Here is a 114,153-nt window from a genome sequence, read left to right as displayed (position 1 = left end):
GGACGCCTCCTTCACTTTTTGCGGGCTGCCCTGGGCCGCGGCCTTGTGCACGCTCGGGTGGATCAGCACGCGGAAGGAGTTCTTCTGCGCCAGGCTGTAGAAGTCGTGGGCGAAGTCGTCCAGGTCCGCGGCCGTGAGCTTCAGGCGCCGCAGGAAGTAGTTGTAGACCAGCACCGCCGGCACTGCGACGGCGATCCCCACCCCCGTCGCCACCAGGGCTGCGCCAATGGGACCGGCCACGGTTTCCAGGCTCGCCGAACCAGCAGCGCTGATGCCTTTCAAGGCTTCCATGATCCCCCACACGGTGCCGAACAGGCCGATGAAGGGCGAGGTGCTGCCGATACTGGCAACCACCGCCAGGCCGGTTTCCAGGGAACGACGCTCACGCACGATCTGCTGGCGCAGGGCACGTTCGAGACGGTCCTGGTGGTTGATTGCCTGGCTCAGGTCCGCCGCGTGGGGCGCTTCGCCAACCTGGATCGCCGCATAGCCGGCCTGGGCCACCCGGGCCGCCGCGCCGGGCTGGGTTTCACTCAACGAGGCAGCGGAGTCGAGGCTGGACGCTGCCCAGAACTGATTGTGGAACTTGCGATCCTGGGACTTGAGGCGGGCGAACTGCACGCCCTTGACCAGGGCCAGGCCCCAAGTGGCGACGGAGAAGACCACCAACAGCCAGATCACCGCGCTTTCGATGGATTCCAGTGGAGATGCCAGTAACGTCATGATGTGTTCCCTCTGTGTAAGCGTTTAGCGCGTGTTGGTTGATCGGCCTTGCGGCTCAATGAATCTTGAAATCTATGGGTACGCTGACCCAGCCGTCCTGGGCCACGTCGCCCTGCTTGGCAGGGACGAAACTCCAGCGCTTGACCGCGGCCAGGGCCGCATCATCGAGTTGCTGGCGACCACTGCTCTTCTGGATCTGGATCTCGCCCGGCTTGCCGCTGGCCAGTACATGCACCCGCAGCAGCACCGTGCCTTCCCAACCGCGACGCTGGGCCAGCGACGGATATTCCGGCGCCGGGTTCTTCAAGTACGCGGCATTCGCCGAAGCCGGGGTCACGGGCGCCGGGGCCGCGGGCGCGGGCGGAGCCGGAGCGGCTACCGGGGCCGCGGGCTGTGGCGGCGCCGGAGTCTGCTGCACCGGTTTGGGCGCAGGTTTCGGCTCGGGCTTGGGCACCGGCTTGGGTTTGGGTTTGGGCACCGGCTTGGGCGGTGGCGGCTTCACGGCCAGCTCGTCCTCCACCGGAGGTGGCGGCTCCACCACCGGCTGTACCGGTTGTGGCGGTGGGGGCTCGACCACCGGCGGCGCCGGGCGCGAGAACTCGATGGTCATGGGCGGGATTTCCGGCGGCACGATCGGCAGCACCGGGGTCGGCTTCTGGCTCAGCCAGTAGATCACTGCCGCGTGCAGTACCAGGGCCGCGGCGCCGAGGATGATGGCCTCACGGCGACGCAATATCCCCTTGGGCGTGCGTTGCAGACGCAATTGGCCCAGCGGCAAGCGGTGAGGCCGGCCGAGGTCGACCAACTCGCCGCTCGGTGCCTGGCGCCACAGCACCTCGTGTGCACTGGCGGCGGTCTGGACATTGCCCATGGATTCACTCCCTACGATCTTTTGAAAAACCCGGCACCGGCGTTTGAACTGCCCCCACGCAACGGTGCCGCGGGGTCAATGATCAGTGCCCCGTGCTTATCTCTTAAAGTAATCTTTCAAGTTATAGATAGATCGAAATCGAATACATGATTTCGCGAAAAAGCCCCAGGCCCCGTGGTTCAAGGGCTGCAGCCAAGAGGGAAAAACACCATGCCTTGCGGGCATCGAAAATATTCCTGCAAAGCATCGAAACAAGACGCTTGGCGGGGGATGGAACAGCTCTCCAAGCAGCAGCGCCCCCTCAAGATCAGCCCTTGCGCTGCTGAACAATCTTGTGAAGGGGCATTCCAGGGCCGCTGGGGCACTGTGCTACCGGCATGAGGCGATGAGATCCCGGCGGCCGCCTGTTATCGAACGCGCGACGGCTAGACGAAGCTGTTCCGCAACTCGCCCCCCGGATGATCGGCCTGTACAGCCCTGGTGCAGACGAACCTGGCCAACCAGCAGACAGTTATCGCCTAGCCACTTGCGGCTTGACGCTTGCCACTGCCCGCAACTGTTCCTGTAGCTCCTTGCCGGCCCGGCTCAAGCCACTGCCGGCGTACAACGCCAGGCGCACGCCCTGGATGTCCGGCAAACCGCTGTCGGCGTCGAGCACGCGATGCCCCTTGCCCAGCACCCGTACCGGCAACAGGCTGATGCCCAGGCCCGCCGCCACCGCCGAACAGACGCTGGCCAGGCTGGCGCTGGAATAGGCGATGCGCCACGGCCAGCCTCCGACCTCCAGGTGATGGAGCATTTCCTGGCGGTACAGGCCGCCCACCGGGAACGCCACCAAAGGCAGCGGATCGCGGCCAAAGGCGGGCTGGCGAACGCTATCGACCCAGCACAGCGGCTCGGGCCAGGAGTCCACGCAGTCATCGCTGTGGCCCATCTGCTTGACCAGCAGCAGGTCGAACTCACCCCGCCGGTACTGGCGCAACAGCTCAGGGCCCAGGCCGCTGCTGACCTCCAGGCGCACTGCCGGGTAATCCAGGCCAAAGCGCGAGAGCATGGGCATCAGGCGCTCGGCGGCGAAATCTTCCGGCACCCCGAGGCGCAGGACCTCTTCGCCGCGCTGGTTGACCAGCATATCGCTGGCCTCTTCATGCAGCGCCAGGATGCGCCGGGCGTAGGCCAGCAGCCGCTCGCCCTCCACCGTGGCCACCACCCGGCGCTGGTCACGGTCCAGCAACTGGCAGCCCAGGCTCTCTTCCAGGCGCCGCACCTGCTGGCTCACAGTGGACTGGGTGAGGTGCAGGCGCTCGGCGGCGCGGGTGAAGTTCTGGCTGTCGGCGACCGCGACAAAACTGCGTAACAACACCGGATCCAACATGTTGACCTACCATCCTGACTACCACTGGTTGGCATGATTATATTTAATTTCAGAATACCCAGCGCCGTCACCATACTTCCCTTTCATCAGCCGGAACGGGAGGTTCTCATGCAACTCAAGCGTTTTCTCAAACGCGGCCTGATCGCCGCCGGCCTGTTCACTGCGGGGGTGGTCATGGCCAGCGATGGCGCGTTGCTGGAAGCGGTACGCAAGGGGCAACTGCAACAGGTGCAACAGTTGCTTGAGCAAGGCGCGGCGCTCGATGGCCGTGGCCTGGACGGCAGCAGCCCGCTGCTGGTGGCCACCCGGGACAACCGCATCGACATCGCCCGGGCGCTGATCGAGGCCGGGGCCGACGTCAACCGCAAGAACCTGATCCAGGACAGCCCCTACCTGCTGGCCGGCGCCAGCGGTCACAACGAAATCCTCAAGCTGACCCTGGCCCACGGCGCCGACCTCAAGAGCACCAACCGCTACGGCGGCACCGCGCTGATCCCGGCCTGCGAACGCGGCCACGTGGAAACCGTGCGCCTGCTGATCGAGGCCGGCGTCGAGCTGGACCACGTCAACCACCTGGGCTGGACCTGCCTGATGGAAGCCATAGTGCTGTCCGACGGCGGCCCGGCGCACCAACAGATCGTCGCCCAACTGATTGCCGCCGGCGCCGACCTGAACCTGCCGGACCGCGCCGGCCTCAGCCCGTTGCAACAGGCCGAGCGCCGTGGCCAGGGCGCCATCGCCAAGCTGCTGCGCGATGCCGGCGCTGCCTGAGCCCGCCCCTCTTTTGAAGGAACCTTGCATGCACGACGATCAACACTACCTGCAACAGGCCGTGGCACTGGCCCGGCGCAATGTCGAACAGGGCGGCCGCCCGTTCGGCGCATTGCTGGTGCGCAACGGCCGGGTACTGGCCGAGGCGGTGAATGAAATCCACCTCAGCCAGGACCCCACCGCCCACGCCGAGATGCTGGCCATCCGCGCCGCCAGCAGGCAATTGGGCCCGCGCCTGGATGATTGCGTGATCTACGCCAGCGGCCAGCCCTGCCCCATGTGCCTGGCCGCCATGTACCTGTGCGGCGTGTCCCGCGCGGTATTCGCTGCCAGCAATGAGCAAGCTGAGCCGTTCGGCCTGTCCACCGCGGCCATCTACCAGCAACTGAGCAAGCCCCTGGAAGCCCAGCGCCTGCCGGTGCTGCACCTGCCCCAGGCAGCGATGAGCGCCCTCTACCAGGATTGGCAGGAGCGTCATGCAGCGAACTGAATCCACCTTCCAGCGCTGGGCCGGCTGGGCCCTGCTGGTGTGCCTGGGGCTGAACCTGCGGCCGATCCTCAGCTCGGTCAGCCCGCTGCTCAACGAGATCCGCGGCGCCACCGGCATGAGCTTCCAGAGCAGCGCCTGGCTCACAAGCCTGCCGGTGATCTGCATGGGCCTGGTGGCCTTGCTCGGTGTACGCATCGAAGCCCGCCTGGGCGAGCGTCGGGGCGTTTCCCTGGGCTTGCTGCTGGTGCTGCTGGCCTGCCTGGTGCGGCTGTTCTTCGGCCAGGCCGCGGCCTTGCTCGCCACCGCCCTGCTCGGCGGCGCCGGGGTGTCCTTGATCCAGGCCCTGGTACCGGCGTTGATCAAGCGCCAGTTCCAGCACCGGGTGGCCCTGGCCATGGGCGTCTACTCGGCCTCGCTGATGGGCGGTGGCGGCATTGCCGCCCTGCTCAGCCCGCAGGTGGCCAGCCACTTCGCCAACTGGCAGGCGGGGCTTGGCGTCTGGCTGCTACCGGCGATGGCGGCGCTGCTGCTCTGGGCCTGCCTGCCCCTGGGGGCCGGCCGCCGCAACGGTAGCCCGGCTCCCCTGGCCGGGCTCTGGAACAACCGCCGCGCCTGGCTGCTGGCGTTGTATTTCGGCCTGGTGAACTGCGGCTACATGAGCATGGTCGCCTGGCTGCCGGCCTACTACCTGCAGATGGGCTGGAGCGCCAGCCAGAGCGGTTCGCTGCTGGCCTTCATGACCCTGTTCCAAGTCAGCGCCGCCCTGCTGATGCCGGCCCTGGCCCAGCGCAGCAGCGACCGCCGCCCGCTGCTGGGCATCAGCCTCGCGGCCCAGGCCGCGGGTTTTCTCGGGCTGGTGCTGTGGCCCTTGCAGAGCCCGCACCTGTGGGTGGCGCTGATCGGCTTCGGCCTCGGAGCGTGCTTTGCCCTGAGCCTGATCCTCACCCTGGATCACCGGCGCGACCCTCGGGAAGCCGGGCAACTGGCGGCTTTTGTCCAGGGCGTGGGCTTTCTGATCAACGCCGTCTCGCCATGGCTCAGCGGCTGGCTGCGGCAAGTCACCGGCAGCTTTGTCAGCGCCTGGTGGGTGCTGATCGTGGGTGTCCTGGCGATGCTGTTCCTGACCCGGATCTTCAGCCCCGCCAGCTATCAGGCCCGGGCCCAGCTCGATACCGCGCCCCAACCGGCCTGACACCGGCCCTCCAACCCACCGCCTGCCAGCACGGCAGGCGGCGTTCTTCATGTCGCCACAGCACCACTATCCTTCTCGACCGGCTAAGATCGGCCGCCAACGCCACTCGCGACAACGGGCACACACTCAACTCAGGACACAGGAATAGCGATGGACGCTGCAACGATCGGCCGCTGGGTAAGCAGCCTGGGGCTCAGCCATGAAGAACTGATCGCCCGGGGAGAACGCATCGAGACCCCGACGGACAAGATCTACGACGAATTCGAATGGCTGACCGTGATCGTCGAGCCCGGCCTGATGCTGGACTTCTGGGAAGACAGCCTGGCCCTGGAAAAGGTATTGATCGAACTCATGCCCCTTGAACAGGGGCGCTCCTTCTACAGGGGCGAGCTGCCCGCCCCGTTCTCGCGCAGCATGACCCACGCCGACATCCGCAATCTGCTGGGTACGCCCCTGCGATCGGGGGAGCGCAGGCCATCAGCAGATGGGCAATACACGCTCAACGCCTGGGAGAGCTACCGCCTGCCGGAGCACCTGCATCCCGGTGCGCGGGTTGGGTTCGTCTATAGCGCCGACCGGCAGATCAAGGTCCTGTCGTTCGACTTGCTGGAGCCGCAGCGCGACTGATTCGGCCACACAGAGTGGCTCGTGGAAACTCGCGGCGATCCGCCAGGCATCAGAGGACCGGCGCGAGATCGCCAAGCAAGGCCCTGCGGTCCTTTTCGCAGCCTCGCAGGCTCGGCAGCGGCTACAGGAAACGTGAAGGACGACAGAGATAGGCCGGCAGGCAGGCCGCCGGCAGATTTTGATCTTGCTCTGGCTTTTGATCTTCCTGCCCCCTTAGACACGATGGCCAAACGCAGGCGAGGCACCGAGTGGAGGGGCAGGTGCCTTTGGTTACTTTGGGCTGGCCGGCATTCCGGGCTTCAAAGTGACTCGCTGCAAGAGCGAAACCATAAGTGGCCGTGACCGCAGCAATGGATAGGTACACCAATAAGACCCCAACCTCAGGTTTTACGGCCACTACGCGCCCGAGCGGGAACAAGCTCCCTCGCCACAGCATGATTCCTGGCCTGGAGTCGTGACGATTATTGAAAATAAATTATTGTAATTCGATAATTTTTTATCAATAATTTGCCACCCCCAAAGTTTTGCAAGGAATAACGCATGAACTCCCAAATCAACGGCTCGGCCCAGTACCGCTTACGACGGGTCGGCCTGCTGGCCGCGATCCTGGCCTGGGTCATGGGCGTGGTGGAGCTGGGCGGCAATGCCGGGCTCTGGATCTACAGCAAGGACCAGGTCCTGGGCGCCCTGCTCAGCGTATTTGCCGAACACTCGCCGCGCCTGCTGGAAGCCGACTTCAAGCTCTCGTCGCTGAGCTTCGCCCTGCTGGTGATCCTCGACTTCCTGCCACTGCTGCTGTCGAGCTTCGCCCTGTACCTGACCGGCGTGTTCTTCCTGCGCCTGTCCCGTGGCGAAACCTGGAGCGATCGCAACATCCGCATCCTCTGGCGCGTGGGCATGCTGTGGATAGTCGCCCCGGCCACGTTCCCGATGATGGAAACCCTGCAAGGCCTGGCCCTGTCCATCGACCTGCCGCCCGGCCAGCGCATCCTGCAGATTTCCGCGGGCTTCTCGTCCTACGCGGCCTACGAGGTGGTCAAAGGAATCTTGCTCTGCTCGTTTTCCATTATCATGCGCGACGCCAAAGTCCTCAGTGATGAGCACAGTCACTACATATAGAACAATGAGATGACCATTATCGTTCGGCTTGACGTTGTCATGGCTAAAAACAAGATTCGCTCGAAAGAGTTGGCCGCCATCCTGGGCATTACCGAGGCCAATCTGTCGTTGCTGAAAAATGGCAAGGTCAAGGGGATGAAAATCGAGACCCTGGACAAACTCTGCGCCGCACTCGACTGCCAGCCCGGCGACCTGCTGGAATATCAGGCCACCGAGCCCGCGTGACACCCCCGCGTTTGTTTGATCCGAGTCCCGATCGTTAAAGCCTTACCACTCCTCACGTTGCACATTGGCTTATTCATGACTCGCTACCTGCTCTGCCCGCTGCTTTTGCTCGCCTGTCTTTTGACCGGCTGCGCCAACAAACTCGAAGTGGCGATTGCCGCCACTCCGGCCCCGGACTACTACTTCGACCCTCAGGCCCCGGTGCTGGTAAGCATCAACGGAGCCAACGATGCCCACGGCCTCAACGCCAGCTACTACCTGCGCGACATGGTCGCCGCCCTGCATGGCATGGGTTTCAAGCAGGTCTACACCGATACGTCGCTGCCCAAGAACCATCCGCCGTTCCGAATGAACTTCACCCTCGACGTGGGCAGCGAAAAGGTCAGCTACCGCTACACCGCCACCGACTACGGCCAGGTGCCCAGCAGCACCAAGACGGTGTGCAAGCAGAGCACCCATAAAGACAAGAACCTGGTGTGCAACAGCACCCCGACCACCACCTGGGGCCCGGTGGGTTCCTCGGAGCGCACCGGCTACACCACCCTCAGTACCTTCAACATCAAGGCCAAGGACGAGCAGAGCCGGCGCACGGTATTCCTGCTGCGGGCCTCGTCCTATAACGAGGACTGCCAGGACGCCAAGGTCGAGGATTTCCTGGTGCAGGAAAGCCTGGACAACCTGGACTTCCGCAACCGGGTGCAGCGCAAATACACCGTCACCCTGCCCGAAGGCCATAGCTGCAAATAAGCGCCTACCCCGCACCGGGCGACACGCCTACAATCGCCCCTCGACGCCCGCCCGATCCTCCATTGGGCGGGCGCGGTCCCTCAACGACAAGGCGCATGTCGAGCATGACCCTGGATTGGAATGCCTGGGAAATAGAACCCGGATCTATCGTGGACGAACAGCTGATCGCCCAGGTGCAGCATCGCCTCGGCGTCGAGTTTCCGTCGCTGTACCTGGAGCTGGTGCAGTACGCCGAGGCCGCCACGCCGGGGATCGGCGGCTTCGCCTATGACGGCGGCTACACCTGCATCAGCGAGTTCTTCGAATTCGGCCTGAGCAGCCAGCCCTGGACCCTGCTCTGGTACGCCAGCCCTGGCCGTGTGCCGGGGCTCGCCGCAGGCTGCCTGCCGATTGCCCGGGATGCCGGCGGCCTGCTGATCTGCCTGGACTTCAACAGCCCGGCCGTGGCGGTGGAAATCTTCGACCCCGAGAGCGCCAGCCGTTACCCGGTGGCCGCCGATTTCAAGGCCTTTGTCGAGCTGTGGCAGCCATGAACACACCGCGCAAATGGATAGTCGTGCCCACCAACAAAGACGCCCAGCAACGCCTGGACCTGGACCAGTGCCTGCCAGGAGACCTGGAGGAACTGGCGCTGTCCCCGGAGCAGTGGGCAGCCCTGTCCCGCAGCGACCTACTGCCCAGTTTGAACCGTGCCCTGGGCACCCTGATCGATGACTACGAGGACGCGTCGATCCAGGGCCAGGCCGCCCTGGCCACGGCCCTGTCGATCCTGACCCGGGCCGCTACGGCCGAGGATGAACTTATCCACAAGCTCATCGCCCTGAATCAACTGGCCCTGGAACGGGACACCGGTCTGTTCTTCTATTTCTGAGGCCGTCACCCAGGGCTGCCCTCGCCGCAGGTCGGCCTCAACAGCACGGCCGCAAGCTCAAATCCCCGCGCTGGCACTGGCCTGTTTGAGCCCCGAGTCCGGCACGCTCACTGCCGTTTCCGAACGCGGCGTGCCCTGGGGCACCCAGTCGTAACTCACCGGCAGAGCCCGGTACACCCAGTTGCTGATGGCCTCGCTGCCCGGCGCCTTGCCCAGATAGGGGCTGACGTATTCCCAGACGATTTCACCGCCGGCCGTCACCTGGAAGAAGCGCCCGTTCATGCCTTCATCGATCAGGGTGTTGCCGTTGGGCAGGCGCCGCGCACTGCTGATGAACGAGCTGTAGAAAGCCCAGCCCGGCTGCCGGGAACTGGCGGCGCTGTACTGCCAGACGATCTGGTTCTTGATCGGGTCGATCTCCAGCACCCGGGAGCCGGCGATCAGCCCCAGGGGCACCGAGGGGTAACCGGCAGTGCCCTGGTTGTCGAACACCAGCAGATGCCCGGCCCCTGGCAAGCCGGCGGGAATGATGTGGGCGTCATGCTGGCCGACGAACTGGTCCACCGGGCGCGGCACCTTGGCGGCGGTCTTCGGGTTGATCGGCGACAGGTTCGGCCCCAGGCGCCAGACCACCTTGCCGCTGTGCTTGTCGAGGATGGCGATGAAGTTGGCGTTGCGCGAGTCGATCAGCAGGTTGTCCGGGGCGAAGCGTTTATCACCGGCGTCGAACCACTGGTTGGGGCCCACCACGCTGAGGTTGTTGATGTGCAGGTAGTCCGGGTTGTCGGTGCCGTACACCAGCTTCAGTTGCGCCGGGGTAAAGCCGAATTCCTTGAGGTGTTCGGAGGCCAGCCACTGCCATTTGACCTGGCCCTCGGGGCTGACTTCATAGATCGCGTCGTCGATTACCTGGGGCACCTTGAACCCCGCCACCTTGTGCACCTTGTTGGCCAGCACCAGGGTGTTGCCGTTGCTCAGCCGGCGCTGGTCATGATGCTGCTGGGCCGCGCCGCCCGGGGCCTGGTCGCCCCACTGCCAGACCAGCTTGCCGTTCCAGTCCAGCTCGCCGACGCTCTGGTTGCCCAGGCCGTTGCCCGCCGAACCCAGGGGCCCGGGCTCCTTGTCCTTGAGCTGCAACAGCACCCGGCCACGCTCGCCGCCCACCAGTTGCGGGTCGATGATGGCCGAGGGGAAACCGGCCTGGGGCCAGTTCTTCACTTCGTTGCCGTTCATGTCGATCAGGTGGGTCTGCTTATCGGCACCACTGAAGATCACGTACTGGTTATAGGCCCTGGCCGGGTCGTAGCGAGTGACGCCGGTGGGGTAGACGCTGGGCGCGGCCTGCACCGCCGAGGCCAGCAGGGCGGTGGACAGCAGCAGGGGCAAAGCGGTGGTGAGGCGCAACATGACAAGCACTCCTATTCAAGTCGAAAGGCGCCGGAGAACCCGGCGCAAGGTGCGAAAAGCCGGGTATCAGAAATCGTAGCGACCGGTCACGCCCAAGGTCCGCGGGGTGCCCAGCAGGCCTTCGTAACCGCCGTTGCCGCCGGTCCAGAGGGTGGTGTAGTAGGTCTTGTCGAAGGCGTTCTTCAGCCACAGCGAAACGTCCCACTGGCCCTGCTCGTAGTTGCCGCGCAAGCCGGTGGAAAGGTTGACCACGGCGTAGCTGGGGATCTGCCCGTACTCGGAATCCTCCACGGTGCCCACCGCCTTGGAACGGAACGCATAGCTGGCGGTGACGTACTCTTCCAGGCCGTTGTCCAGGTTCCACTTGTATTCGCCGTTGGCGTTGCCGATCCATTTCGAGGCGCCCACTACCTGGTGGCCGCTGAGATCGCACGAGGCCGGGGCACCGGGGCGCAGGCTGACTTCCGGCGGGCACGGCGCATCCTTGTAGGAGAGGTAGCGCACGTCGTTGTAGGAACCGTTGAGGTTCAGGGTCAGGCCACGGATCGGCACCAGGGTGCTTTCCACTTCCACCCCGCGCGAGCGCACCGAACCGGCGTTGGTCAGGTACTGCACGCGGTTGGCGTCGTCGTAGGCGTTGGTCTGGTAGCCGTTGACCTGGGTCCAGAACAGGTTGGCGTTGAGTTGCAGGCGGCGGTCCCACAGGGTGCTCTTGAAACCCAGCTCGGCGTTGTTGGCGCGCTCGGTGCCGATCAGCAGCGAATCGGCCCCGGCGGTAGGCGCCGACCCCACCGTCAGGTTGACCCCACCGGACTTCTCGCCGTGGGACAGGGTGGCGTAGCCCAGCAGGTCGTCGGTGATGCGGTAGCTGAGGTTGAGCAGGCCCGAGGGGCTGGTGCTGTACTGGTTGAGGTCGCCGGAGTCATAGGCTCCGGTGCGCCCGCGCCGCGCGTTGGCGGCGGCGCCGGCCACCGCCACGCCGCCCACCGGGGCGTTACGGGTCACCCAGGCGCTTTTCTCCTCGTAGGTGCCGCGCAGGCCGGCGGTGAAATCCAGGCGCTCGGTGAGGTGCCAGGTGCCCTGGGCAAACAGGGCGAAACTGTTGGTCTGGATATGCCCGTTGCCGATGCTGGTGACGTTGCTCAGGGCGCCGGCCGGGGTGCCGTTCCAGATGTCCGCCTTGGGCCCGTAATAGGCGAAGGATTTGTTGTCCAGGTCGGAGCCGAAGTAGTAGGCGCCCAGCACGTAGTCGAAGAAGCCGCCGGTGGGCGAGGCCAGGCGAAATTCCTGGGACCACTGCTTGTCTTGCACCGAAACCCCGGCGTTGTAGCTGGCCGGAACGTTGAGGCCATCGTCGTTGCGCGGGGTGAAATTCCACCAGCGGTAGGAGCTGACCGAGGTCAGGGTGAAGTCGCTGGGCAGGGTCCAGTTGGCCTCAAGCGAAGTGCCGCCCTGGAACACCGTCACGTGCTGGTCGTTGTCCAGGTTGACCTTGCGGTGCGAACCATTGACCAGGGTCGCGCCGGCCGCCGCCGCGCGCGACTCGTAGACATTGGTGCCGTTGATGGTCGGGCCGGTGCTGTACAGCACTCGGGTGCCGGCGCTGGAATCCTCTTCGTTGTAGTCGCCGATCCAGCGCAGGTTGAAGCTCTCATTGGGCTTGTACAGCAACTGCCCGCGAAAGCCCTGGCGTGAGCCGCCATTGAGGTCGTGGCCGTCGAATTCGTTCTTGATGTCGCCGTCGCTGCGGGTGCGGTAGGCGGAAAAACGCCCCGCCAGCTCATCGGTCAGCGGCCCGGAAATCGTGCCCTTGGTCTGGAAGTATCCATCCTCGCCGAGGGAGGTTTCGATGCTGCGCTCCGGGGTGAAGCTCGGCGCCCGGGTGCTGATGTTGATCACCCCGGCGGTGGTGTTCTTGCCGAACAGGGTGCCCTGGGGGCCGCGCAGCACTTCCAGCTGCTCGATATCCATCAGGTCGAACACCGCCATCCCCGGCCTTCCGAGGTAGACGTTGTCGATGTACAGCCCGACGCTGCCTTCCAGGCCGTCGCTGGCCGGGTTGTTGCCCAGGCCACGGATCGACACGCTGGACTGGCGCGCATGCATGTAGGCGACGTTGACGCTGGGCACCAGTTGCTGCAGATCCTGGATGCGGTACACCCGCTGGCTCTCCAGGGCTTGGCCGCTGACCACGCTCATGGGGGTGGGCACGCTCTGGGAGCTTTCCTCGCGTCGACGGGCAGTGACGGTCACCGTCTGCAACTGGCCATCATCGGCCTTGGCCTTGTTGGCACTGCTCTTGGCCGGGGTGGCTTGCGGCGCCGGGGCCTCTTCGGCCCAGGTCGGTGTCCAACTGGCACTGCCGGCCAGCAACAGCGCCAGGGGCAGGCGCTTGAGCCGCCGGGGCGAGAGGGGTGAAGCGAGGGACAACGGGCTCATGGGCGGCTCCTGGTCAGAAAATATACAGCCTTGTATATTCCTTAAAGTTATTTATTTATGTTTTTACAAAGATTTACTGCATAAGAGATTGCCTTTATAAGGAGTCGACCTAATGCATAGCCAATGCATTTCCCCGATATTTTTTATGTGAAAAATGCATATCGACCTGCGCCAGCTCCGCCACTTCATCGCCCTCGCCGAACAGCGCAGCTTTGTCGCGGCCGCAGCGGCGGTGAACCTCTCGCAATCGGCCTTCAGCCGCAGCATCCAGGCCCTGGAACACAGCGTCGGCTGCCAGCTGGTGGATCGCGGGCGCAAGGACCTGGCGCCGACCAAGCAGGGCCAGTTGCTGCTGGAGCACGCGCGCCGGCTGGTCAGCGGCGCCCAGCAGATGGCCAACGAGATCAGCCAGTTCAATGGGCTGGAAGCGGGAGAGTTGCGCTTCGGCTGTGGCCCGGCGCCAGCCGCAGGGCTGATCCCCCGGGCCATCGGCAGCTTTATCGGGCGTTATCCCAAGGCCCGGGTGCAGTTCCAGGTGGATGACTGGCAAAGCCTGAGCAAGCGCCTGCTCAGCGAAGAGTTCGAATTCTTCGTTGCCGACACCCGGCACTTCGAGGCCGATCCGGACTACCTGACCCAGCGCCTGCGCCCGCGCAAATGGCATTTCTGCTGCCGCGCCGGGCACCCCCTGGCCCAGCGCGAAAGTGTCAGCGCCAGCGAACTGATGAGCTACCCACTGGCGGTGACCATCCGCCCGCCCAACCTGCGCAAGGTCATTGTCGACCTGAGCGGCAAGCCGGACTTCACGCCCAATGTGGAATGCGAAAACAGCTACAGCCTGCTGGGGGTGGTCATGCGCTCGGATGCCATCGGCATCGTCGGCTCCTACAGCGACGCGTTGCACAACGCCAAGGGCGAGCTGGTGTGCCTGAAGATCGACGGCCTGGCCGACGACCTGGAAGAGCTCTACACCCGCTACGGCATCGTCAGCCGCGCCGGCTATCGCCTGTCGCCTTTGGCCGCGGCGATGATCGACGAGATCAAGCGCATCGACGAACAGGACGAGGACGTGTGCAGCCTGGACAACCTGGCGGTCTGAGCCACCTGCATGCTCTCACCGTAGGAGCCGGCTTGCCGGCGAAGAGGCCCTTGAGCCTTGCAGCGCTCTCAGGGACGCCTTCGCTGGCAAGCCAGCTCCTACAAGACCCTGCCGTCCGCACACGACGTGGGGGGCCGGTCGGCATTGCATGAAACGCATCGAAACTATTCGGCAAATGCGCTTGCCGGAAGCCCCCGCCGGAGGCGAAAAACCTCGCCTGTCTTCCCCTTGGTGAACCCCATGTCCAATACCCATCCGCCCGTGCGCAACGTGCTCTACATCATGTGCGACCAGATGCGCCGGGATTACCTCTCGTGCTACGGCCACCCGCACCTGCATACCCCGAACATCGACCGCCTGGCCAACGCCGGGGTGCGCTTCAGCCGCGCCTACACCCAGGGCACCATCTGCGGCCCGTCGCGCATGTCGGCCTACACCGGGCGCTACGTCAGCAGCCACCAGGTGGCCTGGAACGCCGTGCCCCTGCCCCTTGAAGAACTGACCCTGGGGGACTACCTGCGACCCCACGGCATCCGCACCGCGCTGGTGGGCAAGACCCACGCCACACCCAACCTCGACGCCCTGCAACGCCTGGCCATCGACCCCGGGAGTGCCCAGGCCGAGGTGCTCAACGAAGTCGGCTTCGAGCCCTATTTCCGCCATGACGGCATCTACCCCGACGACCCGGTATTCGACGACAAGCGCGAGTCGGCGCCCTACACACACTACCTGCGCGACCTCGGCTACCAAGGGCGCAACCCCTGGCACGACTGGGCCAACGCCGGGGCCGGCGAGCAGGGAGAAATCCGCAGCGGCTGGAAAATGCGCAACGCCCACCTGCCGGCCCGGGTCGCGCAAGAGCACTCGGAAACCGTCTACACCACCGACCGCGCCATCGACTTCATCAGCGAACAAGGCGAGCAGCCCTGGTGCCTGCACCTGTCCTACATCAAGCCCCACTGGCCCTATATCGCACCCGCGCCCTACCACTCGCTGTATGGCCCGGAGCAGGTGATCCCGGCGGTGCGCGCCGCGCCAGGGCAGCTCAGCGATCACCCGGTCTACGCCGCCTTCCGCCAGCATGAAGAAAGCCTGAATTTTTCCCGGGATGAGGTGCGCCTGAACGTGGTGCCCACCTACATGGGCCTGATCAAGCAGGTGGATGACCAGCTCGGCCGGCTGTTTGACTTCCTGCAGAGCAACGGCCGCTGGGACGACACCCTGATCGTCTTCACCAGCGACCACGGCGACTTCCTTGGCGACCACTACCTGGGGGAAAAGGAATTTCTGCTGGAACCGGCGGTGGGCGTGCCGCTGATCGTCCGCGACCCGCGCACGGCGGCAGACAGCAGCCGCGGCACCGTGGACGAACGCCTGGTGGAAACCATCGACGCCCTGCCGACCTTTCTCGAGGCCCTGGGCCTGCCGGGGGCCGAGCATCGCCTGGAAGGCCGCTCGCTGATTCCCCTGCTGCACGGCGCCGAACCGGCCTGGCGCCGCTACGCCATCAGCGAATACGACTACGCCTTCCAGGCCCCTGCGCGAGAGCGCCTGGGACAGCCCATCGACCGCTGCCGCATGACCATGGTGCGCAGCGAGCGCTGGAAGTACCTGGCCTACGATGGCTTGCGCCCGCAGTTGTTCGACCTGCACAACGACCCCCAGGAGTTGCACGACCTGGGGGCCGATCCGGCCTATGCCGCGGTGCGCGAAGAACACCTGGGATATGTGCTGGAATGGCTGCGCGGCCTGAAACGCCGTACCACCATCAGCCATCAAGAAATCGACCTGCGCGGCCAGCGTTTTCGCTACGGCGAGCCGGAAAGCGAAAAGCTGGTACAGATCGGCGTGTGGTAACCCCCACCCGTACCTGCACCTTCCCCCGTAGGAGCCGGCTTGCCGGCGAAGAGGCCCTCAAGTCTTGCAGTGCTCTCGAGGGCGCCTTCGCTGGCAAGCCAGCTCCTACAGTGGGCAGGTTCATCGGGTAAATGCCCGTAGGGGCTTGAGGGGGCGGGTCAGAGGCCTTTGGTGGTCTGGCTGCGCTGGCCGTGGACGCCCACCGGGACGTCGCCCTTGAGGGTCACGCGGCGCACGATGCGGTCCTGGGTGCCGTAGTCGTCCACGGCATAGTGCTGGGTCGAGCGGTTGTCCCAGATCGCTACGTCCCCTGCGCTCCAGCGCCAGCGCACGGTGTTTTCCAGACGGGTGACGTGGCTTTGCAGCAAGCCGAACAGATGCGCCGAGTCCGCCTGGGAATAGCCCTTGATGCGCTTCACGAAGTGCCCCAGTACCAGGCTCTTTTCACCGCTCTCGGGGTGCACGCGAACGATCGGGTGCTCGGTCTCGAACACCGTGGAGGTGAACACCTTGCGGTAACGCTCCAGCTTCTCCGCCGAAACGTCCGGCTTGGCCCCGGCGTAGTCGTATTCATTGCTGTGCACCGCCCAGAGCTTGTCCGCCAGCTCCCGCAGTTCCGCCGACAGTTCGTTGTAGGCCGTGGCGGTGTTGGCCCAGACGGTGTCGCCACCGGAGGCCGGGGCCACCACCGAGCGCAGGATCGAGGCCTTGGGGTAGGCGTCGACGAAGGTCACGTCGGTGTGCCAGGAGTTGGCCCGCTGGCCCTGGGCGCCATCCAGCTCCATCAGGTAGCGGGTGCCGTCGCGTACCGGCACGGTGGGGTGGGCCACCGGTTCGCCCAGCAGGTGCGAGAAGGCTTCCTGGCTCTGGTCGTCGAGGTGGGTCTGGCCACGGAAGAAAATCACCTTGTACTGCACCAGCGCTTGCCGGATCGCTTCCACGGTGGCGGCGTCGAGATCGCCGGACAGTTGCACGCCACGGATCTCGGCGCCGATACGGCCGGCCACCGGGTGAATATCAAGGGCATGAACAGCAGGTTGAACGGCTAAGGCGGCATTGCTCATCAGGTACACCCTCATCGGACTGCTTACGGTGGAACCGCCGCGAAACAACGCTCTATCTATATTCAATTTAGATCTAATAGATAACTACATGCTTCGTTGACGGAATAAGAGCTTGCATTTAAAACCTCATTCCTCACTCGTCGCAAATGCCTTCGAGCTATTTTTCGGATGCCGGGAAAGCATATGGATCTTCGCCAATTGCGTTACTTCATCGCCCTCAATGAACACCGCAGTTTTGTCCGCGCCGCCGACGCCATGGGCATCACCCAGCCGGCCTTCAGCCGCAGTATCCAGGGCCTGGAACAGGAGTTCGGCTGCGTGCTGGTGGACCGCGGCAACAAGGATCTTCGCCCCACCCCGGAAGGCCAGGTGGTGCTGCAGCACGCCTTGAGCCTGGTGCAGGGGGCGGCCTTGCTCAGCAGCGAAGTGACCCAGATGACCAAGCTCGACGCCGGCGAAGTGCGCTTCGGCTGCGGCCCGGCCCCGGCGGTGAAGTTGGTGCCCGATGCGGTGGCGCAATTCACCAGTGCCCACCCGAAGGTGCGCACCTGCTTTGCCGTGGACAACTGGGAAAAACTCAGCCGCAGCCTGAACCGCGAAGAGATCGAATTCTTTATTGCCGATATCCGCCATTTCGAGGCCGACCCGAACTACCAGACCCAGCCCCTGACGCCCAAGCGCGGGGTGTTCTTCTGCCGCCCCGGGCACCCGCTGCTGGCCAAGGAGAGCCTGTCCACCAACGACATGTTCGATTACCCCCTGGCCACCACCCTGATCCCCCCGGGGATCCGCAAGCTGCTGGCCAACCTCAGCGGACGCATCGATTTTTCCCCGACCATCGAGACCGAGCACTTTCCGGCGCTGGTGAAGATCGTCCGCCAGTCCAATGCCATCGGCGTGGGCACCGCCGAGGCCTTTGCCGAAGACATCGCCCAGGGTTCGCTGGCGCTGCTGCACTGGCGCAACCTGCCGCAGAACATCGACAGCCTGAATGCCCGTTGCGGCATCGTCAGCCGCAGCGGTTTTCGCCTGTCGCCGGCGGCGCGCAAGATGATCGAAGTGCTGGTGGCGGTCGACCAGCAAACCCACAGCATCGCCGTCTGACCCTGTAGCCGCTGCCGAAGGCTGCGAACGACGACACAGTCGGCGCAAGACGGCACCCGGCTCCTCCAGGTAGACCGCGTTGCCGGCACTGGCGGCCCCTACGGTGCCGAACGCAGCCTGCGGCAGCGGCTACAGGGGTTCAGGAAGGGGTTTACAGGCCGGCAGCGGCCAACTGCGGGGCGACCCAGGCATCCACCTTGAACGGCTTGCGAATCAAGCGTTCCTTGGCCGCCAGGTCTACCGAATCCTGCAGTTTGCCGAGGAACACCGGGTCCAGGGTCGAGGGGAAGATCTCGCTCAGGCGCTGGTCCTTGAGGTCATCCTGCAAGATCACCGGCGGGTAGCTGGCCAGCCCCGAAACCAACTGGATGTAGGCTTCCTTGTTGCTGTCCTGGGTCAGCCACTCTACGGCCTGCTGCTGGGCCTTGAGCAGTTTTGCCACGGCCTCGGGATGCTCGTCGACAAACTTGCCGGCGCCCACCAGCACGCTCTGCACGCTGCCGGCACCGCCCAGGTCCTTGGTGCTCAGGGGCAGTTCGGCCAGGCCCTTGCTGCGCAGGGCGGAAAGCCCGGTGCTGCCCCAGGACGCATCGATCTGCTTGGCCGCCAGGGCCGCCACCGCCGCGTTGAAGTCAAGGTTGACCACCTTCAGGTCCTTCTCGCTCAGGCCCCGGCTGGCCAGGGCCGCGTCGAACGACAGCTGGGTGGCAGTGCCACGGAACACCGCTACGCGCTTGCCCTTGAGGTCTTCTAGGGTCTTGATCCCCGAACCCGGCACCACCCCCAGATAGTGCTTGACCCCACGGGCCGAGGCGCTGAGCAGGCGGGTATCCAGGCCGTTGGACTTGCCGATGATGGCCGCCAGGTCCCCCAGGTACGCCAGGTCCACCTGGCCGTTGGCGAAGGCCTCGTTGATCACCGGGCCTGCGCCCTTGAAGAAATTCCACTGGATCTTGATGCCCTGGTCGGCGAAGGCCTTTTCAAAGATCTGTTGCTGGCGCAGCACATCCACCACCCCACCGCCGCTGTGCTGGGTGCCGGCACTGAGGTCGGGCACGGCAATGCGGATTTCCTTGAGTTCGTCGGCCTGGGCCAGCAGCGGCAGGCAGCCCAGGAGCCCCGCCAGGGCCGGGGCGGCGAACAGGCTGATGACGCGTTTGAAGGGAAGGTTCATGGGTGCGGCTCCTGGTGGCAAAGGCTGAGAGGAGCAAAAGGTAGGCACGGAATCGTTCAACATTTAAATACTATAAATTCACATTTTAATAACCATATCGAATAAATCAGCTGCCACGGGCGTCCCCGGGGATATGCATGAAATGCATGAAAAATATTCTTCAAATGCATTGGATGCGTGTCGGCGAGAAGCCTTAAATGGCCTTTCTTATCTCTTAATAGAATCGATAAGAATTTTAATAGATCACAAATGCATAACACGTAGAAACCGCCTTGCCAGCGAAGAGGCCCTCAAACGCTGATTCGCCGACAAGCCAGCCCCTACGGCATCGACCCACGCCATGCAGTACCCGACGACGGAGGTCATCCATGGCCCGTGTTTCCCTGCTCAGCCTGCCCCTGGCGGCGCCGTCCGACGGACGCCCGGGCTGGCCCCTGATCAGCCAGCGGCTGCTGCCCTGGCTGTTGCCCATCAGCCTGTTCGCCCTGTGGTGGCTGGCCAGCCGCAATCAATGGATGAGCGAACAGATCCTGCCGGCCCCGGCCCTGGTCTGGAGCAGTGCCCTGGAGCTGGCCCATGGCGAGCTGTGGAGCCATCTGGCGATCAGCCTGCAACGGCTGTTCTGGGGCCTGCTGGCGGGTATCGCCGCCGGCGCCCTGCTGGGGGGTGCCCTGGGCTTCAGCCGACGCCTGGAGCGCCTGGTGTTTCCCACCTTCGGCGCCCTGTCGCAGATCCCCACCCTGGCCTGGATCCCGTTGTTCATGGTGTTTTTCGGCATCGGCGAAGTGCTCAAGCTGGTGGTGCTGATCAAGGCGGTGGTGGTGCCCGTGACCCTGCACACCCTGGTGGGCGTGCGCGATGCCCAGCCCCGGCTGCGGGAAGCCGCCGCGGTGCTGCGCCTGCCGCCGGCGCTGCTGGTGCGCCGCCTGGTGCTGCCCGCTGCGCTGCCGGCCTTCATGGCCGGGGTGCGCCTGGCGCTGGCCACCGGCTGGACCTCGCTGCTGGCAGTGGAACTGCTGGCCTCCAGCGAAGGCATCGGCTACCTGATGGTCTGGGCACGCCAGCTGTTCATGCTGGACATCGTCTTCGTGTGCATCCTGGTGATCGGCCTGCTGGGGGTGTGCATGGACCGCGGCATCGGCTGGCTCGACCGCCGGCTGGTGCACTGGCCGCACCCGGCCACCGCCGAATTCCGTCGCGGCCCGCGCTACCAGGGCTGGCAGCGCCTGCAACCCTGGCTGCTGCCCCTGGCGCTGCTGGCCCTGTGGCAAGTGGCGAGCGACCAGCAGTGGGTCGACCCGAACATCCTGCCCAGCCCCCTGGCGGTACTCGCCACCACCGGCAACGGCCTGCTCGATGGCAGCCTGCTGGGGGGCATGGGCCTGAGCCTGGGCCGCACCCTCGGCGGCCTGCTGCTGGGCGGCGGCCTGGGCTTTGCCTTTGGCCTGCTGCTGGGCCTGTCGCGGTTCAGTGAACGCCTGCTGGGCCCGACCCTGGCCGCCATCCGCCAGATCGCCATCTTTGCCTGGGTGCCGCTGCTCACCGCCTGGTTCGGCCTGGGGGAACTGGCCAAGTGGGTGTTCGTCGCCCTGGCCGCATTCTTCCCGCTGTTCATCGCCACCCAGCGCAGCGTCGCCCAGCTCTCGCCGCAACTGGCGGAAGCCGCCCAGGTACTGCGCCTGAACCTCTGGCAACGGCTGCGCCGGCTGGTGCTGCCCGGCGCCGCGCCGGGGATTTTCGCCGGCCTGCGCATCAGCCTGATCTACGCCTGGCTGGGCACCATCGGCGCGGAATACTTCATGCCGTCCAACGGCGGCATCGGCAGCCAGATGATCAGCGCCCAGCAACTGCTACGCATGGACCTGATCATGGCCGGCATGCTCCTGGTGGGCCTTACCGGGGCCCTGCTCAACCTGATCGGGCAACAACTCGAACTTCGCGCCACCCGCTGGAGACACGCATGAACGCACCCCTGGTCAGTTTCACTCACGTGGGCAAGACCTTCGCCGTCGCCGGTGGCGAGGTGGAGGCGATCCGCGAATTCAACCTGGACATCGCCGAAGGCGAGTTCGTCGCCATCGTCGGTTCCAGCGGTTGCGGCAAGTCCACCCTGCTGCGCCTGCTGATCGGCCTGGACACCGAGTTTCGTGGCCAGATCCGGGTCGACGGCAAGGCCGTCAGCGGCATCGGCGGCGAGCGCGGCATCGTGTTCCAGGAACACCGCCTGTTCCCCTGGCTGACGGTGGCCGAGAACATCGGCCTGGGCCTGGTCAACGAGCCCCTGAGCGCCGCCGAGCGCCAGCAACGGGTCGGCGAATTCATCGAACTGGTGGGCCTCAAGGATTTCACCCGGGCCTATCCCCACCAACTGTCCGGCGGTATGGCGCAACGAGTGGCCATTGCCCGGGGGCTGGTAGCCAGCCCGCGGATCCTGCTGCTGGACGAACCCTTCGGCGCCCTCGACGCCCTGACCCGCCAACAGATGCAGGACGAACTGCTGGCGATCCGCGAGCGGGCCAAGATCACCACGGTGCTGGTGACCCACGATGTCGAGGAAGCGATTTTCCTCGCCGACCGGGTGGTGGTGATGGAACCGCGCCCGGGGCGGATCAAGCGCGTGGTCGAGGTGGCCCTGCCCCACCCGCGCCAGCGCAGCAGTTTCGACTTCCACCAACTGCGTGAGGAGCTGCTTCACGAACTGACCCGCGACGAGCTCTACCAGGCGCCTTCGCCGGTACAGATCCGCGACCTGCCCCTGACCTTCATTGCTTGCTGAACAGGAGTGACTCGATGCCGCAACGTCCCAACTTCCTGGTGATCCTGGCCGACGACCTGGGCTTCTCCGACCTCGGCGCCTTCGGCGGCGAGATCGCCACGCCGAACCTCGATGCCCTGGCCTTCAACGGCCTGCGCCTGACCGACTTCCACACCGCCCCCACCTGCTCGCCAACCCGCTCCATGCTGCTCACCGGCACCGACCATCACATCGCCGGGATCGGCACCATGGCCGAAGCCCTGACCCCCGAGCTGATCGGCAAGCCGGGCTATGAGGGTTACCTCAACGACCGCGTGGTGGCCCTGCCGGAACTGCTGCGCGAGGCCGGCTACCAGACCCTGATGAGCGGCAAATGGCACCTGGGGCTGACTGCCGAACGCGCGCCCCATGCCCGGGGCTTCGAGCGCTCGTTCTCGCTGTTGCCGGGGGCGGCCAACCACTACGGCTTCGAGCCGACCTACGACGAGCACACCCCCGGGCTGCTCAAATCCACGCCGGCGCTGTACATCGAGGACGACCGCTTCATCGATGAACTGCCAGCGGATTTCTATTCCTCCGATGCCTTCGGCGACAAGCTCTTGCAGTACCTGAAAGAGCGCGACCAGAGCCGGCCGTTCTTCGCCTACCTGCCGTTCTCGGCGCCCCATTGGCCGCTGCAGGCTCCGGAGGAAATCGTCGCCAAGTACCGGGGCCGCTATGACGCCGGCCCCGAAGTGCTGCGCCGCGAGCGCCTGGAAAAACTCCAGGCCCTGGGCCTGGTGGACCCGCAGGTCGAGCCCCATCCGCTGATCAACCTGAACGCCGAATGGAACGCCCTCAGCGAAGAACAGCGCCAGGTGTCGGCACGGGCCATGGAGGTGTATGCGGCGATGGTCGAGCGCATGGACTGGAACATCGGCCGGGTGGTGGACTACCTGCGCCAGCAAGGCCAGCTGGACAACACCCTGATCCTATTCATGTCCGACAACGGTGCCGAGGGCGCGCTGCTGGAAGCCTTCCCCAAGTTCGGCCCGGAGCTTTTGACCTACCTCAACCAGCACTATGACAACCGCCTGGAGAACATCGGCCGGGCCAACTCCTACGTCTGGTACGGCCCGGCCTGGGCCCAGGCGGCCACTGCGCCATCGCGGCTGTTCAAGGCCTTCACCACCCAGGGCGGAATTCGCGTGCCGGCGCTGCTGCACTACCCGCAACTGCCGCTCAAGGGGCAGATCAGCCACGGCTTCGGCACGGTGATGGACATTACTCCGACCCTGCTCGACCTGGCCGGCGTGCGCCACCCGGGCAAGCGCTGGCGCGGGCGCGATGTGGCGCCGCTGCGGGGCAAGTCCTGGCTGGGCTTTCTCTCCGGCGAAACCGCCCGGGTGCATGACGAACAAACGGTAACCGGCTGGGAGCTGTTCGGCCGCCGGGCAATTCGCCAGGGCCAGTGGAAGGCGGTGTACATCCCCGGCCCCGTGGGCCCGGCGACGTGGCAGCTGTACGACCTGGGCCAGGACCCGGGGGAGATTCACGACCTGGCCCACAGCCAGCCGGAAAAACTGCGCACCCTGCTGGAAGAATGGCAGCGCTACGTGGATGAAACCGGAGTGATCCTCAGCGAATCACCGTTCCAGCCCGATTGACCCGGTGGGAGCTGGCAATCGGACCATGTAAGAGCTGGCTTGCCAGCGAAAAGCGTCCCCCGGGCTGCGCCAGGCGCTGGCCTCAGCCTCGGGTGATGCGGCAAGCCGGGGTATTCGGCAGTTCCTTGACCACGACGTAATGCCCAGCCCGGTTTTTCTCGACCCGCAACGGCGAAGCGGCCAAGTAGCTGCCGCGCAGGCTCTGGTCGACAAAACAGATGGCGATGCCCTGCTTCCCCTGCTCCATCACTCTGACGCTGTAGACCCAGCTTTGCTCTTCGTCCACCGCGCTGTAGGTGCCCTCGGCGCCTGCGGCCTTCTCGTAGATCCGATAGGGCGTCTGGCCCAGCGTGGTGCCGTCCGGGTAATGCCGCGGCCGCAAGGAATTGCGAAAACCGTTCACTTCCAGATGCTTCAAGATACTCAGCGCCAGTGCCTCGTCACTGCCCTGCGCCACCGAGTCGGCCAGCGACGCGCTGCCCACACTCATCAAGGCAACGGCGATCAATCGCCTTACCGCACTGCTCATACTGTCTCCCTGTTGTTGCCTCTTCGCAGATTCCGTGCGTTTCCCGGCACCGCGTGACCTTGGCTTAACGTTATCGGTCCTTGGATATTTAACCAGAAAGACAGTCCGCCCCCTCAAGCCCGGGCGTTATGCGCCGGTTGCATCGCTTCGCGCTCCTGCCGGGTAAAGCGGTTGGCCCGGGCAAAAGTGCCGAAATCGTTGAAGCGCACGCCCATCTCGGCCATCACTTTATGCGCCACCGATGCCGTCATCTGGCGGATGTAGAACGGCTCCCTGACCACGAAATGGTGGATGCCGTGGGTGCTGCCGAAGTTGCAGCAGAAGGCCTGCAACGGCCACATCCACCAGGGGTTGAGTACCTGGGTCTGCTGGATCACGTTGCCCGGCTCGATGTCGCCGTAGTAGTGCATGTTGGAACTGACAAAGTGCAGGCAGAAGGTGCGCAGCACGTTGGGGCCGATGATCACCACCACGGCGATATCGACGTAGTGCATCAGCGACGCGGTGTCTTGCGACCACTGGATCGGGCTGCCCAGCAGGGCGGCCACGCCGTTGGCCCCATGAAAGCCCAGGAACACATACCAGGCGCCCCAATGCAGCAATGCCAGCGGCGCGTACACCGCCAGGGTACGAACGAGGATGCCCAGCTTGCGCCTGGCCCCCGGCGCCCGCAGCAGGCGGATGAAGGCCGCCATCATGTTGTCCCCCACCATCAGCAGGCGGGCGATGCCCCAGGGCTCGCCGTTGGTGATGGCGCGCTCCTCGATGTCGCTCTCGCTGCCGGACACCTTGTGATGATTCAGGTGCAGGTGGCGGCGCACCCAGGGGTTGATGGTGCTCGGCCGCGCCAGCCACACCAGCCCCAGCATCAGGTTGTGGGGCAGGCGCTGCTTGCGAAAGTACATGCTGTGGATCAGGTCGTGTTCCAGCTCGTGGGTCAGGGAGGCGAAAAAGGCATTGAGCAGCAGGCACGCCCACCAGGCCAGGTGACCCGTGACATAGAGCAGCGCTGACCCCAGCATCCCCGACAGAGCGAACGCAAGGATCCCCGCGCCCAGCGCGTCCTGGTGCCGCAGCAAAGGAAAACGCCGGCGCAGTTCATCACCCCGGGCCAGGACCACCTGGCGTATATGCGCCGCCCGCTGCTGTGCGTTCATCCGCTCGGGGCTTGCAGAAATACCCTGCATGATTCCATCCTCTGGTCAGTGATGTGTGCATCCTGCCCCGAGCCCCGGCTCCGGGCGCTAGCCGTAAACGCCAACCTGTTGACCGGACGCGCCAATCGCATGACCGAAGCCACCTCCCTTGCCAGCTGGACCCGCGCCTTGCGCAAGCAACTGGACGCTCTGGACCTCGACAGCGCCGCACTGTGCCGCGAAGCCGGGCTCGACCCGCAATTGATGGACGACCCCAACGCCCGCTACCCGCTGTCGGCCACCACCCGCCTGTGGCATCTCGCCGTGCAGGCCAGCGGCGACCCGGCCATCGGCCTGCGGGTGTCGCGCTTTGTCAGCCCCACCACCTTCCACGCCCTGGGCTACGCCCTGGTGGCCAGCGGCAGCCTGCGGGAAGTGTTCGAGCGCATCGTGCGTTATCACCAGGTGGTCAGCGACGCCCTGGAACTGGCCCTGACCCGGGAAGCGGACCGCTACCGGTTCTTCCTCAAGGTGCCGGAGGGCGCGCCGCAACCGGCCTTCGAAGCCATCGACGCCTTTGCCGCGATCTACGTGCGCACCTGCCGCAACCGCCTGGGCCGTGACTACGCGCCGTTGGCCGTGCAATTGCGGCGCCCGGCCCCGGCGGACCCGAGCCAGTGGCACAAGGTTTTCCGCTGCCCGGTGCAGTTCGCCGCCGTGGACGACTGCCTGGAGTTCGGCCTGCACGATTTCGACAGCCATCTGGACGACGCCAACCCGGAGCTGGCCGAGCACAACGAAGCGGTGCTCAAGCGCACCCTCCTGCAACTGCGGCCCCTGACCTGGGAGCGCAAGGTACGCGGGGTGATCGAAGCCCAATTGCCCGAAGGCGAACCTTCGGCGGAGCGAGTGGCCCAGGCCCTGCACCTGAGCCTGCGCAGCCTGCAACGGCACCTGGCGGATGAAGGCACGCGCTTTGACACCCTGCTCAACGAATGCCGGGAAAACCTCGCCCTGCTGCACCTGCGGGACCTGGAATGCTCCCTGAGCGAGATCAGCTACCTGCTGGGCTTTGCCGATGCCAGCAGTTTCAGCCGGGCATTCAAGCGCTGGACCGGGATGACCCCGGGGCAGTTTCGCGACGGCCTGCGCTAAGCCCCAGCAGCCTTGTAGCCGCTGCTGAGCCTGCGAAGCTGCGAACGACCGCAACGCGGGCGCAAATACTGCAGGCCGCTGAAGGCCTGGCGGCCTTGTCGCAGCCTCGCAGGCTCGGTAGTGGCTACAGGAGGGGGAAGCCCAGTTCGAATACCGTGGCCTGGTCATCGCTCGTGACCCGCACCTGGCCGCCATGCAGCAGCATGATCGAGTGCACGATGGCCAGCCCCAGGCCCCCGGAGTCCCCCGGCTCGGCTCGGGACGGGTCGACCCGGTAGAAACGGTCGAACAGCCGGGGCAGGTGCTCGGGGGCGATCGCTGGGCCCTGGTTGTGCACCTGCAACCAGCACCAGCCCGCTTCGTCGTGGCGCCGCAGGCGGATCAGCGACCCTGCATCGGCATGGCGCACGGCATTGGCCAGAAGGTTGCCCAGGGCCCGTTGCAGCAATTGCTGGTCAGCCCGCAGCTCGCCGGAAAAACCGTTCTCCAGGCGCAACTGGCGGTCGTCGGCCAGGGCTTCGAAGTAGTCGCACAGTTGCGCCCCGACACCGGCCAGTGACAGTACCTGCAGGTCCAGCACCGCATCGGCCTGCTCGGCCCGGGCCAGGAACAGCAGGTTCTCGGCCATGCGTCCCAGGCGCTCGAACTCTTCCATGTTGGAGGCCAGCACTTCCTGGTACTCCGCCGCACTGCGCGGCTGGTTCAAGGCCAGGCCATTGCTGCCCAGGAGGTTGTGCAACGGCGTGCGGATCTCGTGGGCCAGGTCGGCGGAAAATTGCGAGAGGCGCTCAAAACTCTCTTCCAGGCGCGCCAGCATGGCGTTCAGGGCCTGCACCGGCTCGTGGAATTCCGCCGGGATGCCGTTGGTGTGCAAGCGCCGGTCGAGGCTGCGCAGGTCGATCTGGCGGGCCGCTTCGCTGAGCTGGCGCAAGGGCTGCAAGCCCCGGCGCAACAGCAGCAGGCCCAGGGCGAAGGCCAGCAAGGCCCCCAGCCCCACCGCCAGGTACAGGCGCAGGCGGTAACTGGCGAGCATCTGCTCGCGCTCGCTGAGAACCTTGCCGGCGACCACGGTCAGGGCTTCGCCCTTGGGCCCCCGGGCCTGGCCCGCCAGCAGCGCCACCGGCACATCGTCCGGCCCCGGCCAGAGGCGGACATCGGTGCGTTGCGGCGCCTGTTGCAGCGCAATGGGGTCGAGCGCGGGCAGGGGCTGCCGGCGCGGGTTGATGTCGATCACCGTCGAGCCATCGGCCCGCAGCACCAGCAGCAGGCTTTCCTGGTTGCCCAGCATGTTCTGGTACAGCCGGGGCCGGGCTTGCAGGGCATCCAGGCTGTCGCTGTCCTGCAGCAGGGCCCGCACCTGTTCCAGGCGGCCGAGCAGGGCCAGGTCGTCGCGGTAGGCGATTTCCCCGGCCAGGGAACGGTAGAGGAACACCCCGATCACGCTGAGCACCAGGGCGCAGACCGCGGCAAAGGCCAGGGCCAGCCGCCAGGCGATGGAACTAGAGCGCTTCATCCGGGGCTTCCAGCTGGTAGCCGACGCCACGCACGGTGTGGATCAGCTTGGGCATGTAGGGGTCGTCGACCTTGGCCCGCAACCTTCGTACCGCCACTTCCACCATGTTGGTGTCGCTGTCGAAGTTCAGGTTCCACACCTGGGAGGCGATGAGGGTCCGCGACAGCACTTCGCCCTGGCGGCTGGCCAGCAGGTGCAGCAGGGCGAACTCCTTGTTGGTCAGGGCGATGCGCTGGCCGCCACGGCTGACGCGACGGCGCAGCACGTCGATCTCCAGGTCGGCGATGCTGAAGGACTCGGCCTCGCGCAGCGGTCCGCGGCGCAGCAGGGTGCGCACCCGGGCCAGTAGCTCGGCAAAGGCGAAGGGCTTGAGCAGGTAGTCGTCGGCGCCCAGTTCCAGTCCGCGGACCCGGTCCTCGATAGCGTCGCGGGCGGTGAGGAACAGCACCGGGGTGGCACCGCGCTGGCGCACCAGTTGCAGCAACTGCCAGCCGTTGAGGCCGGGGAGCATGACGTCGAGGATGATCAGGTCGTACTCCTGCTGCTCGATGAAATAGCGCCCGTCCAGGCCGTTCAGGGCCACGTCCACGGCAAAGCCGGACTCTCCCAGGCCCTTGGCAAGGAAATGGGCGGTCTTGGCTTCGTCTTCAACTACCAGCAAACGCATGGCGCACCTCGGAAATGATCGGCACAGGCTAGGCGCCCGGCGCGCGCTTGCCCATTACAAACTTGTAATCAAGACGACGGAGTTCTGACGGAGTGCGCTGGCTAAGGTGGCCACCGGTCTTTATGGAGCTCGTTCGATGATCTGCAAACCTCTTGTCCTGGGCCTCGGCCTGAGCCTCGCCGGCACGGCCCTGGCGGCGCTCGAACTGCCGCGCCATGCCGAACTGGACCTGGCCGCCGCCCGCCAGCTGGCCGATGCCAGCATGGCCCAGTGCACCGCGGCGGTATCGGTGCTGGACCGTGGCGGCAACCTGCTGGTGGCGATGCGCGGCGATGGGGTGGGCCCGCACAACGGCCCGGCCAGCCAGCGCAAGGCCTACACCGCGCTGTCGACCAAGACTTCGAGCCGGCTGTTCGCCGAACGGGCGCGCAACAGCCCCGAGGCGGCCAATCTCAATACCTTGCCGGAGCTGTTGTTGCTCGGTGGCGGCCTTGCGTTGTTTGCCGGCAAGCAGTTGGTGGGGGCCATCGGGATTGCCGGGGCCGGTGGCGCGGCGCAGGACGAGGCGTGTGCGCTCCAGGCCGCGCAGCGGGTGGGGTTGGCTACCGAGGCCGGGCGTGAGTGATCGTGAAAACCTGCGCCCGCGTTGCGGTCGTTCGCAGCCTCGCGGGCTCGGCAGCGGCTACAGGTTGTGTTGTTTGTTCAATCGAGGAAGGAGTGGGGCATGAATGTTTTGCGTAATAGTCTGGCGGCCATCGGCCTGTGTGGTTTGTCGAGCCTGGCCCTGGCGGCAGGCAATCCGTTGAGCGTGCACGTGCTGAACCTGGAGAACGGCCTGCCATCGCCGGGGGTCAAGGTGACCCTGGAGCAGCAGGTGGGCCAGGACTGGAAGCCCTTGTCCGAAGGGGTGACCAATGAGCAGGGGCGGATTGCCGAGCTGTTTCCGGCGGGCCGGGCGCTGACGGCCGGCGAGTATCGGGTGGTGTTCAAGACCGGCGAGTACTTCAGGCAAGCCAAGCGCGAGACCTTCTTTCCGGAGATCCCGGTGATCTTCGAGGTCAGGCAGACCGAGCAGCATTACCACGTTCCGTTGTTGCTCAGCCCTTATGGGTTCTCGACCTATCGTGGCTCGTAGGAACCGGCTGCCGGCGAAGGCGATCTCGCGGGCCTCTTCGCTGGCAAGCCAGCTCCTACGGGAGGCAGGAACAACGCGGGGGTTTCTGTAGGAGCCGGCTTGCCGGCGAAGGCGATCTTGCGGGCCTCTTCGCTGGCAAGCCAGCTCCTACGGGAGGCAGGGACAACGTGGGGGTTTCTGTAGGAGCCGGCTTGCCGGCGAAGGCAATCTCGCGGGCCCCTTCGCTGGCAAGCCAGCTCCTACGGGAGGCAGGGACATCGCGGGGGCTTCTATGGCGAGGTCAGGGCGCGCAGGCGCTCGGTGTCGAGGATTTCGATCTCGCCATAGCTCAGGCGCAGGATGCCCTGGTGCTGCAGCTCCTTGAGGATCTGGTTGGTGGTCTGGCGCGACAGCGAGAGCATCAGCGCCAGTTGTTCCTGGGGCAATTGCAGCACGCGGCGGGCCTGGGCCACTTCACCGTAGCCGGCGGCCATCGCCAGCAGGCGGCTGGCCACCCGCGCCGGGGCCGGCATCAGGCTCAACTGCTCCAGGTTGATAAAGGCCAGGCGCAGTTTATGGCTCATCAGCAGGGCGAACTGGCGCCAGTATTGCGGCTGCTGCTCCAGTAGTTGCAGCAGATTCGCCTGCGGCACCTGGAGCAGAGTGCAGGCGCCCTCGGCGTAGGCATCGTGGGTACGGGGCTGGCCGTCGAACAGGCAGATCTCGCCGAACCAGTGGGGCGCTTCCATCAGGCTCAGCAAGGCCTCCTTGCCCTGCTCGCTGACCGCGCCCACCCGCACCGTGCCCTCGAGCACCGCGTACAGCCCGCAGGGCGGATCGCCGCGCCGGAACAGGCACTGCCCCGCCGTCAGCCGGCGCAGGCGCGCACTGTCGAGCAAACTATTCTGTAAGGAAGCCGGCAGGTGGCTGAACCACTGGCCGGTCATCAGGCATTCACGCCACTGGTGCAGGTCCATGAACAGGTCTTTCCCTCAGGGCATCGCAATGATTGTCGCCTAGCTGACAGAGCCGAGCACCGCCGCCGGGCATGATCGAGCCACCCTAACGGAGGAACAACAATGAAAAGCCTCGTTGATCATCTCAGTCAATACGCCGCCTACCACCGCGACCCGCGCAATATCGCCAGCCACTTTATCGGCATTCCGATGATCGTGGTGGCGGTGGCCGTGCTGTTGTCGCGTCCCGCCTGGAGCATGGCCGGGCTGTCGTGGTCGCCGGCGTTGCTGCTGGCCCTGGCCGCGTCAGTGTTCTACCTGCGCCTGGAAGTGCGCCTGGGGGTGCTGATGACGGTGCTGATGGCGCTATCGGTGTGGGCCGGCCAGGTGCTGGCGGCGCAAAGTACCGGGCTCTGGCTGAGCAGCGGCCTGGGCCTGTTCGTGATCGGTTGGGTGATCCAGTTCATCGGCCATTACTACGAGGGCCGCAAGCCGGCCTTTGTCGATGATCTGTCGGGTTTGATCGTCGGTCCGCTGTTCGTGGTGGCCGAACTGGCCTTCCTGCTGGGCCTGCGCCATGACCTGAAGCAGGCCATCGAGCAGCGTTCCGGGCCGGTGGCCCTGCGGCACAAGAAAGCCATGGTCTGAAGCCCGGGAACGCTTCGGGAATATTGGGCCGGCCCCCGCAGGAGCCGGCTTGCCGGCGAAGAGGCCTTCGAGCCAGGTGCAAACCTGAAGGACGCTTTCGCTGGCAAGCCAGCTCCTACAGCGGGCGTGATGTCGGCGGGGTCAGAGGCTGGCGTGTTTCTGCCAGACCTTGGGCTTGAAGAACAGGGTTTCGCCACGGGCCAGGCCGATCAGGCTGTCGTGGTCCTTCACCACTTCGGCTTCGATCAGTTCGCTCTGCCCTTCCACCTTCAGGGTCACCCGGGTGGTGGCCCCCAGCGGACGGATATCCCGCACTTCGGCGGCGTGGTGGTCTTCCAGTTCGGAACGCGACAGCGACACTTCGTGAGGCCGGAACAGCACGTGGTTGTCCTCCCCCAGGTGCAGGCGGTTGGAGTCGCCGAGGAAGTGGTAGACGAAGTCGCTGGCCGGGTTCTCGTAGACCTCGCCCGGGGAACCGATCTGCTCGATCACGCCCTTGTTCATCACCACGATGCGGTCGGCCACTTCCATGGCTTCTTCCTGGTCGTGGGTAACGAATACCGAAGTCAGGTTGATGTCTTCGTGCAGCCGCGCCAGCCAGCGCCGCAGCTCCTTGCGCACCTTGGCGTCGAGGGCGCCGAAGGGTTCGTCCAGCAGCAGCACCTTGGGCTCCACCGCCAGGGCGCGGGCCAGGGCGATACGCTGGCGCTGGCCGCCGGAGAGCTGTTCCGGGTAACGGTCGGAGAGCCAGTCCAGCTGCACCATGTTCAGCAGCTCGTGGACCTTCTCGGCGATCTTGCTCTCGCTGGGGCGCTGGTTCTTCGGCTTCATGCGCAGGCCGAAGGCAACGTTGTCGAACACGCTCATGTGGCGGAACAGGGCGTAGTGCTGGAACACGAAACCGACGTTGCGATCACGCACGTCGTGGCCCGAGACATCCTCGCCGTGGAACACGATGCTGCCTTGGTCCGGGGTTTCCAGCCCGGCGATGATCCGCAGCAGAGTGGTCTTGCCGCAGCCGGACGGGCCCAGCAGGGCCACCAGCTCGCCGCTCTGGATGTCCAGGTTGATGCTGTTCAGGGCCTTGAAGGCGTTGAAGTTCTTGCTGACGTTACGGACTTCGATCGACATGACTTATTCCTCCGCGGCGCTGGCGCGCAGGCGGTTGATTCGGGATTCGCTCCACTGCTTGAGCAGCAGGATGAACAACGCAAGGATCAGCAACAGGCTGGCGACGGCAAAGGCGGCGACGTGGTTGTACTCGTTGTAGAGGATTTCCACGTGCAGCGGCAGGGTGTTGGTGACCCCGCGAATGTGCCCGGAAACCACCGACACCGCGCCGAACTCACCCATGGCCCGGGCGGTACACAGCACCACGCCGTAGATCAGGCCCCATTTGATGTTGGGCACGGTGACGTGCCAGAACATCTGCCAGCCATTGGCCCCCAGCAACCTGGCGGCCTCCTCTTCCTGGGTGCCCTGCTCCTGCATCAGCGGGATCAGTTCCCGGGCAACGAAGGGCACGGTGACGAAGATGGTGGCCAGGACAATGCCCGGCAAGGCGAAGACGATCTGGATGTCGTGGTCCGAAAGCCACGGGCCGAACAGGCCCTGGGCGCCGAACATCAGCACATAGACCAGGCCGGCGATCACCGGCGACACCGAGAACGGCAGGTCGATCAGGGTCACCAGGATGCTCTTGCCGCGGAACGAGTACTTGCTCACGCACCAGGCCGCGCTGACCCCGAACACCAGGTTCAGGGGCACCGAGATCAGCACCGCGATCACCGTGAGTTTCAGCGCCGACAGGGCGTCGGGCTCGAAGATCGCATCGAAGAACGCCCCCAGGCCGAGCTTCAGGCCCTGGGACACCACGATGAACAGCGGCAGCAGCAGGAACAGGGCGAAGATCAGCCAGCCGAGGCCGATCAGCAGGCGCCGCGAGGTGGCGCTGCCACGGCGGGCGGCGTTGGCGGAGGACGCGGCGGAAATGGACGATTGGGACATGGTCGCGCCTCCTTAAGGTCGTTCGATGCGCCGCTGCAGCAGGTTGATCAGCAGCAGCAGAATGAAGGAAACCACCAGCATCAGCACGCCGATGGAAGTGGCGCCGGTGTAATCGTACTGGTCGAGCTTGACCATGATCAGCAGGGGCAGGATCTCGGTCTTCATCGGCATGTTGCCGGCGATGAAGATCACCGAGCCGTACTCGCCCACGCCGCGGGCAAAGGCCAGGGCAAAACCGGTGAGCCAGGCCGGCAGCAGGGCCGGTACCAGGATATGGCGGAACACCTGCCACGGCTTGGCACCCAGGCAGGCGGCGGCTTCTTCCACTTCACGGGGGATGTCCGCCAGCACCGGCTGCACCGTGCGCACCACGAATGGCAGGGTGACGAAGGTCAGTGCCAGGGTGATGCCCAGGGGGGTGTAGGCGATCTTGAAACCCAGGTCGGTGGCGAACTGCCCCACCAGGCCGGTGGGCGCGTAGAGCGCAGTCAGGGCAATGCCCGCCACGGCGGTGGGCAGGGCGAATGGCAGGTCGATCATGGCATCGATGATCTTGCGCCCGGGGAAGCTGTAGCGCACCAGGACCCAGGCCAGCAGGGTGCCGATGACGCCGTTGATGATGGCCGCATACAACGCGGTACCGAAGCTCAGCTTGAGCGCGGCGAGCACCCGTGGCGCCGAAATGATCGCCCAGAACTGTTCCCAGGTAAGTTGCGCGGCATGCACGAACATCGCCGCCAGGGGGATGAGCACAATCAGGCTGAGGTACACCAAGGTGTAGCCCAGCGTCAGCCCGAAGCCGGGTATGACGGGGGAGATACGACGCGACATAAGAGTCCTTGGTTAACGAAACGGATACGCAAAACCCGCAACTCAATGCGGGCTCTGCCTGGTAGGAGCCGGCTTGCCGGCCAAAGGGCCCGCAAGTCGTGCTTTGCCCTCAGGGGCGCCTTCGCTGGCAAGCCAGCCCCTACAACAGGGTTATTGCGCCGTGTAGATCTGGTCGAACACGCCACCGTCATTGAAGAATTTCGGTTGGGCAGTTTTCCAGCCGCCGAAGTCCTTGTCGATAGTCACCAGGTCCAGTTTCGGGAACTGCTGGGCATATTTGGCGGCGATGTCCTTGTCCCGTGGGCGGTAGAAGTTCTTCGCGGCAATTTCCTGGCCGGCCGGGCTGTACAGGTGTTTGAGGTAGGCCTCGGCGATCTGGGTGTTGCCTTTCTTCTCGGCGTTCTTGTCCACCACCGCCACCGGCGGCTCGGCGAGGATCGACAGCGAAGGCACGACGATATCGAACTTGTCGGCGCCGCCATCTTCCTTGAGGGCCAGGAAAGCTTCGTTTTCCCAGGCCAGCAGCACGTCGCCCTGGCCGTTGTTGACGAAGGTGATGGTCGAGCCGCGGGCCCCGGTGTCCAGTACCGGTACGTGCTTGAACAGTTCTTTCACGTATTCCTGAGCTTTGGCCTCACTGCCACCGGCCTTCAGGCCGTAGGCCCAGGCGGCGAGGAAGTTCCAGCGTGCACCACCGGAGGTTTTCGGGTTCGGGGTGATCACCGAGACGTCTTTCTTGATCAGGTCGCCCCAATCCTTGATGCCCTTGGGGTTGCCCTTGCGCACCAGGAACACGATGGTCGAAGTGTAGGGCGTGCTGGCGTCGGGCAGGCGCTTCTGCCAGTCCGCCGGCAGGGTCTTGCCGAGCTTGGCGATTTCGTCGATGTCACCGGCCAGGGCCAGGGTCACCACGTCGGCCCGCAGGCCGTCGATCACCGCCCGGCCCTGCTTGCCGGAGCCACCGTGGGATTGCTGGATCTTCACGTTGTCGCCCGGGTGGTCCTTCTTCCAGAAGTTCACGAACTCGGCGTTGTAATCCTGGTACAGCTCACGGGTCGGGTCATAGGACACATTGAGCAGCTCATAGTCCTTGGCAACAGCGGAACCGGCGAAAACGGCGCTGGCGAGGGCGGCCAGGGCATAACGGCGAATCGACGACATGGTGAAGCTCCTGAAATTTTTTAAGGTGCTGGCATTTTTCTTATGGCGATTTCAGCCCGCATTCGAAAAGGAACGCTGGGATTCGTGCAGGGGGTCATGGATGACGCCCTCCGGTTGACCAGTCGGGCCTCTCGTTCGCGAGAGGGTGACGCGGTGTTCAGCGAGGTACTTTCAACTCGGTTTGTGGCCGGGCTGCTGCAGACGGAATTTTTCCTTGCGTTCGATCTGCACGACCTGGGCGTTGTGCACGGTGATTTCCACCGCACCGAAGCGCAGGTCGCGCAGTGCGCTTTGAATTTCCCGCAAGATGGTTGCTTCGTCCTGGCCGTCAACGCTACGTAGAGATGCGCTCATGGTGTTGCTCCTGAGTGGGATGTGCCTGGCAGTGGCGGCACTGCTTGCGGCGTGGGAGCAATACTAGATAGGGCCGGATATTCTTAAAAATACTATTTAAGAATGTTTATATAACCAGAAGAAATTATTCGAGCTGACAGCAGCTTAGCCCCAACCCTGTAGCCGCTGCCGAGCTTCAGCGAGGCTGCGCAAAGGCCCCCAGGGCCTTGCCTGGCGCCCTTGCGCCAAACCTCAACACCGCACCTGCCACGTCGGTATGCCGCCCAAACCGTTCGCAGCCTGCGCCAGCGGCTACAGGGATCAACGGATCTGCGGGGCGTTGCTCCAGACCAGTTGCGCCGCCGGCATCGGCCGGCCGAACCAGTAGCCCTGGCCCAGGTCGCAGGCGTGTTCCAGAAGGAAACGCGCCTGTTCCACCTGCTCGATACCCTCGGCATGCACCTGCATGCCCATGCTCTGGGCCAGGGCAATGATTACCCGGGATATCGCTGCATCGTCCTCGTCGAACGGCAGGCCGGCGACAAAACCCTGGTCGATCTTGAGCTTCTGCACCGGCAGGCGCTTGAGCCGCAGCAGGGAGGAGTAGCCCGTGCCGAAGTCGTCGATGGCCAGGCGAATACCCAGCTCGCGCAAACGGTGCATCTGCTCCAGGGCCACTTCGGGATCGTCCATCACCGCGCTTTCGGTGACTTCCAGCTCCAGGTAGGCCGGATCCAGCCCGGTCTCGTGCAGCACCTGGGCCACCTGCTGGTACAGCTCGCTGCGGGCGAACAGGCGGGTCGAGACATTCACCGCGATAAACGACAGCACCACGCCATCGGCCTGCCACTGGCACATCTGCCGGCAAGCCTGCTGCATGACCCAGGCATCGATCTCGGCAATCATCCCGGTGCGCTCGGCAATCGGTATGAACTCCGCCGGCGACACCAGCCCGCGCTCGGGATGCTCCCAGCGCACCAGGGCCTCGACGCCTACCAGGCGGCTGGTCTTGAGGTCGTGCACCGGCTGGTAGTAGACCCGCAGTTCCTGCTGGTCCAGGGCGCGGCGCAGCTCGAAGGCGATTTCCACCCGCTGCTGGGCATGGGCGGTGAGCTCCTCGGTGTACAGGGCGTAACCGTTGCGCCCGGCGCTTTTGGCCTTGAACAGCGCCGCATCGGCGTTGCGCAGCAGTTGGCTGGCACTCAACGCGTCGCTGGGAAACAGGCTGATACCGATACTGGCGTTGATCACCACCTGCTGCTCGCCGAGCTGGAAGGGCTCCTTGAGGCCGTCGATGATGCGCTGGGCCAGGGCCGCCGCCTGCACCAGCTGCGGGCAGCTTTCGGCCAGCACCGCGAACTCGTCGCCGCCCAGGCGCGCCAGGGTGATGCCCGGGCCGAACATCCCTCCCAGGCGCTCGGCAACCGCCTTGAGCAGTTGGTCGCCGACGTTGTGCCCCAGGCTGTCGTTGATCATCTTGAAGTGGTCCAGATCGATCATCAGCATGGCGCAGCCGCGCTTGTGGATCTGCGCCGAAGCCAGGGCCTGTTCGGCACGGTCGGTGAACAGCAGGCGGTTGGGCAGGTCGGTCAGCGGATCGTGATGGGCCAGGTGAGCCAGCTCGTGCTCGGAATCCTTGATCGCGCTGATGTCGGAAAATACCGCAACGTAATGAGTCAGCTCGCCCTGCTCATCGCGGATCGCGCGGATGGTCTGCCATTGCGGGTAGATCTCGCCGCTCTTGCGCCGATTCCAGATTTCACCGCTCCACTCATCGGTCTTCTGCAACGAGTCGAACATCGATTGATAGAACTGCGCCGAATGATGCCCGGACTTGAACAGGCTCGGCTGGCGGCCCAGCACCTCTTCGCGCTGGTAGCCGGTGATTTCGATGAAGGCGCGGTTGACGTGGACGATCTGCCCCTGGGTATCGCTCACCAGCACCCCTTCGCGGGTGCAGTCGAACACCGCCGCCGCCTGGCGCAGGCGCTCGCGGTCCTTCTGCTGGTGGCGCAGCCAGCGATCGGCCCCCAACACCCGCAGCAGACGGGCCCGGGCGAAGAAGATCAGCACCGCGCTGACCACCGCCCAGGCATAGCCGCCAACCAGTTGCCAATGGGCCCGATCGGAAAACTCATCGAAGAAACTGCTCAATAAGTAACCACTGAACTGCAACCAGACCAGCGACAACAGCAGATAGAGCAGCGCGGCACGCAAACCATTGCGATAAGAAACCGACATAAGTCCGTCTATTTCCACACGAAAAGTTTGGGATTATAGAGGAAGAAACATTCCGCCACTCTTATCTGAAAGGGCGACTGGTTTTCTCAGTGGGCTTAGTGATAATGCCTGGGCTGTTTTTTTCTTTATCGAGGGCCTTATCGCCTATGTGGTACGAAGGTTTACTTGGCTTGTCCGCCTGGCAACTGGTGGCAGTCACCCTGTTGATGACCCACGTGACCATTGTCGCGGTCACGGTCTATCTGCATCGCTATTCCGCGCACCGTTCCCTGGAACTCAACGCCGGCCTGAAACATTTCTTCCGCTTCTGGCTGTGGCTGACCACGGCGCAGAACACCCGCGAGTGGACCGCCATCCACCGCAAGCACCACGCCAAGTGCGAAACCGCCGACGACCCCCACAGCCCGGTGGTCAAGGGCCTGTCCACCGTGCTGCGCAAGGGCGCAGAGCTGTATCGCGAAGAGGCGAAGAACCCGGAGACCCTGCGCATCTACGGCAAGAACTGCCCGGAAGACTGGATCGAACGCAACCTCTACAGCCGCTACAAGCTGGGCGGCGTGGCGCTGATGGCAGCCATCGACCTGCTGCTGTTCGGCACCATCGGCATCACCATCTGGGCCATCCAGATGATGTGGATTCCGTTCTGGGCCGCCGGGGTCATCAATGGCCTGGGGCATGCGGTGGGCTACCGCAACTTCGAATGCCGCGACGCCGCCACCAACCTGGTGCCCTGGGGCATCATCGTCGGCGGCGAAGAGCTGCACAACAACCACCACACCTACCCCAACTCGGCCAAGCTCTCGGTGAAGAAGTGGGAGTTCGACCTGGGCTGGGCCTGGATCAAGGTCTTCAGCTTCCTGCGTCTGGCCAGGGTCCAGCGCGTGGCGCCCATCGCCCACCGGGTCGAAGGCAAGGGCCACCTGGACATGGACACCGCCATGGCCATCCTCAACAACCGGTTCCAGATCATGGCCCAGTACCGCAAGCTGGTGATCGGCCCGCTGGTGAAACAGGAACTGGCCAAGGTCGATCATTCGGTGCGCCACCAGTTCCACCGCGCCAAGCGCCTGCTGTCCCGGGAAACCAGCCTGCTGGAAGACCGCCACCACCTGCGCATCCAGAGCATGCTGGAGCACAGCCAGGCCTTGAAGGTGATCTACGAGAAGCGTCTGGCCCTGCAGCAGATCTGGGTCAAGACCAGCTCCAACGGCCACGACATGCTCGCGGCCATCAAGGATTGGGTACACGAGGCCGAGGCCAGCGGCATTCAGTCCCTGCGTGATTTCGCCCATCAGCTCAAGACCTATTCCCTGCGTCCCACCACCGCCTGACCCCAGCCCCTCGCCACTCCCGTGGCGAGGGGCTGCCCTTCTGAAATCAAGCCTTGCAGGCCCCTCTCGACCGTCTGGCGGGCGCTCGCGCTATCGCTGTAGCGGCCGGGAACTTAGCGCCCGATCCCCTATCTCAAACAACACTTCGCCACCCAGGCGGGCTTGGTTGTAGCCGCTGCCTAACGACGCGCGGCACGCCCTTTGAGAACTGTGCCGATGGTCAACAAGAACCCACACACTCCCTCTGCGCTTCCCCAGTGGCCCGAAGCCGCGCAAACCCTGATGGCCCTGATGCATGCACAGGGCGAAGTGGCCCGCCTGACCGAACGCGAGCAGCTGTTCAGCTCGCTGCTGGTCAGCGTCAACGCGGTGCTCTGGGCCTATGACTGGGACAGCCGCCAGGTGCTGTACGTCAGCCCGGCCTATGAACGGATCTTCGGTCGCCCCGCAGGCCTGCTCCTGGCGGACTGCAATCAATGGCGCGACAGCATCTACCCCGATGACCTGGAGTACGCCGAGCGCAGCCTGGCCCAGGTCCTGGAAAAGGGCGCGGTGGAAGATCGCGAATACCGCATCATCGATGCCCAGGGCCAGGTGCGCTGGCTCAGCGACAAATGCTTCATCAACCGCAATGCCGAGCCCGGGCAACGCCTGATCGTGGTCGGCATCGCCGAAGACATCACCGAAAAGAAGCAGCTGGAAACCGAGTTGCAACGCCTGGCCACCACCGACGTGCTGACCCAGAGCAGCAACCGTCGGCACTTCTTCGAATGCGCCAACCGCGAGTTCGAGCAGGCGCGCCTGCAAGGCTCGTCCCTGGCCTTCCTGCTGCTGGATATCGATGACTTCAAAGTGATCAACGACACCTACGGCCACCCCGAAGGCGACATCGTCCTGCAGCGTATCGCCGAAAGCGGGCGCGCGGCCCTGCGTCGCGGCGACCTGTTCGGGCGGATCGGTGGCGAGGAGTTCGCCGCGGTTTTTCCCGGCTGCACCGCGGACATGGCCCGCCAGGTGGCCGAGCGCCTGCAACGGGAGATCCAGCGCCAGAATTTCAGCCACCAGGGCCAGACGTTCACCATCACCGTGAGCCAGGGCCTGACCGGCCTGCTGGCGGAAGACGAAAGCCTGGACAATCTGTTCGCCCGCGCCGACAGCGCCATGTACGAAGCCAAGCGCCAGGGCAAGAACCGCATCATCATCGGATAAACCCGCGATCACTCGCCCGTAGGAGCTGGCTGGCCCGCAAAGGCGCCCGCAAGGCTTGCACAAGACTCGAGCCAGCCGGCTCCTACAGTGGTTCAGCCCTTGCGCAGGCGGGTCAGTTCCGGCAGCCCGACCTTCAGCAGCCGCGCGGTCTTGCAGCGCGCGATCTCTTCCACCCCTTCGTGCTCGGTCAGCCGCGCCAGCTGCGCCGCCAGGTTCATCACCAGCGCCTCGCGGGAATACACCCCACCGCCCAACTGGTAGATCGAGGCAATCAGTTCCCGCAGTTCAAGGGGCATGCGCCAGCGGGTCCGCAGCGCCGAGCCGTAGGCCGCGCCAAAGCGCTCCAGGGCATCGCCGATTTCTTCCTGGTCGTCCAGCTCGCCGCCGGCCTGTTTCCACTCCTGCAAGCAACGCAGTAGCGCCAGGTCGCCCAGGCGATGCAGTAGCCCGGCGCAGTAGCAGCGCTCCTGGTCCAGGTCCAGCAGGCGCGCCAGGGTCCGGCCGTATTCCGCGGTATGCAGGGACAGCTCCCAATAGCGCTCGGCATAGTCGGCCAGGGCCGGATCGCTCAGGCGCGCGCTGCGCTTGAGGGTCAGGCCGAGGATCAGGTTCATGCTCTGCCCGGTGCCCAGCCGATGCAGGGCCTGGGACAGGGTCTGTACGCCGTCGCCATGGTGCTGCGCGGCGCTGTTGGCTGCAGCGATCAGCACCGCGGTGACCTGGGGATCGGTGCGGATCTCTTCCTCCAGCACCTTGAGATCCAGGCCTTCGGGGTTGAGGCTGCGCTTGACCGCCAGTTGCACATCGGTGAGCAGCGGCGCGCCGTCGGCCACATCGCGCCGGCGTTCGAGAAAGGACCACAGGGTCATGCCCGGCGCCAGGGCCGGCACCTCGCAGGAGACTTCCTGGCCGGCGTCCAGCAGCAGGCCCTGCAGGCGCTGGGTCAGCCCCTCCATGTTCAGGGGCTTGGTCAGGTAGGCAGTGGGCGCCAGGGGCAAGGCCTCGCGCACGCTGGCGCTGTCGCTACGCACGCTCAGCAGGATGAACGGCTGCACCGGGTTGCGCTTGCGCTGGCGCACCGCGCGCAGCAGCGACAGGCCATCGATGCCCGGCAGCTCCCAATCGGCAATGATCAGGTCATAGGGTTTGGCGCTCAGCAGGTCCATGGCCTCCTGACCGTCGGCACACAAGTCCAGACGCGCATCACAGCGCACGTTCAACAGCACTTGCTTGAGCAAATCACGAGACCAGGGATCAGCCTCGGCAATCAGCACGCGAGGTACAGCGGGTAAATCAACAGCGGTCATGCAGCACGCTCCCTAGGCAATCCCTTGCACCTTAGTCAATGCGCGGGCTTCCATACAACGCAAATCCCCCTGGAGCCGCCTGAGGGCGAAAAAAAACCCGCCGAAGCGGGTTTTTCTGTCGATCAGGTCACAGCGTCATCAGAGTTCAGCGAAGCACTCTTCGATGATGGCCAGGCCTTTGTCCAGCTGGGCATCCGGCGAGGTCAGCGGTACCAGAACCCGCAGAACGTTGCCGTAGGTGCCGCAGGACAGCAGGATCAGCCCCTTGTCGCGAGCCTTGGCCACGACCTGGGCCACGGCAGCGGCGTTCGGCTTGTGGCTGTCGCCATTCTCGAACAGTTCCACCGCGATCATCGCGCCCAGGGCACGCACTTCACCGATCACCGGGTACTTGGCCTGGATGGCCTTGAGGCCGGTCACCAGGCGCTCGCCAACAGCCTTGCAGCGATCCAGCAGGTGCTCTTCCTCGAACACTTCCATCACCGCCAGGGCCGCCGCACAAGCGATCGGGCTACCGGCGTAGGTGCCGCCCAGGCCGCCTGGAGCGATGGCGTCCATGTACTCGGCCTTGCCGCAGACACCGGCCAGCGGGAAGCCGCCGGCGATGGACTTGGCGAAGGTGGTCAGGTCGGCGGTAACGCCCATCTGTTCCATGGCGAAGAAGGTGCCGGTACGGCCAGCGCCGGTCTGCACTTCGTCAGCGATCAGCAGGATGCCGTGCTGGTCGCACAGGGCGCGCAGGCGCTTCATGAACTCTTTGGGCGCGACGTAGAAGCCGCCTTCGCCCTGTACCGGCTCGATGATGATCGCAGCGATATCACGGGGCTCGGCGTCGTTCTTGAAGATGCGCTCGATGCTGGCGATGGAGTCGTCGATGCTCACGCCGTGCAGTTCATTCGGGTACAGCGCGCGGAAGATGCCGCCTGGCATCAGGCCCATGCCAGCCGAGTACGGCACGACCTTGCCGGTCAGGCCCAGGGTCATCATGGTGCGGCCGTGGTAGGCGCCGGTGAAGGCGATCACGCCGGCGCGGCCAGTGGCGGCACGGGCAATCTTCACGGCGTTCTCGACGGCTTCGGAACCGGTGGTCACCAGCAGGGTTTTCTTGGCGAAATCACCTGGCACCTTGGCGTTGATTTTCTCGCACAGCTCCACGTAAGGCTCGTAGGCCAGGACCTGGAAGCAGGTGTGGGTCAGCTTGTTCAGTTGCTCGGTCACTGCGGCGATGATCTTCGGGTGCACGTGACCGGTGTTCAGTACCGCGATACCGCCGGCGAAGTCGATGAACTCGCGGCCTTCAACGTCGGTGACGGTGGCGTTCTTCGCGCTGTCGGCGAAGATCGGGTGAATCTGGCCAACACCGCGCGGTACAGCGGCTTCACGGCGTTTCATCAAAGATGCGTTGGTCTTGCTCATAGTGTCCTCATTCACCGCTGCGGCAGCGGTGTGATTCAAGGGTTGCGGGGCGGGGAAGCGGCTGCGACAGCATGCGATGATCGACTGTCGGAGCGGTCCCGGGCCACCTTGAAAAGTGCGTTTTTTAAAGCTGCGCAGGGGGACAGCGCTCTCGTGCCCCCGGCGCTTGAAACCGGATCAGATACCCAGGCAGAGGTATTTGATTTCCAGGTAATCCTCGATCCCGTACTTGGAACCTTCACGGCCCAGGCCCGAGGCCTTGATGCCGCCGAACGGCGCCACTTCGTTGGAGATCAGGCCGGTGTTGACCCCGACCATGCCGTATTCCAGGGCCTCGGCCACACGGAACACACGGCCCAGGTCGCGGGCATAGAAGTACGAGGCCAGGCCGAATTCGGTGTCGTTGGACATGGCGATGACTTCGGCTTCGTCTTTGAAGCGGAACAGCGGCGCCAGTGGGCCAAAGGTTTCTTCCTTGGCCACGGCTGCATCCTTGGGCACGTTGACCAGGATGGTCGGCTCGAAGAAGTTGCCTTCCATGGACTTGCCGCCGGCCAGCAGGGTCGCGCCTTTTTTCAGGGCGTCGGCGATGTGTTCCTGGACCTTGGCCACGGCTTTTTCGTCGATCAGCGGGCCAGTGGTGGTGCCTTCTTCCAGGCCGTTGCCGATCTTCAGCTTGGCCACTGCTGCCTTCAATTTCTCGGCGAAGGCGTCGTAGACCGAATCCTGGATGTACAGGCGGTTGGCGCAGACGCAGGTCTGGCCGTTGTTGCGGTACTTGGAGATGATCGCGCCTTCGACGGCCTTATCCAGGTCCGCGTCGTCGAACACGATGAACGGCGCGTTGCCGCCCAGCTCCAGGGAGACTTTCTTGATGTCCTTGGCGCATTCGGCCATCAGCTGGCGACCGATCTCGGTAGAGCCGGTGAACGACAGCTTGCGCACGATCGGGTTGCTGGTGAGCTCGCCGCCGATGTCGCCGGCGCTGCCGGTGACCACGCTCAGCACGCCTTTCGGGATGCCGGCACGGTGCGCCAGTTCCACCAGGGCCAGGGCCGAGAACGGGGTTTGCGAAGCGGGCTTGATGACCATGGTGCAACCGGCGGCCAGGGCCGGGCCGGCTTTACGGGTGATCATCGCCGCCGGGAAGTTCCACGGGGTGATGGCCGCGGTCACGCCGATCGGCTGCTTGATCACGATCAGGCGCTTGTCGGGCTGGTGGCCGGGAATCACGTCGCCGTAGATGCGCTTGGCTTCTTCGGCGAACCATTCGATGAAGGAGGCGGCGTAGGCGATTTCGCCCTTGGCTTCGGCCAGCGGCTTGCCCTGCTCCAGGGTCATCAGGCGACCCAGGTCGTCCTGGTTCTCGATCAGCAATTCATACCAGCGGCGCAGCTTGGTGGCGCGCTCCTTGGCGGTCAGGGCACGCCAGGCCGGCAGGGCCTTGTCGGCGGCCTCGATGGCGCGGCGGGTTTCGGCAGCGCCCATCTTTGGCACGGTACCGAGGATTTCACCGGTAGCGGGGTTGTTGACCTTGATCGTCTGGCCGTTGTCCGCGTCGACCCAAGCTCCATCGATGAAGGCTTGTTGGCGGAACAACTGGGCGTCTTTGAGCTGCATGTCGGCTTCCTTAACAGCACCGCGCATACGCGGGGCGAATTGTGATTGTAGAAAGGCGCCAGGTCAGGAGGAGAGCGCCGGGGCGCTGTCACCAGCCCGTGGCCAGGCTGCCGTCAGGAAAATCGTTCACTGGGTAAAAGCACGAAAAAGTCGCACACAAGAATAGACGTGCGTTTGGGCACCCAGGCAAGAGCGTTTGAAATCTCAAACGAATCCTAGGGTCAACGGGGGTAAAGGACAATAGGCTGTTCGAAAAAAAGAACGTAAAGGCGCCTAGCGGTAAAAAATCCGCTTCAACCTCCCATGCCGCCGGGCAAAAGACAACGCCCCCGCAGCCTATGGCAGGCGGCGGGGGCGCTGGCATGGCGCCTGTGGAACGGTCAGCTACTGAACGACTTGAGCACCGTCAACAGGCTGGTGAGGTTGTCGGCCACACCGCCCTGGGCGACTTTCTCGGTGGCCGACGCACCGGCGGTGGTGTCGACGCTGTAGATCTGCATCACGCCCTGGTTGGTGGCCGCCTGGGCCAGGGTGTTTTGCTGCTGCTGCGCCGAAACCGAGTTCTGGAACAGGATGGCCACGGACTGGCCCATGGACTGGTAGATGGTGCCCATCGACATGGCTGGCGCTTCGGCGACGACCTTGACGTTGGTCTGGGTGACGGCATCGGTGATTTGCGGACTGACTGTGCTCATAAAAACTCCATTTTTTCAGCAGGTAGGTTCAACGGAAAATCAGGCTTTCAGCCATCAGCTCTGAAAGGACTTGAGAACCGTCAACAGGCTGGTGAGGTTGTCGGAGACCCCGCCCTGGGCGACTTTTTCGGTGGCCGCCGCCCCGGCGGTAGTGTCGACGCTGTAGATCTGCATCACGCCCTGGTTGGTGGCCGCCTGGGCCAGGGTGTTTTGCTGCTGCTGCGCCGAGACCGAGTTCTGGAACAGTATCGCGGTGGCCTGGGCCATGGATTGGTAGATGGTGCCCATCGCCATGGCCGGCGCTTCGGCGACGACCTTGACGTTGGTCTGGGTGACGGCATCGGTGATTTGTTCGTTTACAAGTGGCATGGCTCAACTTCCTTTGTTAGGCACACGGAGCATTCCGTGTCATTGAGTGAACGTGGCAGCCCTGATGCTGTGAAGCGGGGCTTGAACGGCCTTGCGGTTATTTCAGGGGGCCCTTATTGCCCACTGCCGGCGGTCAGTTGCTTGAGGGTGTCTTCGACTTTCTGCGACAGCCCGGCCATCCGCGCCTCGACCGCGGCTTTCACCTCCTGCTGGACCAGGGCGTTGATCATTGCCTTGAGCTGCGGATCGTCCACCGGGAAGCTGGCCGGGGACAGTGCCGGCGCCAGCGCCGCCGCGGCGGCTGCAGCGGCGGCGGTCGTCACCAGGCCGGCCCCGGGGGGCGATACCGACAGCGGCTCCTCGGACTCGGCGGCCGCCAGCAGTTGGCGCAGCACCAGCTCCCGCGCCTGGGGATCGGCCTTGCCCGCGGCGGCGGAACCGGCCAGTTGATCGATGATCTGCCGGGTGCGCAGCCCATCGGACTGCATCAGCTCCGTGGCCCGCTGCCGCGCCTGATCGACGCTCTGTTGCGCGGCCCTGGACATGTCCAGCGGCTTGTCCTGGGCAAATGCCTCCAGTACCTGGCGCTCGACCTGGGTCAACGGGCGTTTCAGATACTTCTCGGCAAAGCCGAATATCGTCGCCATCGGGGTCTGCTCTTCATTCGCCATTGCATGCTCCTTACTCAATGAATGACGTTGAAGGGCTGGGCACCGGGTCCGTCGAACTTCAACGCCAGGGGAAAAGCCTGTGTCGCGGTCATGCTCCTGGCCGTGCAGGCCCCGGGCACCTGGCGCGCCCGGGGCGCTTGCTCAGGAGGACGGTGTGCGATTGGCCAGGGTGCTGCTGTACTTGGCGATGCTCTGGTCGATCTTGTCGATGGCCACGCCGGCCGCGTCGGCCTCCATGGCTCCGGCAGCCGCCGCCACCGCAGCCGCCGCGCCCACCAGCAGATCGGTGACCAACGCGCCCAGGGCATCCTCGGCAGCCCCCTTGACGTTCTCTTTGACGATGTTCTCGGTCATCTGCTTGAGCAGCACCGCCTGGGCCGCCAGGGCCAGCTTGCTGACCCCGTCGAAATACCCCGCCGCCGACTGCGCCACCAGGCCGGCGGCCTGGCTGATCATCATGTCCGGCGCTGCTGCGATCTGCGCCGGGGCATAGCTGAAGGTCTGGGCATTGCTGAACTGCACCGCCTGGACGATCTGGCTGTTCAGGGCATCGGTGCTGTCGCTGCTGGGCGTGCCGGCCTGCTTGAGCAGGTGCGCATTCATCGTCTGCATCATCGAGGGCTGCGCCGGGCCTGCAGGCGATGGCGCAGGATCGGGCGCCGGCGCGCTGGCTGTCGAGGCGGCGTCACCGGCCATCGCCGAGGGTGCCTCAGGCTCGGCGGCTACTGCAGCGGCGCCAGGGTCGGCCGCCGCGCCGGCGCTTTCATCGGCCGCGGCTGCGGGTGGGGTTTTCTTCTTGAACCAGGCCATGACGATTCTCCCGGGCGGTCAGCCCTACTCGCCAATCGCCATGATCAGCGCCACGGCCTTGGACACCACCGCATTGGAGATCTGGTTGAGCGCCTGCTGGCTGTTGACCGCGTTCTGCAGCGACAGGCCGGCCGAGTGGCTGGCCACCTGGTACAGCGAGGCGATGGCCTGGGCCGGAGCCTCGGCCACGACCTTGACGTTGGTCTGGGTGACGGCATCGGTGATCTGCGAGTTGACCATTGGATCGGGCATACATCTCTCCTTAGATGGAATGGCCCACCGCAGAAGGCGGCGGCACCGGCTACAGCATCGAAAACAGGCTCACTGAACAGGAACGCCCGAGCGAGCCGGCTGTGAAACCTCAGGCCACATCAACGCAACTGCGCCCGCAACAGCTGCACATACTTGCGCGCCAAGGGCTGGTTCATGCCCAGCTCGGCGGCGATGTGGGGATAGGGCAGGTCGTCGACAAACTTTAGTTCAAACAGGCGGCGCTTCTTCGGCGGCAGTTGCGCCACCCGTCGACTGAGCAAGGCCAGGGTCTCCAGCAATTCCACCTGGTCGAGCACCGACATCTGCGGGGCCTCTAGCTGCTGCAGCGGGTCATCCTCGAGCCCGGCGAAATCCACAAACAGGCGCTGCTCCCGGGCCTGCCGGCGGCAGCTGTCGACAAACACATGATCGAGCACCAGGAACAGAAAGCCCTGGGGGTCGCGAATCCGCTCCGGCGAGCGACGAAAGAACAGCAGCGCCTTGATCGCCGTGGCCGCCAGCCACTCTTGGGCACCATCGGCGTTGCCCCGCGCCAACTGCCGGGCGCGGCGCTGCAAACCGGGCAATACCGCCCTCCAGCTGGCTTCGAACAGTTGGTCCGGCAGGCCCGCTTGCAGGCCGCCCGGCATGGAACAGTTCATCTCCTGCACCTCCCTGTGCCCCGTGATTGCACGGTTCTGGCTGCAGGTTGCGCGCAGGTACGAGGAAGCTTCAGCAGGAAAAACTGCCACTACGGCCCGGGTTTCCGGGGGTTGCGACGGACAAGCACCAGCCGATGAAAACCGGCGTGGACGCCCCGAGTCGACATAGGTATGATGTCGCCCGCACTGCACTCGTAGCTCAGCTGGATAGAGTACTGCCCTCCGAAGGCAGGGGTCGTGGGTTCGAATCCCGCCGAGTGCGCCATCTTCAGCAAAAAAGCCCCAGGTCTTACGGCCTGGGGCTTTTTTGTTGATCCGCGATGCAAAACGGCGCAATGCCCGAACGGCACCCCGCACACATGACGGCCCCGGGCTGTCCTGGCGAGGCGCAACTTGCTACATTCGCCGCCCCCGGACAGGAGGTCCCGATGCTGCGCCATCCCCTGCACAATCAACCCTTCGAGCCCCAGATACGCGACTGGGTCACCTGGTTCATGGGCTATGACATGCCCCCGGCCCTGGATGCCGAACTGAACCGCTACAACCCCAATGACCCAGACGACCGCGAATACCTGGTCCGCCACTACGGCCTGATGCGCCACGGTTCCCGGGAAAATTTCCGGCATCGACAGCGGCTGGTGGAGGTGCTGCAAGCGGCCCTGGATGACCCGGACTACGACTTCGAACAGATCTGGGAGCCCATCGAGGACGACTACGAATACGATCAGTGGCCCAGCAACTGGCCAGGGGTGATCGACAACAGCCGGGACCTTTTCCAGCGCCTGCTGAACGCGGCACGGGAGCGCTGGCAGGAAGACCTGGTCCGCGCGCAATTGCCTTCGCTGGCAGAGTGCCGGGCAATCCCGCACCGTGAGCGTTTCGGCGGGGATTGGCTGTTCGGCATCGACAACCCTGAAGCCTGGCGGGCCGAGTTCGATGTGACCGCCACGCCCTATGACCTGGAGACCCAGGGCCCGCAGTTCCAGGGCGAGCAACTGAGCCTGCACCTGAGCGGTGAACTGCCGCGCTTGTCTGTGCCTGCCAGCTGGCCGGTGATCGAGGCGGCGACCCACTGCAGTTTCGTGCTCAATGTCCAGGGCATCAGCGAACTGGCGGTCAGCGGCACGCGCTTCGACGGGCGCATGCGCACCCAGCTCACTCGCCTGGGCCCCGGTTATCACCTGCGCCTGGAAATCGGCTTCGATTGCGTGATCGAATGCGTGGCGTTATCTGTGAGCATCGCCGACGTCAAGGGAACACCCGATGAAAAGCAACTTTGAAGTGGCTCTGGAGCGCGAGGAAGTGCTGCAGTTCTTTCGCGGCCAGGGCCAGTACCTGACCCGGGACGGCGATTGGGACGAGCACCTGTACTGCATCAATTGGCCGGGGATCTTCGCCTACCTGCGGGACAACGCCGACGGCGCACAGCAACTGAGCGCCAGCTTCGAGCGCTACGCGTACAGCGTCGAGGAAAGCATTGAGGACTGTTTCGGCCTGCGGGAAAACCTGTTCTGCTACTACTCGACCCGAGCCCGCTGGGCGCCCGAGAGTGTCGACCTGCTGGGGCAATTGCCGGAGCCCTGCCGGCGGCGGATCGTGCAGCGCCTGAGCTGGTATCGCTGGCAAGTGGAAAACCACGCCCGGCTGCTGCCGGAACGGGCCCGGCGCATGACCGCGGACGGTGCCTGCGCCGAGTTCATCGAGTTGCCCGCCACCCCCTACGCCTGAGCGCTGGGGCTGCCGGATCACTCCTCCTCGACGGCGTCGGAGTGCGGGTCCGCCTGATCGTCTTCGTCGTCGGCCTGCTGATCGAGGTCCTCGCCCTCTTCAAGGCCAAAGTCCTTGCGGCTTTCCTTGATGGCCTGGCGCAGCTCCGCCCCCTTGATCGGGCAGTTCAACATTGCAGCAATACGGTCGATGCGGGGTGCCATGACCGGCCTCTCACTTTCTGGAAACTGGGCAGATAGTGCGCGTTTTCCGCTGCGACAGCCAACCCCCGCACCTTATTGACGACGCAAGGCTTGCAGGCGCGCGTCCAGATCCTCCTGTGGATAAGTTTCCTGCAGCTGGAGCAGCAGCTCGGCCGCCGCGCGGTTCTGGCCCTCGTCCCATAGACGCAGCACTGTCTGCAGTTGCTCATTCAATCGCTTGATCGCCCGGGGCGCGACCGGCGCCGACATGCGCTTGGCCAGCTTGCTCGACTCGGCCCTGGGCTTGGCCATCGCAGGTGGCGCTGCATCAGCGGACGCTTCCATCTCCGGCGCCGCGGCAAAACTGCCGACAGGGGCCGCCGGAGCGATGGGCGAAGGGGCAGCCGGCTCAGGGACGCTCAAGGCCCCGGCCAGCTCGGCGGAACGTGGCGCCGCCTGGCGCGCCATGGGCGCAGCTGGGGCTGGAGCGGGCGCAGGGACAAAGGCCTGCTCTTGTGGATAGTGCTCCGGGGAGGGCCGCAGCAAGCCAATGACCAGGGCCACGCCAAACAGGCTGGCAAAAGCCAGTTGATAACGCGGCCGCAGGCAGGCCTGCATCCAGCGTTGCCAGAGGCCGGGCTTGGGCGCCGGGGCTTCGCGGCGCGCAGTGGCCAGGATCAGGGCATCCAGATGGGCCGGTGGTTCCTGGGCGCTGTGTTGGCGGATATGCGCCAGCATCTGCTCTTCGGGGGTTGGGGTCTGTCGGGCGTCAGTCATGTGAGTACCTCCTCGGCCAGGAGCCGACGCAATTTTTTCAACGCATAGCGGAAACGGCTTTTCACCGTTTCCAGGGGAGCCTGGGTCAGGCTGGCGATTTCTGGCAGTTCCAGGTCGCCGTGGGCCCGCAGCAGGAACACCTCGCGCTGGTCTTCGGGCAGGTCCTGCAGGGCGGCTTCGATACGCTGCTGGTCGCGGCACAGGCTCAGTTGCTGTTCGGGGCCGGGGGCATGGTCGGCTTCACCGTGCAGTTGTTCGTCATAGCTGTCGTGCAACGGGTTGCGCTGGCCGTGCTTGCGCCAGTGGTCGATCAAGCGGTTGCGGGCAATCTGGTACAACCAGGTCCGGAAGCTGGCCCGGCCCTGGGGCTGGCTGGTGCTGCGGATCAGGCTGAGCCAGGTTTCCTGGTAGACCTCATCCGCCAGCTCGGCCTTGCCGCACAAGCTCAGCACAAAGCGATACAAGCCCTGGCGATGGCGCTGGTAAAGCACCTCGAAGGCCGCGGGGTCTCCGGCACGGTAACGCGCCAGCAGCGTTTCATCGCTGCTGGCGTCGCTGGTGGATTGGGCAGCAGACATAGGGCGGTTGAACTCCTGTTCACTGCGGGTCTGAGGTCTACTCAAGGCGGCTCTGCACTTGGCTCAAGTCCACGGGCTGCGCCGCCTGGGCTTTCGGCGCCTGAGTTTGCAGGCTTTGCGCCAGCTCCACCAGCTGTACGAACTCGCCTCGCAGGCCGTAAGGGTCGGCACCCTTGGCGCCCTGGGCCAGCTTGACCGTGTCGGCCAGGCTGAAGTTGCCGGTGTAGCGGCCGTCCTTGAGCTGCTGGGAGAACGCCGCCACGGCTGCGGCGAAGCGCAGGTCGGGGCTGGCCGCCGCCAGGCTGCCCGGCTGCTGGGCACTGATGGGCCGTTCGATCAGGCGGCTGCTGCCGCCTTCCGGCGCCTTGTAGCGCAGCCGCAGCATGGCCAGCTCGCCCTGCTTGCCACTCTGTTGCGGCGCCTTGGCCTGGGCATAACGCAGCGGCTCCAGCCAACCCTTCTCGCCAGCCGGGACAATTTCATACAACGCGGTAACCGTATGCCCTGCACCGATTTCACCGGCGTCGACCTTGTCATTGCTGAAGTCTTCTCGCTTGAGTGCACGGTTCTCATAACCCAGTAGGCGGTATTCGCTGACCTGGGCCGGGTTGAACTCCACTTGCAGCTTCACGTCCTTGGCCACCACCGCCAGGGTCGAGCTGAGCTGGTCCACCAGCACCTTGCGCGCTTCGCGCAGGTTGTCGATGTAGGCGTAGTTGCCGTCACCGGCGTCGGCCAGTTGCTCCATCAGGTGCTCGTTGTAGTTGTCCACGCCGAACCCCAGGGTGGTCAGGGAGACACCACTCTTGCGCTTCTCGGCGGCCATGGCCTTGAGGCTGTCGAAGTCGCTGACGCCGACGTTGAAGTCGCCGTCGGTGGCCAGCAGGATGCGGTTGATGCCCTTGTCGATAAAACCCTGCTGGGCCATCTGGTAGGCCAGCTGGATACCCGAGGCGCCCGCCGTGGAACCACCCGCGGTGAGCTGGTCGATGGCAGTGCGGATCTTCGCCTTGTCACGACCGGACGTGGGCTCCAGCACCACCCGTGATTCACCGGCGTAGACCACCAGCGACACCCGATCCTGGTCCCGCAGTTGATCCACCAGCAGCTTGAGGGTGCTTTTCACCAGGGGCAGGCCTTCACGGCGATCCATGGAGCCGGAGACATCCACCAGGAACACCAGGTTGGCCGGGGCCAGCTCCGCCACCGCGCGATCCGATGCCTTGATGCCGATGCGCAGCAGGCGGGTATGGGGATTCCACGGCGACGGCGCCAGCTCGGTGGTCACGCCAAAGGGCGAGCCGTCCGTGGGCAGGGCGTAATCGTAGGGAAAGTAGTTGACCAGTTCCTCCAGGCGCACCGCGCCCTCCGGCGGCAGGCTGCCCTGGTTGAGCAAGCGGCGGACGTTGGCATAGGCACCCGTATCGACGTCGGCGCTGAAGGTCGAGACCGGTGCTTCGGCGACGCTGTGGATCGGGTTGTCCGGCAGTTTCTGGTACTGCTCCCGGGGCTCGTCGCGGTAACCGGCCACCAGCGAATCCCGTGAGCTAATGGGCGCCGGCATCGGCGCTGACAACCTCATCGGATGCACAGCGCGCTTGGCCATGGTGGCATCGGCATGCTGCACCTCGTACTGCGCTTGAGGCGCAGCCTGCAATGCTCCCTGGGTTGACGAGCCGGCAGCGGATTCGGGCTTGGACGACACACCACAGCCGGCAACTGCCAGCAACAAGCCGGCGGCAAAACCCTGGGCGGCCGGACGAAGGAAATGCACGGGAAGGGACATGGGGCTGACCTCGGAAAGAAATGATCCATTCCCCCCTTCAGACGAAGCCCCTGGGCGATTCGGGTTAAGCCTTCGAAAAAAATTTCACTCAGCGGGAATAGCGGCGCACCACACTGCTGTTGCGCAGTACGTGACCGTTGATCTTTTCCAGCAGTTGGGCGCGGGTCAGCCCGGCGGGCAGAGCTTCCGGCGGCAGGTCCAGGGCGTAGATCTGGATGATGTAGTGGTGCGCGCTGTCACCCACCGGCGGGCACGGGCCCATATAGGAAGTACCGTTGCGGCTGTTGAGGCCGGCCAGCCCTTCCAGGTTCGGCTTGTTGCCGGCACCGGCGGGAATCTGCCGGGTGGTGGGCTTGATGCCGTAGTGCACCCAGTGATCCACGCCCTGGCCCTTGGCCCCGTCCGGGTCGTGCATGACGATGGCGTAGCTCAAGGTCCCGGTCGGGCCGGCAGTCCAGTTCAAGGCCGGGGAATTATTGTGCCCGCCACAGCCCTTGGCATCGCTGGCATTGCCCGTGGTGAACAGCCGGTCATCCGAAACCCCGGGAATGTTCAGGGTAAAACGCTCCTGGGCCTGCACGGGCAAGTGCAGGCACAGCAACGCGGCACCAACGGCCAGCCAAGTATTGCGGGAGGCAAAGCGAGACATACGAAAGCACCTTATTTGCGGATGAGGTCAGGGTGAGCACAAGACTATAGCCTGCACGAAAGAGCGCACTCCTTCGCACCAGGCAAGGGAGCAGATTGAGCTTGAGGACGGGGGTAGTTGTAAATGAATATTTCAGACAGGAATCGCAATGGCGACCACCCTCCACGGCCGGCCGGAAAGAGCGGCGGGCCATCCGCCCGCCTCCTGAAATGATGCACAGGCCTCAGTCCCGGTGGGCCTGCATGTACTGGCGCAGCAATTGGTTGATCCGCGTCTGGTAACCCGCGCCCTGGCCCTTGAACCACTCCAGCACATCGGCGTCCAGGCGAATGGTCACGGCCTTCTTGCCCGGCAGGTGCACCTCGGCGCGGCGAAAGAAATCGTCATCCAGCTCGGGAATATCAGAAGTATCGATGCCCTGGTCATCGGTTTTCGCCAGGCGATCCCAATCAGTTTTCGATCCGTTGGACATAATATTTAGCCTCCCGCTTAGTGGCTTTTCGCGCCGAGATGATGCGCACCGCATGACCCCGCCGCTCGGTATGGACCACCACGCCCACCAGGGTCCTGATCCAACCGAGGCTGGCCCAGCGCTCCTCGCGGTAGTCCAGGCGCTCATCGCGCAAGGACAGCACCGGGCGCTGGAACATCAGCACCGCATCGTTGAAATCGATGCCGTGCTTGAGCATGTTGGCGTGGTTCTTGGCCTCGTCCCATGCAACGTACATAAGCAATTCCGTATTTACAAATGTACATACAGGCTAGCCGACCGTTCGCCAAAAGCGCCCTGGCTAAACACCTGGAAATACAGTCGCAAGCGGGATGGATGTGTACGGAAAAAGCCCTACAACGCTCTCGGAAAAGACGCCACCACACTTGCCTTGCACCCTCGCAAGCCGGCGGCTTATAGTCCGGCCGTCGCCCATATGGCGACCTGGTTTGGCGACCGGGGTAACGAGTACATCGATCCATTAAGCGAGGTGTACTAATGAACCGTTATATATCCCTAACCGGCCACGACTGCCTGATTCCTTCCCTGCTGATCGACACCCAGGCGCCCATCGATGTGCTGCACGACGCCGCAGCCTTTCGCATCCGCGCCGCGACCCAACTGCTGGAGAACTTCGCCGCCGAGACCCTGCGCAGCGAACCGGTGCTACTGCAGGAACTGACCCTGGTGTGCAGCATCCTGCTGCGCGATGGCTGTGATCTGCTGGATGTGACATCACGGCGTTTGCAACCGCAAATGACCTAGTCAATAAATAAGGGCGACTTTAAAGTCGCCCGCTGCCTTTAGCGGAAGTTGCTCACTTATATTGTTCAGCAACACATTCATCTCCTTCGGCATTCATTACTTTTGAAATGCATGGTCGGAATATCGATTTTTTTAGTGTTCACAAATATATCAGGAAGGGTTATCGAAAAATCGTCCAACTGCCCCAGCGACAATTGGATAGATATAACACTGGGTCGATTTTTCTTCGCTTCAAAAGTCGTCTGCATTTGCGGAGCAAAAATTTCTCTCTGGTCTCCATTATTCAATCGCAACACTATATAAGACGAGAATGTACTGATGAACGTAGGGTTTTGCGCATGCATTTTCTGCATGACATGTGCTTGTCGAACAATGGCCTTGGCCTCTTTGCCGAAAGCCCATTGTTGTTCAGGCTTATATGGATGAACCTCAAACTCAATTCTCAATTGAGTGTCTGTTGTACCGGTAATAGATCGAGTAACAGGGTCAAATTCTGGCGTACCTGGCAGCGTGGTATAAACAGTCGCAATCACCGCTCCAGAAAAATCGCCAGGATTTACAATCCCATACCAAAAGGCACTTCGCCTGCCATGACAAGTCGAATTAGAGTGACCCTTATTTATATTCGTAGATTCAGGATGAATATAGGGACCAACACTACATCCGGAAAAAATTAGAAAAACACTAAAAAAAGACAGTCTCAGCATCTGACTCACTTGAATACAAACTCCTGTATTTCACGACCTCCCGCTTCTTTAAATAGTCACCTCTTTCAAAGCTGTTCGTCCCTATCTATAGCCATTAGACTAAAAAACATAACAGCTTTTCGTGTTTGCGGCCTCATATCTCCAAGACTTTATAATTCCATCCCTAGAAACCAAAACAGAATATCGACAATCTCTTATCCACGTTATGTAAAAGCGCCTGCCTTCCCCTTCTTCGAGCACACGATCAAACACTTCATTTCTATTTACCGGCGACCAATACGAATCTCCACACCCTCGACTACAGTCCGAATAAATATGGGACTCAAACTTAGTACCAACCAGAGCATTCATCCCGTCAGTCCAGTGAGAGTATGAAGGGGCACAACCCACAAGCAAAAACAGCACTAAAATAATAGCATTATTTCTTATCACGCCTTTTCTCCAGCAGTTCCTTTTGCAGCTACAAAATCACAATCGAATTAAAGTGATTGGAAACTGAACGTCCTCGCCGTCAACATACATCCAGGATATTGAAAACAGCTTTTTTGATGTTTTTTCATCAAATGGCATGAGTAACATCACAAACTCATCCAGTTCGCAACTATACTCAACACCTCTTATATCTGAGTCATCATGCATCTTCCCGGTTAGTTTTCGCTCAACGCCGTCAACTATAAAAACATAAAGAATTTCCTGAGAGCCCTCAGAATAACAAAGCGACCGAATTACAACGCTACTGCTTATATACGGATTGCCCATTCCATACGTCCTTAAAGCTATAAAGATCCATCTTACGAGTCTTTAATCAACACTCGGCCCGCATCATCACCCCCACTAACAACAACCCAACGCCCTATTTTATTTTCCGAATCCCACATTATTGCACTTCACAAGCCTGTTTTATTCAATGCATTAAAACTAGACGTATACAACAGTATTACCTGCCCAACCAGAGTCAAATTTATTCAGCTTGTTTGCCAACGTACTCATAGAGGTAAGCTCTGTCCCCAACTCAACTTGAGTAGCAAAAATCCTACGATCTCTCAGCATCATCTTACCGCAGGCAACTCCACAACCTGTGGGAGTAATTTGCTTTACAACATAATGAAGAGCCCCGCGTGAACCGGGGTTCTTTAACTTTAAGCATTAGATAAAATCAAGACGTCTATACCTGAGAAAACTCTACTAAAGCGTTTTTTGATGACTCAATAACATCAGCCCATTCAGGCTTCGTCAGATAGTCCTCATCCGCAAGACAAGTCCCATATTTATCGAAAACCTTATCAATACTCTTAACAACATCGGAAATTGCTCTTGCTTCGTTTTCCCCTCTAAGCACAATTCCGATCCAAGAACGAGGGTCGGTTGCTAAATCGGTATCATCGTATAAAAAATGAACAGCGTAATTAAACTCATCATAAGCTATATCCGAGTCAGATCTAGACACCCATGCTCTGTATTGATAATCAGCACTGGACAACCCCTCCAAGTAGGAAATCAGTTCGTCTCTCATCGTAGGATATTCTAGTTCGGAGAGTTCCAAGTTTTCCATTTTTTATACTCGCTCAATGGGATATGAACTTGCTCTGCATGATCTTTAATAGACCCTATAACAGGTTTACCATCTCTACCTATAATCTGACCATTTGACCTAACAATAACGTGATCCACTTGCTGAGTTGGCTGACTTATATGAGGCTCCCCCTTATCTACCCGAACACCATTTCCTTTGTTTTGGGGGTCTTGCCATCTAAACCCAGTGCCTTTTTTATTTGGAGAAACAGCCCAACTTGCTGGAAATTTATTAATTGTAGTATCTGGTACATCCCAAACTTTTGGTAGTTTACTAATCCCAGTTTCAGCATCTGTCAAAGCACTTGTCGGATTAGGATTCCTGGCGGCTTGCCCTGCACCACCAGCACTCCCTACTTTTGAGAACACTCCCACCATGCTGCCAAGCGTAGCCAGTAAGCTCGCATCCTCTACGACTTGCAACCCAACGCGAACCCAGTTTCCATTAGCCAAATTGACTGCCCGGGTAGCCTCGCCGATTGCCTGACCTATACCTACGCTGTCGCCCGCATACGTCACCGTCGTGACGGCCATATGGGTAGCAACATTGCGCTCACAAGCAGCGTTCCCTTTACATAGAGGCAGCACTTTCTCTGTGTAAACTGCCTCTACGAACTCTTCCCACCCTGCCTGAGCCTCTTTTGTCTCCAACCCGCCCTGCCGGTAGGAAGTTTCTTTCCATGTGTCGTAAGTTTTCAGACAAGCTTGCAGCCCTCCGGAATCACCACAGGATGCTTTGAGTTCGTTGCCAAATTCCGCTACTTGGTCCTTACCCAATTGATGGCCAAAAATATTGACCCCTGTTCCTAAATGATTATTTTCCACAGCATTCTTGCCAGCCCCGGCACCCGCAATTGCACCCGCGCTATCGCCTTTCGCAATTCCCCCCGCAAGCCCAGCGGCTAACGTCGATAGCGCAGCCACTGTCTGCTTTTGTTCTTCACTGAGGGAGCTGGTATCGCTGGTGCCATACAGCTGCTGGGTGATCAATCGAGCAGCCAACTCTCCACCTGCGGCGCCCGCTTCAGCTCATCACATTCCAGCGTCGGCGCATGGCGTAATGGAAGATGGCTCTATCCGTAATGCTTTATGAGACCGAGACGCTGGATATGGCCGAGAACATCACTGGCTTTGCCGAACGGCTACGCAGCCTTCGCAAGCAGAAAAACCTGTCCCAAACCGAGCTGGGGCAACTGGCTGAACTGCACTACACCCACATTGGCCGCTACGAACGTGGAACTTCACGGCCCAGCGGCGACACTTTGAAGCGTCTGGCCGATGCCTTGGATGTCAGCAGCGATTACCTGCTGGAAGGAGCAAGCGATGACGCGGCCAAGGCTAAGTTCGAGGATCGGGAATTGTTGCGGCAGTTTCAGGAAGTCGAGCAGATACCCGAAGAAGACAAGAAGGTGGTCAAGACGTTGCTCGATGCCTTCCTGATCAAAAAACATTTGCAGACGCTGACCCGTTAGCCCTGCAAAAAAGACGCGGGCCTTGAGTGCTCTAACACCCAAGACCCGCTAACCACAAGCAGCTAAACAGGAGCTGAATATGGCTAAGGCCGATCATAGGGCAGCCCTGCCCAAAACTGAACGTTTCGCCACCATCGCAGCCGATTTCTACCCGCCGTTGAGTGGCACCGAGTATCCCCAGTACCGACTTGTTCCCCCGCTTCCATTACGTGGGCATTGGTTGCAGCAGGCGGGATTTGAGGTCAATCAGAAGATTAGAATTGAGGTCAGTAAGAATAGGAGTGAAACATAGAAATCTCCCCGGCTAGCCGGGGAGATTTTCATTCCTTTTCTTCAAGGTAAGGCCAATATTCTGGCCCTTCATCCTTTTTTATCCAAATCCGAGCGCATACAGGGCAAATAATAACATCTTTGCCAGTTGCTTCTATACGATCAAAAAATCCATCAAAAGGAACTCTTCCTTTATCAGCCTGCTCCGCCAAATCATACAGTAGCTTATTTGAAACAAGAGTGAACTCATCTGAAGTAGGAGAGCTAACCAAGCTAATGACATGGGAGCATCTACATAGAAATTTAGACACTTTTACCTCCCTAACAGGCTATTAATAGCTTGCCTATCTAACTGAATAGTTTTTCCCCCTGAGAGAAAATCACTTGCTTCAGAGGAATTGGTTCCCCCCCTTTGTTTTTCCCAAAAGCTGCAGCAGCAGACTTATACATATCTACTTTGCTAAAACTCTCAGGAACGACCACCACCACTGAATTTGCCTGCCCTTGAACAACTTTCTTCTCAATCTCTCGAGAAATAGTCTTAAGGTTAAAATTATTTGGCGCATAAATATCAACCTTCCCAAATCCTTGAGCGTTGAATTCAGCAGTAGGCAAGCCAGATATGCCTTTTTTGCTTGTTTCCAAGGATACATGGATGTCATAGCCAAGATTTTGAGTAGCTTTCAGTCCTTGTTGCTTCGAAGCACTCAAACTTTCAAATGTCTTTCCGTTCTCAAAGGAAACACTTCATTTTCAGGAAATTACAGAAGTACCAGTTCCTTTTGCCACGATTTCACTGAGAATAACTAACTATTCTTGGGCATATGACACTGGGGCAGAATTAAAGCCGTTCCAAAACACCCATAATCTTCCACAACGAGAACACTTGAGAGCACTATTCATCTCTCGATAAATCGCCTCCAAATCCACCCGCCCTTGGAACTTGTCAAAGTTCTCATCTGAAATCAAAAGCCATTCAATTGGATTCGGTATCTCACCAAACCTTAACTTATTACCACATTTACAGAGCATTGATGGCATTTCACTTACCTATGATAACGATATCATTGATTTTTTTCGCCCCTGTACCATTAACTCTCCGCAGAACATCTCCCAACTGCTCTCTGGTAACGGTGCTTCTAGATAAATCTAGAACAATCCCCTCAGCTTGCGTATTTTTCTTTGCTATCGCAGAAATTATTCGGTCCGCATTACCCGTTGTAGGGGTATATACATCATAGCTCACACCATCGACTAGAAGATCTGAAGTTTTCCCTTCTGCTCTCGTACCAACAGGACGACGCAGCTCAACTTTTTTACCTTGAGCAGCCATATAGTATGCAGAATTTATCTCTGACTGAGAGAAACTTCCATTTGGATCTATTCGTAGTGTACCTTTTGCAGCTTGCCCCGCAGCCCCACCCGAGCCGTCTGTAACCTTTGAAAGCTGACTACTACCACTGGCCACCCTGCCAAAAGCGGCAATCATGGCAAACTGGACGAGCTCCTCCTTCGATGCACCGTTATTTAGTAAGTTCGTAACACCATTAACATCCACGGGTGCCAGGACCGAACTGATAACACCGTCCTTAAGAGATAACTCGCGAATTTTTTCGTCGCTTAAACCCTGCTTTTTCCACTCGGAAATCTGCTCACTGCTTCTGACTATAGCCAGATACGGGTTGCTGATGGTTCCAATGGGAGTCCAGTCATTTCCGTTGAGGGTATAAATATTCCCAAGAATTCCGCCCCAACCCGAATTTAATTGCCCTTCTTTCGCACCCTCCATCATGATGCGTGCATATTTTCCAAAAAGGAGATTCAGCTCCTCTTGGCTTAGTCCCCCTGCCTGATACAACGCAACCAGGTTTTCTCCGGACTCTTTTTCTCGCTGCCGGTACTCATTGCGTACCGCACGCTCACAACCGCCATCCCCAGCACAAGCAGAAAATTTCTCCTGCAAGTCATTCATACCGCTGATTTTTGCGGCCACCAGTTTTTCATGAAGCGCTACCAAGCTGGTTTCATTCAACTTCTCAACGCCGTACTTATTCGCTAATAAGTTGTTCTCCACAGCATTCTTGCCAGCCCCGGCACCCGCAATAGCACCCGCGCTACCACCTTTCGCAATTCCCCCCGCAAGCCCAGCGGCTAACGTTGATAGCGCAGCCACTGTCTGCTTTTGTTCTTCACTGAGGGAGCTGGTATCGCTGGTGCCATACAGCTGCTGGGTGATCAATCGAGCAGCCAGCTCTCCACCAGCAGCACCTGCAGCGCCCGCTATTGCCGAGTTACCTTGGGCCTGAGCAACGGCAGCTCCCAGCACCGCGTGAGCCATGGTGTTGAGGGCTGGATTGTCACCCGTGGTTTTCTTGATCAACTGCGCCAGGTACGGTGCCGAGGCGCCAGCCAGAGCAGAGCCGATATCTCCACCGGCCAACCCTTGCAAGGCAGCGGTCACCGCTTGAGCTACTCGCTGGTAATCCCCGCCCGTACCGTACTTGCCCATAACTTGCTTGTAGGCGTCAGTGGCAATCAGCTGCTTCTGGTAGTTCTCAACTTCCTCTTTGCTGGCATTTTTCCCAGGTCGATGGATTCCTAGTTTCTCCAGCTCATCGCTCGCGTCTTTATCCGCCTTAAGCTGCCCCTCGGTCCGAACAATGTCCGTCACCTGAGTGCCAATCTCGCCAATCAGCTGCACCTCTCGCAGGCGCTTCTGCTCCTTCTCCTTGTCGAAGATCGGGCTGATGCTGCCATTGGCGTGTTCGACGTCGCGGCTGAGGGTGGCAATGTCCTGCTTCTGCTGGCCTGGATCACGAATGTCCAAAGTGCCGTTGGAGATTGCCGATGAGGTGGTGCCGCTGGCACTGCCGCCGTGGTTGTAGGCGATCAACATGCCGCTGGGCATGTTGCTGGTGAAGCCATCAGCACCGCCGTTACCGCTGCTGACGCTGGCGCTCTGCATCTGGCTTTTGTATTCGGCCTCGTTCTTGAGATCGCTCCAGCCCAGGGTGCCCGTGCTCAGGCGGTTTTTGTCGGTTTCTGCGGTGCTGGCGATGACGCTGCCATCGAGCTGGGTGTGCTTGCCCACTTCAACCTGATAGCCGCCCTTGCCGGCGAACAACCCGGTCTGTTCCTGCACGCTCTGGTACTTGGAGTCGATCTTGCTCTGGCTGACGCTGACCGAAGCGCTGCCGGTCATCGTGCCGAACGTGAAGCTGGCACCGCCGCTGACATTGCTCTGCTTGGACTTGTAGTCGTCGGTGTCGTGCAGGCTTTGCAGCGTGAGGTCGCGCCCGACCTTGGCCGTGATCTCGTCCGCATTGACTTGCGCACCCTTGAGAACGGCGTCCCGCCCACTGATCAGGCTCGCCTGGTTACCGGCGTCCAGGGTGGTCTCGGTCCAGGTGGTGCCGGTGCCCTTTTCCTTGCCCACACCCTTGTTGCCGTTGGCGAAGATACTCAGGCCTGCGCCGTTGGGGCCAACGCCCAAGCTGACGCCAATGGCACCGCCGCTGCTGCTGTTCTTGCCATCAAGCTTTTGCCGGTTGGCCGCGGCCTCAAGCTGGATGTCACGCTCAGCGGCCAGCAGCACGTTATTGCCCGCCTTGAGTTGGCTGCCTTGCACGCGGATATCGCCATCCGCCCCTGCGGTACCGCTACCGGCAGCCACAATGGAGAGGTTGTTGCCACTGGTCAGGCTACTGCCCTGACTGACCACCTGCTCCTGAGTCTGCTTGGAACTGGACTGCTGCGAGCCCAGGGAAATGCTGATACCGACGAACTGGCCAATGTTATCGCCGTTCATCCCGCCGCCCTGTTGGGCCGCTTGCCAGGCCTGGACACCAGTCAGGCCAGCCTTGATGCCTTGCAGGGCAGAAAGGCGGCTATCGTCCTCCTCCCTGGCTTGCTTGGTGGTCTGGTACGCGGCGTCGACAGCACTGCCGACGGTTCCGGACAGCGCCAGGGTCAGGCCGCTGGTCTTGGTCTTGGAGGTTTGCTCGCTCTTGTTGTGATTTTCCGCCGCGAGGATGCTGACGTTCTGCCCGACGAGACTGATGTCCTTGCCGGCGATGACGTCGGAACCTTTAAGAGTCAGGTCCTTGCCGGCCTGGATATCGACGTTGCCCAGCACACTGCCAATGGTGCTGGCCTTGGCGTTTTCGGTGGTGCTGGACGAGGTGTTCTGAGCGCTAGTTGAACCCAGGGTGAAACCAATCCCGCCACTGCTCAACAAGCCGGACTTTTTCTTCGATGTCGAATGGCTTTGCTCGTAGGTTTCGGTGGCGCTATCGATCTCGACATTGCGTCCTGCAACCAGGCTGGTGGAGTGGGTGGAGACAATATCGCTGGCGGTCGCGCCAATATCCTGGCCGGCGCGGATGACCACAGTATCACCACTGACGGAAGAGCCCTGTTGAGTGATGGAGTTGCTGCTATCAATCCGTGTTTTTTGGCTGCTGGACAACCCGGAACTGCTGGTCTTGGTCTTGCGGTAATAGCTGTAGTCGCTGTTCTGCCCAGCGCTGAGGTTCACATCACCGCCCGCATAGAGATACGCCTCATCCCCCGCCGTCACCCGACTGGCCGTCAGCGCAAGATCCTCACCGGCCTTGAGCGCCACATTGCCGCCGGCAACCAAGGTGGTGCCCACCTGCTGAACATGATCCTCCTGGCTGGTGACCTTCTTGGTCTTGCTATACGCATGCTGCTCATTGGCCGCTGAAACCAGGCTCAGGTTTTCCGTGGCGGTCATCGCCACATCGCGCTTGGCTTCGATCTGGCTGGCGATGGCGGTGATGTCGCGGCCGGCGCTGATGGCCAGATCGCGACCGGCCTGCAGGCTGGAGCCGTTCTGGGTCACGCTGAGGTCGTTGTAGCGCACGCCGCGGTCGTTGCTGACCACCTGTTCCACAGCGCTCAGGTTGACGTCGCGACCGGCCTTGAGGCTGGTGTCGGCTCCGCTCTTGAGTACGCTGCCGTTGTTGTTGATGTCGCGCCCGGCACTGATCACCAGGCTGTTCGCCGCTTCTACCCGGGCGGCGTTGTCGACGAAGTCGCGCTGCTGGGCGTAGCTGCCGTTGCTGCTCTGGTGCGAGGTCAGGGTGCGCTCGTTGATGACGTCGCCCCAGGTTGCGGCGAGGCTCACGTCGCGCCCGGCGATGATGCCGCCGGCCTTGTTCACCAGGTCGTTGCCGGCCAGCAGGTCAAGGCGATTACCGGCTTCCACCAGGCCGCTGTTGATCAGGTTCTGCCCGGCCTGGGCCGACAGGTTGTTGGTCGCGCGCAGGGTGCCGACGTTGTTCAGGTCCTGGCCGGCGATCAGGTTGACGTCGTTACCCGCGATCAGGGCGCCGTTCGGGGCCAGTCGGTTCTTGGCCTGGGCCAGGTAGAGCACGGGCACCAGCACTTGTTCGCCGTTCACTTCATGGCTTTCCAGCCAGACGATGTCGTGGGTCAGGGCCGCCACCTGCTCGGAGGTCAGGGTCACGCCCACCGACAGGTTGAGCTGTTGCCGGCTCTGGATGGCGTTGTCCATCAGGTACTTGAACAGCTGTTCGTCGCTGTTCTGGCCGTCGATAAAACGCTGGCCGGTACGGGCTTGTACCGCTTGTTGAATCAGCTTCTGCTCGTAGAAGCCATCCCCCAGGCGTTTGGCGCTGTCGTCCGGGTTGTAACCGAGGCTGGACAGCAGGTAGTCCGAGCTCATGAACTGCTTGAGGTCGGTGAGTACCGGGTTGGTTTCTATCAGGTACTTGTGCGGCCGGGTAAGGTTCGCGGCATCCGGCAGGCCGGCGATCTGCGCCGGAGCTGGTGCGGCGCTGCTGCTCTGACCACTGAGGCGGAACAGACCGTTCTGCCCAGCGGGCAGACTAAAGCCAGGCAGGGCCAGGGGGTTGACCTGTTGCTGGGTCAGGTCTGGGGGCAGTTGCGGGTTGAGGCTGATGCGAGTGGCGAAGGCGGTACCCGGTACTTGGGTATCGGTACGCGCACCGCTGCCGACATAGGTGTAACCCGGACGGACCACGCTGCTGTCGAAGCCATTGCCGGCCTTGATGCTCACCGCTCCCCCGGCCTGGATCACTGCGGCATAGCTTTGATCACCACCGGCGAGTTTTTTCGTCGTCCCCAGGCCGACCCACTCACGTTCGGTCATGCCGATAAAACCGGCCAGCGCGCCTTCCAGACCACCCAGGTCATCAGGCGTATAATCCGCACTCTGGAACCAGTATCGGTTGGTGACAGCGTTAGCGACGTTGTACCAGGCACTGGCATTTTTGGTCCGCGCCGACATGAACACCCGGGTGGTTTCGGTCTCGCCGGTTTCCACGCCGCTGTGGGTCAAGTTGTTGACCGTGGCCATCAGGTTGCCGGCCGCGCTGATACTGCTGCTCTGGTTCAGCAGGTCGCCGGCGTTGATATTCAGGTTGACGCCAGCGGCAATGCTCGACGCCGCACTCGCTTCGGTGACTTCGAATTTGTCGCGCTGAACGATCTCCCACACGTGATTGCGTTTGCCGCCACAGTCACCGGCGTTGTAGCCCTCGATGCAGGCGACTTCAGCGATTCTGGCGGTGTAGATGCCGCCGTTGTTGGTGGCCAGCACATCGCGCATGTTCTCAAGGGTGCTGGCTGCAAGCGTCATGGAACCATCGCTTTGCAGGGTGCCGGAACGGTTGGCGATGCGGCTGGCCAGAGCCCCCTGACCATCGCGATCGATCGTCAGATGACCGAGGCTGTAAACGTTGCCGTAGCTGTTGGTCAGGGTGTCGACCCGCAGCCCCATGTCGTCGCCACTGAACACCAGCCCGTGATCGTTGAGCAGGCCGCCGGCGGTCAAGGTCAGGTTCTGGGCAGCCCCAAGGGTGCCCTGATTGTTGATGCCACTCGCGTTGAGCGTGAGCCCGGCCGCAGCGCTCAGGCGCCCTGCGTTGTTCAACTGGCCGAACACCGAGACTGTGGTGTTGCCGCCGCCAGCAATACTGGCACTGTCTGCCAGGTCCACTTGGGCAGCTTTTAGGTCCAGTTGCCCAAAGCTGCTGAGTCGGCCCTTGCTGCTGTAATGACCACTGAGGTCGATATTGACGCCTGCATCACTGCCGATCAGGCCGTCATTGATCCAGTTCACGCCGCTGCCTATCAGGCCATTGCCGGCTAGGAGCTGGCCCGTACGGGCCTGGGTCAGGTGGTTGACGTTGACTGTCAGTTTCCCGGCCTGGATCGAGCTGCTGTTGGTCCAGCGTTCGCCTTCCAGAATCAGCTGGCCGGCGGTTTTCAGACGCCCGCCCACATTCTCGAGGTTGGCCATGGACAGGCCGAACAGGCCGTTGCCGCTGTGCAGCACGCTGCCGCCACGGTTGTTGAAGCTGCCAGCGTCGAAGGCCAGGTTTTGGTTGGCGGTTTCCAGAGAGCCATCGCGGTTGTCGAACAATCCGCCGAGCTCCAGCCGTGTATCGCCACCGTCTCCCAGGGCGCGCAATTGGCCGGTCTGATTGTCGAGGCTGGCGGCCTTGATCGTCAGGCTGCTGTCGCTTTCGATGATGCCCTTGTGGTTATTCAGAGCGCCGCTGAGGTCGAAATTAATCTGCTGGCCGGCGATTTGCCCGTTGTTGCCACTGTTGTCGAAATGGCCGCCGCTAACTTTGACAAGGCCCTTGGCGTAGAGGCCACCGTTGCGGTTATCGAAATCGCCGGTGGTGATCAGCGCATCGCCGCTTTGCGCGGAAATCCGCCCGCCGTCGTTGTCTATGCCAGCCAGGGCCTTGAGGGTCAGGCGCTGGGCCTGGGTCACGCCGCCCTGGTGGTTGTTGCTCGGGTCGTAGCCGTTTTTCAGCACGCCGCGAAGATCGGCGGTCATCGCGCCTTGCACGCTAGAAAGCACGCCCCCACGGTTATCCAAGTGGCCGGCGCCGATGTTCAGGTTACCGTTCCTGGCCAGGATGCGACCACTCTGGTTGTCGATGTCGCCGGTGCTCAGGTTCAGAGCGCCTTGGCTCTGCAGGGTGCCCTTGCCATTGGTGAGGCTCCCGGCCTGAACGTGCAGGCCGCCGGTCTGGCTGTAGATCAAGCCATCACCGCTGTTCTGCAGTGCGCCGTCCAGGGTCAGGGTCAGTGGGTCGTTGGCCATCAAGGTCCCACGGTTACGATTGTCCAGGCTGGCAGCGAACAGGCTCAGCAGGCCCTGGCTGGCCATCTGGCCACCCCGATTGTCGATCTGCCCAGCGCGTTCGATGCGCAGCGGGCCGCCGCTGGCCAGCTTGCCGTGGGTATTGTTCAACGCGCCCAACAGATTAAGGGTGACGGCGGTTTTGCCGGTGAAAGTGCCGGTGCCATTGTCCAGGTCGGTGCCGGTAAAGGTCAGGTCACCCGAGGTGTCAAGGGTGCCGCCGTTGTTGCCCAGAGTCATGGCCTGCAGGGTCAGGGTGGCGGCGCTGTCGATGGAGCCGCCCTGGCTGTTGTCCAGCCGGTCGCTGATTTTGAGGCTCTGTGCACCCGCGCTGGAGATCATGCCCTTGAGGCTGTTGTCGAGGCTGGCGGCCTTGACGTCCAGGGCCTGCTGGCTGACCAGGCCACCGCCCTGGCTGTTGTTCAAGGCGTCGCTGAGGGTGACCTCGACACCGCCCTTGAGGCTGGAGACGGTGCCTTTGTTGCTGTTGTTCAAGCCTGTGCCGTTGAGGGTCAGGCCCTGCCAGCCCGACAGCAGCCCGCCCTGGTTGTCCAGCTCAGCGCTGCCGGTGATGGTCAGGGTCTGTTGCGCCAGTACCACGCCGGTGAGGTTGTCCATGCCGGCCAGTACCAGGGTGCTGCTGCCCTGGCTGGACAGCTCGCCACCGCTGTTGCCCAGGTGGCCGAGGGTGGCATTGAGGGACTGCTGGCTCTTGATCAGGCCGCCCTGGCCGTTGCGCACTTGCTCGGCATCGAGTTGCAGGCGCTCGGCGCTCAGCAGCTTGCCCTGACGGCTGTTATCCAGAGCCCCGGCACTGACCTTCACCTGGCGCTGCCCGCTCAGGGTGCCGCCCCGGTTGTCCAGGATCTGTGCCGTGTTCAGGGTCAGGTCGCGGCTGGCGACAATGCTCTTGCCGCGGTTGTCGAGATCCCGGGCGTTGAGGCTGATATCGCCGTTGGCGTTGCGAGAGTTATCGGCATTGACCCCGGCTTCGATGATGCCCTGGTTGCTCAGTTGGCCACCGCTGTCCAGCTGGATGCTGTCGCGGGCGGCGAGGGTTTTCTGGCTGCTCAGGTCGCCCCGGGTTTGCACCTTGAGATCGGTGCCGGCGTAGACCGCGCCCTGGGCCTCCAGGCTGCCGGCCTTGATCGCCACCGCGCCCTTCTCGGCAGTGGCGTCCGCCATGCGCAACTGGCCGTTGGCATCCAGTTGGATATCACCGCCACTGGCGATCAGCTTGCCGTCGAGCTTCACCCCCACCCCGGCCTCGGTGCCCACCAGTTTGATCGCCCCGGCGTACATGCCGCCCAGGGCTGATGAGTCGATGGCCAGTTGCGGTGCATCCGCCGGGTTGGCGGTGCGGGCCGTGGCGCTCAAGGTCTTGGCGTCGACGTCGTTGGCCCCGGCGATCACCGCCAGGTGCCTGGCCTGGATCTCGGCGTTGATCTTGGCGCTGCGGGTGATGATTTCGAACTGGTCGATATTGCTCGCGTTGAGGCCCGCGCCTTCGATGGCGACGCTGCCCTGGTCCACCTGGTAACGCTGGACCTGGCCGTTCTCGATCACCGGCTTGCCGGTGGTCAGGGTGGCTTTCGGGGTGTTGATGAAGCCGCAGCCATTGCAGCTCACGCCATAGGGGTTGGCGACGATGACATGGGCCGACTGCCCGGCCACTTCGGTGTAGCCCTTGAGCTGGCTGGGGCTGCCGCCGTTGACCTCGTTGAGGATCACATTGGCCGCGCGGCCGCCCAGGTTGGGGTTGCCGAGAATGATTCCGCCCAGTTGGGTTTCCTGGGTGCGGCCGGTGGCGTTGTTGAGGATCAGCCCCTGCTGGCCGACGTTGTAGTCGCTGAACTTGTTGTGCGACAGGCCGCTGCCATTGGGCGTGGCAATGTTGACGATGGGCACGCCATTGCCGGCCTGTCCCAGTGTTGTACCGCTGCCGTTGACCACGATGCCGTCGGCCATCGCCACCACGGGCTGCCAGAACATCACGTTGGCCAGGATGAACGCCAGACCGCGTTTGGACAGCCCCCAGAACGTATCCCGCGCTTGCAGGGTGGCGGAAGGCGGGCGGGCCAGAAAGGCGAGTTGGCGAACGTCCATGTCAAAAGCCTCAATGAATCAGTGCAATCAGAGATAGAAATCCAGGCGGAAATGGGTCGGGGTTTCCCGTTCACTCAAGGCTTCGAGACGTTCGAGGGAATGGGCAAAGCTCACGCCGGTGACAAGGTGGTTGCCCATCGGGCGAGTCCAGCGCAGGTGGTTGCGCCAGCAGTAGCCGCTGTCGCCGTTCAGGCTCGGGTCTTTGTAGCCGCGGATGAAGGACTGGGCGCCCAGGTTGAAGGTGGTACCAGGCATCGGCGCGACAGCGGCGCTATGCAGCGCGCTAAACAGCAGCAGGCAGGACAAGGCACAGCACAACCTCATCCCGAGCGTGGAGAGAGACATATCCGATCCTTCGAAAGCGTGACGACAAGAGCTACGAAGGGCGTGACGCTAATAAGCTATTACTGCATCGTCAAATGACTGCCGCAAAATCGCCAATAACAATCAAATCGAACTTTCAAGCAACTTTACGAGATAAAAAACATGCAATTCCATTATGGAGCCGCCCATTTTAAATTTTGAAATATTTAAAGGAAAAATCATCTGAAAGCCTTTTAAATCAAGGCTATAGAGTTTTAAAAAGTTTTAGAAAAAGTTTGAGATTGCACACTTAGAAGAGCCAACGCCCGTACGCAAGAACCCTGCTTCTCACTCTCTCGCTACGATTAAAGAACAACTCACCCACAACCACATCCGTAGCGACAAACCCATGCAGAACCCCAAATAAACCAATAACGCATTGATTTATTTACTGAAAATAGAATCAGACAATTCCCTCTGCAAATTCAGAAGAGCCGTACCCCCCAGGGCTCATCCTCCCTGGGCAATCAATCTTCTCCTGTCTTCTTGCCTTCATCCCCTTCCGAACGCAGATGGATCACCCGCGGTGGCGGTTCCACCCTTAGCGGCGGGTGCTGCTGGTCTTCGGGAAGAATGCGATAGAACTGCGTGGTGACGTGGCTGATACCGCCTTCCTCGTCGTTGTGCACGATCATGGTGCCGGGCTGGCGCATCTGGGCGAAGGTCGCGTCGTTGAGCTTGAAGGTTTCGCTCAGGCGCTTGTCGTCCACCACGGGTGCCGGCAGCCGGGGCGGGTAGCTCTTGTTGCGACGCTGGCGGTAGCGGGCCCAGGAAATCAGCAGCACCGCATTGAGTACCGCCACCCAGGCATAGAACTGCAGGGTGGTCAGGGCATCGAGCATGCCCGCTTCGATCCGCGGCCCTTCATGGCTGTCCAGCAGCGGAATGAGCCCTCGAACCAGCAAGTACAGCAGGCCTACCCAGGCCAGTACGGTGAGGACAACGTCGACGATCACCATGAACGGACGCTGGCGGGTTCGGATGATTTTCATCAGCGCACCTCCTCTTCGTCATCGATGGGTTTGATGCCGCGGTCCGGGCTGACCCAGCGCGCGCGTTTCTGGTGTTCGCCAAACAGCACCCGGGGAAAGCTCACCAGAGTGGTGAACAGGCTGATGAACCAGAACACCAGCGGGTACCAGACCACCCAGAACATGGTTTTCCACAGGTCTTTTTCATAACGGCGGTCGATCAGGATACTCACCGCGAACTGGGTCAGGCAGACCATCGCCAGCACCAGCCCGGTGAAGGCCGGCGGGACGATGGTGTGCACCGCGATGGCCTCGGGCATGACGATGAACTTGCCCAGGGCCCAGAAGATCACCGACAGCAGGAAGGTGAAGGCCCAGCCGGTGGACAGGCAGTAGTCGAACAGCAGGGTCCAGAGGTAGCGGTGGCGCCACTCCCAGATCCCGCGGATGTTCTTGAACAGCACCTCGGCGCCGCCCTGGGCCCAGCGCAGGCGTTGCTTCCACAGGCCGCGCAGGGTCTCCGGCATGAGGATCCAGCACAGCGCCCGCGGCTCGAAGAACACGTACCAGTGGTCCAGTTGGAGCTTCCAGCTGATGTCGATGTCTTCGGTGATCATGTCCGGGCTCCAGTAGCCCACCCGGTGCAGGGCGGTGCGACGGAAGGCGACGATCACCCCGGAGACGGTGAATACTTTGCCGAACACCCGCTGGGTGCGCTTGATCAGGCCGATGATCGAGGAGAACTCGCCCACCTGGACCCGACCCACCAGGGTCGAACGGGTGCGGATCCGCGGGTTGCCGGTCACGGCGCCCAGGCGCGGGTTGTCCAGCATCGGCGCCACCAGGTAGGCCGCCGTGTTGGGCGCCAGCAGCGCATCGCCGTCGATGCACACCAGGTATTCGCTGTGTGCCGCCACCGCGCCCATGCGCAGGGCCACGGCCTTGCCCTGGTTCTGCGCCAGGTGCAACACCCGCAGGCGCGGGTCCTGGGCGGCAAGGCGGTCCAGCACCTCGGCGGTGTTGTCCTTGGAGCCATCGTTGATGGCGATCACTTCGATGTTCGGGTACTGCTGGGCCAGGGCCGCATGAATGGTGTCGGCGACGTTGTCGCCTTCGTTGTAGCAAGGAATGAGGATGCTGATCAGCGGCTCACCGGCCAGGGGCGGCGGCAGGGTGTCGTCGCTCCACGGCCAGTGGCGCTCCCAGTGCATCCAGTAATACAGGCCGCCGGCGATCCACAGCGCCGACATGAACAAGGGGTAGTAGAAGACGAAGTCCATGAGGAATTCGCCGGTCAGCACGAAGATCAGCCCCAGGGGCACGCCGAGAACGAGCGCCAGGACCACCAGCGCAAAGATACGATCCACCATGATTCAAGGGCTCCATTTGTTGGAGAGCGCGGGCCGCAGAGTCTTCAGGTCCGGTGAGTTCTCGAGGAAGTTGTCCGGGTAGTAGCCGAAATTGGTCGCGCCCTGGCGCTTGAGGCGGCCCATCCAGTCCGCCAGTTGCTGGGCGGAGAGGTCGCTGGCGGGCTTGCGGGCCCAGTCCCGGGCCTGCAGCTCGAACACCGTGCGCTGCAAGGCACCGGGGCGGGCGCGCACCTGGTCCACCAGGGCTTCGAGCCAGGGCCCGGAATGCCGCTGGCTCTGGCCTTCCATCAGCGGCATGGCCATGGGCGCGGTCCAGTCGTAGCTGACCAGGAAATCATCGAGGTTCTGGGCGAACCAGGTTTCACTCTGCGGGTTGATGATCGGCTCGGCGAACAGGTTGCGCGCGGTCTGCACCTGCGGCCCGCGAATCGCCCGGACCTTGGCGGCCAGCTCATGGGTGAAGTCGATCAGGTAGCGGCTCTTGAAGCGGGTCCAGCGCTGCAGGGTGGCCGGATCGTCGCGCAGGGCGGCCATGGAACCCGGCAGACCCTGGGCCGCATAGGCGCGCAAGGCCCCGGGGCTGGCGTCTTCGAAATCCGAGAGCACGGCGTCGTCGTGGAACAGAATGCCGTCCACCGACGTCATGCGCGCCACGTCCTCGTAGAGGTCGCCGATCTGCCGGCGCACATTGGGGTCGAAGGGCGACAGCCGCTGGTACTGCTTAGGATCGATGGTGCTCTGGCCGGTGGCTGGATCCCAGCGCGTGACCCGGGGCAGCCGGGCGTCCAGGGCGAAGCTGAGCACCGGCATCCAGGCATAGACCTTGACGTGGGCCCGGGTGCGCAACTGCCAGGCGACCCGGTCGAACAGGTCGGCGCGCATCGGCAGGTGCCGGTTGGGGAAATACAGCGACTGCACCAGGCCGTCGCCCTTGGGGTCGGCGAAGGCCTGGAGGAATACGGTGTTGGCCCCCAGGTCGGCCATGCGCTGCACCAGCTTGCCGAGGTTGACCTCCTGCTGCTTGGGGTCCGGGTCGTAGACGTTGTCCAGGTCCACGTGCACCACGCGCATGGGCGCGGCGGTCTCGGCGCCGACAATGCTGTTGGAGAAGTGCATGCCGTCCGGGTCCGACACCACCAGGAAACGCGGGCTGCTCATCAGGTTGTCGAGTGTGTCCAGGCCGTCGTCCAGGGTCAGGGCCAGCTTGAAGCCCTGGCTGTCCACCACTTGCAGGGTGGAGCCGTCGGCCGTGCCGTAGGGCCAGACCCAGATCCGCGGGCGATAGCCGGCCACGGCCAGGATCTTGTTCGAGATGGCGGTCACGTCCTGGCGCATCCGCGCCTGGAAATCCGCCTCGCTTTCATAGCGCCCGGAGGCGGCGTCAAAACGGCGGGTCGCCGCCGCCGGCTGCAGGTTGCCCTGAGGGTTGGCAAGAATGCCCAGGTGGCTGTGGTCGGTATGGGCGGCGATTTCCACCAGCCCGGAACGGGAGATTTCCCGGACCTGCGCCCAGGTCAGGAACTGTGAGCGGGGCCGCAGCTCGCCGGCGAAGTTCACCGGCTGGTCGGCCGGGGTGTCGATCCAGGTGCCCACCGGCGCCAGCACCGCAGGCCAGTGATAGCTGCGCAGCACCGGCAGCACCCGGGTGTAGAAGCTCGAATAGCCGTCATCGAAGGTCAGCAGGATGGCCTTGGCCGGCAGTTCGGGGCCGCCGTTGCGCGCCGCCAGGATCTGGTCCACGGTCACGGGCCGGTAGCCGTTTTCCCGCAACCAGGCCAGTTGCTCGATCATCCGCTCGGTGCGCACCGCCACCACCCGTTGGTCCGGGTCGCGATCCTCGATGTCGTGGTAGGCAATGCCCAGCACGTGGTTCTTCGGCCAGGGTGCCTCGGTGTTGGGCAACGGCCGTTGCGCCGGGGCGAGAAAGTCGGCGGCGGGCTGGGAACAGGCGCTGAGAACCAGGGCTCCCAGCAGGAGGATGCAACGGTTGATCAGGCGCATCGTCACACTCTTCTCTAGAAGCGATAGGTAAGGTCGACAGCCAGGCGCAGGTCGGTTTCCCGATCGCCGTCGTAAGGCCGGTTGATCACGCTCAGGACTCCGCCGATGTCGAACACGTCGTTCCAGCTGTAGCGCTGGCCGTAGCTGAGCAGCCCCACCGCTCCAGTGGAGTAGCCGCGTTCGCTGTAGGTACCGGCGCCGGCCTGGAACTGTTGGCTCCAGGAGGTCTGATAGCGGTGATAGAGCACGTGGTTGACGGTGACGGTGGGCAGGACGCTGAGGTCCGCCTCGGGGTTGTAGTAGGGGGTGTCTTCCAGGGTGTTGTGGCTGGCGCCCACTTCCAGGCCGAGGTCGACCTGCACTTTCGGCGAGCGGTAGACCCCTTCGCGGCCCGTGAGCAGAGCCTCGAACCTATTGTTGCCGTCGCTGAAGTGCGACGGGCTGAGGGACAGTTTCCACTCGCGGCTTTCATTGGCCCGCCAACGCAGGAAGGCGCTGCCGCCGTTGGCGCTGATATCGCTGTTGAGGGCCCGCAGCGGGGTGTTGGCAGAGAGGTAGTCGAGGCTGCCGCCGTATTGCCAGTGATCGTCGATGTCCCGCGCCAGCGACACCCGGGCACCGGTCTTGTCGCCATAGCCATAGGAATGGTTGGAGACTTCCGCTTCCAGGGTCATGTCGCGGGTGCGCCGCTCCACCCCCAGGACCTGCCAGCGGTGATTGCCGATCCCTTCCGGGAAGTCCCCCATGGCATAGCCGATGCCGCCGAACAGGCGCCAGTCCTCGGCGATCGGCGGCGTGTAAAGCCGGCTTTCGATGCCAAAATCACGGCTGCCGGATACCGCGCCGGCACCATTGCTGCCACCGCCGTAACTCTTGCCGCCATAGGTCATGACCCGCAGTTCGGCCATGTCGTGCACTTCGCGCTCGCGGGCCAGGCGCTGCACCTGGCGGCTCTCCGGAAAGCGCTCCACCACGTCGTCGGTCAGCGCATCCAGTTGCCGCCATTCCTGCAGGTCCTGGGCCGTATGGCCCTGGGACACTTCCAGGCTGACATCGCGCGGGGCCACGCTCTCGGTTTCCTTGAGCAGGCTTTCCGAAAGCCGGGGCCAGTCGCGCACCCGGTACAGATCGGCCTGGGCCAGGCGCACGCTGATGTTGCCCGGGGCCTGCCCCGCCAGGGTCTCCAGGCGCTGCTCGGTGCCCGGCAGGTCAGCCCCGGCCGTGCCGTCGGCACCGGCCTGGGCCGCCAGCAGTTGGGCATCGACCCAGTCGTCATTGGGGTCGCCCACGGTTTGCCCGGTGAGCTGAATTCGCTGCGGCACACTGTCGGCCAGGTCATTGGCGAGTTTCAGCGCCTCTTCCGGGCGTTCACTTTCCAGCAGCGCGTAATACAGCGCGGTGGTGTCTTCCAGGCGGTGGTCGGCATTACCGTCCGGTGCCGAAAACACACGCCGATACAGGTCCGCGGCGATTTCCGGCTGGCGCTGGTCGAGGTAGGAAGCCGCCACCCAGCGCAGGGCATACGGGGGAATGGCCACGCCGGCAGCGGTGAGCTGCTCGTATTCGCTGATCACCTCTGCGGTGCGCGCCCGGGACTTGAGGGCGCCCAGGCGGTCGATGCGCCAGCGGGTCAGGTCGTCCTGGGCTTGAGGGTCCTTGCCCCAGGCGGCGAACAGGGTGTCGTAGTCGGCCAGGGCACGGTCGGCCACCACAAAGCGCTCTTTCTCACTGCGGCTGGCCAGCTCCGAGAGGCGCACCCGTTCGGCGGCGAGGTCGGCCTGGATGCGCCGCTGGATCACCGGGTCGATCAGCCCGGGGTGCTGCCGGGCCAGGCGCAGGGCCGGTTCCGGCAGGCGCGCCCGCTGCAGGGCGTAGATGTATTCGCGGATGACTTCGGGCTTGTCGCCAGCGCGGATAAACGCCTGGTCGTATGCGGCCAGGGCGTCATAAGGCTGGTTGGCGCGGGTCAGCGCGTAGCCCAGGGCCAGGCGCCGGTTCGGGTCATCGGGCTTGGCCGCCACCAGGGCCTTGGCCCGGGCCACGGCTTCGGCCGGCTGGCCGGCATCGGCCTGGGTCAGGGCCAGCCCCAGCTGCAGGTCGGCGTTCTGCGGGTCGCGCTGCAGGGCCAGGCGATAGACCTGGGTGGCGTTGTCCCACTGCTTGAGGTTGCGATAGGCACGGGCCGTGGCGGCCAGCGCCTGCGCCGGCAGCACCCGGTTGCGGCCCTGGGTCTCGTAGACCTTCACCACCTCGGCATCGAGGCCCGCCCAGCTGGCGATCTGCAGGTGGTCGCTGACCAGCCCGTTGTTCAACCGGTCCGCCGGCACTTGGCGCAAATGGTTCAGCGCCGGGGCGTAGCTGCCGGCCCGGGCCTGGATGATCAACTGGTCATAGGCCGCATCGGCGAACGCCAGGCCCGGCCATAACAGTTGGCTGCACAATGCCAGGCGAAACAGCGGACGAAGGCCGTAGCGGCGAGCGGGATGAACAGTGCGTTGCATTTCGTCAGCATCCTTACGTGGCTAGCCGGAGTTATGCGCCCCGCCCTTACGCCCCAGCCCGGACGATCAGAAGATCGACAGAGCGTCTGGGAGAATTCTTCCACGAAGGTTAGTTCAGAATTTGCAGCGCCATATTTATTCAGAATCAGATTCTGCGGGGCCTGCAGCCGCCCTCACCGCCTTGCTCCAGACAGCACAACGCCCGACCTGTGGGCTGCACAGGCCGGGCGTCAGGGGTTGCACAAGAAGGGCCGCGCAAAGCGGCCCGTGCACCTTTACTGCTGGGCGCCTACGCCCCCCAGCTTGCTCATGACCAAACCGATGAACTGCTCAACGGTCATTTTCTGGCCGTTGAAGTTCACTTCGTTATTGGCATAGTGCAGGGCCGACACCACGTCATTGCCTTCCAGCTTGGCCAGTTGGGTGGACAGGGCCATGGCACTGAGCATTTCTGCAGTGGCCGCGCTTTGCTCGGCGATCAGCTTGGCATCGGTCTGGCCTTCGGCCTGGGCCTGCAGGGCGGCGATGTCTGCCACCATCGGCTTGGACAGCGACAGCTTGGCATCCAGCTGGCTGACCAGTTGCTTGCCCAGCTCAGCCGGCGGCAGCTCCAGGCTCTGCGGCTTGGCCAGATCCAGGCTCAGGCTGAAACGGCTTTCACCACCGGCGGTCTTGAATGCCAGGCTTTCCAGGGCGATCTGCGGCTTGGCTTCCAGGACCTTGTTCACGGCAGCCCGTACCTTGACCTGCTCGGCGTCGGACATTTGCAGTTCCGGAGCCGGTTCACCCTCGGCAGAGGCCTCGGTGGCGGCCTTCTGATACGGCTGCAGCACGTTCTGGTAGACCTGGACCAGATCGAGCATGCCCTGGCTGTCGAGGCTCTTCATGCTCCAGAGCATCTCGGCCGAACCCACGGTCTTGCCGTCGAAGGCGATTTCGCCCACTCGGTAATCCGCACGGCCCGCCACTGTGCTGCCGGTTTCTTCGCTGAAGGTCTTCTGCTCGAAGTGCTTCAGGGTCAGCACCGACTGCTTGTCGCCGAAGGTGGCCTTCAGGCCGCTGAGCTCCAGGGTGTTCTGGCCCAGGAAGTAGTCGAAGCTGCTTTTCTGCAGGTTGCTGGCCAGGGTCAGGCCGTTGATTTCCAGTTTGAGCGGGGCCTTGTCCGGCGAGCTGAGGAACAGGCTCAGGCTGTCCATATAGCCATCGACCTTGGCCTTGCGGCGATTGTCGCCGACGCTGAAAGTGGCATTCAGGCCGGAGAACTTGAGGTTGTTCAGCTCATCCAGGGCCAGTTCCATCGGAGCGAAATCCAGGGTGCCCTCCGCGGACAGGTCATAGCCGACATTGACCACGCCCTTGAACGGTGCAGCACCCTTGGTGGCGGCAAACCACTTGTCGGTCTGCCCGTTGTTCTCCAGCTCGTAATGACTGGACGCCATGACTGGCAGCCACTTGAGGCGGATCAAGCGCGAGAAAGGCAGCGGGCCGTGTTCGATATGGTCGGCGATCATCAGTTCCAGCCCACCGTTGAACACCTCGCCCTGGGTCTTGAGGCGGTAGCGGGCATTGCTGCTGAACACGCCACGCTCCAGGGACACCAGCTCCAGAGTGGCGGTGGCGTCATAGCCGATCAGCGCCGCTTGCAGTTCCTTGTTGCTTTCGATCACCTGCTGCTGCAGGACCCCTTCCAGCTTGGTGCCGGTGTACCAGGCACCGCCGGCACTGATGGCACCTACTGCGACGACGATTCCTAACAGTACGCCTGCTGATTTATTCATGTCTGACCCGATCAATATCCGTTGTTTGAAGGTGTGGTCGTCTTCCCTGAACCCATGACGGGTTGCGGCTCGACTCCGCGTAAAACCGGCGCAGATTACCACTGGCGGCTAGGGCGAGCCCAATCTTTGAATGTGAAAAACCGTGGAGCGCGGGGAGATGGCCACGGCAGCGGCTGCCGCAAACCGGCAGCCGCCGCTGTTACAGGGCCAGGGGAAGGGGCTTTTAGGAGTATTCGATTTCCAAGGCATCGAGCTGATGATCGAAGCTCTTGAGCCGAGCGCTCCAGGTGTACACCAGGACCTCGAAATCCCGGTCGATCACCGCGCTGTTGCCCCGGGATTCGCCCCGTGGGTCGCAGAAATCCAGCTGGTAGCGCTCCCGCGCCATGGCGGTGGCGACATCCGACAGCTCCCGGGCATTGCTCAGCCAGTGGTGACCGTCCTCGGCTTGCTTGTCCAGCAGCATGCACTGCTTCTTCAGGGCCTCCAGGCTCTTTTCCAGCGGGGTGCCGGTGAGTTCGCCCATGACTTCGGCGAAGGTCCGCCCCGGTTGCCAGTAACTGCCCCAGAAGTAGCGGTCGAATACGGTTTCGACCCGGCGCAAGGCCACCTTGGTGTCCCAGATGACCACCAGGGTCTTGCTCTGTTCGAGCTGTTTCTTCTTGATTTTCTGGCCCTGAAAGGAGGCCCAGGCCACCACACCGATGGCCATCACCGCGATCAACGCGCTGGCACTGTCGAGGAACACCAGGGCCTTGTCGATCTGATGGGCCAGCATGATGCCGTAGAAGTAGGTGGCAGACAGCAGCACCAGGGCGCAGAGCGCGCACCAGAAGCCCGGAGCATAAGGGTTTTTCATTATTGGAATCCCCATGACCATCACATGCTTTGATCGGTTGGAAGGCACGTTGCACAAGGCACTTTTCCAACTGATCAAAGCATAGCAACCGCCTCAGGGTTTCGCGTGCTCCGGGCCTTGCGTTCGTCCGCTTTCCCAACCGCCGCCCAGGGCCAGGAACAGATCGATCTGGCTCATGGCTACCTGGGTGTTGGCCGCCGCCAGTTGCGCGCGCATATCGGTGTAGGTACGGGTGGCCTGCAGGTCGGCGAGGAAGGACGCGCGCCCGGCCTGGAAGAAGCGGTGGGTCTGGTCCGCCGCCAGTTGCGCCGACTGCTCGGCATCCGCCAGGGCATCGCGGCGCTGCAGTTGCGCGCTGTACTGGGCCAGGCCGGTCTGGGTTTCGCGGATGGCGTTGAGCACCACCCCATCGAAATGCGCCAGGGCGCCCTGGCTGGCGGCCTCGGCTTCATGAATGCGCTCGCGGGCGCCATTGGCCGGCACCGTCCAGCTGATCAGCGGGCCGAAGCCCCAGCGATTGGTGGAAGGCTTGCCGAGGTTGTCGAGGATGCCCACGGTGCCGACCGTCGCGCCGATGCTGATATCCGGATACAGGGCCCCGGTGGCCACGCCGATGCGCGCGGTGGCGGCGGCCAGCTGGCGCTCGGCCTGCCGTACATCGGGGCGGCGCTTGAGCAGCGCCGCGCCATCGCCCACCGGCAACAGCTGGGTGATATGCGGCAACTGGGCACAACTGTCGGTGCCGGCGGGCAATTGATCCAGCGGCTTGGCCAGCAGCATGGACAGGCGGAACAGGCCCGATTGGCGCGCCGCCTCATAGCGCGGCAGTTCGGCACGCAGGGATTTGAATTGGGTCTGGGAACGGGTGACCTGGGTTTCGTCGCCGCGCCCCGCATCGCGCAGGCGCTGGGTCAGCTCGGTGCTCTGGGCTTGCAGGCTCAGGGAGTGCTCGGCGATTTCCCGTTCTTCGTTGGCCGCGCAAACCTGGGTGTAGGCCCGCACCACGTCCGCCACCAGGGTGATGCGCGCGGTATCCGCCGCAGCCTGGGTCGCGTCGGCATTGGCCTGGGCCGCCTCGATGCCGCGCTGCAAGGTGCCGAACAGGTCGAACTGGTAGGAGGTGCTGATGGACAGGTTGCCGACGTTGGCCACTGGCACCTTTTCCGGCAGCAGGAAGGCTTCGCCGGATTCCTGCAGGCGCTCGACCCCGGCCTTGACCCCACCGCTCCAGCCACCGGCGGCCTGGGCTTCATCCACCTGGGCGCGGGCCCGAGCCAGGTTGGCCGCCGCCACCCGCAGGTCGGTGTTGGAAGCCAGGGCCTGCTGCACCAGCTGGTCCAGGCGTGGGTCCTGGTACAGCCGCCACCAGTCGGCAGGCACCGGCGCCGACACCACGTTGGCGCCCTTGGCGCTCAACTGGCCCTGCAAATCCTTGCGCTGCACCGCAGCATCCCCGGGCACCTGGTAATCCGGCCCGACCATCTGGCAGGCCGAGAGCAGCAGGCCGAGCCCGGCCAGGGCCAAACGCGCGCCGTTGTTCATTGGCCGGGCTCCTGCTTGGCCTGGTCGTCGAGGATCGACACCGTGGCGGTGCGCCCGGCGATCATGCGAAAGTCCGCCGGCACATCGTCGAAGGCGATGCGCACCGGAATCCGTTGCGCCAGGCGCACCCAGCTGAAGGCCGGGTTGACGTTGGGCAACAGGTTGGAGCCGCTGCTGCGGTCACGGTCCTCGATCCCGGCGACGATGCTTTCCACATGCCCGCGCAGCCGCGCACGGTCGCCGATCACACGGATATCCACGGCCTGGCCGACATGGATGCCATCGAGCTTGGTCTCTTCGAAATAGCCATCGATGTGGAAGGAGTTGCTGTCCACCACCGATAGCACCGGGCGCCCGGCGGTGACGAATTCCTGGGTGCGCGGTGCACGGTCGTTGACGTAGCCGTCCACCGGGCTGCGTACCACCGAGCGGTCGAGGTTGAGCTGGGCGCTGTCCACCGCCACCTGGGCCTCGGCCAGGGCCGACTGGGCACGGGCCTCGCGGGACTGGCTTTCTTCCAGTTGCTCGCGCGGCACCAGGTTGCCCAGGCCACGGTTGCGCTTGGCCTCGCGCTGGGCCTGGGCCAGGGTTTCCTGGCGGTCGGCCAGGGCCGCCTTGGCCTGGCGCAGGGCCAGCTTGAAGCGGTCCTGGTCGATGCTGAACAGCACCTGGCCGCGCTGCACCAGTTGGTTGTCACGCACCTGCACTTGCTGGATCAGCCCGGACACGTCCGGAGCGATCTGCACGATATCGGCGCGGATATGCCCGTCCCGGGTCCAGGGCGCGAACATGTAGTACATCACCATGCGCCAGACCACCACGACCGCGAAGGTCACCACCAGTAACGTCAGGACCACACGGCCAATGGTCAATAAAGGTTTTTTCATGTCATCAGGTATCGACTGAGAGAGTCCACCGCGCCCAGTAGCAGAGCGTAGAGACCCACGTTGAACAGCGCCCGGTGCCAGACCAGACGATAAAAGTGCAAGCGCGTCAGCACCCCGTGCACCAGCAGGTACAAGCCATAAGTGATGCCCATCAGCACCAGCAGCGTGGGCAGGAACACCCCGCTGATATCCAGATCACCGATCATAGGGGCGCTCCATCGATGCCATGGGGAAGGGGTTCTTCAAGCTCGCCGGTGGCGACGAATTCCACCCCCGGCAACAGCGCCAGGCGCAGGCCGCTGAGGGCGTGCAGCAGGTGCAGGCGGGTTTCGTGGTCGCCTTGCAGGCCCTGGCTGCCGAGGGCGCGGCGGGTACGGTCGAGGGTCATCAGCAGCCCGCTGGGGGCCGGCAGGCGTTCGCCGGCCTTGAGGCAAGCCTTGAAGTACTCGCCCACCTCGGCCACCACCTGGCGCAGCAGGCTCTGGGCCACGCCCTGCACCCGCGGTGCGTAGGCCAGCAGGTCCAGCATATTGAGGGCCACGCGCAACTCCCGCAGGGCTATGCCGGTGTCCTGCCCGGTCATGGCCAGGCGCGGCAGGTGCTGCATCAGGCGGTCGAGCATCTGTGCACCCATGTGCCGGTGTTCGGCCAGGGTCGCCGGTTCGCTGAGGCTGACGATGTCGCGCCAGCTGAAGCGGGTCAGGCGCTTGGCCGCCAGTTCGGAGCCGAACGGCCGGGCGATCAGGGTCCAGACAAAGGCGAACAGCAGGCCCATGGGGCCGGCCAGGTTGGAGTTGGCAAAACTCAGGAAGTCCGCGTCGTAGGCGCCCTGGATGCTGATGAAGGACGAGGTGTTGACGATGGTCAGCAGCATGCCGAGGTAGAACCGCGGCTGCACCGTCAGGGTGCCGACGCAAATGAACGGCACGGCAAAGGCCAGCACCAGCATCGGGAAGTCGTGCAGGTTGGGCAGGATCAGGAACAGGTAGAGGCTGGCGAACAGCACCGACATCGCGGTCCAGAAAAAGAACCGGTAGATCTGCGGCGCCGGGTCGTCCATGGAAGCAAAGAAACTGCAGGCCACCGCCGCCAGGATCACGGCGCTGCCGCCGTCGGTCCAGCCCAGGAGAATCCACAGCACCGAGGCGACGATGATCGCCAGGACCGTCGAGCCCGCCGAGTACAGCATCAGCCCACGATCGAGAAACGGCGTCAGCCGGCCCAGCCGCCAATGCCGGTAGACCGCGCGCCAGGGCGCCTGGCTTTCACTCTGGATGGCGTGCTGCAGGCTGCGGCAGTCCTGCCACAGGTCGATCCACTCGCCGAGGCGATACAGAGCGTTGGACATCAGCAGCTGGCGCCGGTCATCCAGGGCTTCGGGGCTTGGCTGCAAGGCTTCGAGTTCATCGCGCAGGGCCTGCCAGCGTTCCACCGAAGCATCCCGGGCGGTGCCTTGCAGCCATTCATCGGCCTTGGCCAGCAAGGGGGCGAACTGCGCCACCAGCTCCGGGGTACGCCGTTCCAGGGCATACAGGGCATCGTCCAGGGCATCCACCACCGGCAGCAGGTTGATCATCCGCCCGCGCAGCTCCTTGGTGTTGCGCACGGTCTGCGGCCGGGCGCCCTCGTGGGGCAACTGGCCGATCATCAGTTCCAGGGTGTTGAAGGTGCCCACCATGGACGCGCGCAGGCCACTGACTTCCTCGGGCTGGACGTTGCGGGCCAGGAAGCGCTGGCTGTAGAGCGCAGCATCGGCGAACCACTTGGCGGCGGAATCGACGAACACCGGGGCCAGCCGCCGGGGCCAGAACATGCTACCAATCACCGCGGCGCAAACGATGCCGAGGAAGATTTCCTCGGTCCGCGCCTCGGCGACGTCCCAGACCCCCAGGGGGTTGTCCACCACCGGCAGGGCGATCAGCGGCAAGGTGTAGCCGGCCAGCATCAGGGCGTAGTTGTTGGCAGTGCGCAGGTGCATGGACAGGAACAGCAGGATCCCGGTCCACAGGGCGATGATCACCACCAGCAGGTAGGGGCTCTGCACGAACATCGGCACGAACAGCACCGCGGCCGCCGCCCCGAGAAAGGTGCCGATCGCCCGGTACAGGGCCTTGGAACTGGTGGGGCCGACGTAGGGGCTGGAGACGATGTACACCGTGGCCATCGCCCAATACGGACGGGGCATCTGCATCAGCATGGCGATGTACAGGGCGATCATCGACGCGGCGAAGGTACGTACGCCATAGAACCAGTCCCGCGCGGGAGGCATGCCGGTAAAGAAGCCTTTCAAGATGGCAGCACCGGTACATGACTGGCGGACTCGAACGCGCGGATCACCCGCAACGCCGCTTCCAGGTCGGCGCTGCCAATGCCTTCCAGCACTTCATGGCGCAGGCGCACCAACTCGCTTTCCACCGCCTGCACCAGCTCGCGACCGGTGTCGGTCAGGCTCAGGCATTTGGCCCGGCGGTCGTGGGGGTCTTCGCTGCGGCACACGTAGCCGGCGCTGCACAGTTGATCCAGCAGGCGCACCAGGGACGGGCTTTCCATCCCCGCGGCCTGGGCCACCGTGACCTGGCGCACGCCCTCGCCCAGGCGCCCGATCATCAACAGCGGCACCGCGCAGGCTTCGGAAATGCCGAAGTTGACCAGCGTGGTCTGGCAGATCCGCCGCCAATGCCGGGACGCGACCACCATGCCACTGCTGATATTCATGTGGAGTGATTCAAGGGAGCTGGACACAAGATTGTTCGCACACTGTTAGTTTGCTAACTATCAATATGTCATTGACGGATAAATCCAGTCAAGTTTTGTAACAATTGCTTGATAGTGAAGCAGCACTGCTTGCCACCGAACCTCAGCGTTTCCTGGCCTGCTCGTAAACGGTTCCACGCTCGCGCTTGCCGACCGCAACCACGCAAACCACGACGCGCTCTTCGATCACTTGATAAACCAATCGGTAGCCCGAAGCCTTGAGTTTAATTTTGTAGCAATCGGGAAGCCCATGCAGGGCATCAGCAGGGATTCGCGGCACCTCAAGCCGTTCGGCGAGCTTTTTCTTGAATTGCTCTCGAAGCGTATGCCCCAACTTGTTCCATTCCTTGTGTGCCGAAGGCAGGAACTCAAGGCTATAAGTCATCCAGACTGACCGGAACGGGCGTCTCATGGCTGCGCTCGCGGATGATTTCGGCCAACTCCAGATCATCCAGGCGTTCCATCAACGCTTCGAAAACCTCGGCCGGAACCATGTAGCCCATGACACGATTGTGATTCAACACCGCCACTGGCCCGCCCTGGGCACCACTCAAGACGGCAGAAGGGTTTTTCTTCAACTCAGATACGCTGACGGCTTTGTCAGCCAGAATACTCTGCATAATCATGACCTCAATTCAGGTCGTGATTCTGGTCTAAATACTTCATATCAACAACTACAGCTCATCAGCCCCCGCGCCCCTTCCTCAACAACACATCCAACTGATCCACCACCTCGGCCCAATCCGCATCATCGAGCACTTCCGTGCGCAGAAAGTCGGCCTGGCTCTCGCTCCAGAAAAACGCGTCCGCCAGGTGCAGCTCCGGTTTGAGCGGCGAATGTGTGGCGATGAAACGCTCGATACTCACCGGGTCATCGGCCAGCCCCAACTGCTTGAACAACGCCGGCAGGCTGTGGGTCGGTGCTTCCATGGTCGGGCTCCTGATCAGTGCGAGACTTCGCAAACCTCGGCGTGGGGCACCAGCTTCAGGTACTGGGCCATGCTCATGTGCACCAGGTTGTGGTGGTTGCCGGCTTCCAGGTAGATGTCTTTCTGCCGGGTCAGCAGCGGGTCGATCACCACGTCCAGCCCATAGGACTCGCCCAGGGCCGGCACCGCGCCGCGCTCGCAATCGTTGAACAGGTGGGCCAGGGTGCTTTCCCGGGTGATCTGCCATTCACCGCTGCCGCGCACCTTGCCGAGGTCCAGGTGCCGACTGGCCGGCAACACCGCCATCAGGTAATGGCCGTGGTGATCGTCGAGGATCACCGACTTGGCCACTCGCTCCGCCGGTACCCCCGCCACCCGCGCCGTTTCCAGGCTGCTGGCGGAGTGTGGATGGGTCACCAGATCAAACTCGCAAGCGGCTTGTTCCAGGCTGCGCTGCACGGTTCTTGCCATACGCATGATGCACCTCGGTGCCCCGCAAGCGGGGACAGGACTGTGACTCCTGATGCAAGTCTAGGTCGCGCTGCAAGACACAAGGCCTCGAACTTCCGAACGGCACCCTGCGCGTTCATTGCCCGGCACAGGAAGCGCCGGCTGCCGAGCCACAGAGGACAAACAAGCGGGCCCGAGTACCACCCGCGGCGAACTGACCGACTTTGTGCCACCCCTGGGGCAATGGCGCGAATTCCTCGGACTGATCGTCCGACCCCACCAGCCAATACCGCCCGCTGCCCACTGACAAGGCGCTCAACTGATCCAGGTAGACCTGATCCGGGTGGTCGATCAGGGTGCCGAAGCCGTACGCGTTCGGCCTGCTGGAGGTGCCTCCCGGCAGCGGCGGCGTATAGAGCATCGGCTGGGCATCGGTGCGGTTGTAGTAGACGTAGCTCAAGTACCAGAGCATGTCGCTGATAACGATGCGGTCGCCCGCGACGTAGTGCCGGTTGACGTAGTCGACCATCACGCTGATCTGGTCGTTGGCGTCGACATCGATGTTGTTTTTCAGCCCCACCGCTTCCAGCCCCACGAACCCCAGTAGCAACGCCAGCGCCACCAGCCGGGCAGTCTTAAGCCAGCGATCGATGAGCACCGCCATGATCATCGGCAAGCCCAAGGCATACGCGGTCAGGTAGCGTTCGATAAACACTGGCGAAGCGAACGACACCGCAAACACCAACAACAACGGCAGCAGGGTGAAACTCGCCAGCAGCCCGCCGAACCTGGCAGGTGCACCATCACGCCAGGCCAGGACGCTACAGACCGCCAGCAACAGCAGCGGCATGCCCACGAACAGCGCACCTGGCAGGTTGTCGCCTTCGTCCTGGATCAGCAATTGCCAGACCATCGCCGGCAGCGAAGACCAGGTGACCACCGGCTCCCAGCCGACATCGCCGTTAGCCTTCAACTCGTCCATGTGCCGCAGCAGGTCCAGCAACTCCGGAACCCAGGGCAGGAACAGCAGCACGATCGCCGCATTCGCCAGCCACCAGGCCGGGCGGGTGACCAAGCGCCCGCCGCCCTCGGCGCGCACGCCCGAAACGGCCAGGTACAGCCAGTGCGCCAGCACGCAAAACGCCGTGAAGTAATGGGTGTAGAAGGCCAGGGTCATCAGCAGCGCGTAGCTCACCAGATAGCCTGGACGCGAAGGCTGGCGCAGCCAGTACACCAGGGCCAGGGTCGCTCCCAACAGCAACAGGCCCAGCAGCGCATACATGCGCACTTCCTGGCTGTAGCGCACGGCCGTGGGCAGCAGGGCCAGCAGCACACCGGCGAGAATCGCCGCGCGACGGGTCGCCAGCAGCGCCACCAGCCACATGCCGAGCCCTACGGTAACTATCCCTGGCAGCGCGCTGAAGGTGCGAATGGAAAAAATCCCGTCGCCGAACAGTTCAATCCAACCACGCAAGAGCATGAAATACAGCGGCGGATGGACGTCGCGGGCCGCATGAAACCAGATTTCGCTCAGCGAATACTGGCTGAGCACCAGGCTGGAACCCTCGTCGCCCCAGATGGCCGCGGCGGTCAGGTCATAAAAGCGAACGGCCGCAGCCAATAGCAACACCGGCAGCAACCAATACTCAAGCGCCAAGCGCATCAGCCGCTGCACACCTTGCTCCCGAGGCACGACGGCCTGCTCTTGCAAACGCCCGATCAACTCCGGCGCTCTGCGAAAATCCATTCCTTGCTCCCCATAAACTCGCCTGATCTGGTCGCTCAAACCCCGACAGCATCGTCCTTTGCCTGGAAAACCGCAAAGCACAGACGCAAGGGTAAAAAGCCGCTCCTCGAATGCCATGTGCGACGCCTGCCGATTGCCCTCGGGTACCGCGGTACGGGGTCAGGCCCGGCCATCACCGGCAATGGATGAACATAGACCGGAGGACAGCAAAGGCGCGTCACAGAACGGCGGATTTTCTAACCAGCGACGTAGGTGCCAGCCGGCGCCTTCTGTATGATTTTCGCCACACTCGGAACCTGCCCTCATGGCTTTTCTGAATTAAGGACAATTCATGCGCAAGCTTCTGCTCTCGGCATTGACCCTCACCGCCCTGTGCGCCGGCCAGGCGCAGGCCAGCTCGGATGACATCTGCTCGCCGAGCTGGTCGCTCTACTCAAATCGCCTGGACGGTTGCAGCAACCTGCCCTTTCTCAGCCCGGGCAACGACAGCCGGGTCAACCTGCGGCTGCTGCTGGCCGACCAGGGCAGCCTGCCCCTGGCACCCCGGGCCCTGACCCAGGATGAGCTGGGCATGGGCTACGGCCCTGTGCCCTTCATGCACTATCGCCTGCACCCGGCGCAGCCCGAACTCGATCCCGACACTGGCAACCCACCCAAGCCAGGCCCCTCGCCCGCCACCGAGCAGCTCGACAGCCTGCTGCAGGCCGTAGGCCTGCGTCGCGATAGCAAGGAAGCCGCCGGGAACGGCTTTCTCTCCGGAGAAGGCAGCCGCTGCCGCAGCAACTCGGACGCCAGTGCCCTGGCTTTTGTCGAGCAGCTCGACCAGGCGCCACTGAGCCCCGAAGAACGCCAGGCCCTGGCCGAGGCCCGGGTGCAACTGCTGGCCAGCTGCGACTGGAACGCCAGCGAAATGAGCAAGCTGCTGCCGGCCAACCTGAACTCGCCAGCGGCCAAGGCGTTCGCCGGCTACCTGCAGGCCGCCGCCGACTTCTACAGCGGCCGCTTCAACGAAGCCGGCAACGGTTTTGCCGCGCTCAAGGGCAATCCCCAGCCCTGGCTGGCCGAAACCGCGGCCTACATGAGCCCGCGCACCCTGCTCAACCTGGCCCAGCAGAACGCCTTCGATGAATGGAGCATGGTCAATCTGGAGCATGTGGACAAAGCCGTCCTGCAACAGGCCGGCGCCGGTTTCGAGGCCTACCTGAAGACTTATCCACAGGGCCGCTACGCCGTTTCCGCCAAGGGTCTGATCCGCCGTGTGCACTGGCTGACGGGCGACACCCAGGCCCTGGCCGAGGACTACGCCTGGCAACTGACCCAGGCTCCCGGCACCCCGCGCAACATGCCTCTGGACGACCTGGTGGAAGAAGTCGACTACAAACTGCTGAGCCTGCCCGAAGACCACTTCAAGGCTCCGCTGCTGCTGGCGGTCAAGGACCTGATGCGCATGCGCGACGCCCCATCGGCGCCCCTGACCCGGGATGCCCTGCAACAGCAGAAGGCCCAGTTCGCCAGCCAGCCGGCGCTGTTCGACTACCTCCAGGCCGCTTTCAGCCTGTATGTCGAAAAACAACCGGCGGCGGCGCTCAAACAATTGCCCAGCCAAGTGCCGGCGCAACTGGACTACCTGAGCTTCAGCCAGCAGACCCTGCGTGGCCTGGCCCTGCAGGCCCAGCAAGACTGGAAAGGCGCCGAGGCGCTGTGGCTGCAATTGCTGCCCCTGGCCCAGCAACCGCTGCAACGCGAACAGCTGGAACTGGCCCTGGCCTACAGCTACGAGCGCAGCGGGCAACTGGCCAAGGTGTTCGCCGACGACTCGCCGATCAAGACTGCCCAGGTGCGCGCCATTCTCCTGCGCCAGGTGGCCTCTCCCCAACTGCTGCGCCAGCAAGCGCAGAAGGCCGAGTCGCCAGCGGAACGCAACGCCGCGCGTTTTATCCTGCTGTACAAGGACCTGACCCGCGGCCAGTACGCGGCCTTCGGCAAAGACTTCGAGCAACTGCCGCCCACCCTGCCCGACGCTAGCCTTGCCGCCAGCCTGGGCTACATCTACCTCGATACCCCGCCGTTGCAGGACTTCCACTGGAATGGCCCACAGCCCGAAGAAGAAAAACCCGACTACCGCTGCCCAAGCCTGTTGGAGACGGCCGCCCTCCTGCAGCGTGACCCGAAAGCCCCCGCCGGGCTGCTCTGCCTCGGCGAGTTCATGCGTTTCAGCGGCTTCGACCGCATGCCCCTGGACACCCCGCCACCGGCCCAGAACCTGGGCGGTACCCAGGACACGTTCCCGGGCAAGCCGTTCTCGCGGCTCGACGGCTATCAGGTGGTAATCAACAACCCCAAGGCCAGCCGTGACGATCGCGCCTACGCGCTGTACCGAGCCATCAACTGCTACGCCTCCTCGGGCCATAACAACTGTGGCGGTGCCGGTGTCGAGCCCGCCGTGCGCAAGGCCTGGTTCCGCCAGTTGAAGACCAAGTTGGGGGATACCCAGTGGGCCCAGTCGCTGCGTTACTACTGGTAGGCAAGCGCCTGGGCTATGGCCTGCTGCCGCTGTGGCTGTGCTGGGCAACACCGGCCAGCGCGGCAGTGGACGCCGCCGACTACGACGCCTTCTGGCTGTGGAGCGGGGTCAAGACCCAGCCGGTGCTGGGCCAAGCCAGGACCCTGTACCTCCTCCAGGGCCAGATCAGCCGTTCGCGGCGCCATCCGGCCAGCGGCGTCCAGCTCATCGCCCAGGGCCTGCCGGTGTCGCGTCTGCGCCAGGAGCAGGTGTGGGTGGTGTACCGCGCCCACACCCTGGCCTGGCCCGAACCGCTGTATGACCAGTTGCTGGGCCAGGTCCGGCGTTGGCAAGCCACGGGCACCCAAGTGGTGGGCATCCAGATCGATTTCGACAGCAGCACCCACGACCTGGAGCGCTATGGCCACTTCCTGCGCGACCTGCGCCAGCGCCTGCCGGCGCACTACCGCCTGAGCATCACCGGGTTGATGGACTGGGGCAGCAACGCCGACCCGCAAGCCATCGGCCAGCTCAAGGGCGTGGTGGACGAAGTGGTGGTGCAGACCTACCAGGGGCGCCGCAGCATCCCCGACTACGCCAGCTACCTGCCGCGCCTGGACCGCATGGGCCTGCCCTACAAGGTCGGCCTGATCCAGGGCGGTGAATGGCAGGAACCCCAGGCCCTGCGCGACAGCCCCTGGTTCAAGGGCTACGTGGTGTTCTTGCAGAATCCTCAGCCCGGACCCTGAGAGCGGTGCAATAAGTGCTCACAGTAATGCCCATCAGTGCCCTTGATCCTCGAAGCCTGCTGAGGCAAAACGGTTCCCGCGGAGTTGATATGCCAAGCAGCCATTGGTGATACCTCTCTCGTCGGACAAGGATTGACCTCGACGAATACAGGCACTAGGCTCGACCTCACAACTCAACCCCGTACGCAGAGATTAAGTTCGCTGGCCGTTGGGGTGAAAAAACCGGCCCAGGCCGGTTTTTTCGTTTCCAGGGAATGGAATAGTGCGCACGGCCTTCTTTGTCGATGGCTACAACCTGTTCTACGGGTTGCTGGCCGACACCCCATTCAAGTGGCTCGACCTGCCCGGGTTGCTGACCCATATCGTGCAGATCGAGAACCCCGCCAGCCGACTGGCCTCGGTGGACTACTTCACTTCTTCAGTCAAACCCCGGCTGGCCACCCGCGGCCGGGCCTCCAAGGAAGCGCAAGACACCTACCTGCGCGCCTTGAAGGCGTCCCAGGTCAATGTGCACCTGGGGCGCCATCAGCTTGAACCGGCCAAAGCCCCACGCTTCATCAATAAAGCCGTAGGGGCTTCACGCCAGGACACGGTGGACATCTGGAAACTTGAGGAAAAGGAAACCGACGTCCATCTGGCGATCAGCATGTACCGCCTCGCAGCCAGGCAAGCCCTGCATCCTCCAGATGAACGCATCGAGCAACTGGTGCTGGTCTCGGGAGACACCGATATGGCACCAGCGCTGCGGGCCATTCGCGAAGACTTCCCGGACTTGACCCTTGGCGTGATCCTGCCTCACCGCCCGCAGTATCAGCGCCCGCAACCCGGCTCACTGAAAGCCCAGGCCCACTGGATGCGCCGGGTCGTCAGCGCAGAGGAACTGTGCAAGCACCAGTTCCCCGAACGAGTGGCGACCCGCAAGGCGCCCGCGATCAAGCCGGACTACTGGTGAGCCCAGCTGCTGCGGCCTTACCAGTCATAAGTCAGGCTCGAGACCATGGTCCGGCCTTCGCCGTAGTAGCAGTCCCAGATGCTGGTGCATTTGGCGACGTAGGTCTTGTCGGTGAGGTTCTTCACGTTCAGCGCCAGCTTCACGCCCTTGAGCTGCAACGGCGACTTTTCAAGGTCGTAGGTCAGGCCGGCGTCGTACACGGTGTAGGAAGGGATCTGGAAGGCGCCGTCGTAGTCGGTGCCGTAGCTGCCCTTGACGTAACGGGCGCCGACGCCCGCTCCCAGGCCTGCCAGGGGGGTGTCGCCCAGGATGGTGTAGTTGAGCCACAACGCAGCAGTCAGGGGTGGCATGCCCGCCGGATGGCGACCCTCGCGGCCATCGTTGTCCTTGGTGTACTTGATGTCGTTGCGCGATGCCGAGGCAATCACGTCCAGCGATTCGCTGAGGCTGGCCTTGGCTTCAAGCTCGATACCTCGGGAGCGCACCGCGCCGCTCTGGATACTGAACCCGGGGTTGGCCAGGTCGGTGGTCAGAATGTTCTCCTGGTCCAGCTGATAGGCCGATACCTGGACGAAGCTCTCCTGGCCCGGAGGCTGGAATTTCACCCCCACTTCGTACTGCTTGCCGGTGGAAGGCTCGAACGCGCTGCGCTGGAAGCTGGTGCCGCTCAACGGCAGGAAGGATTCCGAGTAGCTGACAAAGGGCGCCAGCCCGTTGTCGAACAGGTACACCAGCCCCCCGCGCCCGGTGAAGGACTGGTTCTTGACGTTGGTATGGGCCCCACCCAGCGGCGCCTTGTTGTCGGTTTCCGCCCAATCGTTGCGACCGCCCAGCACCAGCACCCACTTCTCGTACTTGATCTGGTCCTGCACGTAGAGGCCGGTCTGGATGATGGTGTTGTCCCACTGGTAAGCGTTGCCGAAATTCAGCGACTGGCCGTAAGTAGGGGTGAACATGTCGAGAATCGGCGGGTTGTAGTCGTACTTGCCGTGGTATTTCGAATTGAAGTGGTAGTAATCCAGCCCCACCAACACCGTGTGGTTGAACGGCCCGGTGTCGAATTCGGCCTGGGCGATGTTATCCACGCCGAAGACCTTGTTGTGCTGCTTCCAGTCGACCCCGTAGCGGGTCATGTAGCGCTGGTCGTCGAGCCCGGTCTTGGGGTTGGTGACGAACTTGTAGCCGTGCAGCGGCGCACGGTAACGGTCGTCGACGTCGGCGTAGCGGGCATTCTGCTTCAGGGTCCAGACATCGTTCAGGCGATGGGAGAACTCGTAGCCCACGACGAACTGGTCACGGTCGTAGGCATTGACCCCGGGCTCGCCCAGAAACAGGTCGCGGTCGATCTTGCCGTTGGGGTTGGCGAACACCGTGCCCACGCTGGGCAGGCCCTGGGCCTCGGGCACGTCGTTGTCCTTCTGGAACTGGGCAAACACCGTCAGTTGGGTGTCGTCATCCGGCCGCCAGGTCAGGCTCGGGGCGATGAACTGACGCTGGCGCTGCACGTAATCGATGGCGTCCTGGCTGTCGCTGGCCAGGCCGGTCAGGCGATAGAGGAACTGCCCCTGCTCATCCAGCGGGCCGCCCAGGTCCAGGGCGATGCTCTTGTGGTCGTAGCTGCCGGCTTCCACTTTCAGCTGATGCACGGGGGTCTCGGTGGGCCGCTTGCTGACCATGTTGACGATCCCGCCCGGCTGGTTCTGCCCGTAGAGCACTGAGGCCGGGCCCTTGAGCACTTCGATGCGCTCCAGGGAATAGGGCTCGATCTGCAGGGCACCACCGGTACTGCCACCGCCATAGGGCAAGTGCAGGCCGTCGAGGTACAGCGGAGTCGGTGAAAAACCACGGGAGGTGGGTTCGTCGAAAATCTTCACCCGGTCGGAAAAGCCGCCGCCGGTCATGCCCGGGGTATAGAGCAGCGCCTCGGTCACGCTCTGGGCACCACGGGCGCTGATCTCCTTGGCGCCGATCACGTTGATGGTCTGCGGAATCTCCACCAGCGCCGAATCGGTCTTGCTGCCGGTGGCGCTGCGCTTGGCCACGATCCCCGGCACTGCGCCCCAGGCATTTTCATCCACTTGGGTGGCGCCGATGCGGGTTGGCCCCAGCTCCAGCGCAGCGCCCTGGGCCACTGGTTGCAGCCCCCAGCTGGCGCCACTCTGGGTGGCTTGCAGGCCGGTCCCCGCAAGGAGCTGGTGCAGCCCTTGCGCCACTTCGTAGCGGCCTTGCAGGCCCTGGCTGTGCTTGCCGGCCGTCATGCTCGCATCCACCGACAGGAGAATCCCCGCCGCACTGGCAAAGCGGTTCAGCACCTGGTCGAGGTTGCCGGGGGCGATCTGGTAGTCGCGGGCCTGGCTCTGGCTGCCCGGCTCGGCCTGGACAATGCCTGGCAGCACGGGTGCCACCGCCAGCAGCGCAACAAAGGCTCGGCGGCGCGCGGTAGCGCCCAGGGTCAAAATGGATGCAGCGGTCTGGTAAGGCATTCCTGAACTCCCCATGAGAATGCGTCTTGATCGGCTTTCATGGGGTATCCCGAACGGCGCGCCGGAATCGACAACCGCCTGACAAAATATTTTTGCATTCAGCCTCGCGGCTTGAGGGTTACCCAGTAGCGGGTCACCGCATGGGCCCGTACCGGTAGCGAGCGCTCCAGGGCGGCGAGCACCGCATCGCTGTCGGCCAGGGGAAAGACCCCGGTCAGCAGCAAGCCCGCCACCTGCTCATCGCAGCGCAGCACCCCTGGCCGATACCGTGACAGCTCAGCGACGAACTGCCCCAGGGGCTGGCGTTCGGCAATCAACCGGCCCTCGCTCCAGCTGCTGGCATTGACCTGGGCCACTTGCCGGGCCGACACCCGGCCGGCGTCGAACCACAGGCGTTCGCCGGCATTCAGTTGCAGGGCCTGTGCATGGCGGGGGCTGATCCGCAGCGCCCCTTCGTAAAGATCGACCCGGGTGCCGCCGTCCAATTCGCGCACGGCGAAACGTGTGCCCAGGGCCTGGATATCGCCGGCGGGGGTTTCCACGATCAGCGGCCGCGACGGGTCATGCCCGCTGGTCAGCAGGATCTCGCCCTGGATCAGGCGGATGCGCCGTTCGCTGGCGCTGAACAGCAGGTCGACGGCGCTGGCGCTGTTGAGGTCCAGGCGGCTGCCGTCGCTCAGGGTCAGGTGGCGTATTTCCCCGGTGGCGCTGCGCTGCCCGGCGAAGGCCGCTCGCCAGGGCTGGCTGTCCTGCACCAGGTAGCCGCTGCCACCGGCCACCAGCAGCAAGCCGAGCAGCTTCAGTGCGGCGCGGCGCTGCTGGTCCGGCGCCTTGGCCAACAGTACATGGGTGCTGTGTTCCGGCACGCCTTGCAGGGTCTGCTGCAGTTGCTGCAGGCGTTGCCAGGCTCGCTGGTGCTCGGGATCGGCCTGCTGCCAGGCGTCGAAGGCGCTGCGCTGCTGCGCGCTCAATTCGCCGCCCCAATGCAGCATCAGCCACTTGCTGGCCTGCTCGACAACGCTGGGGGCAATGGGTGCTTGATGAGGTTTCATTCTGCGTAGAGCACCTGGTAACAGGCCTGGATCGCACGGGTCATGTACTTCTGCACCGAGCTGACGGAAACCTCCAGGCGCTCGGCAATCTGCGCATAGCCCAGCCCCTCGAACTGCGACATGACAAAGGCCTGGCGCACTTTGTCCGGCATGCGGTCGAGCATGGCGTCGATCTGCATCAGGGTTTCGAGAATCAGCGCGCGGCTTTCCAGGGAGGGGGTCTGCGGCTCCGGCAAGTGGGCGATGCTTTCCAGGTAGGCGCGCTCGATGCGCGCGCGCCGCCATTGGTCGACCACCAGGTTGCGGGCGATCTGCGCCAGGTAGCTGCGGCTTTCCTGCTGCCCGGGAAAACGCCCCGAGAGCAAGAGGCGCAGGAAGGTGTCCTGCGCCACGTCCGCGGCATGCTCGCGATCGCCCAGGCGCTTGCGCAACCAGCCCTGCAACCAGCCGTGATGATCCTGATACAGACGATGGAGTTGAGCGTTGCCGTCAGTGGTGGCTTGCATGAATGAAACTGCGCACATGATTGAGAGCAATTATCATTACACTTTTTTCTCAATCCAGGCAAAACGCTTTTCAACCTGGCTGGCTGGCAGCCTGCAATGGGTAGACCGACTGCCAACCCCCCCCCAGCGCCTTGTACAGGCCAACCATGGCCAGGGACACTCCGGCCGAGCTTTCCACCAACTGCTCCTGGGTTGCCAGCAAGGCCCCCTGCACCGTCAGCACGTTGACGAAATCCACCACCCCTTCGATGTACTGCTGCTGTGCCGTGCGCAGGGCGATCTGGTTCTGCCGCACCGCTTCGGCCAGGCTGTCGCGGCGCAACTGGCTGGCGTTGTAGCGGGTCAGTTGGTCGTCGATTTCGTGCCAGGCCCGCAGCACCGTCTGCTGGTAGGCCAGGGCTGCTTCCTGCTGCTGGGCCTCGCGCAACTGGAGCATGCCCCGCAGGCGGCCGCCATCGAACAGCGGCAGGCTGAACTGCGGGCCGATGCCGAACTGCCGCGAACTCCAGGAACCGAAGTCCGCCAGTTGCAGGGCCTGGGAGCCGAAGTTGCCGGACAGGGTAATGCGCGGATAGAAATCGCCCTTGGCCACACCAATGCTGGCCGTGGCTGCATGCAGGCGCGCCTCGGCCTGGCGGATATCCGGACGCCGCTCGGCCAGTTGCGAAGGCAGGCCGATAGCCACCTGGGATGGCGGTTGCGGCACTGGCGCATCGTTGGCCAGTTCCTGGTGCAAGGCCTGGGGTGGCTCCCCCAGCAGCAGGCTCAGGGCATTGATCAACTGCGCCTGGCGCTGTTGCAGCTCCGGCAGTTGCGCCTCGATGGTGGCGACCTGGGCGGCGGCTTCGGCCACGTCCAGGTCGGTGGCCACGCCGTCGGCCAGGCGCAGTTGCGAGAGTTTCAGGCTGTGCCGGGCGACCTCGAGGTTCTGCTCGGTGACCGCCCGGGTGCTCTGCACGCCGCGCAGTTGGATGTAGTCCTGGGCGGTTTCCGCCAGCACCGACAGCAGCACCCCGCGCCGGTCGTTCTCCGCCACTTCCAGGGTCGCGTCGGCGGCCTCGGTTTCGCGCCGCACCCGGCCCCAGAAATCCAGCTCCCAGGAGGCGGAGAAGCCCGCTTCCCAGAGATTGAAGGCTGATTTTCCATTGTTCCCCGAAGGGTCGTTCAGGCCCTCGGCACTGTTGCGCTTGCGCCCGTAGCCGCCATTGGCCGAGGTGCTCGGATAGCGTTCGGCAGTGATGACCTGGCGCGCCGCCCGGCTCTGCTGCAAACGGCTGGTGGCCAGTTGCAGGTCGAGGTTATCGCTCAGGACGCGACGGCTCAGGGCCGACAGTTGCGGGTCGTTGAACACCTCCCACCAGCGCTCCTGCATGGCACTGTCCACCGCCTGGCTGGCAGCGGCCTGGGCCGGGGCGGACCAGGCCTGGACCTGGGTCGCCTGGGGCCTCTGGAAATCCGGGCCGACATTGCACGCGGCCAGGGACAGCAGGCTCAGCGCCAGCAGAGTGCGGAGCCCGTGGGAGCGTCTGTGACGGCTGCGTTCGCGGCTCATCGCTGGGTCACCTCGCGGGCGCTGGTGGCAGAGCTGTGGGTGTCCACGCTGGCTTCCACCGACATGCCCACCCGCAACCGCTCGGCCAACGGCTGGTTGGGTTCCAGAAGGATCTTCACCGGAATGCGCTGCACCACCTTGGTGAAGTTGCCGGTGGCGTTATCCGGCTTCACCGCGGCGAAGGTCACACCGGTGGCCGGGGCCAGGCTTTCCACCCGACCATGCAGGGTCTCGCCGCCCAGGCTGTCGACCCGCACCTCCACCACCTGCCCGGCATGCATGGCCGTCAGCTGGGTTTCCTGGAAGTTGGCCAGTACATAGGCCTGCTGCAGCGGCACCACGGCAAGGATCTTGCTGCCCGGGGTTACATAGGCACCGACCCGCACCGCGCGCTCGCCGACCATGCCGTCCACCGGCGCCACGATGCGCGTGTAGGACAACTCGTAGCTGGCCATTTCCAGGGCCGCCTGGGCACGTTTCAAGCCACCTTCCGCGGCGTCGCGCTGAGCGGTGAGGATCTCCACCTGCTTGCGCTCCGCCGCCAGGGCTGCGGTGGCGGTGGCCAGCCGGGCGCTGGCCTGGTCGATGCGGGTCCGGGCCTGCTGGGCGTTCTGCACCGTGCCGGCGCCGACCCCGGCCAGGTGGTTGTAGCGGTTCAGTTCATGCTCGGCAAAGGCTCGCTCGGCCTGGGCCGCGCTCAAGGCAGCCTGGGCCTGGGCGATCACCGAACTCTGCCGGTCCAGGGTCGCCCGGGCGTTCTGCAACTGCGCCTTGGCCACCAGGGTCTCGGCATCCGCCGCCTGGGCCGCGGCCCGCAGGTCACGGTCGTCGATCAGCGCCAGCAGTTGCCCGGCCTTGACCTGCTGGTTGTCCTCCACCAGCACTTCCTTGATGAACCCCGCCACGCGCGGGGCCACCAGGGTGTAGTCGGCGGCGATGAAGGCGTCGTTGGTGGTCTGCTCGCCGGCGCGGCCGAACAGCCCCGGCAGCGCCAGGTAGGCCAGCACGCCAAGGGCCGCCACTGCCGCTACCGCAATGGCGATTTTGTGTTTGTTCTGGGTCGTCATGACAAAGGTCTCGTTCAAGTCGGTGCCCGCGGTGGGTAGATCCGCGTCGGCAGCCAGAAAATCAGCAGGATCAGCACAGCGGCCAGCCCTGCCATGCAGTAGTAGAGGTCGGCGGAGGTCAGCACCACGGCCTGCTGGTGCAGGCGCCGGGCCAGGCCGGCGACGCCGTCGTCCACCAGAGGCGAGTTGCCCAGGCTGTCCACCAGCATGGTCGAATGAAAATGCAGGCGGCGGGTGGTCAGCACATCCAGCACACCGGTGGCAATCACCGCCGCCAGGCCTTTCACGGTGTTGAACCACGCCGAGGCAAAAGGCCCTTCCATCGGGGTGATACTGCCGGTGGAAAGCATCAGCAATGGCAGCACTGCCATGGGCTGGCCGAAGATCTGCAGCAGTTGCAGCACGTAGAAGTCGTCACGGATCCAGGCCGAGGTCAGGTGCGTACCGCCCAGACAGGACAGCACGAGCATGCCCAGGCCGATCCCCAGCACCCAGCGGCAATCGACCCAGCGCAGGTTGCACAGTGCTGCCACCAGGGGCAGCGCAAGCAGTTGCGGCAGGGCCATCACCAGCATCACCGGCGCGGTCTGCAACGGCCGGTAGCCCTGGACCTGAGCCAGATAGGCGGACGGGATGATGATCACCGCCGTCAGTACCACCAGCACCCCGGCCAGGGTCAGCAGGGCGAAGGACAGGTTGCGGATGCCGAGCATCTGCAGCTTGAAGAACGGAATCGGCTGCGACCACTCGTTGATCATGAACAGCACCAGCAGCACCAGGCCGCCGGCCAGCAGCACACAGATCAGCGGCGACTCGAACCAGTCCAGGCGGTTGCCCTGCAGGATACCGATCACCAGCATGCAGATCGCCGGAAAGCCCAGCAGCAGGCCGCGCCAGTTGAACTGCTTGAAACGCTCCAGGCGCAGCGGGTCCTGGGGCAGGCCGTAGGCCACCGCCGCCATCGCCAGCAGGCAAGGCAGCACCACCTGCCAGAACGCCCATTGCCAGCCCACGTACTCGGTCCAGAGTGCCGCCAGGGGCGTGCCCAGGCTGGGGCCGAAGGTGGCGGTCAGGGCATAGCCGGCCAGGCCGTAGAGCTTGACGTTGGCCGGCAGGAAACGCAGGGCCACGGTCATCAGCATCGGCGGCAGCGCGCCGCCGGCCAGGCCTTGCAGGGTGCGCAACAGCAACAGGCTTTCGTAGTTCGGGGCGAAGGGGCACAGCACCCCCAGCAGGGTGAACAGGCCAATGGCACACAGGGTGAAGCGCCGCAGGGAAAAGGTCACCGAACACCAGGGCGCGAAGGCCATGGCCGCCACCGAGGTGGCGGTGTAGCAGGCCACCAGCCAGGTGCCTTCGTCGTAGCCGATGAACAGCGCACCACGAATGTCCGCCAGGGCGATCTTGGTCACCATCTCGTTGAGGCCCGAGACCAGCACCGCCAGCAGCACGCCCACCAGGCCGATGATGATCCGCGGCCCGAACACCGGCGGTGCAATGGCTGCCGGCTTGCTGGCGGCTTCAACCGAAGCAGGCGCAGCGACAGCGAGGGAACTCATGGAAATACTGCTCCAGACAAGAAAACCAGAGCAGTTTATGAACAGCCGATGCTGACGAAAACTGACTTATCGACAGTTTATAAGTGCGTCAGACGCAATGATTCACCCTGTTGACCGTAGGAGCTGGCTTGCCAGCGAAGGGGCCCTCAAGACCGCTTGCGCCGGCAAGCCGGCTCCTACGAGGAGGTCGGCTGGGCTTCTTGCCAAGTGGCCTGGCAGGAGGTGCGCAGGGTTTCGCGAAACCACTTGTGCGCCGGGTCCTTGTCGTAGCGCGGATGCCAGGCCTGGGTCAGGACCAGGGTCGGCAGGGAAATCGGCAGCACGAACGAACGCAAGCGCAGGCCCAGGCGCGAGACGCTGAGCAGGGTTTCCTGGGGCACCGGCAAAATCAGGTCCGAATCCGGCAGCATGAACATGGCGGCGTGGAAGCTCGGGGCAATCAGCGGCACCCGGCGCTCCAGGCCCTGCTCGGCCAGGGCCGCATCGATAGGTCCACGGGCTATGCCCCGGCGAGACATGCTGATGTGGGGAAACGCGGCAAAACGCTCGGCGGTGATGTCTTCGTCCAACAGCGGGTGGCCTTCGCGCACCAGGCCGACAAAGGCGGTGGTGAACAGGTTCTGCACCTTGACTTCCGGGGTCAGGGGCCGGGTGTTGCTAATCCGCAGGTCGATCCTTCCCTCCCGCAGGGCCTCGTCATCGCCATCGCCTTCGGGCACGAAGCGCAGCTCGCACAAGGGCGCCTGACGCTCCAGGGTATCGATGAGGCGACCGCCATACACACCGACGAAAAAATCGTTGGCGCGCACGTTGAAGCGCCGCTGCAGGGAACCCAGGTCGACCTTGTCCGCCGAGCGGAACACCAGCGCCGCCTGCTCCACTACATCGCGCACCTGGCTGCGCAGTTCCAGGGCCTTGGGGGTGGGCACCAGGCCGCGTCCGGCACGTACAAGCACCGGGTCGCCGAGGGCGTCGCGGATCCGCGTCAGGGTCCGGCTCATGGCCGCCGGGCTGAGGTTCATGCGCCGCGCCGCGCCCACCACGCTGCCCTCGTCGAGCAGGGCGTCGAGGGCCACCAGAAGGTTCATGTCCGGAAGTTGCATGCTGAGCACTCGTGACTGGTCAGGGATGATCCAGGCGCAATGCTAGCAGGCTTGGCGCCGAGGAAAATGAGGGAGATCAATCCTTACCCGTGAACCCACTAGCCGCGTAGGAGCCGGCTTGCCGGCGAATGAGCCCTCGAACCTTGCATAGCCCTTGAGGACGCTTTCGCCGGCAAGCCAGCTCCTACGGTCGGGGGACTGGCGGACGAGGTAGCTCAGCGCTGCATGCCCCAGCGTTTTACCGTGATCCGCTCCAGGGTGTCGAAGATCAGGTTTTCCACCAGCAGGCCGATGAGGATCACCACTGCCAGCCCGGCAAACACCTTGTCGGTGTACAACTCATTGCGGTTCTGGAAGATGTACCAGCCCAGGCCACCCTTGCCGCTGGTGGCGCCGAACACCAGCTCGGCAGCGATCAGGGTGCGCCAGGCGAAAGCCCAGCCGATCTTCAACCCGGCGAGAATCGACGGCAGCGCCGCCGGGATCAGGATGAACAGCACCAGGCGCAGGCCCTTGAGGCCGTAGTTGCGCCCGGCCATGCGCAGGGTTTCGGAAACCCCGAGAAACCCGGCATAGGTGTTCAAGGCCAAAGCCCAGAGCACCGAATGCACCAGCACGAAGATCAGGCTGTTCTGCCCCAAGCCGAACCACAGCAGCGCCAGGGGCAGCAGGGCAATGGCCGGCAGCGGATTGAACATCGAGGTCAGGGTGCTCAGCAGGTCACGGCCAAGCCGGGTCGAGACCGCCAGGGTGGTCAAGGCAAACGCCAGGACGATGCCGATCAGGTAGCCCTTGAGCAGCACCACCAGGGAAATGCCCACCTTGCCCAGCAATTCGCCGCTGAGCAGGCCCTGGTAAAGAGCGCTGGCAGTTTGCAGAAAACTCGGTAGCAGCAGGTCGTTGTTCTGGTAACGGGCCACGGCTTCCCAGAGCAGCGCCAGCAGGACCAGGATCAGGCTCTTGCGCAACCAGCCTTGTTGCCAGAGGCGCTGCCCCAGGGGCAGCTCGCGCTCCAGGGGCACTTGCAGCAAGGGCTGCAGGACAACTTCGTATTCCTCGCGCGCAGGAGATGAGTGGCTCATCGGGCATTCCTCGTTCAACGGTGGCCTGACGGCTCAATAAGCGATACGGATATCGGCGAAATCCAGCTCGGTTTCAGTTTCCGGCGATTGGCCTTCATCGAACAGCAAGCGGTGAATGCGCCGCGCGGTCTGCTGAAAGGCCACGCCACCGAGGCTCTGCAGGTCGTACTGGTGGCTGTGGACTTCCGCCCGCACGCGCCCCGGATGAGGCGACAACAGGAGGATGCGATTGCCCACCACCAGCGCTTCCTCGATGGAGTGAGTGACGAACAGCAAGGTGAAGCGCACCTCCTCCCAGAGCCGCAGCAACTCCTCCTGCATCTTGCGTCGGGTCAGGGCGTCGAGGGCGGCGAAAGGTTCGTCCATCAGCAGGATCTTCGGCTGCATGGCCAGGGCGCGAGCGATCGCCACCCGGGCCTTCATGCCACCGGACAGGGTATGCGGATAGGCATCGGCGAAAGCCGCCAGGCCGACTTTTTCCAGGTATTCCAGGGCACGCTCTTCGGCCTCGCGGCGGCCGAGGGTCTTCGACGCCAGCAAGGGAAACATCACGTTCTGCTTCACGGTTTTCCAGGGGGGCAACTGGTCGAACTCCTGGAACACCACGATACGATCCGGCCCGGGCTGGCTGACGCGCTGGCCTTGCAGGCGAATCTCGCCCTCACAGGGCTGGATGAACCCGGCCACGGCCTTGAGCAGGGTCGACTTGCCGCAGCCTGAAGGCCCCAGCAGGACAAAGCGGTCGGCCGGATCAACCTCGAAACTCACCTGGTGGGTGGCCCGCACCACCCGCTGCGGGGTGCGGTATTCCAGGCTGACTTGTTCCACCGCCAACAGCGCCTGGGCGATGGCAGCGCGATTGCTGGCCGTGTGGCCTGGCAAGAGGGCATTCATGGCGATCAGCTCCCCTGCAACGGTTTGGCATCCTGGAAGAAGTAGTCCTTCCACGACTCGGGCTTGTTCTTGATCGCACCGACCCGGTAGAGGAATTCCGCCAGTGGGTAGGTGTTTTTCGGTGTCACGCTGAACTCGAACTGCGGGTTGTCGATGATCTTCAGCAAAGCGGCGCGGTCGATCTTGGCCTTGGTCACGCGCAGGTAGGTATCGGCGGCTGCGCCCTTGTCGTGCTGGGCGAACTCGGCCGCTTCGGCCAGCGCTTCGACGAAGGCCTTGTAGGTCTTGGGGTTGTCGTTGCGGAATTTCTCGGTGGCGAACAGCACCGTCGGTGAGTTGGGCCCCAGCAGGTCGTAGGTATTGAGCACCACGTGCACATTGGGGTTCTCCAGGGCCTGGTCCTGGAATGGCGGGTTGGAGAAGTGCCCGGTCAGCTCGGTGCCGCCGGCAATCAGCGCGGCGGTGGCGTCCGGGTGGGGAACGGCGATGGTGTACTTGTCCAGGCGATTGAATTCCTTGTCGCCCCATTGCTTGGCGGCGGCGTATTGCAGGAAGCGCGACTGCACCGAGACCCCCACCGCCGGTACCGCAATGCGGTCCTTTTCGGTGAAGTCGGCGATGGTCTTGACCTTGGGATTGTTGCTCACCAGGTAGTAGGGAAAGTTACCCAGAGAGGCTACGGCCTTGACGTTTTGCCGGCCGTGGGTGCGATCCCAGATGGTCAGCAGCGGCCCGACGCCGGCCCCGGCAATGTCGATGGAGCCCGACAGCAGCGCGTCGTTGACCGCCGCGCCGCCGGACAGCTGGGTCCAGTCGACCTTGATGTCGATGCCCTGCTCCTTGCCGTGCTTTTCGATCAGGTTCTGGTCGCGCACCACATTGAGCAGCAGGTAGACGATACCGAACTGTTCAGCGATGCGGATCTCGCCTTCGGCCTGGGCCGGCGCAGGCGCAACCAGGCTGCCGGCCAGCAGGCTGAAACCCAGGCCGATGGCCGTGGCCAGTCTGCCGAGGCGGGGAATGAAGGGAATGGATAAGGACATGCTGGTTCTCCTGCCGTGCCTGGCTGATCAGTAAGGGGCGTCGCCCTGGATGGTGGTGCGATACAGCTTGCGGCGCAGATGGCTCGGGCAACCGGCGGCCAGGTGGATCAGCGAGCGGTTGTCCCAGAACACCAGGTCGTGGGGCTGCCATTGATGGCGGTAGATGTTGTCCGGCAGCACGCTGTGGGCATACAGCTCGGCCAGCAACTGGGCGCTTTCGTCTTCCGGCAGGCCAACGATGCGGGTGGTGAAGCCCTCGCTGACGAACAACGCCTTGCGGCCGTTTTCCGGGTGAGTGCGCACGACTGGGTGCACCACCTCGGCGACCTGGGCCAGTTGCTCCGGGGTCAGGGTCGGGCGCCAGTTGCCCTCGAACTTGGTCTCGCTGTAGCGCGCCGTATAGGAGTGGGCGGCGCTGCGCCCCTCGACCGCCTTGCGCAGCGCCTCGGGCAAGTTGTCCCAGGCCTGGTGCATGTTGGCGAACAGGGTGTCGCCCCCTTCGGCTGGCAGTTCCTGGGCGTGCAGCATCGAGCCCAGGCTCGGCAGTTCCTTGTAGGAGAGGTCCGAGTGCCAGAACTTGCCGGCGTCCCCCAGGCCGATGGACTGGCCGTTCTCGATGATGTTGGAAACGATGAGGATTTCCGGGTGCCCGGCCAGCAGGAACTGCTTGAGCACATGAATCTGCAACACACCGAAGCGACGGCTGAAGGCAATCTGCTGTTCGGGGCTGATGCGCTGGTCGCGGAACACCACTACGTGATGGTCCAGGTGGGCGCGGTGGATGCGGGCGAAGTCCTGGTCGTTGACTGGCCGGGACAGGTCGAGGCCGACGATCTCGGCGCCTACAGCCCCATTCAAGGGCCGGATTTCGAAAGCTTGTGCGGCAATGGAGGCGGCACTGGCTGATGCAGACATGACTGAAACTCCCGCGCAGGCGCGCCCAGGGCGCGCGCGTCGATCAGAAACTCACGGAGATCCCGTGTGGGTTCATTTCGTGCGGCGCGCCGATTGGTCGGCAGGTACGCAGGGAGTCAACTTTATAGATATAAGAAAACGAATTTAAATACCGTTAGTGAATAACGATATGTTGATTCAACCGATGGACCGCTTGGGGACGGCACGCCGACGAAGGCGCTCTCAAGGCCCCTTCGCTGGCAAGCCAGCTCCTACAAGGCTGGCAGGTGGTTTCTTACATGGATCAGCGTTCGTGCAGGGCTTCGGCGCGGGCGCGGATGATCGGCTTGAGCAGGTAGCTGAGGATGCTTTTCTTGCCGGTGATGATGTCCACCGAGGCCACCATCCCGGGGATGATCAGCAGCGGCTTTTCATCGGTGCCCAAGTGGCTGCGGTCGGTGCGCAGCTTGATCATGTAGTAGGTGGTCTTCTTGTCTTCATCGGTGATGGTATCGGCGCCGATCTGTTCCAGGCGGGCCTTGAGGCCACCGTAGATGGTGTAGTCATAGGCGCTGAACTTGACCACCGCTTCCTGCCCCGGGTGCAGGAAGGCGATGTCCTGGGGACGGATCTTGGCTTCCACCAGCAGGGTGTCGTCCAGGGGGACGATTTCCACCATGTCGCTGCCCGGCTGGATCACCCCGCCGATGGTGTTGACCATCAGCTGCTTGACGATACCGCGTACCGGCGAGGTCACCAGGGTGCGGCTGACCCGGTCTTCCAGGGCCTTGCCGGTGGCGCTGGCCTTGTTCAGTTCGGTGCGCGCTTCGTTGAGCTGGGTCAGGGCCTCGCTGCGGAACTTGCCGCGGGTTTCATCGATCTTGCGCTGCACTTCCTTGATCGCCGATTCGGCGCGAGGGATCGCCAGGGTGGTGGCGTCCAGCTGGCCACGGGTTTCCACCTCGGCACGCTTGAGCCGCAGCACTTCCACCGGCGACACCGCGCCCTGGGCCACCAGCGGCTCGGACATGGCGATTTCCTGGCGCTGCAGGCCCAGTTGCTGGCGGTATTGCGCCTGCTTGGAGGTGAACTCGCGCAGTTCCTGCTGCTTCTGGATCAGCTGTTCCTGGAGGCCACCGATCTCGTCATGCAGTTGCTGGCGACGGCTCTGGTACAGGGATTTCTCACTGGCCGCCTGGCCCGGCGCTTCCTTGACCGCCTCAGCGGGGAAATTCAGCTCGCGTTCATCCACCTCGGCGCTCAGGCGCTCGACCCGCAGCAGCATGGACAGGCGCACGGTCTCGGTCTCGCCGACGTTGGACTGGAAGCGCGTGTCGTCGAGGCGAATCAGCGGCGCGCCGGCTTCGACTATCTGGCCTTCCTTGACGTACAGCTCGGAGACGATGCCGCCTTCCAGGTTCTGGATCTTCTGCAGCTTGGAGGAAGGAATCGCCTTGCCCTCGCCCTTGGTTACCTCGTCGATCACCGCGAAGTTGGCCCACAGCACCAGGAACAGGAAGAACGCGATGATGCCCCAGATGGTCAGGCGGATAACCCGCGGCGCATCTTCGATCAGTGCCTTGTTGACCTCGGGCAGCGGCTGCCCCTGGAGCGAATCGGTGCCTTTGAAATAGCGACGGATCGAGTCCTTGAATCCCGACTTAAGCAACACTGATCTGCCCCTTCTTCAACGCTTCCATCACCACCGCTTTCGGGCCATCGGCCAGGATTTGTCCACGGTCCACCACCAACAGCCGATCCACCAGCGACAGCAACGACGCCCGGTGGGTGACCAGTACCACGGTCTTGCTCTGCACCACCGCCTCCAGGCGCTGTTTCAAGCGCTCTTCGCCGGTGTTGTCCATGGCGCTGGTGGGCTCGTCGAGCAGCAGGATCTGTGGGTTGAGCAACAGCGCGCGAGCCAGGGCGACGTTCTGCCGCTGGCCACCGGAAAGGTTCTGCCCGCGCTCGCCCACCTGCAATTCATAGCCCTGTGGGTGCAGCCTGGCGAACTCATGGACCCCCGCCAGTTCCGCGGCCTGCAGCACCAGTTCGTCCTCGACGTAGCGGGCACCGGAAGTCAGGTTGTCACGCAGGGTCCCGGCCAGCAGCTGGATGTCCTGGGGCACGTAGCCGATGTTGTGACGCAGTTCGCTGACGTCGATCTGGCGGATGTCCACACCGTCTACCAGCAGGGCCCCGGAATCCGGCTGGTAGAGCCCCACCAGCAGCTTGGCCAGGGAGCTCTTGCCGGAGCCGCTGCGGCCGATGATGCCGACCTTTTCCCCCGGCTTGATCATCAGGTTGATGTTCTTCAGCGCCGGGTTCTGCTGCCCCGGGTAGGTAAAACTCAGTTGCCGACACTCGATGGCACCCTGCAGCACGCTGCGGCTCAGGGGGCGCTCGTCGAAATTGCGCTCCTGGGGCAGCTCCATCATCTGGTCCACGGAGGTCATGGTGACCCGCGCCTGCTGGTAGCGGGTCAGCAGCCCGGACAGCGAAGCCAGCGGGCTCAGGGCCCGACCGCTGAGCATGTAGCAGGCGATCAGGCCGCCCATGCTGAGGTTGCCGTCGATGATCTGGTACACGCCGAAGATGATCATGATCACCCCGGCCAGTTGCTGGATCAGCAAGGTGATGTTCATTGCCAGGCTGGACAGCATCTTCACCCGCAGCTCAAGCCGGCTGAGGGTGCCGATGGTCTGCTCCCACTGGTACTGGCGCTCGCTCTCGGCGTTGTTGACCTTGACCGCGTCCAGGCCGGCCAGGGTCTCGATCAGGCTCGACTGGCGCTCAGCCCCCAGGGCCATGGTCTTTTCCATGGTCGCCACCAGCGGCTTCTGCAGGGCATAGCCGATGCACAGGGCAATCGGGAAGGCCAGCACCGGAATCCACACCAGATGCCCGCCAAGGATGGCGATCACCAGGAAGATCAGCAGGGTGAACGGCAGGTCGATCAGGCTGGTGAGGGTCAGGGATGCGAGAAAGTCCCGCAGGCTCTGAAACTCATGGATGTTCTGGGCGAAGCTGCCGACCCGTGCCGGGCGGTACTTCATGGCCATGCCGACGATGCGCTCGAACAGCGTGGCGGAAATGATCAGGTCGGTCTTCTTTCCCGCCAGGTCCAGACACAGGCTGCGCAGGCCCTTGAGGATCAGGTCGAAGATGTAGGCGCCGATGATGCCGATGGACAGCACCCACAGGGTCGAGGTGGCCTGGTTCGGCACCACCCGGTCATAGACGTTCATCACGAACAACGGCGCGGCCATGGCGATGATGTTGATCAGCAGGCTCGCGGCAATGGCGTCGGCATACAGCCAGCGCGAGCGCTTGAGGGTGTCGCGGAACCAGGAACGGGCGCGAGGGATCAGCGACCCGTGGTTGACGTCGAACTTGTGCTGGGGCTGGGCGAAGAACACCTGGCCGCTGTAATCGTCGGCCAGCAACTGGCGGTCGACACAGACTTCGCCGCCATCGCTTTCGCTGAGCAGCAGCCGCGCCTGGTCTTCACCCTGCCAGCCCAGCAGCACCGCGCTGCGACCGTCCTTGAGCAGCAACAGGGCGGGCATGGCGATGGCTGGAATCTGTTCGAGCTTGCGCCGCAGCACCCGGCCCTGTAGCCCGGCCCGGGCCGCGGCCCGGGGCAGCAGCTCGGCGCTCAGGCGCTGGGATGGCAAGGGCAGGCCGGTGGTCAGCATCGCCGCACTGGCGGGCTTCTGGTGCAGGAAGCAGAGGGTCAGCAAACCATCCAGAAGGGGATCGTCATGCATGCCGCGTGGATCATGACTGAGTTGCACACTGACTTCTGATTCCACGCTCGACACTCTTGACTGGCTGGTTGGATGAAATTAGCTCAATTCATCCCGGGCAGCTGGACCTTGGGCTTCACATCGCTTTGCACGACGGAGGCCATAGGTGCCACCACTCCCTGGCTTTTGAGCAACTCGCCCATGGTCGCCTTGATTCGATATTGAGTAAATAACTGAATGTTCTGGATCTCGGCCAGGCGCCGGGAGGCGGTGAACAACTCGTTTTCACTGTCGAGCAAGTCCAGCAGGGTACGTTCACCCAGGCTGAACTGCTTCTGGTAGGCGGTCCGCACGCTGGTGCTGTGATCCACATATTGCTGGGCGATCGGCACCTGGGCGTTGGCGTTGTTCAAGGCGTTCCAGGCCAGGCCCAGTTCCTCGTTCAGCACCCGCAGGGCGTTGTTGCGGATATCCAGCGCCTGGTTGGACTGGTAGGCCTTGGACTCCAGGTCGGCCTTGTTGCTGCCGCCGGCGAACAGGTTGAAGCGCATGCGCAGCATGGCCTGCCATTCATTGTTGTGGCCGTTCTGGCCGTCCAGGTCGTTGTCGGCAGTACGCCCCAGCTCCGCGTCGAAGCGCGGATAGAACGCCGACTTGGCGGCATCGTACTGCTTCTCGGCAGCGACGATATCGGACTCGGCGGAACGCAGGATCGGGCTGTTTTCAAGCATCTGGTGCCGGGCCTCGTCGAGGTTGGCCGGCAACAGCGCCATAAAACTGGCAGGGCGTTCCAGCTGGTCCGGCATTTCTCCGACGGCACTCAGGTAGTTGGTCTGGGCGTCGGCGAGGTTGGTCTGCTCGGTGATCAGGTTGTTGCGGGCCTGGGCCATCCGCGCTTCAGCCTGGTCAAGGTCGGCGCCGCTACCCACGCCACGCTGGGTGCGCAGTTTGATCTGGTCGTAGATACGCTCGTGATTGCGCAGGTTGTCTTCCGCCAGTTGCACGAATTGACGGCGGGTCAGCACATCCAGATAGACCTGGGCCACGGTCAGGGCCGTGCGCTCGGAGGTGCCCAGCAGGGAGTAGGCGCGGGAGTTGACGGTGGCTTGTTGACGCCCGACTTCGCTGGACGTGGCAAAACCGTCAAAAACCATCTGTTGCAGACGCAAACTTGACTCGCCGCGGTTCAAGGTTTCCCAGTGATTGCTGCCTGTACCCGCACGGGTCGTAGGGTTATCCGTCCCTTCACGACCATAGCCAGCTAACATGTCCACTCGTGGCAGATAGCCACCTTTGGCGGCTTTCAGCTGGTAGTCAGCAGCCAGACGGCTGTTCACGCCGGCTTGGATTTCCGGGTGCACATCCAGTGCTTTCTGCATGGCTTCAGGAAGGGTTTGAGCCTGCACAAAGCTGGCGGCTAAGGCAAAGGGCAGGGCCTTGAACAGATGAAAACGCATGGTAAGAATTTCCCTCGGACAGCGTGTCCAGAATCACGTCAGAACGTGGCACCACATCGATTTATTACAACCAAAACAACCGTCCGTCGGAAAGTTCAAACTAAGAACTGGTTCACATACTTCAAGTCAGGTTACCGCGTGAATATCAATGTGACATTAATTCGGCGATTGTTTAGGATGGCGTCCATAAGGTCAATAGTTTGGCATAAAGTTAATACCCAAAAAATATAGCCAAACTTTTGACGATAGATCTGTCAATTACCCGTTCCCAATTACACACCTAGTACGTCCTGACTGAGTTGCGGCCCGCGCCCAAGCCGGTACATGGAAGTCGACTGAGCGGTACACCGGAGAGTCCCCAATGAGCAGTGTTGTTGCCATCGTCAAAAGCATTGTCGGCCAAGTTTTCGTGGTTTCCCCGGAAGGGATCCGACGCGTACTCATTGAAGGGGACCGCCTGTTCGTGGGTGACCAGGTAGACACCGGCCCGGCCGGGGCCGTCACCCTGGAGTTGACCGACGGGCGCACTCTGGACCTGGGGCGTGACACCCAGTGGAGCGGTGCCGCACCGGACTCCAGCACGGACCTGGCACAGGCCACCGCTCAGGCCGCCCCTTCGGTGGCAGAACTGCAGCAGGCCATCGCCGCCGGCGCCGACCCGACCACCGACCTGGAAGCCACCGCCGCCGGCCCGACCGCCGCGGGGAATGGCGGCGCGGCCGGTGGTGGCCACAGTTTTGTGCAGTTGGAAGAGACTGCGGGCCGGGTCGACCCGACCATCGGTTTCCCCACCGCTGGCCTGGGGCTGGCCAATTCGACCCAGGACAACACCTTTGGCGGCCTGACCAACAATGGCGGCCTGGGCAATGGCAACGGCAATGGCAGCGGGAGTGACTCCCTGCGCCCGGCCACCCTGACCCTGGGCGCCACCCCAACCATTACCGAAGCCGGTGGCACCCTGGTGTACACCGCGACCCTGACCCAGGCGCCACTTACCGACCTGACTGTGACCCTGTCCAATGGCGCGGTCATCGTCATCAGCGCCGGCCAGACCACTGGCAGCGTGCAGGTGCCCCTGGCGCCCCAGGACAACGTCTATATCGACCCGGGCCAGATCAGCGTCAGCGTGACCGGCACCACCGGCGGTGGCGGCCTGCTGGTAACGGTCAACCCGACCCCGGCGGTCACCCAGGTCACCGACACCATCGACACCACCACCGTCAGCCTGACCGCTGATGCCAGCGTTACCGAGGGCGGGCAGATCACCTACACCGCCACCCTCACCAACCCGGCACAGACTCCGGTGACCATCACCCTGTCCAACGGCTCGGTGATCACTATCGAAGCGGGCAAGTCCAGTGGCTCGATCGACGTCCCGGCGCCAGCCAATGACGTCTACAAGAACGGCGACACCATCGAAGTCGGTATCACCAAGGCTGAAGGCGGCAACTTCGAGAACCTGCAACCCAGCCCAGACAAAGCGGTCACCACCGTGACCGACAGCATCGACGACACCGGCCTGAGCCTGTCGGCCACCGATACCGTGGCCGAGGGTGGCTCCATCGTCTACACCGCCACTCTGACCAACCCTGCTGGCACCCCGGTCACCGTGACCCTGAGCAACGGCGCGGTAATCACCATCGCTGCCGGTGCCACTTCCGGTACTGCCACCGTCGCCGCCCCTGCCGATGATGTCTATAAAGACGCGGGCAAGGTTGAAGTCACCATCACCAAGGCCGATGGCGGCAATTTCGAAAACCTGGTCACCGACCCGGCTCCGGCTGTGACCGATGTCACTGACACGATCGATACTTCGACCGTCAGCCTGACCGCAACACCAAGCGTCGCCGAGGGCGGCACCGTCGTTTACACCGCATCGGTGACTGCGCCAGTGACCGGTTCGCCGGTGGTCGTCACTCTGTCCAATGGCCAAACCATCACCATTCCAGTGGGCGAGTCGTCCGCCAGCGTCAACTTCACCGCGCCAAACGACGCTCTGGCTGGGGGCAGTTCGCTCAGCACGACCATTACCAAAGCCGACGGCGGTAACTACGAGAAGCTGGAAATCAGCGACAAGCCTGCTGAAACTTCCGTCACCGATACCCCGGATACAACGACCCTGAGCGTGACCGCCACCGATACCGTGGCCGAGGGTGGCTCCATCGTCTACACCGCCACCCTGACCAATGCCGCTGGTACTCCAGTCACCGTGACCCTCTCCAACGGCGCGGTGATCACCATCGCCGCAGGTGCCACTACCGGCACCACCACCGTCGCGGCCCCGGCGGATGACGTCTACAAGGACGCCGGTAAAGTCGAAGTCACCATCACTAAAGCGGAGGGTGGCAACTTCGAGAACCTGGAGACCAACCCGACTCCAGCAGTGACTGATGTCACCGATACCATCGACACCAGCACTGTTTCGCTGACAGCTACCCCTAATGTCGCCGAAGGCGGCACTGTGGTTTACACCGCGTCGGTCACCGCCCCCGTGACTGGTTCCCCGGTCGTAGTGACTCTGTCTAATGGCCAGACCATCACCATTCCAGTGGGCGAGTCGTCCGCCAGCGTCAACTTCACCGCGCCAAACGATGCGTTGGCTGGCGGTAGCTCCCTGAGCACCACCATCACCAAGGCGGACGGCGGTAACTACGAGAAGCTGGAAGTCAGCGACAAGCCGGCTGAAACCTCCGTCACCGATACCCCGGACACCACCACTCTGAGCCTGAGCGCGACCGAGTCCGTGGCTGAAGGTGGTTCCATCGTTTACACCGCGACCCTGACCAATGCTGCGGGTACGCCTGTTACTGTCACACTCTCTAACGGCGCGGTGATCACCATCGCCGCTGGCGCTACCTCCGGTACTGCCACCGTCGCCGCTCCGGCTGACGACGTGTACAAAGACGCCGGTAAAGTCGAAGCCACCATTACCAAGGCCGAAGGCGGTAACTTCGAGAATCTGGAGACCAATCCAGCTCCAGCAGTCACCGACGTGACTGACACCATCGATACGTCGACCGTCAGCCTGACCGCAACTCCAAGCGTGGCTGAGGGTGGCATTGTTGTTTACACCGCGTCGGTGACAGCGCCAGTAACCGGCTCGCCGGTCGTGGTCACTCTGTCCAACGGACAGATCATCACCATTCCGGTGGGCGAGTCGTCCGGTAGCGTGAATTTCACCGCTCCAAACGATGCATTGGCTGGTGGCAGTTCGCTCAGCACGACCATTACCAAGGCGGACGGCGGCAACTACGAGAAGCTGGAAATCAGCGACAAGCCGGCTGAAACCAGCGTTACCGATACCCCGGACACCACTACCCTGAGCCTGAGCGCGACCGAGTCCGTGGCCGAAGGCGGCTCCATCGTCTACACCGCCACGTTGACCAATGCAGCCGGCACCCCGGTCACAGTGACCTTGAGCAATGGCGCGATAATCACTATCGCCGCCGGCGCTACGTCCGGTACTACCACCGTCGCCGCTCCGGCTGACGACGTGTACAAAGACGCCGGCAAGGTCGAGGCAACGATCACCAAGGCCGAGGGCGGTAACTTCGAGAACCTGGAAACCAATCCAGCGCCAGCGGTGACTGATGTCACTGACACCATCGACACTTCGACTGTCAGCCTGACCGCAACACCAAGCGTCGCCGAAGGCGGCACTGTGGTGTACACCGCCTCCGTGACTGCGCCAGTGACCGGTTCGCCGGTAGTCGTCACTCTGTCCAATGGCCAGACCATCACCATTCCGGTGGGTGAGTCGTCCGCCAGCGTCAACTTCACCGCGCCAAACGATGCCCTCGCTGGCGGCAGTTCGCTGAGCACGACCATTACCAAAGCCGACGGTGGTAACTACGAGAAGCTGGAAATCAGCGACAAGCCGGCTGAAACCAGCGTGACCGATACCCCGGACACCACTAC

The 114,153-nt window shown here is 63.3% G+C and carries 100 protein-coding genes, 1 tRNA gene and 1 pseudogene (1 of these 102 only partly in view); 30 read left to right on the top strand and 72 right to left on the bottom strand.

The window, feature by feature from the left end:
- The 3 genes from BM382_RS20515 to BM382_RS20505 all read right to left on the bottom strand — a co-directional run.
- Positions 1-723, bottom strand: the 5' portion of a protein-coding gene (locus tag BM382_RS20515) for a MotA/TolQ/ExbB proton channel family protein (protein WP_011058606.1). 3 nt of this gene lie to the left of the window's left edge; the window shows 723 of its 726 coding nt (coding positions 1-723); its start codon is at positions 721-723; its stop codon lies beyond the left edge, outside the window.
- 55 nt (positions 724-778) lie between these two features.
- Positions 779-1,594, bottom strand: coding sequence for an energy transducer TonB (locus BM382_RS20510; protein WP_072443772.1), 816 nt, complete (start codon positions 1,592-1,594; stop codon positions 779-781).
- A 511-nt stretch (positions 1,595-2,105) separates the two neighbouring features.
- Positions 2,106-2,969: a LysR substrate-binding domain-containing protein gene (locus tag BM382_RS20505; protein WP_011058604.1), complete on the bottom strand. Its 864-nt coding sequence runs from the start codon at positions 2,967-2,969 to the stop codon at positions 2,106-2,108.
- A 108-nt stretch (positions 2,970-3,077) separates the two neighbouring features.
- Here BM382_RS20505 and BM382_RS20500 point away from each other — a divergent pair, with 108 nt between their 5' ends.
- The 9 genes from BM382_RS20500 (at position 3,078) to BM382_RS20460 (ending at position 9,011) form a co-directional block, all read left to right on the top strand.
- On the top strand, positions 3,078-3,740 hold the full coding sequence (locus BM382_RS20500; protein WP_011058603.1) for an ankyrin repeat domain-containing protein: 663 nt from the start codon (positions 3,078-3,080) through the stop codon (positions 3,738-3,740).
- 28 nt (positions 3,741-3,768) lie between these two features.
- Positions 3,769-4,230 carry a nucleoside deaminase gene (locus BM382_RS20495; RefSeq protein WP_011058602.1) on the top strand — a complete coding sequence of 154 codons (462 nt, stop codon included), beginning with the start codon at positions 3,769-3,771 and terminating at the stop codon, positions 4,228-4,230.
- Positions 4,217-5,422: a CynX/NimT family MFS transporter gene (locus BM382_RS20490; protein ID WP_072443770.1), complete on the top strand. Its 1,206-nt coding sequence runs from the start codon at positions 4,217-4,219 to the stop codon at positions 5,420-5,422. Before BM382_RS20495 ends, BM382_RS20490 begins: the two co-directional genes overlap by 14 nt.
- Before the next feature lie 150 nt (positions 5,423-5,572).
- A complete protein-coding gene (locus BM382_RS20485) occupies positions 5,573-6,049 on the top strand; it encodes a DUF6392 family protein (RefSeq protein WP_065364768.1) in 477 nt (158 codons plus the stop codon).
- Positions 6,050-6,589: 540 nt separating this feature from the next.
- Positions 6,590-7,168 (top strand): hypothetical protein, encoded by a 579-nt coding sequence (locus BM382_RS20480; protein ID WP_065364767.1) that lies wholly within the window; start codon positions 6,590-6,592, stop codon positions 7,166-7,168.
- A gap of 9 nt (positions 7,169-7,177) precedes the next feature.
- Positions 7,178-7,393 carry a helix-turn-helix domain-containing protein gene (locus tag BM382_RS20475; RefSeq protein ID WP_011058598.1) on the top strand — a complete coding sequence of 72 codons (216 nt, stop codon included), beginning with the start codon at positions 7,178-7,180 and terminating at the stop codon, positions 7,391-7,393.
- Between the two features lie 75 nt (positions 7,394-7,468).
- A complete protein-coding gene (locus BM382_RS20470) occupies positions 7,469-8,140 on the top strand; it encodes a hypothetical protein (RefSeq protein WP_047335383.1) in 672 nt (223 codons plus the stop codon).
- A gap of 95 nt (positions 8,141-8,235) precedes the next feature.
- Positions 8,236-8,673 carry an SMI1/KNR4 family protein gene (locus tag BM382_RS20465; protein ID WP_011058596.1) on the top strand — a complete coding sequence of 146 codons (438 nt, stop codon included), beginning with the start codon at positions 8,236-8,238 and terminating at the stop codon, positions 8,671-8,673.
- Complete coding sequence (locus BM382_RS20460) at positions 8,670-9,011, top strand: hypothetical protein (RefSeq protein ID WP_170866341.1); 342 nt, start codon at positions 8,670-8,672, stop codon at positions 9,009-9,011. The genes BM382_RS20465 and BM382_RS20460 overlap by 4 nt, the downstream gene beginning before the upstream one ends.
- Before the next feature lie 57 nt (positions 9,012-9,068).
- On the opposite strand, the gene BM382_RS20455 is transcribed toward BM382_RS20460, so the two are convergent.
- Both BM382_RS20455 and BM382_RS20450 read right to left on the bottom strand, forming a co-directional pair.
- Complete coding sequence (locus BM382_RS20455) at positions 9,069-10,418, bottom strand: aryl-sulfate sulfotransferase (protein ID WP_072443766.1); 1,350 nt, start codon at positions 10,416-10,418, stop codon at positions 9,069-9,071.
- 66 nt (positions 10,419-10,484) lie between these two features.
- A complete protein-coding gene (locus BM382_RS20450) occupies positions 10,485-12,857 on the bottom strand; it encodes a TonB-dependent receptor (protein ID WP_019095368.1) in 2,373 nt (790 codons plus the stop codon).
- Between the two features lie 154 nt (positions 12,858-13,011).
- On the opposite strand from BM382_RS20450, the gene BM382_RS20445 reads away from it, so the two are divergent.
- Together BM382_RS20445 and BM382_RS20440 are read left to right on the top strand one after the other, a co-directional pair.
- The gene (locus tag BM382_RS20445) at positions 13,012-13,956 is read left to right on the top strand and encodes a LysR family transcriptional regulator (RefSeq protein WP_011058592.1); all 945 of its coding nucleotides are present in this window, start codon (positions 13,012-13,014) and stop codon (positions 13,954-13,956) included.
- A 240-nt stretch (positions 13,957-14,196) separates the two neighbouring features.
- Positions 14,197-15,813: an alkaline phosphatase family protein gene (locus BM382_RS20440; RefSeq protein WP_072443764.1), complete on the top strand. Its 1,617-nt coding sequence runs from the start codon at positions 14,197-14,199 to the stop codon at positions 15,811-15,813.
- A 158-nt stretch (positions 15,814-15,971) separates the two neighbouring features.
- Here the strand turns inward: BM382_RS20440 and BM382_RS20435 are convergent, their stop codons facing one another.
- A complete protein-coding gene (locus BM382_RS20435; protein WP_011058590.1) occupies positions 15,972-16,877 on the bottom strand; it encodes a TauD/TfdA dioxygenase family protein in 906 nt (301 codons plus the stop codon).
- A gap of 183 nt (positions 16,878-17,060) precedes the next feature.
- Between BM382_RS20435 and BM382_RS20430 the strand changes: the two genes are divergently transcribed.
- On the top strand, positions 17,061-17,981 hold the full coding sequence (locus BM382_RS20430) for a LysR family transcriptional regulator (protein WP_011058589.1): 921 nt from the start codon (positions 17,061-17,063) through the stop codon (positions 17,979-17,981).
- Positions 17,982-18,132: 151 nt separating this feature from the next.
- Here BM382_RS20430 and BM382_RS20425 read toward each other — a convergent pair whose 3' ends face one another.
- A complete protein-coding gene (locus BM382_RS20425; protein WP_041115133.1) occupies positions 18,133-19,155 on the bottom strand; it encodes an ABC transporter substrate-binding protein in 1,023 nt (340 codons plus the stop codon).
- Between the two features lie 368 nt (positions 19,156-19,523).
- Between BM382_RS20425 and BM382_RS20420 the strand changes: the two genes are divergently transcribed.
- From BM382_RS20420 to BM382_RS20410, 3 genes are read left to right on the top strand one after another with little or no spacing between them, the layout of a single operon-like run.
- The gene (locus BM382_RS20420) at positions 19,524-21,119 is read left to right on the top strand and encodes an ABC transporter permease (protein ID WP_011058587.1); all 1,596 of its coding nucleotides are present in this window, start codon (positions 19,524-19,526) and stop codon (positions 21,117-21,119) included.
- Positions 21,116-21,931 (top strand): ABC transporter ATP-binding protein, encoded by an 816-nt coding sequence (locus BM382_RS20415; protein ID WP_011058586.1) that lies wholly within the window; start codon positions 21,116-21,118, stop codon positions 21,929-21,931. The genes BM382_RS20420 and BM382_RS20415 overlap by 4 nt, the downstream gene beginning before the upstream one ends.
- Before the next feature lie 14 nt (positions 21,932-21,945).
- Complete coding sequence (locus BM382_RS20410; RefSeq protein WP_072443762.1) at positions 21,946-23,556, top strand: arylsulfatase; 1,611 nt, start codon at positions 21,946-21,948, stop codon at positions 23,554-23,556.
- A gap of 82 nt (positions 23,557-23,638) precedes the next feature.
- Here the strand turns inward: BM382_RS20410 and BM382_RS20405 are convergent, their stop codons facing one another.
- The gene (locus BM382_RS20405) at positions 23,639-24,085 is read right to left on the bottom strand and encodes a pesticin immunity protein (RefSeq protein WP_011058584.1); all 447 of its coding nucleotides are present in this window, start codon (positions 24,083-24,085) and stop codon (positions 23,639-23,641) included.
- Between the two features lie 113 nt (positions 24,086-24,198).
- Positions 24,199-25,272: a fatty acid desaturase gene (locus BM382_RS20400; RefSeq protein ID WP_065364760.1), complete on the bottom strand. Its 1,074-nt coding sequence runs from the start codon at positions 25,270-25,272 to the stop codon at positions 24,199-24,201.
- A gap of 99 nt (positions 25,273-25,371) precedes the next feature.
- Between BM382_RS20400 and BM382_RS20395 the strand changes: the two genes are divergently transcribed.
- A complete protein-coding gene (locus BM382_RS20395; protein WP_011058582.1) occupies positions 25,372-26,376 on the top strand; it encodes an AraC family transcriptional regulator in 1,005 nt (334 codons plus the stop codon).
- 124 nt (positions 26,377-26,500) lie between these two features.
- On the opposite strand, the gene BM382_RS20390 is transcribed toward BM382_RS20395, so the two are convergent.
- On the bottom strand, positions 26,501-27,889 hold the full coding sequence (locus tag BM382_RS20390) for a heavy metal sensor histidine kinase (RefSeq protein ID WP_072443760.1): 1,389 nt from the start codon (positions 27,887-27,889) through the stop codon (positions 26,501-26,503).
- The gene (locus BM382_RS20385; protein ID WP_011058580.1) at positions 27,876-28,556 is read right to left on the bottom strand and encodes a heavy metal response regulator transcription factor; all 681 of its coding nucleotides are present in this window, start codon (positions 28,554-28,556) and stop codon (positions 27,876-27,878) included. Before BM382_RS20385 ends, BM382_RS20390 begins: the two co-directional genes overlap by 14 nt.
- Before the next feature lie 136 nt (positions 28,557-28,692).
- Here BM382_RS20385 and BM382_RS20380 point away from each other — a divergent pair, with 136 nt between their 5' ends.
- Together BM382_RS20380 and uraH are read left to right on the top strand one after the other, a co-directional pair.
- Entirely contained in the window at positions 28,693-29,181 is a 489-nt protein-coding gene (locus BM382_RS20380) for a GlcG/HbpS family heme-binding protein (protein ID WP_072443758.1), read from the top strand.
- Positions 29,182-29,280: 99 nt separating this feature from the next.
- Positions 29,281-29,691: a hydroxyisourate hydrolase gene (gene uraH, locus BM382_RS20375; protein WP_072443756.1), complete on the top strand. Its 411-nt coding sequence runs from the start codon at positions 29,281-29,283 to the stop codon at positions 29,689-29,691.
- A gap of 269 nt (positions 29,692-29,960) precedes the next feature.
- Here the strand turns inward: uraH and BM382_RS20370 are convergent, their stop codons facing one another.
- Complete coding sequence (locus BM382_RS20370) at positions 29,961-30,647, bottom strand: Crp/Fnr family transcriptional regulator (protein WP_011058577.1); 687 nt, start codon at positions 30,645-30,647, stop codon at positions 29,961-29,963.
- 102 nt (positions 30,648-30,749) lie between these two features.
- Between BM382_RS20370 and BM382_RS20365 the strand changes: the two genes are divergently transcribed.
- The gene (locus BM382_RS20365; RefSeq protein WP_041115120.1) at positions 30,750-31,274 is read left to right on the top strand and encodes an Mpo1 family 2-hydroxy fatty acid dioxygenase; all 525 of its coding nucleotides are present in this window, start codon (positions 30,750-30,752) and stop codon (positions 31,272-31,274) included.
- 141 nt (positions 31,275-31,415) lie between these two features.
- On the opposite strand, the gene BM382_RS20360 is transcribed toward BM382_RS20365, so the two are convergent.
- The 6 genes from BM382_RS20360 to dibA all read right to left on the bottom strand — a co-directional run bounded on the left by BM382_RS20360 (position 31,416) and on the right by dibA (position 37,847).
- Positions 31,416-32,405, bottom strand: a complete 990-nt coding sequence (locus tag BM382_RS20360; RefSeq protein WP_011058575.1) for a sulfate/molybdate ABC transporter ATP-binding protein — start codon at positions 32,403-32,405, stop codon at positions 31,416-31,418.
- 3 nt (positions 32,406-32,408) lie between these two features.
- Positions 32,409-33,281: a sulfate ABC transporter permease subunit CysW gene (gene cysW / locus BM382_RS20355; RefSeq protein WP_011058574.1), complete on the bottom strand. Its 873-nt coding sequence runs from the start codon at positions 33,279-33,281 to the stop codon at positions 32,409-32,411.
- Positions 33,282-33,293: 12 nt separating this feature from the next.
- Positions 33,294-34,112, bottom strand: a complete 819-nt coding sequence (cysT, locus tag BM382_RS20350) for a sulfate ABC transporter permease subunit CysT (protein WP_011058573.1) — start codon at positions 34,110-34,112, stop codon at positions 33,294-33,296.
- 150 nt (positions 34,113-34,262) lie between these two features.
- Complete coding sequence (locus BM382_RS20345) at positions 34,263-35,273, bottom strand: sulfate ABC transporter substrate-binding protein (RefSeq protein WP_011058572.1); 1,011 nt, start codon at positions 35,271-35,273, stop codon at positions 34,263-34,265.
- Positions 35,274-35,444: 171 nt separating this feature from the next.
- Positions 35,445-35,627, bottom strand: coding sequence for a sulfur starvation response protein OscA (gene oscA / locus BM382_RS20340; protein WP_011058571.1), 183 nt, complete (start codon positions 35,625-35,627; stop codon positions 35,445-35,447).
- 300 nt (positions 35,628-35,927) lie between these two features.
- On the bottom strand, positions 35,928-37,847 hold the full coding sequence (dibA, locus tag BM382_RS20335; protein ID WP_011058570.1) for a phosphodiesterase DibA: 1,920 nt from the start codon (positions 37,845-37,847) through the stop codon (positions 35,928-35,930).
- A gap of 146 nt (positions 37,848-37,993) precedes the next feature.
- On the opposite strand from dibA, the gene desA reads away from it, so the two are divergent.
- Both desA and BM382_RS20325 read left to right on the top strand, forming a co-directional pair.
- Positions 37,994-39,178 carry a delta-9 fatty acid desaturase DesA gene (gene desA, locus BM382_RS20330; RefSeq protein ID WP_011058569.1) on the top strand — a complete coding sequence of 395 codons (1,185 nt, stop codon included), beginning with the start codon at positions 37,994-37,996 and terminating at the stop codon, positions 39,176-39,178.
- A gap of 216 nt (positions 39,179-39,394) precedes the next feature.
- Positions 39,395-40,387, top strand: a complete 993-nt coding sequence (locus BM382_RS20325) for a GGDEF domain-containing protein (protein ID WP_072443743.1) — start codon at positions 39,395-39,397, stop codon at positions 40,385-40,387.
- 92 nt (positions 40,388-40,479) lie between these two features.
- Here the strand turns inward: BM382_RS20325 and BM382_RS20320 are convergent, their stop codons facing one another.
- The 9 genes from BM382_RS20320 to BM382_RS20280 all read right to left on the bottom strand — a co-directional run bounded on the left by BM382_RS20320 (position 40,480) and on the right by BM382_RS20280 (position 48,189).
- A complete protein-coding gene (locus BM382_RS20320) occupies positions 40,480-41,694 on the bottom strand; it encodes a response regulator (RefSeq protein ID WP_072443741.1) in 1,215 nt (404 codons plus the stop codon).
- A gap of 138 nt (positions 41,695-41,832) precedes the next feature.
- Positions 41,833-43,110: a 4-aminobutyrate--2-oxoglutarate transaminase gene (gene gabT / locus BM382_RS20315; protein ID WP_011058566.1), complete on the bottom strand. Its 1,278-nt coding sequence runs from the start codon at positions 43,108-43,110 to the stop codon at positions 41,833-41,835.
- Positions 43,111-43,287: 177 nt separating this feature from the next.
- The gene (gabD, locus tag BM382_RS20310; protein ID WP_011058565.1) at positions 43,288-44,730 is read right to left on the bottom strand and encodes an NADP-dependent succinate-semialdehyde dehydrogenase; all 1,443 of its coding nucleotides are present in this window, start codon (positions 44,728-44,730) and stop codon (positions 43,288-43,290) included.
- Between the two features lie 380 nt (positions 44,731-45,110).
- A complete protein-coding gene (locus BM382_RS20305) occupies positions 45,111-45,425 on the bottom strand; it encodes a RebB family R body protein (protein WP_011058564.1) in 315 nt (104 codons plus the stop codon).
- 54 nt (positions 45,426-45,479) lie between these two features.
- Positions 45,480-45,794 (bottom strand): RebB family R body protein, encoded by a 315-nt coding sequence (locus tag BM382_RS20300; protein WP_011058563.1) that lies wholly within the window; start codon positions 45,792-45,794, stop codon positions 45,480-45,482.
- 113 nt (positions 45,795-45,907) lie between these two features.
- Complete coding sequence (locus tag BM382_RS20295; protein WP_072443739.1) at positions 45,908-46,465, bottom strand: hypothetical protein; 558 nt, start codon at positions 46,463-46,465, stop codon at positions 45,908-45,910.
- Between the two features lie 141 nt (positions 46,466-46,606).
- The gene (locus tag BM382_RS20290; protein WP_011058561.1) at positions 46,607-47,275 is read right to left on the bottom strand and encodes a hypothetical protein; all 669 of its coding nucleotides are present in this window, start codon (positions 47,273-47,275) and stop codon (positions 46,607-46,609) included.
- A 24-nt stretch (positions 47,276-47,299) separates the two neighbouring features.
- A complete protein-coding gene (locus BM382_RS20285; RefSeq protein WP_011058560.1) occupies positions 47,300-47,527 on the bottom strand; it encodes a RebB family R body protein in 228 nt (75 codons plus the stop codon).
- A gap of 119 nt (positions 47,528-47,646) precedes the next feature.
- A complete protein-coding gene (locus BM382_RS20280) occupies positions 47,647-48,189 on the bottom strand; it encodes an RNA polymerase sigma factor (protein ID WP_072443737.1) in 543 nt (180 codons plus the stop codon).
- A 188-nt stretch (positions 48,190-48,377) separates the two neighbouring features.
- Here BM382_RS20280 and BM382_RS20275 point away from each other — a divergent pair.
- The 3 genes from BM382_RS20275 to BM382_RS20265 all read left to right on the top strand — a co-directional run bounded on the left by BM382_RS20275 (position 48,378) and on the right by BM382_RS20265 (position 49,917).
- Positions 48,378-48,454 (top strand) — tRNA-Arg (locus BM382_RS20275).
- A gap of 163 nt (positions 48,455-48,617) precedes the next feature.
- On the top strand, positions 48,618-49,469 hold the full coding sequence (locus BM382_RS20270) for a hypothetical protein (RefSeq protein WP_072443735.1): 852 nt from the start codon (positions 48,618-48,620) through the stop codon (positions 49,467-49,469).
- Positions 49,453-49,917: a hypothetical protein gene (locus BM382_RS20265; protein WP_011058557.1), complete on the top strand. Its 465-nt coding sequence runs from the start codon at positions 49,453-49,455 to the stop codon at positions 49,915-49,917. Before BM382_RS20270 ends, BM382_RS20265 begins: the two co-directional genes overlap by 17 nt.
- Before the next feature lie 17 nt (positions 49,918-49,934).
- Here the strand turns inward: BM382_RS20265 and BM382_RS20260 are convergent, their stop codons facing one another.
- The 7 genes from BM382_RS20260 to BM382_RS20230 all read right to left on the bottom strand — a co-directional run bounded on the left by BM382_RS20260 (position 49,935) and on the right by BM382_RS20230 (position 54,617).
- Positions 49,935-50,120: a hypothetical protein gene (locus BM382_RS20260; RefSeq protein ID WP_015633704.1), complete on the bottom strand. Its 186-nt coding sequence runs from the start codon at positions 50,118-50,120 to the stop codon at positions 49,935-49,937.
- Positions 50,121-50,192: 72 nt separating this feature from the next.
- Complete coding sequence (locus BM382_RS20255) at positions 50,193-50,876, bottom strand: hypothetical protein (protein ID WP_072443733.1); 684 nt, start codon at positions 50,874-50,876, stop codon at positions 50,193-50,195.
- The gene (locus tag BM382_RS20250) at positions 50,873-51,454 is read right to left on the bottom strand and encodes an RNA polymerase sigma factor (RefSeq protein ID WP_072443730.1); all 582 of its coding nucleotides are present in this window, start codon (positions 51,452-51,454) and stop codon (positions 50,873-50,875) included. The genes BM382_RS20255 and BM382_RS20250 overlap by 4 nt, the downstream gene beginning before the upstream one ends.
- A 37-nt stretch (positions 51,455-51,491) precedes the next feature.
- Complete coding sequence (locus BM382_RS20245; RefSeq protein WP_072443728.1) at positions 51,492-53,240, bottom strand: vWA domain-containing protein; 1,749 nt, start codon at positions 53,238-53,240, stop codon at positions 51,492-51,494.
- Between the two features lie 88 nt (positions 53,241-53,328).
- Positions 53,329-53,889, bottom strand: a complete 561-nt coding sequence (locus tag BM382_RS20240) for a YbhB/YbcL family Raf kinase inhibitor-like protein (RefSeq protein WP_011058553.1) — start codon at positions 53,887-53,889, stop codon at positions 53,329-53,331.
- 223 nt (positions 53,890-54,112) lie between these two features.
- Positions 54,113-54,361 carry a BrnA antitoxin family protein gene (locus BM382_RS20235; RefSeq protein WP_011058552.1) on the bottom strand — a complete coding sequence of 83 codons (249 nt, stop codon included), beginning with the start codon at positions 54,359-54,361 and terminating at the stop codon, positions 54,113-54,115.
- Entirely contained in the window at positions 54,339-54,617 is a 279-nt protein-coding gene (locus BM382_RS20230) for a BrnT family toxin (RefSeq protein ID WP_072443726.1), read from the bottom strand. The genes BM382_RS20235 and BM382_RS20230 overlap by 23 nt, the downstream gene beginning before the upstream one ends.
- Positions 54,618-54,877: 260 nt before the next feature.
- On the opposite strand from BM382_RS20230, the gene BM382_RS20225 reads away from it, so the two are divergent.
- Entirely contained in the window at positions 54,878-55,144 is a 267-nt protein-coding gene (locus tag BM382_RS20225) for a hypothetical protein (protein ID WP_011058550.1), read from the top strand.
- A 77-nt stretch (positions 55,145-55,221) separates the two neighbouring features.
- Here BM382_RS20225 and BM382_RS31665 read toward each other — a convergent pair whose 3' ends face one another.
- The 4 genes from BM382_RS31665 to BM382_RS31995 all read right to left on the bottom strand — a co-directional run bounded on the left by BM382_RS31665 (position 55,222) and on the right by BM382_RS31995 (position 58,425).
- Positions 55,222-55,860 carry a hypothetical protein gene (locus BM382_RS31665; protein WP_139187213.1) on the bottom strand — a complete coding sequence of 213 codons (639 nt, stop codon included), beginning with the start codon at positions 55,858-55,860 and terminating at the stop codon, positions 55,222-55,224.
- Between the two features lie 459 nt (positions 55,861-56,319).
- The gene (locus BM382_RS20215) at positions 56,320-56,610 is read right to left on the bottom strand and encodes a hypothetical protein (RefSeq protein WP_041115091.1); all 291 of its coding nucleotides are present in this window, start codon (positions 56,608-56,610) and stop codon (positions 56,320-56,322) included.
- 406 nt (positions 56,611-57,016) lie between these two features.
- Positions 57,017-57,403 carry an SCO4402 family protein gene (locus tag BM382_RS20210; RefSeq protein ID WP_072443720.1) on the bottom strand — a complete coding sequence of 129 codons (387 nt, stop codon included), beginning with the start codon at positions 57,401-57,403 and terminating at the stop codon, positions 57,017-57,019.
- Positions 57,376-58,425: a VENN motif pre-toxin domain-containing protein gene (locus BM382_RS31995; RefSeq protein ID WP_175456901.1), complete on the bottom strand. Its 1,050-nt coding sequence runs from the start codon at positions 58,423-58,425 to the stop codon at positions 57,376-57,378. Before BM382_RS31995 ends, BM382_RS20210 begins: the two co-directional genes overlap by 28 nt.
- 65 nt (positions 58,426-58,490) lie before the next feature.
- Between BM382_RS31995 and BM382_RS20200 the strand changes: the two genes are divergently transcribed.
- Positions 58,491-58,895, top strand: coding sequence for a helix-turn-helix domain-containing protein (locus BM382_RS20200; RefSeq protein ID WP_015633700.1), 405 nt, complete (start codon positions 58,491-58,493; stop codon positions 58,893-58,895).
- A 320-nt stretch (positions 58,896-59,215) separates the two neighbouring features.
- Here BM382_RS20200 and BM382_RS31660 read toward each other — a convergent pair whose 3' ends face one another.
- The 20 genes and pseudogenes from BM382_RS31660 to BM382_RS20105 form a co-directional block, all read right to left on the bottom strand.
- Complete coding sequence (locus BM382_RS31660) at positions 59,216-59,476, bottom strand: hypothetical protein (protein ID WP_139187212.1); 261 nt, start codon at positions 59,474-59,476, stop codon at positions 59,216-59,218.
- A 37-nt stretch (positions 59,477-59,513) separates the two neighbouring features.
- Positions 59,514-59,876, bottom strand: a complete 363-nt coding sequence (locus BM382_RS31655; RefSeq protein ID WP_139187211.1) for a hypothetical protein — start codon at positions 59,874-59,876, stop codon at positions 59,514-59,516.
- A gap of 331 nt (positions 59,877-60,207) precedes the next feature.
- Complete coding sequence (locus BM382_RS20190; protein ID WP_170866340.1) at positions 60,208-69,438, bottom strand: hemagglutinin repeat-containing protein; 9,231 nt, start codon at positions 69,436-69,438, stop codon at positions 60,208-60,210.
- 27 nt (positions 69,439-69,465) lie between these two features.
- Positions 69,466-69,681, bottom strand: a pseudogene (locus tag BM382_RS20185) (ShlB/FhaC/HecB family hemolysin secretion/activation protein); the annotation flags it as partial.
- A 587-nt stretch (positions 69,682-70,268) separates the two neighbouring features.
- Positions 70,269-70,793, bottom strand: coding sequence for a poly-beta-1,6-N-acetyl-D-glucosamine biosynthesis protein PgaD (gene pgaD / locus BM382_RS20180; protein WP_011058546.1), 525 nt, complete (start codon positions 70,791-70,793; stop codon positions 70,269-70,271).
- Positions 70,793-72,142: a poly-beta-1,6-N-acetyl-D-glucosamine synthase gene (pgaC, locus tag BM382_RS20175; RefSeq protein WP_019093523.1), complete on the bottom strand. Its 1,350-nt coding sequence runs from the start codon at positions 72,140-72,142 to the stop codon at positions 70,793-70,795. The genes pgaD and pgaC overlap by 1 nt, the downstream gene beginning before the upstream one ends.
- A gap of 3 nt (positions 72,143-72,145) precedes the next feature.
- On the bottom strand, positions 72,146-74,143 hold the full coding sequence (gene pgaB, locus BM382_RS20170; RefSeq protein ID WP_019095705.1) for a poly-beta-1,6-N-acetyl-D-glucosamine N-deacetylase PgaB: 1,998 nt from the start codon (positions 74,141-74,143) through the stop codon (positions 72,146-72,148).
- 14 nt (positions 74,144-74,157) lie between these two features.
- Positions 74,158-76,644: a poly-beta-1,6 N-acetyl-D-glucosamine export porin PgaA gene (gene pgaA, locus BM382_RS20165; protein WP_072443714.1), complete on the bottom strand. Its 2,487-nt coding sequence runs from the start codon at positions 76,642-76,644 to the stop codon at positions 74,158-74,160.
- A 275-nt stretch (positions 76,645-76,919) separates the two neighbouring features.
- Positions 76,920-78,422, bottom strand: a complete 1,503-nt coding sequence (locus tag BM382_RS20160) for a YdgA family protein (protein WP_072443712.1) — start codon at positions 78,420-78,422, stop codon at positions 76,920-76,922.
- Between the two features lie 223 nt (positions 78,423-78,645).
- Positions 78,646-79,281: a hypothetical protein gene (locus tag BM382_RS20155; protein ID WP_015633693.1), complete on the bottom strand. Its 636-nt coding sequence runs from the start codon at positions 79,279-79,281 to the stop codon at positions 78,646-78,648.
- A gap of 93 nt (positions 79,282-79,374) precedes the next feature.
- On the bottom strand, positions 79,375-80,823 hold the full coding sequence (locus tag BM382_RS20150) for an efflux transporter outer membrane subunit (RefSeq protein ID WP_011058540.1): 1,449 nt from the start codon (positions 80,821-80,823) through the stop codon (positions 79,375-79,377).
- A complete protein-coding gene (locus tag BM382_RS20145; protein ID WP_011058539.1) occupies positions 80,820-81,710 on the bottom strand; it encodes an efflux RND transporter periplasmic adaptor subunit in 891 nt (296 codons plus the stop codon). The genes BM382_RS20150 and BM382_RS20145 overlap by 4 nt, the downstream gene beginning before the upstream one ends.
- Positions 81,707-81,916 carry a DUF1656 domain-containing protein gene (locus BM382_RS20140; RefSeq protein WP_011058538.1) on the bottom strand — a complete coding sequence of 70 codons (210 nt, stop codon included), beginning with the start codon at positions 81,914-81,916 and terminating at the stop codon, positions 81,707-81,709. Before BM382_RS20140 ends, BM382_RS20145 begins: the two co-directional genes overlap by 4 nt.
- A complete protein-coding gene (locus BM382_RS20135; protein WP_011058537.1) occupies positions 81,913-84,000 on the bottom strand; it encodes an FUSC family protein in 2,088 nt (695 codons plus the stop codon). The genes BM382_RS20140 and BM382_RS20135 overlap by 4 nt, the downstream gene beginning before the upstream one ends.
- Positions 83,997-84,425, bottom strand: coding sequence for a MarR family winged helix-turn-helix transcriptional regulator (locus tag BM382_RS20130; protein ID WP_011058536.1), 429 nt, complete (start codon positions 84,423-84,425; stop codon positions 83,997-83,999). Before BM382_RS20130 ends, BM382_RS20135 begins: the two co-directional genes overlap by 4 nt.
- A gap of 142 nt (positions 84,426-84,567) precedes the next feature.
- A complete protein-coding gene (locus BM382_RS20125) occupies positions 84,568-84,849 on the bottom strand; it encodes a type II toxin-antitoxin system RelE family toxin (protein ID WP_011058535.1) in 282 nt (93 codons plus the stop codon).
- Positions 84,839-85,084 (bottom strand): type II toxin-antitoxin system Phd/YefM family antitoxin, encoded by a 246-nt coding sequence (locus BM382_RS20120; RefSeq protein WP_011058534.1) that lies wholly within the window; start codon positions 85,082-85,084, stop codon positions 84,839-84,841. The genes BM382_RS20125 and BM382_RS20120 overlap by 11 nt, the downstream gene beginning before the upstream one ends.
- Positions 85,085-85,148: 64 nt before the next feature.
- Positions 85,149-85,394, bottom strand: coding sequence for a DUF2789 domain-containing protein (locus BM382_RS20115; RefSeq protein ID WP_011058533.1), 246 nt, complete (start codon positions 85,392-85,394; stop codon positions 85,149-85,151).
- 14 nt (positions 85,395-85,408) lie between these two features.
- Positions 85,409-85,870: an aminoacyl-tRNA deacylase gene (locus BM382_RS20110; protein WP_019093517.1), complete on the bottom strand. Its 462-nt coding sequence runs from the start codon at positions 85,868-85,870 to the stop codon at positions 85,409-85,411.
- A 109-nt stretch (positions 85,871-85,979) separates the two neighbouring features.
- Positions 85,980-87,590: a glycosyltransferase family 39 protein gene (locus BM382_RS20105; RefSeq protein WP_011058531.1), complete on the bottom strand. Its 1,611-nt coding sequence runs from the start codon at positions 87,588-87,590 to the stop codon at positions 85,980-85,982.
- 331 nt (positions 87,591-87,921) lie between these two features.
- Here BM382_RS20105 and BM382_RS20100 point away from each other — a divergent pair, with 331 nt between their 5' ends.
- From BM382_RS20100 to BM382_RS20090, 3 genes are all read left to right on the top strand, one after another.
- Complete coding sequence (locus BM382_RS20100) at positions 87,922-90,114, top strand: PA5441 family protein (RefSeq protein ID WP_019093515.1); 2,193 nt, start codon at positions 87,922-87,924, stop codon at positions 90,112-90,114.
- Positions 90,084-90,842 carry a DUF3142 domain-containing protein gene (locus tag BM382_RS20095; protein WP_072443710.1) on the top strand — a complete coding sequence of 253 codons (759 nt, stop codon included), beginning with the start codon at positions 90,084-90,086 and terminating at the stop codon, positions 90,840-90,842. Before BM382_RS20100 ends, BM382_RS20095 begins: the two co-directional genes overlap by 31 nt.
- A gap of 262 nt (positions 90,843-91,104) precedes the next feature.
- A complete protein-coding gene (locus tag BM382_RS20090; RefSeq protein WP_015633685.1) occupies positions 91,105-91,794 on the top strand; it encodes an NYN domain-containing protein in 690 nt (229 codons plus the stop codon).
- Positions 91,795-91,811: 17 nt separating this feature from the next.
- On the opposite strand, the gene BM382_RS20085 is transcribed toward BM382_RS20090, so the two are convergent.
- The 14 genes from BM382_RS20085 to BM382_RS20020 all read right to left on the bottom strand — a co-directional run bounded on the left by BM382_RS20085 (position 91,812) and on the right by BM382_RS20020 (position 110,235).
- Positions 91,812-94,277 (bottom strand): TonB-dependent siderophore receptor, encoded by a 2,466-nt coding sequence (locus BM382_RS20085; RefSeq protein ID WP_053148377.1) that lies wholly within the window; start codon positions 94,275-94,277, stop codon positions 91,812-91,814.
- Between the two features lie 98 nt (positions 94,278-94,375).
- Positions 94,376-95,329 carry a FecR domain-containing protein gene (locus BM382_RS20080; protein WP_019093513.1) on the bottom strand — a complete coding sequence of 318 codons (954 nt, stop codon included), beginning with the start codon at positions 95,327-95,329 and terminating at the stop codon, positions 94,376-94,378.
- Complete coding sequence (locus BM382_RS20075) at positions 95,326-95,835, bottom strand: sigma-70 family RNA polymerase sigma factor (protein ID WP_011058526.1); 510 nt, start codon at positions 95,833-95,835, stop codon at positions 95,326-95,328. Before BM382_RS20075 ends, BM382_RS20080 begins: the two co-directional genes overlap by 4 nt.
- 70 nt (positions 95,836-95,905) lie before the next feature.
- Positions 95,906-97,387, bottom strand: coding sequence for an efflux transporter outer membrane subunit (locus BM382_RS20070; protein WP_072443707.1), 1,482 nt, complete (start codon positions 97,385-97,387; stop codon positions 95,906-95,908).
- Positions 97,384-98,454 carry an HlyD family secretion protein gene (locus BM382_RS20065; protein ID WP_011058524.1) on the bottom strand — a complete coding sequence of 357 codons (1,071 nt, stop codon included), beginning with the start codon at positions 98,452-98,454 and terminating at the stop codon, positions 97,384-97,386. Before BM382_RS20065 ends, BM382_RS20070 begins: the two co-directional genes overlap by 4 nt.
- A 14-nt stretch (positions 98,455-98,468) precedes the next feature.
- Positions 98,469-100,013, bottom strand: coding sequence for an MFS transporter (locus tag BM382_RS20060; RefSeq protein WP_011058523.1), 1,545 nt, complete (start codon positions 100,011-100,013; stop codon positions 98,469-98,471).
- A gap of 176 nt (positions 100,014-100,189) precedes the next feature.
- Positions 100,190-101,116, bottom strand: coding sequence for a LysR family transcriptional regulator (locus BM382_RS20055; protein ID WP_011058522.1), 927 nt, complete (start codon positions 101,114-101,116; stop codon positions 100,190-100,192).
- A gap of 215 nt (positions 101,117-101,331) precedes the next feature.
- Entirely contained in the window at positions 101,332-102,198 is an 867-nt protein-coding gene (locus BM382_RS20050; protein WP_011058521.1) for an ABC transporter permease, read from the bottom strand.
- Positions 102,199-102,231: 33 nt separating this feature from the next.
- Entirely contained in the window at positions 102,232-103,092 is an 861-nt protein-coding gene (locus BM382_RS20045; protein WP_011058520.1) for an ABC transporter ATP-binding protein, read from the bottom strand.
- Positions 103,093-103,097: 5 nt separating this feature from the next.
- Positions 103,098-104,123, bottom strand: a complete 1,026-nt coding sequence (locus BM382_RS20040) for an ABC transporter substrate-binding protein (RefSeq protein WP_169893095.1) — start codon at positions 104,121-104,123, stop codon at positions 103,098-103,100.
- 39 nt (positions 104,124-104,162) lie between these two features.
- Positions 104,163-105,050: a TauD/TfdA dioxygenase family protein gene (locus tag BM382_RS20035; protein ID WP_011058518.1), complete on the bottom strand. Its 888-nt coding sequence runs from the start codon at positions 105,048-105,050 to the stop codon at positions 104,163-104,165.
- 283 nt (positions 105,051-105,333) lie between these two features.
- A complete protein-coding gene (locus tag BM382_RS20030; RefSeq protein WP_011058517.1) occupies positions 105,334-106,701 on the bottom strand; it encodes an HlyD family type I secretion periplasmic adaptor subunit in 1,368 nt (455 codons plus the stop codon).
- A complete protein-coding gene (locus tag BM382_RS20025; protein WP_011058516.1) occupies positions 106,691-108,844 on the bottom strand; it encodes a type I secretion system permease/ATPase in 2,154 nt (717 codons plus the stop codon). The genes BM382_RS20030 and BM382_RS20025 overlap by 11 nt, the downstream gene beginning before the upstream one ends.
- Before the next feature lie 38 nt (positions 108,845-108,882).
- Positions 108,883-110,235, bottom strand: coding sequence for a TolC family outer membrane protein (locus BM382_RS20020; protein ID WP_011058515.1), 1,353 nt, complete (start codon positions 110,233-110,235; stop codon positions 108,883-108,885).
- A 361-nt stretch (positions 110,236-110,596) separates the two neighbouring features.
- On the opposite strand from BM382_RS20020, the gene BM382_RS20015 reads away from it, so the two are divergent.
- A partial coding sequence (locus BM382_RS20015) for a retention module-containing protein (RefSeq protein WP_139238031.1) occupies positions 110,597-114,153 on the top strand: 3,557 nt, incomplete at its 3' end.

Origin of the sequence: Pseudomonas sp. NFPP25 (assembly GCF_900116505.1) — a bacterium.
Lineage (GTDB): Bacteria > Pseudomonadota > Gammaproteobacteria > Pseudomonadales > Pseudomonadaceae > Aquipseudomonas > Aquipseudomonas protegens.
The sequence above is the reverse complement of the archived record's forward strand: the minus strand, read 5'-3'. Positions and strand labels throughout refer to the sequence as shown.

What these genes read in the sequence shown, in the direction of transcription:
- cysW (WP_011058574.1), bottom strand. Translation starts at nt 33,281, where the DNA reads ATGTCCCAATCGTCCATTTCCGCCGCGTCCTCCGCCAACGCCGCCCGC.
- BM382_RS20210 (WP_072443720.1), bottom strand. Translation starts at nt 57,403, where the DNA reads ATGGAAAACTTGGAACTCTCCGAACTAGAATATCCTACGATGAGAGAC.
- BM382_RS20190 (WP_170866340.1), bottom strand. Translation starts at nt 69,438, where the DNA reads ATGGACGTTCGCCAACTCGCCTTTCTGGCCCGCCCGCCTTCCGCCACC.
- BM382_RS20325 (WP_072443743.1), top strand. Translation starts at nt 39,395, where the DNA reads ATGGTCAACAAGAACCCACACACTCCCTCTGCGCTTCCCCAGTGGCCC.
- BM382_RS20075 (WP_011058526.1), bottom strand. Translation starts at nt 95,835, where the DNA reads ATGCAAGCCACCACTGACGGCAACGCTCAACTCCATCGTCTGTATCAG.
- BM382_RS20470 (WP_047335383.1), top strand. Translation starts at nt 7,469, where the DNA reads ATGACTCGCTACCTGCTCTGCCCGCTGCTTTTGCTCGCCTGTCTTTTG.
- pgaC (WP_019093523.1), bottom strand. Translation starts at nt 72,142, where the DNA reads ATGGTGGATCGTATCTTTGCGCTGGTGGTCCTGGCGCTCGTTCTCGGC.
- BM382_RS20245 (WP_072443728.1), bottom strand. Translation starts at nt 53,240, where the DNA reads ATGTCCCTTCCCGTGCATTTCCTTCGTCCGGCCGCCCAGGGTTTTGCC.
- BM382_RS20405 (WP_011058584.1), bottom strand. Translation starts at nt 24,085, where the DNA reads ATGAGCAGTGCGGTAAGGCGATTGATCGCCGTTGCCTTGATGAGTGTG.
- BM382_RS20480 (WP_065364767.1), top strand. Translation starts at nt 6,590, where the DNA reads ATGAACTCCCAAATCAACGGCTCGGCCCAGTACCGCTTACGACGGGTC.
- BM382_RS20255 (WP_072443733.1), bottom strand. Translation starts at nt 50,876, where the DNA reads ATGACTGACGCCCGACAGACCCCAACCCCCGAAGAGCAGATGCTGGCG.
- gabT (WP_011058566.1), bottom strand. Translation starts at nt 43,110, where the DNA reads ATGAGCAAGACCAACGCATCTTTGATGAAACGCCGTGAAGCCGCTGTA.
- BM382_RS20105 (WP_011058531.1), bottom strand. Translation starts at nt 87,590, where the DNA reads ATGGATTTTCGCAGAGCGCCGGAGTTGATCGGGCGTTTGCAAGAGCAG.
- BM382_RS20150 (WP_011058540.1), bottom strand. Translation starts at nt 80,823, where the DNA reads ATGAACAACGGCGCGCGTTTGGCCCTGGCCGGGCTCGGCCTGCTGCTC.
- BM382_RS20065 (WP_011058524.1), bottom strand. Translation starts at nt 98,454, where the DNA reads ATGACGACCCAGAACAAACACAAAATCGCCATTGCGGTAGCGGCAGTG.
- BM382_RS20365 (WP_041115120.1), top strand. Translation starts at nt 30,750, where the DNA reads ATGAAAAGCCTCGTTGATCATCTCAGTCAATACGCCGCCTACCACCGC.
- BM382_RS20085 (WP_053148377.1), bottom strand. Translation starts at nt 94,277, where the DNA reads ATGCCTTACCAGACCGCTGCATCCATTTTGACCCTGGGCGCTACCGCG.
- BM382_RS20380 (WP_072443758.1), top strand. Translation starts at nt 28,693, where the DNA reads ATGATCTGCAAACCTCTTGTCCTGGGCCTCGGCCTGAGCCTCGCCGGC.
- BM382_RS20450 (WP_019095368.1), bottom strand. Translation starts at nt 12,857, where the DNA reads ATGAGCCCGTTGTCCCTCGCTTCACCCCTCTCGCCCCGGCGGCTCAAG.
- BM382_RS20320 (WP_072443741.1), bottom strand. Translation starts at nt 41,694, where the DNA reads ATGACCGCTGTTGATTTACCCGCTGTACCTCGCGTGCTGATTGCCGAG.
- BM382_RS20400 (WP_065364760.1), bottom strand. Translation starts at nt 25,272, where the DNA reads ATGCAGGGTATTTCTGCAAGCCCCGAGCGGATGAACGCACAGCAGCGG.
- BM382_RS20240 (WP_011058553.1), bottom strand. Translation starts at nt 53,889, where the DNA reads ATGTCTCGCTTTGCCTCCCGCAATACTTGGCTGGCCGTTGGTGCCGCG.
- pgaB (WP_019095705.1), bottom strand. Translation starts at nt 74,143, where the DNA reads ATGCGCCTGATCAACCGTTGCATCCTCCTGCTGGGAGCCCTGGTTCTC.
- BM382_RS20215 (WP_041115091.1), bottom strand. Translation starts at nt 56,610, where the DNA reads ATGGGCAATCCGTATATAAGCAGTAGCGTTGTAATTCGGTCGCTTTGT.
- oscA (WP_011058571.1), bottom strand. Translation starts at nt 35,627, where the DNA reads ATGAGCGCATCTCTACGTAGCGTTGACGGCCAGGACGAAGCAACCATC.
- BM382_RS20115 (WP_011058533.1), bottom strand. Translation starts at nt 85,394, where the DNA reads ATGGAAGCACCGACCCACAGCCTGCCGGCGTTGTTCAAGCAGTTGGGG.
- BM382_RS20260 (WP_015633704.1), bottom strand. Translation starts at nt 50,120, where the DNA reads ATGGCACCCCGCATCGACCGTATTGCTGCAATGTTGAACTGCCCGATC.
- BM382_RS20200 (WP_015633700.1), top strand. Translation starts at nt 58,491, where the DNA reads ATGGCTCTATCCGTAATGCTTTATGAGACCGAGACGCTGGATATGGCC.
- desA (WP_011058569.1), top strand. Translation starts at nt 37,994, where the DNA reads ATGTGGTACGAAGGTTTACTTGGCTTGTCCGCCTGGCAACTGGTGGCA.
- BM382_RS20100 (WP_019093515.1), top strand. Translation starts at nt 87,922, where the DNA reads ATGCGCAAGCTTCTGCTCTCGGCATTGACCCTCACCGCCCTGTGCGCC.
- BM382_RS20500 (WP_011058603.1), top strand. Translation starts at nt 3,078, where the DNA reads ATGCAACTCAAGCGTTTTCTCAAACGCGGCCTGATCGCCGCCGGCCTG.
- BM382_RS20045 (WP_011058520.1), bottom strand. Translation starts at nt 103,092, where the DNA reads ATGAATGCCCTCTTGCCAGGCCACACGGCCAGCAATCGCGCTGCCATC.
- BM382_RS20265 (WP_011058557.1), top strand. Translation starts at nt 49,453, where the DNA reads ATGAAAAGCAACTTTGAAGTGGCTCTGGAGCGCGAGGAAGTGCTGCAG.
- BM382_RS20060 (WP_011058523.1), bottom strand. Translation starts at nt 100,013, where the DNA reads ATGAGTTCCCTCGCTGTCGCTGCGCCTGCTTCGGTTGAAGCCGCCAGC.
- BM382_RS20360 (WP_011058575.1), bottom strand. Translation starts at nt 32,405, where the DNA reads ATGTCGATCGAAGTCCGTAACGTCAGCAAGAACTTCAACGCCTTCAAG.
- BM382_RS20455 (WP_072443766.1), bottom strand. Translation starts at nt 10,418, where the DNA reads ATGTTGCGCCTCACCACCGCTTTGCCCCTGCTGCTGTCCACCGCCCTG.
- BM382_RS20505 (WP_011058604.1), bottom strand. Translation starts at nt 2,969, where the DNA reads ATGTTGGATCCGGTGTTGTTACGCAGTTTTGTCGCGGTCGCCGACAGC.
- BM382_RS20510 (WP_072443772.1), bottom strand. Translation starts at nt 1,594, where the DNA reads ATGGGCAATGTCCAGACCGCCGCCAGTGCACACGAGGTGCTGTGGCGC.
- BM382_RS20305 (WP_011058564.1), bottom strand. Translation starts at nt 45,425, where the DNA reads ATGAGCACAGTCAGTCCGCAAATCACCGATGCCGTCACCCAGACCAAC.
- BM382_RS20160 (WP_072443712.1), bottom strand. Translation starts at nt 78,422, where the DNA reads ATGAATAAATCAGCAGGCGTACTGTTAGGAATCGTCGTCGCAGTAGGT.
- BM382_RS20080 (WP_019093513.1), bottom strand. Translation starts at nt 95,329, where the DNA reads ATGAAACCTCATCAAGCACCCATTGCCCCCAGCGTTGTCGAGCAGGCC.
- BM382_RS20390 (WP_072443760.1), bottom strand. Translation starts at nt 27,889, where the DNA reads ATGAAGCGCTCTAGTTCCATCGCCTGGCGGCTGGCCCTGGCCTTTGCC.
- BM382_RS20435 (WP_011058590.1), bottom strand. Translation starts at nt 16,877, where the DNA reads ATGAGCAATGCCGCCTTAGCCGTTCAACCTGCTGTTCATGCCCTTGAT.
- BM382_RS20460 (WP_170866341.1), top strand. Translation starts at nt 8,670, where the DNA reads ATGAACACACCGCGCAAATGGATAGTCGTGCCCACCAACAAAGACGCC.
- cysT (WP_011058573.1), bottom strand. Translation starts at nt 34,112, where the DNA reads ATGTCGCGTCGTATCTCCCCCGTCATACCCGGCTTCGGGCTGACGCTG.
- BM382_RS20110 (WP_019093517.1), bottom strand. Translation starts at nt 85,870, where the DNA reads ATGCGTATGGCAAGAACCGTGCAGCGCAGCCTGGAACAAGCCGCTTGC.
- pgaD (WP_011058546.1), bottom strand. Translation starts at nt 70,793, where the DNA reads ATGAAAATCATCCGAACCCGCCAGCGTCCGTTCATGGTGATCGTCGAC.
- BM382_RS20295 (WP_072443739.1), bottom strand. Translation starts at nt 46,465, where the DNA reads ATGGCGAATGAAGAGCAGACCCCGATGGCGACGATATTCGGCTTTGCC.
- BM382_RS20345 (WP_011058572.1), bottom strand. Translation starts at nt 35,273, where the DNA reads ATGTCGTCGATTCGCCGTTATGCCCTGGCCGCCCTCGCCAGCGCCGTT.
- BM382_RS20385 (WP_011058580.1), bottom strand. Translation starts at nt 28,556, where the DNA reads ATGCGTTTGCTGGTAGTTGAAGACGAAGCCAAGACCGCCCATTTCCTT.
- BM382_RS20225 (WP_011058550.1), top strand. Translation starts at nt 54,878, where the DNA reads ATGAACCGTTATATATCCCTAACCGGCCACGACTGCCTGATTCCTTCC.
- BM382_RS20050 (WP_011058521.1), bottom strand. Translation starts at nt 102,198, where the DNA reads ATGAGCCACTCATCTCCTGCGCGCGAGGAATACGAAGTTGTCCTGCAG.
- BM382_RS20410 (WP_072443762.1), top strand. Translation starts at nt 21,946, where the DNA reads ATGCCGCAACGTCCCAACTTCCTGGTGATCCTGGCCGACGACCTGGGC.
- BM382_RS20415 (WP_011058586.1), top strand. Translation starts at nt 21,116, where the DNA reads ATGAACGCACCCCTGGTCAGTTTCACTCACGTGGGCAAGACCTTCGCC.
- BM382_RS20430 (WP_011058589.1), top strand. Translation starts at nt 17,061, where the DNA reads ATGGATCTTCGCCAATTGCGTTACTTCATCGCCCTCAATGAACACCGC.
- BM382_RS20280 (WP_072443737.1), bottom strand. Translation starts at nt 48,189, where the DNA reads ATGAACTGTTCCATGCCGGGCGGCCTGCAAGCGGGCCTGCCGGACCAA.
- gabD (WP_011058565.1), bottom strand. Translation starts at nt 44,730, where the DNA reads ATGCAGCTCAAAGACGCCCAGTTGTTCCGCCAACAAGCCTTCATCGAT.
- BM382_RS20250 (WP_072443730.1), bottom strand. Translation starts at nt 51,454, where the DNA reads ATGTCTGCTGCCCAATCCACCAGCGACGCCAGCAGCGATGAAACGCTG.
- BM382_RS20070 (WP_072443707.1), bottom strand. Translation starts at nt 97,387, where the DNA reads ATGAGCCGCGAACGCAGCCGTCACAGACGCTCCCACGGGCTCCGCACT.
- BM382_RS20445 (WP_011058592.1), top strand. Translation starts at nt 13,012, where the DNA reads ATGCATATCGACCTGCGCCAGCTCCGCCACTTCATCGCCCTCGCCGAA.
- BM382_RS20465 (WP_011058596.1), top strand. Translation starts at nt 8,236, where the DNA reads ATGTCGAGCATGACCCTGGATTGGAATGCCTGGGAAATAGAACCCGGA.
- BM382_RS20140 (WP_011058538.1), bottom strand. Translation starts at nt 81,916, where the DNA reads ATGATCGGTGATCTGGATATCAGCGGGGTGTTCCTGCCCACGCTGCTG.
- BM382_RS20300 (WP_011058563.1), bottom strand. Translation starts at nt 45,794, where the DNA reads ATGCCACTTGTAAACGAACAAATCACCGATGCCGTCACCCAGACCAAC.
- BM382_RS20440 (WP_072443764.1), top strand. Translation starts at nt 14,197, where the DNA reads ATGTCCAATACCCATCCGCCCGTGCGCAACGTGCTCTACATCATGTGC.
- BM382_RS20395 (WP_011058582.1), top strand. Translation starts at nt 25,372, where the DNA reads ATGACCGAAGCCACCTCCCTTGCCAGCTGGACCCGCGCCTTGCGCAAG.
- BM382_RS20055 (WP_011058522.1), bottom strand. Translation starts at nt 101,116, where the DNA reads ATGCAACTTCCGGACATGAACCTTCTGGTGGCCCTCGACGCCCTGCTC.
- uraH (WP_072443756.1), top strand. Translation starts at nt 29,281, where the DNA reads ATGAATGTTTTGCGTAATAGTCTGGCGGCCATCGGCCTGTGTGGTTTG.
- BM382_RS20155 (WP_015633693.1), bottom strand. Translation starts at nt 79,281, where the DNA reads ATGAAAAACCCTTATGCTCCGGGCTTCTGGTGCGCGCTCTGCGCCCTG.
- BM382_RS20270 (WP_072443735.1), top strand. Translation starts at nt 48,618, where the DNA reads ATGCTGCGCCATCCCCTGCACAATCAACCCTTCGAGCCCCAGATACGC.
- BM382_RS20120 (WP_011058534.1), bottom strand. Translation starts at nt 85,084, where the DNA reads ATGCAGAGTATTCTGGCTGACAAAGCCGTCAGCGTATCTGAGTTGAAG.
- BM382_RS20285 (WP_011058560.1), bottom strand. Translation starts at nt 47,527, where the DNA reads ATGCCCGATCCAATGGTCAACTCGCAGATCACCGATGCCGTCACCCAG.
- BM382_RS20425 (WP_041115133.1), bottom strand. Translation starts at nt 19,155, where the DNA reads ATGAACCTTCCCTTCAAACGCGTCATCAGCCTGTTCGCCGCCCCGGCC.
- BM382_RS20230 (WP_072443726.1), bottom strand. Translation starts at nt 54,617, where the DNA reads ATGTACGTTGCATGGGACGAGGCCAAGAACCACGCCAACATGCTCAAG.
- BM382_RS20145 (WP_011058539.1), bottom strand. Translation starts at nt 81,710, where the DNA reads ATGAAAAAACCTTTATTGACCATTGGCCGTGTGGTCCTGACGTTACTG.
- dibA (WP_011058570.1), bottom strand. Translation starts at nt 37,847, where the DNA reads ATGTCGGTTTCTTATCGCAATGGTTTGCGTGCCGCGCTGCTCTATCTG.
- BM382_RS20485 (WP_065364768.1), top strand. Translation starts at nt 5,573, where the DNA reads ATGGACGCTGCAACGATCGGCCGCTGGGTAAGCAGCCTGGGGCTCAGC.
- BM382_RS20020 (WP_011058515.1), bottom strand. Translation starts at nt 110,235, where the DNA reads ATGCGTTTTCATCTGTTCAAGGCCCTGCCCTTTGCCTTAGCCGCCAGC.
- pgaA (WP_072443714.1), bottom strand. Translation starts at nt 76,644, where the DNA reads ATGCAACGCACTGTTCATCCCGCTCGCCGCTACGGCCTTCGTCCGCTG.
- BM382_RS20125 (WP_011058535.1), bottom strand. Translation starts at nt 84,849, where the DNA reads ATGACTTATAGCCTTGAGTTCCTGCCTTCGGCACACAAGGAATGGAAC.
- BM382_RS20290 (WP_011058561.1), bottom strand. Translation starts at nt 47,275, where the DNA reads ATGGCCTGGTTCAAGAAGAAAACCCCACCCGCAGCCGCGGCCGATGAA.
- BM382_RS20495 (WP_011058602.1), top strand. Translation starts at nt 3,769, where the DNA reads ATGCACGACGATCAACACTACCTGCAACAGGCCGTGGCACTGGCCCGG.
- BM382_RS20035 (WP_011058518.1), bottom strand. Translation starts at nt 105,050, where the DNA reads ATGTCTGCATCAGCCAGTGCCGCCTCCATTGCCGCACAAGCTTTCGAA.
- BM382_RS20235 (WP_011058552.1), bottom strand. Translation starts at nt 54,361, where the DNA reads ATGTCCAACGGATCGAAAACTGATTGGGATCGCCTGGCGAAAACCGAT.
- BM382_RS20370 (WP_011058577.1), bottom strand. Translation starts at nt 30,647, where the DNA reads ATGGACCTGCACCAGTGGCGTGAATGCCTGATGACCGGCCAGTGGTTC.
- BM382_RS20420 (WP_011058587.1), top strand. Translation starts at nt 19,524, where the DNA reads ATGGCCCGTGTTTCCCTGCTCAGCCTGCCCCTGGCGGCGCCGTCCGAC.
- BM382_RS20130 (WP_011058536.1), bottom strand. Translation starts at nt 84,425, where the DNA reads ATGAATATCAGCAGTGGCATGGTGGTCGCGTCCCGGCATTGGCGGCGG.
- BM382_RS20475 (WP_011058598.1), top strand. Translation starts at nt 7,178, where the DNA reads ATGACCATTATCGTTCGGCTTGACGTTGTCATGGCTAAAAACAAGATT.
- BM382_RS20490 (WP_072443770.1), top strand. Translation starts at nt 4,217, where the DNA reads ATGCAGCGAACTGAATCCACCTTCCAGCGCTGGGCCGGCTGGGCCCTG.